Origin of the sequence: Janthinobacterium sp. EB271-G4-3-2 (genome assembly GCF_020858035.1) — a bacterium.
GTDB classification, from domain to species: Bacteria; Pseudomonadota; Gammaproteobacteria; order Burkholderiales; family Burkholderiaceae_D; genus Janthinobacterium; species Janthinobacterium aestuarii.
Map to the genome: position 1 here is coordinate 102,273 of NZ_JACYMG010000001.1, position 115,343 is coordinate 217,615.

Below are 115,343 nucleotides of genomic sequence, written 5' to 3' on the forward strand. Positions count from 1 at the left end.
GACGCTGTCGATGGCGGTAGCCAGCAGGCCGATGGTGGCGTTGGCGGTAGCGGTCAGTTCCGTTGCGCCGGTCGATGCGCCGCTCGAGAAGTTCGCGCTCAGGCCGCTCAGGGCGGTGTTCAAGGTCGACAGGTTGCCCGATACGTCGAAAGTCATTTTTTCGGTCGAGCTTGCACCGATCTGGAACGTCATCGACGTCGACAGCGTACCGTCGGCAGCGGCGCTACCTTTGCCCAGCAGCTTGGTGCCGCCGAACGTGGTGTTGGTCATGACGTTGTACAGCTCTTGGCCCAGTGCGTTGTACTCGGCTTGCATGGCGATCTTGTCGTTGCTGGTCGACGAAGCGTCGGCTGCCTGGGTTGCCAGATCCTTCATGCGCACCAGCATGTTGGTGACTTCGGCGAACGCGCCTTCAGCCGTTTGCAGCAGCGAGGTGCTGTTTTGCGTGTTGTTCATCGCAACGGTCATGCCGCTGGTTTGTGCTTTCAGGCGGGTTGCGATTTGCAGGCCGGCAGCGTCGTCCATGGCCGAGTTGATGCGGAAGCCGGTGCTCAGGCGCGTCATCGAAGTCGACAGTTTGGATTGGGTATTCGAGATCGAATTTTGTGCCGACAGGGAGGCAGCGTTGGTGTGAAGGCTCAGCATGGTGTCATTCCTAATTGGGTGGTTACGGTGAGGAGCGACGGTTTATCTGCTCCTACCAGTACAAGACGACCATCGCTCCCACTTTATTAAATGCCGTATGGAAATATATTTTTCATTGCCTGAATGGCAAGGCTTCGGAGTGCTCAGTCCGTCACGCCGCCGTGTTCCGCTTCCCATTGCCGGCGGCTGCTTTTCAGGATGTCGATGACGAGCAATGCCTTCGCTTCGTCGGCGCACAGGTCTTCCATGAACATGGCGTTATTGTTGCGTACCCATTCCAGCGGCATTTCCCACCAGGCCAGTTCCAGCAGGGCGGCACGGACTTTTTCCGTGAAGCGGTGGCGGATCAGGCGCGCCGGCGAGCCCGCATAAATGCCATAGGGTTCCGAGCGGAAATTCGGTGGCAGCAGCGAGCGGGCGCCGATGACGCAGCCGTTTTCGATCACGCTGCCGCCCAGCACCATCACTTCGTCGCCGATCCAGACATCGTTCTTGATCACCGTGTCGGCATACTGTGGCGGTGGCGCATTTTTCAATCCGCCGCCGAGGATCGACAGCATGTACGTCGAGACCGTGCGCATTTCATGCTGGCCATTGAGGATGAAACTCAGGCGCGAGCCGCCGGCCACATAGCGTCCGACGCACAGGCTTTGCTGTCCGCTGTCATATTTCACCAGCGAACCGACGCCGAAACAGGAGCCGCGCCCGATGTAGAAGTGGCCGCCCTCCGGTTCCTGGTCCAGCCAGTTGCGGAAAAATTGATGGGGCAGGGTGCTGATGGCGCCATCCGCGTAGCCCAGTACCGTGAATTGGGCTGACCAGGGATGGTTTTCGGCCACGCCGGAAAAATTGGTTTCGGTGGAAATTTGCATCAGGCGATGTTCCGTATTACTTCTTGTTGCTCAAGATCGTTTCCAGATACGGCAGGCAATCCCCCAGCGGCGGCGGCAGGGGCTGGGTGACATGCACGGGTTTGTTTTTTTTGCGCGCTCATCATCATAATCCGATCGGCGGGTTGGGTACGGCCACGGGTGCTTCGAACGAGACAGGCGGCAAGCCTTCGCACCAGCGTTGCCAGATGATGCGCAAGCCATTTTCCAGCCCTTCCGTGATCAGCTTGGGTTTGCCCAGGACGGAACGTTCCAGGCGGTGCCGCATGCTGAAGCGGTAGGCGCCCAGCAACATCGGATTGGCAGCCATGGCCACGCTCTTGCGGACCAGATCCTCTTCGTCGGTGGCGATAAAGTCATCGAGTTCGACCTGGCGCAAGATCATGTTGCCGGCGCGGCTAGGCATGGTGGGGCCTGCCGTCGTCAGCGTGGGCACGCCCATCCACAGCGCATGCAGGGTCGTCGTGCTGCCGCAATACGGGAAGGCATCGAGGCACACGTCGATGCGGTGATGGATGGCCATGAATTGCGCCATGCCCGTGCGTCCTTCGAAGGTCAGGCGCTCCGGCGCAATGCCTTCTTCCGCGAACCAGGCCGCCAGCTGCGGCGGCGCTTCCGATTTCGGCATGGCCGCCACGATCATTTTGGAGTCGGGGACGGCGCGCAGCACCCTGGCCCAGCGCGCGATGACCTGGCGATTGATTTTATTGGTGCGGTTGAAGCTGCCAAACGTGATGTAGCCATTTGTCAATACAGGCGCGGGCTGGACGCCGGGCGCCAGCTTGGACGGCAGGAAGGGCACGCAGGCGGGCAGCAGCAGCAGTTTCTCGGAGAATTGGTCGCCCAATTCGTCCGGTGGCGTGAAGTGCTGATCGCCCAGATAGTAATCGATCGATTGCAGTCCCGTCGTGAGCGGATAGCCGATCCAGCTGGCCTGGACAGGGGCGGGCTTGGCGGCAAACATGAGCAGCCGGTTCTTGCCCGTGTGGCCGGACAAATCGATCAGGATGTCGATGCCATCGTCGCGGATCAGCTGGCCCAGGTCAGGATCGGACAGGTGTTCCACCTGGCGCCAGTGGGGAATGACCTCCCGCAGGCGCTCCGTGATATCGTCGTTTTGCGGATTGTTGTGGTAGGCATACAGCGACAACTGGGCGTCATCGGCGATATTTTCCAGTATCGGAATGAGGAAGTGCGGCACCGGATGGTTGTGCAGGTCGCCCGACACGAAGCCGACTTTCAAGGTGCGCAGCGGGTCGCGGCTGTTGCTGTGCTCTCCGCGTCCTTTGGCGATATGCGTTTCAAAGGTGTCGCTGAAGCGCTGATGTTCGGCAAAGAGCGCCTGGGGATCGATCTCCGTGCTATGCGACAACAGGAACAGGTAGTTGCTGAACAGGGTTTCCCACAGCGGGCAGACGGCCAGGCCCTTGCGGCAGGTTTCAATCGCTTCTTCTATCCTGCCGATATTGCTGAAAGTGGCGCTGATATTGACGTAGGCGTCACGATAGTCGGGATTGATTTCCAGTGTCTTGTGGTAGCAATCGAGCGCCAGCAGCGGCTCATTCATGAGCACGTAGCAATTGCCGAGCGCAAAGTGAGCGCGCTCGAATGCGGGGTCGATAGCGAGCGCGGCCAGATACGTCTGCTTTGCGTGTTCCAATTGTTTCTGCGCCTGGCGCGTCGAGCCCAGGTTGCACAGCGCCGAGATGTTTTTCGGTTCCAGTTCCAGTGCGCGCTCATAGGCGGCGGTGGCTGCGTCGTATTGCTCCAGTTCTTGCAGGGCGACGCCCAGGTGGTTATGCGTTTCGCTATCGTCGGAATCAAGTTCCAGGGTACGGCGGTATGCCTCCACCGCGAGCGGATAGCGCTTGATGGTGCTGTAGTAATCGGCCAGTTGCCTGTGGTTCGCGGCGTTGCCGGGAGCCAGGTCGATGGCTTGCTGGAAATATTTCAGGGCATTGTCGCGGTCTTCGGCGGCGCCGTAGGCGATGGCGAGCTGGCCGCAGGCTTGCGCGTCGTCCGGCCGCAGGCGCAGCACTGTTGCGCAGTGCTCGATGGCCGCCGTGTAATTCTTTTGTTTGCATTGAAGCAATCCCAGATTGCTCAGCGCCTGGGTGAAGTCGCCATCGAGCGCGATCGCCTGTTCATACGCGGCGATGGCTTCGTCTGGCCGCTCCAGCGACTGGAGGGCGCGTCCCAGGTTGTTGTGCAGCTTGGCGTCGTCGGGATGCAATTCGATGGCGCGGCGGTAGCTGGCCACGGCACCCGCGTAGTCTTCGGCCTCATGCAGTGCCGCGGCCAGATTGGCGTGCGCCGCCGTGGTGTGGGGCGCCAGTTGCAGCACGGCCCGGTAGCTGACGATGGCCGCTTGCCATTGCTGCAAGTCCTGCTGGGCGTTGCCCAGATTCAGATAGATGTCAGCATCGCCCGGCAGCAGGGCCAGTGCGCGTTGATAGCACGCGACGGCTTCGGCGCTGCGCCGCATCGCTTGCAGTGTATTGCCGAGATTGAAATGGCCCTTGGCGTAATCGGGACGCAGCGCGAGCGCTTGCCGGTATGCCTGTTCGGCCTGCTCCAGCTTGCCTTGCGCCTGCAGGGCCGCCGCCAGGTTGCCATGCGCCTCGACAAAGTCCGGATTCAGCTCCAGCGCCCGGGTATAGCTGTCGATCGCCTGGTCGTACATGCCCCGTTCCTGCCATGCGGTGCCCAGGTTGCCATGCGCTTCGGCATCCGTGGGCGCCAATTGCGCGGTTTTTTGCAGAGCCTCGAACGCATCCTTGCCCTGCAATTGCAGGGCGGTGCCCAGCACGCTCCAGGCAAAATCGGAATCGGGATAGCGCTGCGTCAGGGCGTGGCTGGCCGCTTCCAGTTCGGCATGGTGGCCGGCTTGATACAGCGCAATGACGTGCTGCGTTTCCTGCGCTGTCGGCGTGCTGGCGATCGCCGTTTCGATGCGGCTGCGCAAGCCTTGCGACTGTTCGTTGTCGAGACCGCGCACGATGGCCGCCGTGACGATCTCCAGCGCCTGTTCGCGTTCGCCCGCCTTGAGCAAGCCATCCGCATACGACAGCCAGAACTGGCCTTCGTCGGGGTTCACCGACAGCGCCTTGTGCAGATACGGCAAGCCTGCCTGGTATTGCCCGACCTGTCCCGCCAGCAAGCCCATATTGTGGTTGGCGATGGCGTGATACGGCTGCGCCTGCAAAATCGCCAGGTAAAGTTCTTCCGCCTCGGCATAACGGCCAGCCTGGTGTTCGGTGATTGCCTGCTGCAATTCGGCGTCGAGGGGCACTGCGGGGAGGGCGTTTGCGTTCATGGCGGGCGGAAGGGGAAATAGTTAGCAGAGGGAATTGTAACTGTTGGAAGTGCTTCTGAGAAACTTTCCATGTGGAATTTATCCAGGAATGCTGTCGCAATGCAAACTTGGTGTTGCTGGCTTGTCAAAGCGTGGGGAAAAGTGGCTGTTTTAAAAACCTTGCCGCCGGCTGGGCGGGATATCTAGCACCGGGCTGCTGGTATGATGGCTGGGATTGGCGCCGTCCTTGCGGGATGGCCGCTGCCCGGTATCGTTCACTTTTCAGCTCAGATATGCAAAACATTTTAATCATTGGCTCATCCGGCCACGCGAAGGTCGTCATCGACGTCGTCGAACGGCAGGGGCGCTTTCGTATCGCCGGCTTGATCGATGCGTTCCGGACGGTCGGCGAGGAAACCTCGGGCTATCGCGTCCTGGGCGCCGAGTCCGATCTGCCGGTCCTGGTGGAGCAGTTGGCCGTGGCAGGAGTGCTGGTGGCCATCGGCGACAACTTCGTGCGGTCGAGCGTGACCGCCCGCGTGGCGGCATTGTGCCCGCAATTGCCCTTCGTCAGCGCCGTGCATCCGCAGGCAAGCGTCGCCAGGGCCGTGCGTATCGGCGCGGGCAGCGTGGTGATGGCGGGGGCGGTGATCAATCCCGGTTGCGAGGTCGGGCACGGTTGTATCGTCAACACGCGCGCCTCGCTCGATCACGATTCCGTGATGGAAGCATTTTCCAGCCTGGCGCCTGCCGCTGCGACGGGCGGCGGCTGCTTCATCGGCACGTGCAGCGCCCTGGGCATGGGCGCCTTGCTGCTGCAGCGCATGCGCATAGGCAGTCACTGCGTGATTGGCGCCGGTGCCGTGGTGACGCGGCCCGTGGCCGATCTGTGCGTCAGTTATGGCACGCCGGCAAAAACGATACGCGGCCGCCTGGCCGGCGACAAGTATCTGTAAGCCCACGGCAGCCGCAGCGGGGCAGCGCTACCGGCTGCGGTAGCGCTGTTGCGGCGGCATGCCGGGCGACGTGCTTACATGTTCGGATAGTTCGGCCCGCCGCCGCCTTCCGGTGTCACCCACACGATGTTCTGCGTCGGATCCTTGATGTCGCAGGTCTTGCAGTGCACGCAGTTTTGCGCATTGATCTGCAGGCGTTCGGCGCCATCGTCGTTCCTCACGAACTCGTACACGCCGGCGGGACAGTAACGGGCTTCCGGACCCGCATACGTGGCCAGGTTGACGTCGACGGGCACGCTGGCGTTCTTCAACGTCAGGTGGATAGGCTGGTCTTCCGCGTGGTTCGTGTTCGAGATGAACACGGACGACATCTTGTCGAAGGTCAGCTTGCCATCGGGTTTCGGATACACGATCTTTTTCGACTGGGCCGCCGGTTTCAGACATTCATGGTCGCCATGCGAGTGGTGCAGGGTCCATGGCGCCTTGCCGCGGAAGATCAGCTGGTCGATGCCCGTCATCAGGCTGCCCAGGTACAAACCTTTTGACAGCCATGGCTTGACGTTGCGCGCCACGTGCAGTTCTTCATGCAGCCAGGATTTTTCAAAGGCGACAGGGTAGCTCGTCAGTTCATCGTGCTGGCGCTGTTCGCCCAGCGCGCCGAAGGCCGCGTCCGCCGCCAGCATGCCGCTCTTGATGGCCGCGTGGCTGCCCTTGATGCGGCTCATGTTCAAAAAGCCCGCATCGCAGCCGATCAGCGCGCCGCCGGCAAACACCAGTTTCGGCAACGATTGCAGGCCGCCGGCCGCGATCGCGCGCGCGCCGTAGGAAATGCGCTTGCCGCCTTCGAAGAACTTGCGGATTTCCGGATGCGTCTTGTAGCGCTGGAATTCCTCGTACGGCGACAAATACGGGTTTTCGTAGTTCAAGCCCACCACGTAGCCGACCATCACCTGGTTGTTTTCCAGGTGGTACAGGAAGGAGCCGCCGTAGGTTTTCGTGTCCAGCGGCCAGCCGCTCGAGTGGATCACCAGGCCCGGCTTGTGCTGGGCCGGGTCGATTTCCCACAATTCCTTGATGCCGATGCCGTACGATTGCGGGTCCTTGCCGGCGTTCAAGTCATACTTGGCCATCAATTGCTTGCCCAGGTGGCCGCGCGCGCCTTCGGCGAACAGCGTGTACTTGGCGTGCAATTCCATGCCCAGCTGGAAGTCGGGACCCGGTTCGCCGTCGCGCTTGACGCCCATGTTGCCGGTCGCTACGCCTTTGACGGAGCCGTCGTCGTTGTAGAGGATTTCCGCGGCAGGGAAGCCCGGGAAGATTTCCACGCCCAGGTTTTCCGCCTGCTGGCCCATCCAGCGCACCACATTGCCCAGCGAGACGATGTAGTTGCCGTGGTTTTCAAAGCAGGCCGGCACGGCGAAGCCTGGCGTTTTATACGCTTTCGTTTCGGTCAGGAACAGGATGCGGTCTTCCGTCACTTCCGTGTTCAGGGGCGCGCCCAGTTCTTTCCAGTTCGGAATCAGTTCGGTCAGCGCTTTCGGGTCCATGATGGCGCCCGACAGGATATGCGCGCCCAGTTCGCCGCCTTTTTCCAGCACGCAGACGGACACTTCCTGGCTCTTATCGAAGGCCAGCTGCTTCAGGCGGATCGCCGCGGCCAAGCCTGCGGGGCCACCGCCGACGATCACCACGTCATATTCCATGGTTTCGCGCGGTCCGTACTGTTCAACTAAGTTATTAGGCTGTGTCATGGTCTCGATTTATAGTCACTCAATTAGGTAGCAAGGATAGGGAATAAAGCATCATCGGGGAAATTTAAGCACGAGTGTGCTTGTTTTTGACGAGGATTGCAACTTTGGCGCCATTTTGCGTGACATTGCCCCTCGCCGCAATCTAAATCCGGCCATTTTGTGTAATGATGGCGTTTACTTTTGCTCGAGTGCGCTGCGGGGGAATTTGCCCGATTGCCATAGGCACGGCGCAAAGTGTTGTCTAAAATAAAACAGGAGTAGCTCGTGGGCATAGAAGTCAATTTCGAGGGCAAGATTGCCCTGATTACCGGCGCATCGAGCGGCCTCGGCGCGCGCTTTGCAAAAGTGCTGGCCCAGGCCGGCGCACAGGTCGTGCTGGCGTCGCGCCGCACCGAACGCCTGAAGGAATTGCGCGCCGAAATCGAAGCGGACGGCGGCGCCGCGCACGTGGTGTCGCTCGACGTGACCGACTTCGCCAGCATCAAGTCGGCCATCGCGCATGCGGAAACGGAAGCGGGTCCCATCGATATCCTCGTCAACAATTCAGGTGTCTCCACCACGCAACGCCTGGTCGACGTCACGCCCGAAGATTACTCGTTCGTGATGGACACCAATCTGCGCGGTTCGTTCTTCGTGGCCCAGCAAACGGCCAAGCGCATGATCGCGCGCGCCAAGGGCGACCCGAAGAAACAGCACCGCATCATCAATATCGCCTCGATGGCGGGCTTGCAGGTGCTGCCGCAGATCGGCGTGTATTGCATGAGCAAGGCGGGCATGGTGCACATGACGCGCGCCATGGCCGTGGAGTGGGGCAAATACGGCATCAACACGAACGCCATCTGCCCCGGCTACATTTCCACGGAAATCAATGAAGATTACTTTGCCACCGAGCAGGGCAAGAAGCTGATCGAAATGCTGCCGAACAAGCGTCCGGGCAAGCCGGAAGACCTTGACGGCCTGCTGCTGCTGCTGGCGGGCGAGGATTCGCACTTCATCAACGGCGCGATCATTTCCGCAGACGGTGGCATGAGTACCTTCTAGCGCTGCAGCTGCAGTCCCACCAGCTTGTGCACGAGCTCGGACGACGTCGATGCGGCGAACTTGCGCATCAGCTTGGCGCGGTGCATTTCCACCGTGCGGGGGCTGAGGTCGATCTGGCGGGCGATGACCTTGCTGGTCTTGCCTTCCACCAGCAGGGCGGCGATTTCGCGCTCGCGCGGGGTCAGTTCCGCCGTCACGGGACGTTTCTCGCTGACATCCTCGAACGTCCAGATGCCCGGCCCCAGTGGTTCCTTCGGCAACATGGCATGGCCCGTGACGTGGCACCAGAACAATTCTCCATTACTGCGGCGCATGATGCGCTCGTCCGAATAGCGTCCCTTGGCGTTCATGATGGGAATGATGCGGTCACCGGTGCGCAGGAATTCGTCGTGCGTGGGGTAGAGTACTTCGAATGACTGGTCGTCCAGCTGGGCGCGCGCATAGCCGAACATGGCCGCCAGCGCTTCGTTGCAGCTGCGCATGATGCGGTTTTCCGACATGCACATGCCCACGGGCGCGTGCAGGAAGATGCTTTCATAATCGATGGCTGACGCGGCGTTCATCTGATACGTATCACTCTCACAGGGGGATTGCCGGCACGGCGCCGGTAGTTCTACGGTATTGTACTTTCCACTCGCGTATTTTATGCTGAGTCGCTGCCTGAGTCATGGACTCAAGACCAAAGTTTAACAAAAGATAGAGGGACACCCATGAATAAAGTTTATCCTGACGCCGCCTCGGCGCTGGCCGGTATCGTCCAAGATGGCCAGACCATCGCCGTCGGCGGCTTCGGCCTGTGCGGCATTCCCGAAGCCCTGATCGGCGCCTTGCGCGATTCGGGCGTGACGGGCCTGACGGCCATTTCCAACAACGCGGGCGTGGACGGCTTCGGCCTGGGCCAGCTCTTGACCACGCGCCAGATCAAGAAAATGATCGCCTCCTACGTGGGTGAAAACAAGGAATTCGCGCGCCAGTACCTGGCAGGCGAACTGGAACTGGAATTCACGCCGCAAGGCACCCTGGCCGAAAAACTGCGCGCCGGCGGCGCCGGCATTCCTGCCTTCTTCACCAAGACGGGCGTGGGCACCATCGTTGCCGACGGCAAGGAAATCCGCGAATTCGACGGCGAACAATACGTGATGGAACGCAGCCTCGTGGCCGACGTGGCGCTGGTCAAAGCTTACATGGCCGACCGCGCCGGCAATTTGGTCTACCGCAAAACGGCGCGCAATTTCAACCCGAACGTGGCCATGGCCGGCAAAATCACCATCGTCGAAGTGGAAAAACTGGTCGAAGTGGGCGAGATCGACCCGGACCAGGTCCACACGCCGAGCATCTTCGTGCACCGCATCGTGGTCAACGCGAACCCGGAAAAACGCATCGAGCAGCGCACTGTGCGCAGCGAAGCATAAAACAGAATACGGAGATTATTATGGCTTGGACGAGAGATGAGATGGCCGCGCGCGCGGCAAAGGAATTGCAGGATGGCTTTTATGTGAACCTCGGCATCGGTTTGCCGACCCTGGTGGCCAACTATGTGCCGGACAATATCGAAGTATTCCTGCAGTCGGAAAACGGTTTGCTGGGCATCGGCCCGTTCCCGACCGACGCGGAAGTCGATGCCGACCTGATCAACGCGGGCAAGCAGACGGTGACGGCCTTGCCCGGCGCCGCCTACTTCAGCTCGGCCGATTCGTTTGGCATGATTCGTGGTGGCAAGATCAACCTGGCCATCCTGGGCGCCATGCAAGTGTCGGAAAAGGGCGACCTGGCGAACTGGATGATTCCAGGCAAGATGGTCAAGGGCATGGGCGGCGCGATGGACCTCGTCGCCGGCGTCAAGCGTGTCGTCGTGCTGATGGAACACGTGGCCACGGCCAAGGATGGCACGACGTCGCACAAGCTGCTGAAACAATGCGACTTGCCGCTGACGGGCGTGGGCGTGGTCGACGTCATCATCAGCGACCTGGGCGTGATCGACGTGACGGAAAACGGCTTGAAGCTGGTGGAACTGGCGCCGGGCGTGACCAAGGAGCAGGTGCAGGCGGCCACGGGCGCGGAACTGGACGTTTCCGCCGTATAAACGGATCGTTGCATGCATAAAAAAAGCGGACAGCGATGTCCGCTTTTTTTTCGCCGGGCACGCACTACGTCTGCGCCATGTCTAATGCTGTCCCTGGAGTGTGCCTATGCTGGAACGGTGCAGGGCAGACGAAGTCACGACACGGAGCAGTCATGAAGGCAAACTGGTACGCATCGCCGCTACTGAGGCGCATGGCAGGGCGTGTGTTGGCGGCGGGCTTGGCGGCGTTGCTGGCGGCCTGTGCCGCCGCCGGCGGCGAGCACGTCAACCCGGTGGTGACGGAGAAAGTGTTTACGGGCGATCCCGCTCTGGCAAAAAACATCTTTGTCTTTCTGGATGGGACGCGCAATGACAGCGCCTCCGGGACCAATGTGCGCCGGGTCTTTGATGCGGTGCTCCATGCCGACGAGGCGCAGACCAGCGCCATCTATATCGAAGGCGTGGGCAGCGTCGAAAGTCCCGTGCTGGGCGCCAGCCTCGGCCTAGGCATGGAGCCGCGTATCCTGCGCGGCTATGACTTCATCGCGCAGGCGTTTCGCCCCGGTGACAAGCTCTACATTTTGGGCTTCAGCCGTGGCGCCCACCAGGCCCGCGCACTGGCTGGCCTGATCGCCTATGCGGGCGTGCCGGCCAGGTCGGAAGACGATATCGAACAACGGCTTCGGCGCGATAACGCCATCCTCGAAGTGGTCAAGCGCAAGAACGATGAAGCCTATGTGGATGCGTGGAAGGCGTGGCGGCCGGGACAGGAGCCGATCGCCGGTAAAGAACTGCGCGAACGTTTCAAGGTAGCCGTGGTGCCGGTGGAGATCCAATTTCTCGGCCTGTGGGATACCGTGCCCGGTTCGCTGTTCAAGGACTTCGGTGTGTGCAAGGAAATGAGCGACGGCAGGGGCGGCGACCGCTACAAGTCCGATTCCTATCCGCCTATCCGCCGCATCCTGCACGCCGTGTCGCGCGATGAAAAGCGCAGCCGCTTCCATCCCATCTTGCTGTGTCCGCCCATTAATGCGGACTACACGAGTGTCAGCGAACTCTGGTTTCCCGGATCGCATGCCGATATCGGTGGTGGTTACGCCGATTCACGGTCGTTGTCCGACCTGTCGCTGGCGTGGATGATGACGGGCCTGGCGCAAGATTATGCGCTCCCGCCGTTGCAGCTGGCTGGCGATCCGCTAGGCCTGGCGCATTGGTCGATCGGCGACCGGCCGGCCAATTTGTTCAGCCATTGCGAGGACAGGGTATTGCCCGACGGCGCCATGCAGGCCCCGGCCCTGCAAGTGAGGACCGTTGCTGGCAGCGCGCCGTTGCGCATGCAGGGTGTGATCGAGCAACGGCCCTATCCTTTGACGTGCTCGCGCTAGCCCGGTCGTTTATGCGGCGCCAGCCTTGCCGCGCAAGCCGTCCAAGCTGTAGGCGCCAGCGCCTGCAACTGCGAAGTACAGGAAGGTGAAGCAGTACATCACGGCCATTTCGCCGCCGTTCAGGATCGGTAAAAAGCCGGCAGGCGCATGCGCGATGAAATAGGCGGCTGCCATCTGGCCCGACAGGATGAAGGCGACGGGGCGCGTGAACAGGCCCACCAGCAGCAAGCTGCCGCCCACCAGCTCGATGACGCCGGCCGCGCCCATCAGGGAAAACAGTTGCAAGCCGTCGAACATGGCCACGTGCGGCGCGCCGAACAGCTTGGCCGTGCCATGCTGCAGGAAAAGGAAGCCGAGGATGATGCGCAGCAAGCCGAGCAGGCGTGGGGGCCAGGTGGTGTAGAAGGCGGGCGAGAGGGACATGGCGTACTCCATTCAAAGGTGGATGGTTCGGTGTCAGGCTTGCATTAACGCAATGTCATTATGCGGGAGCCTGGCGGCGAACAATAGACAGTACTGTAATGGTTTTTCATTCATTGATCATCGTGATAAATATTGATGCATGATTTACTGTTTGATGATGATTCGAGCAGCGCACGCACAATGAAAAAAGCCCCGCAGATCGCTCTGCGGGGCTTTGCAATGGAGGTACGGCTTACTTGACGATATTCACTGCTGGCGCGACATACGCGTCTTCGGTCGGGTGGGTGGGATGGGCCAGCTCGCTATGCAGCTTGTCCATGTCCAGTTCTTTTTCCCATTTCGACACGACGATGGTGGCCACGCCGTTGCCGACGAAATTCGTCAGCGCGCGGCATTCGCTCATGAAGCGGTCGATGCCCAGGATCAGCGCCATGCCGGCCACGGGGATCGTCGGCACCACGGCCAGGGTCGCGGCCAGGGTGATGAAACCGGCGCCCGTGATGCCGGACGCGCCTTTCGAGGTCAGCATCGCCACGCCCAGGATGGTGAGCTCTTGCCAGATGGTCAGTTCCGTGTTGGTGGCCTGTGCCACGAACAGGGCGGCCATGGTCATGTAGATGTTGGTGCCGTCCAGGTTGAACGAGTAGCCGGTAGGCACGACCAGGCCGACGACTGGCTTGGAGCAGCCCAGGCGCTCGAGTTTCTTCATCAGGGCCGGCAGGGCCGATTCCGACGAGCTGGTACCGAGCACGATCAGCAGTTCTTCCTTGATGTACAGCAAGAAGCGGCCGATCGAGAAGCCCGTGTACCTGGCGATCAGGCCCAGCACGATGAAGACGAACAGGAAGCAGGTCAGGTAGAACGAACCCATCAGCTTGGCCAGCGGAATCAGCGAAGCCAGGCCGTATTTGCCGATGGTAAAGGCCATCGCGCCGAACGCGCCGATCGGAGCGACTTTCATGATGATGTTGACCATGCCGAAGATGGCATGCGACAGCTCGTCGATGAGCTTGGTGACCGGACGGCCGCGCTCGCCCAGCAGGGACAGCGAAAAGCCGAACAGGATGGCGATCAGCAGCACTTGCAGGATGTCGCCCTTGGCGAAGGCGTCAACGAAAGTTTTCGGGATGATGTTCATCACGAAGTCGATGGTCGACATGCCTTCGGCATGCGTGTATTGCGCGATCGACTTGGCGTCCAGGTGGGCCGGATCGGCGTTGAAGCCGGCGCCCGGTTTGAGGATGTTAGCAACCAGCAAGCCGATGGCCAGCGCGAAGGTGGAGACCACTTCAAAGTACAGCAGCGCCTTGCCGCCCACGCGGCCGATTTTCTTGACGTCCTGCATGCCGGCGATGCCGGAGACCACGGTACAGAAGATCACCGGGGCGATGATCATCTTGATCAGTTTGATAAAGCCGTCGCCCAGCGGTTTCATGTCGACGGCGTTGGAAGGGTAGAACACCCCCAGCAGCACGCCGGCCACGATGGCGAACAGCACCTGTACATACAGGATTTTATAGAATGGTTTTTTCACGAGTGGTCTCCTCTTGCGGGTTGATGCTGCGATCATCCGCGCATTGCCAGGCCGGCTCAATTGTGGATAACCGCAGATATGCATTTTCGCTATATCGGGTATTGCGCCAGGGCGAATGTGCCAGTGCTATGCTGCGGCGCAGCATTTCAGCCGCGCGCTTGGAGCATTGCCCGCGCTGCGCTACACTGCCGTAGCGTCGCGCGCGAGGCAACCGGCAAATCGCCGGTTTCTTTGTTTTTTACTACCAAATAACGACGCCGGACAAAACCGTAGCTCCGGTGTTATAAGGAATCGCATGATCGAAGCGAGCATCAAGTCAGTGCAATGTATTTCCCCCGCAGGCTTGCATACCATGTCCTACAAGGAGTGGGGCGCTGCCGATAATCCGAACGTGCTCGTCTGCGCCCACGGCGTGACGCGCGTGGCGGACGACTTCGACAACCTGGCGCGCGCCATGGCCAGCGATTACCGCGTGATCTGCCCCGACGTGGTGGGGCGCGGGCGCTCGGGCTGGCTGGCCAATCCCCAGTTCTACCGCGTGCCGCAATATGTGAGCGACATGGTGACTCTGCTGGCGCGCGTGCTGGCCAATGGCGAACGCCAGACGGTGGACTGGTTCGGCACGTCGATGGGCGGCTTGATCGGCCTGGGCCTGGCATCGCTGCCGCACAGCCCGATCAGCAAACTGGTGCTGAACGATATCGGCCCGACCCTGGCGCCCGAAGCCTTGCAGCGTATCGGCGACTACATCGGCCAGGACTTGCGTTTCGAGACGTTCGAGCAGGGCGCCAAGTTCGTGCGCGACGTGTCCGCCAGCTTCGGCCCGCACACGGACGCGGAATGGCATAAACTGGCGGTGGATGTGTTGCGGCAAGATAAGGATGGCCACTGGCGCCGCCACTATGATATGGGACTGGCCATGCCGTTCCGCTCGGCCACGCCGGAATCGGCGGCCAGCGACGAAGCCATGCTGTGGGCCGCATATGACGCCGTGCGCTGCCCCACCTTGCTGGTGCGCGGCTCGGAATCCGATTTGCTGTCGCACGAAACGGCCACGCGCATGCTCGGTCGCGGTCCGAAGGCGGAGCTGGTGGAGATCGCCGGCGTGGGCCATGCGCCCACTTTCGTCCACGACGACCAGATCGCCATCGCCCGCAAGTTTTTGCTGGGCAAGTAACACAAGTAGTACGCTGTACAGATTTTGAAACAACCGAAAGAAGAAGCATGGAAATTACACGACTGCACGTAGGCAAACGCCTCTCCGAAGTGGCGATACACAACAACACCATCTACCTGGCGGGCCAGATCGCGGAAGACACCACGCAAGGCATCGTCGGCCAGACGCGCGAAGTGCTGGGCCACGTCGACCGTTTGCTGATGGAAGCGGGCAGCGACAAGACTTGCATCCTGTCGTGCCAGATCTACATCGCCGACATGAAGGATTTCCCCGGCATGAATGAAGTGTGGGATGACTGGGTCGCCTCCGGCCACACGCCGCCGCGCGCCACGGTGGAAGCGAAACTGGCCAATCCGGCATGCCTGGTTGAAATCGTCGTCATCGCTGCGGAACGTTAAGTTTTCAAGTTGTTCAGTCATCAAGTTTAAAGGTAATACATGGTTTCCATCTCGGCCCCGAATAGCGCCACATCGGAACAACTGGTAGAGGGCTTGAGTGCGCCGGACTGCGCGCGCGTGCTGGACGCGCTCGCGTATGCCACCGAAGCGTATGGCGACAAGCAGACCTTTGCCGGCCGCTCCGCGCTGGAGTTCGCCATTGGCGTGGCCACCACCCTGGCTTTCCTGCGCAGCGATGCGGAAACGCGCATCGCCGGCCTGATGTTCGAGCTGACTTTGCTGGAACCCGATACGGCGGCCGACATCGAACCGCGTTTCGGCAAGCAGGTGTGCGACCTGGCCACCGGCGTGCGCCAGCTGATCCGCTTGCGCGCGCTGACCCAGGCGCAGCACGGCAGCGCTGGCGGGCGCGGCAAGAATGCGGCGCAGCAAGCCGTGGCCCAGGTGGAAACCTTGCGCAAGATGTTGCTGGCGATGGCTTCCGACATGCGTGTCGTGCTGGTGCGCCTGGCCGCCTGCGTGACGACCTTGCGTTACTTTGCCGATTTAAAGCTGTTCAACGAAATGACGCGCGAATACGGCAAGGAAACCCTGGATCTGTACGCGCCGCTGGCCAACCGCCTCGGCATCTGGCAGCTGAAGTGGGAACTGGAAGACTTGTCGTTCCGCTTCATCGAACCGGAAGCGTATAAACGCATCGCCAAGATGCTGGAAGAAAAGCGCATGATGCGCGAGGGCTTCGTGTCCTCGGCGATTTTGCGCCTGCAGACGGAACTGGCTTCGGCCGGTATCCAGGCGGAAGTATTTGGCCGCCCGAAACACATTTACAGCATCTGGAACAAGATGCGCGGCAAGGAGCTCGATTTTACGGCCCTGTACGACGTGCGCGCCTTCCGCGTCATCGTTGCCGACGTGAAAACCTGCTACACGGTGCTGGGCGTGGTCCACAATATCTGGACCCCCATCCCGAAGGAATTCGACGATTACATTTCGCGCCCGAAACCGAATGGTTACCAGTCGCTGCACACGGTGGTGACGGCCGAGGATGGCCGCCCGCTGGAAGTGCAAATCCGCACGAATGAAATGCACAGCTTTGCCGAATACGGCGTGGCCGCGCACTGGCGCTACAAGGAAGAGGGCGGCTCGAATTTTGCCGGCCAGAAGTACGACGAAAAGATCGCCTGGCTGCGCCAGTTGCTGGCCTGGAAAACGGAGGTGGCAGACGCCGTCGTGGGCCAGGAAGAAATCCAGCGCGAATGGGTGGAAAAGCTCAAGTCCGCCACATTGGACGACCGCATCTTCGTCATGACGCCGCAGGCGCGCGTGCTGGAATTGCCCGTGGGCGCCACGCCCGTCGATTTTGCCTATCACCTGCACACGGACGTGGGCCACCGCTGCCGCGGCGCCAAGGTCGACGGCATCATGGTGCCCCTGAATACGCAGCTGAAGAACGGCCAGACCTGCGAAATCATCACGGCCAAGGGCGCGCCGGGCACGGCCGGGCCGTCGCGCGACTGGCTCAGCGCCGGCTACGCCGTCAGCACGCGCACGCGCTCGAAAATCCGCGCCTGGTTCCACGCGATCGATATGCAGGAAACCCTGGCCCATGGCCGCGCGCTGGTGGAAAAGTCGCTGCAGCGCGAGGGCAAGACGGCCGTCAATCTGGAAGCACTGGCGCAAAAGCTGGGCTTTGCCAAAGTCGACGAGCTGTTCCTGTCGGTGGGCAAGGATGAATTCAGCCTGCGCCACGTGGAGCAGGCGCTGCACGACAATGGCGAAGTGGTGGTGCCGGAAGACGCCGTGCTGGTCGGTAAAAGCCGCGCTTCCAGCGTGGAGCAGGGCGCCAAGTCCGGCGTGCTGGTGGTGGGCACGGAAGGCCTCATGACCGTGCTGGCCAAGTGCTGCAAGCCGGCGCCGCCGGACAGCATCGTCGGTTTCGTCACGCGCGGCAAGGGGGTCTCCATCCACCGCGCCACCTGCAAGAATTTCGAGGAAATGCGCGCCAAGTCGCCCGAGCGCGTGATCTTCACGGAATGGGGCAGCACGGGCGGGCACGACACCGTGTATCCGGTCGACATCTTTATTCTCGCCGGCGACCGCCAGGGCTTGCTGCGCGACATCTCCGAAATCTTCTCGCGCGAGAAAATCAACGTCATCGGCGTCAACACCCAAAGCGCCAAGGGCCAGGCCCGCATGACCTTTACGGCCGAGATCAGCTCGACGGCGCAGCTGTTGAAGGCGCTGAATGTGATCAAGGATGTCAGCGGGGTCCTGGAAGCGCGGCGCAGTTAGTTGGAGTTACCCCGAGAGCAGAGGCTGGGGTCAGACCCGGCGGGTCTGACCCCGGTCTTTGCCGTTGGGTTCAATTAATGCGTCTTGTCACCCTGATGTAACCCCGCCATCGCCGCCGTCTCCGGCTGCAGAGTGATGTGATCTATCCCATGCTTGGCCAGCAACATCTTCTTGATCGCCCGCAATACCTTCGGCCAATGGTCGAGGTGCTCGATTTCCACGTGGCCGATCAGGGCCGGCTGGCCCGGCGACATGTCCCACACATGCAGGTCGTGCACGGCAATCACGCCGTCCACTTGTTCCACGTCCGCCCCCACGGCGATGTAGTCGATGTGCACGGGCACGCCTTCCATCAGGAAGTGATAGGACTCTTTCAATACCCCGAACGTGGACTTCAGGATCAGCAGGGACACCAGCACGGACAGCAATGGGTCGATCTGCATCCAGCCCGTGAAGTAAATCACGGCGCCGGCGACGATGGCGGCGACCGAGCCGAGCAAGTCGCCCATCACGTGCACGAGGGCGGCGCGCGTGTTCACGCTTTGCTTGTCTTTCGACAAGACCCACGCCACCACCACGTTGATCGCCAGGCCGATGAAGGCGACGATGAAGACCATGCCGCCTTGCACGGTTTGCGGGGCGGAAAAGCGCAGCACGGCTTCGTAGCAGATCCAGCCCACGACGCACAGCATGGCCAGGCCGTTGACGAAGGCGGCCAGCGCTTCGGCGCGGCCAAAGCCGAACGAGTGGCGCGGCGAGGGAGGGCGTCGCGCGATGAGCTGCGCCAGCAGGGCCAGGCCCAGCGCGGCCGCGTCCGTGACCATGTGGCCCGCGTCGGAAATCAGGGCCAGCGAATTGGACAGGAAACCGGCCGCCACCTCGATGCCGGCGAACGACAGGGTCAGCCCCAGCGCCCACGCGAGGATGCTCTGGCTGCGCCCCTCGAACGAGTGGGTGTGCTTGGCGTCGCCTTTCAGGTGGGCGTGCAAATGGGTGGCGTCGTGTTCGGTGTGCGTCGGCTGCATGGAATGCTTTGTGAAATGAAGTTGCCGTCAGTGTAATTGAAAAGCAACAAAATAGTCGGCACGAAAAAACCCCGCAGGCCGCGAGGCACTGCAGGTTTTACCTGGAGCAAATAATTTTACTGCGCCGCCGTCTCGCCAAACTTGCCTTCACGGAAATCCTGCACGGCCTGGAACACTTCCGCCTGGGTATTCATGACGAACGGGCCGTATTGCGCGATCGGTTCGTTCAAGGGCTGGCCGGCGACGAGGATCACGCGGCCACCTTGCGGCGCCTCGATGCGCACGCCGTCGCTGCCCGGCGTGTTGGCGAAGATCGCCATGCGCAGGGCGGGCACGGCCTTGCCGTCGACCTGCACTTCGCCACGAAACGTGTAAATGAAAGCGTTATGCCCTGGCGGCAGCGGCTGCTCGAAGCTGGCGCCGGCCGGCAAGTCGATATCGAGGTACAGCGGCTGCGTCAGCTCGCGCTGCACGGCGCCCGTCACGCCATGGCTTACGCCCGCGATCACTTGCACGGCCACGCCAGCGTCCGTTGTGTAGCGGGGAATGTCGCTGCTCGTGAAATCGCGGTACCACGGCGTGCGCATCTTGTCGCGCGCTGGCAGGTTCAGCCACAGCTGAAAACCTTCCATCACGCCTTCTTCCTGCTCCGGCATTTCCGAGTGGATCACGCCGCTGCCGGCCGTCATCCATTGCACGCCGCCCGACGTCAGCAAGCCTTCGTGCCCCGCGCTGTCCTTGTGGCGCATGCGTCCCGTGATCATGTAGGACACGGTTTCGAAACCGCGGTGCGGATGCTCGGGGAAGCCGGCGATATAGTCGTTCGGCTTGTCGCTGGCGAAATTGTCGAGCATCAAAAACGGGTCGAGACGGCGCTGCAGCTGCTGCGTCAGCACGCGGTTGATCTTCACGCCGGCGCCATCCATGACGGCCTGGCCGGCGATCACGCGCTCGACGGCGCGCGGCTTGTTGACGGTGGTGATGTCGCTCATTGCTTTCTCCTCTAGGCCAGGACGGCGCCACTGCGCCGCCCCTTTCACTGCTGGAAATTACACCAGGATGGCGTTGATCTCGGCATCCGCCTGCGCCTGCGCCTTGGCCACGGCTTCCGGACCCATGCCCATGCCTTCCGAATACACGTATTGCACGTCGGTCATGCCCAGGAAACCGAACATGGTGTTCAGGTAAGGCACCTGGCTATCGTTGGCGCTGTCGCGGTGCAAGCCGCCGCGGGACAGGCCCACGTAGACTTTCTTGCCGCTCAGCAGGCCAACTGGGCCATTTTCCGTGTACTTGAAGGTGACGTTGGCGCGGGCAATCGCGTCGAACCAGCTTTTCAGTTGCACGGTGATGCCGAAGTTGTACATCGGCGCGCCGATGACGATGACGTCAGCTGCTTGCACTTGCGCAATCAGCGCGTCGTCGAGGGCGATGCGGGCCGCCTGTTCCGGCGTGCGTTTGTCGGCCGGCGTGAACAGCGCTTGCAGGGTCGGCTCGTCGAGCACGGGGTGCGGTGCGGCAGCGAGGTCGCGGCGGACGAGGGCGGCGCCGGGATTGGTCGCTTGTACGCGGGCGACGATGGCGTCAGCCAGGCGGGTCGAGGCGGAACCGGTGCTGCGGGCGCTGGAATTGATTTGCAGGATGTTCATCTTGTTTTCTCCGTTGTGAGGTGTCTTGCGATGGATGAACTATAGCAATTCCAAAATTGATGCGGAAGCCGTTAAAATGGATAACATTAATCCACCAATGGAACAATTGAGTGTAAAGGTCAACATATGGATATCGATCCCGGAGATTTGCTGCTGTTCGCCAGAGTCGTCGAGTGCGGCAGTTTCAGTCGCGCCGCCGTGCGCGTGGACTTGCCCAAGTCGACCCTGTCGCGGCGCATTTCGCAGCTGGAAGCGAAATTGGGTGAACGGCTGTTGCTGCGCACGACGCGCAAGCTGGCGCTGACGGAGTTTGGCGCCAGCCTGCTCGAGCATGCGCGCAAGGTAGTGGAAGAAACGGAGGCGGCCGGCGCCCTGGCGCAGCACCGCCAAGCCGGGCCCAGCGGCTTGCTGCGCATTTCCATGCCGGCCGATTTCGGCGACGCGCTGATGCGCCAGGTGCTGGCCGAGTTCGTGCGCCGCTATCCTGCCATTTCGCTGGAACTGGACTTGTCGGCGCGCCGGGTGGATTTGCTGGAAGAAAATTTCGACCTGGCCATCCGCATGGGCAACTTGCCCGACGACGCCAGCCTGTCCGCGCGCCGCGTGGCCTTCAGTACGCTGGCCCTGTATGCCTCGCCGCAATACACGAGCGTGCACGGCTTGCCCGAGCATCCCGACGATCTGTACGGTCACGATTTACTGAGCTTGCCGCGCGCCGTGCATGGCCTCGTGCATTGGACTTTGATCCGCGGCAAGACGACGTGGGAGCGCGATCTGCCCGTGCGCTTGCTGGCCAATTCGCCGGAACTGCTGGTGCGCATGGCGTGCACGGGCGTGGGCATCGCGGCCAGCACGGACCGCTTTGCCAAGGCCTATGTGGCGACGGGGGAATTGGTGCGCGTGCTGCCGGAGTGGAGTTTTCCGCTCGTCACGGGTTGGGCCGTGTTTCCCGGCCGGCGTTTGATGCCGGCCAAGACGCGCGCGTTTCTCGATCTGATGGAGGAGATGTACCAGACTGACGCGCCCGTATAGGCGCGCGTCCGGATGCCTTACTTGGGCAGGTTGCCCATGACTTCGCCCAGTTGCACGGGGCCGGCCGGTTGCCAGTTGGCGTTGAATTGCACGGTGTCTTTCGGGAACAGCATGACGACGGTGGAACCGAGCAGGAAGCGGCCCAGCTCTTCGCCCTGTTTCAGCACGACATTGTCGTTCGCATAGCTCCAGTCGCGCACCTGGCCCGTGCGGGGTGGGTTGACGACTCCGTGCCAGACGGTGGCCATGCTGCCGACGATGGTGGCGCCGACCAGGGTCATGACGAAGGGGCCGTTGGCCGTGTCGAACACGCAGACGACGCGCTCGTTGCGGGCGAACAGGCCGGGAATGCCGCGCGCCGTCGTCGGGTTGACGGAGAACAGTTCACCGGGCACATAGATCATGCGCGTCAAACGGCCGTCGCACGGCATGTGGATGCGGTGGTAGTCGCGCGGGCTCAGGTACAGATTGGCGAAGCTGCCGTGTTCGAACTGGGCCGCCAGGGCCGCATCGCCGCCGACCAGGGCCGTGGTGCTGAAGTTGTGGCCCTTGGCCTGGAAGATCTGGTCCTTGTCGATTATGCCGAACTGGCTGATGCGGCCATCGACGGGGCAGATGTAGTCGGCCTGGGCCAGCGGACGGGCACCGGGGCGCAGCGCGCGCGTGAAAAAGTCGTTGAAGCTCGTGTAGTGCGTGATGTCCGGGTCCAGCGCCTCATCCATGTTGACGTTGTAGCGGCCGACGAACCAGCGGATCAAACGCGTGGTCATGGCGCCGCCTTTGGCGCCGGCGATCCGGCCGGCAAAGTTGGTCAACGCTCCTTTTGGAAGCAGATATTGAGGCAGGACGGCAAGACGGTCAGACACGATGGGAAGCCTTTGACGGGGTGATGGGAACAATGGTGAAAACGCATTATAGCGGCGATGTGGCGCGCAATGATATGCGCCGTATGCAAGGGTGCGTATCGCAGCCCGCCGCCGAATTTAATTTGCTGTAAGAAATATTTTCAGGAAACTGCGCAGCTCGGAAAAAATTGCAGCACAATACGGCGGCCTGTTTTTTAGCTTTTAGCCATTTTTATTCAGCCAACTTTTTTCAGCCAGGTCATGATGCCACGCCGTTGCCTCCGCCTTACCGTTCTTTGTTCCGCCGTTTTACTTGCCTGGAATGCCCAGGCCCAGCAATCCGAAGCGCCAGCCGACGCTGCTGTCACCGCCGCACCGCTGAAGACTGAAAAGCCCATGCAAACCGTCGAAGTCAAGGGCAGCGGCTATGATCCGCGCCGCGACGATACGGCCAGCAAGATGGTCGTCGGCAGCGAGGAAATCCTCAAGTATGGCGACACGAATGTTACCGACGTGCTCAAGCGCTTGCCCGGCATTACCGTCTCCGGCGCGGCCGGGCGCTCGGGCGGCGAAATCCGCATGCGCGGGCTGGGCAGCGGCTACACGCAGATCCTGCTCAATGGCGAGCGGGCGCCGGCCGGGTTCTCGCTCGACACCCTGTCGCCGGATGTGATCGAACGCATCGAGATTCTGCATGCGGCCAGCGCCGAGTACAGCACGCAATCGATCGCCGGCACCATCAATGTGGTGCTCAAGAAAGCCGTGAAGACGGCTCAGCGCGAGCTCAAGCTGGGCGTGCAGGGCAGCGACGTGAGCTTCTCGCCCAGCGTCAACGTGCAGCTGTCCGACCGCGACGGCAATTTTTCGTACTCGCTGGCCGGCTCGCTGTTCCGCTACGACTACCATTACGACAATCCCGGACTGGAACTGGGCTACGCGCCCGACGGCCGGCAAAACCTGCTGCGCCGCACGAACGGCACGGGCGATGGCCGCCCGGAAGGCATCAATCTGGCGCCGCGCCTGAACTGGGTGCTGGCCAACGGCGACAATATGACGGCGCAATTCTTTTTCAATGGCGGGCGCTCGAATCATCGCAACTTCAGCCGCGCGGAAACGGAGCAGGGCGTGCGCCCCGACTACGATACCAACACGGGCAGCTCAAGCAACCACAATGCCTTTGGCCGCAGCGACTTGACGTGGATGCACAAGCTGGCCGGCGGCGCCAAACTGGAACTGAAAATCGGCGCCTCGGCCGCCCGCAATACGTCCGATAGCCTGCAGCAAGGCTTTATCGATGGCGGCGGCCTGGCGCTCGAACGCAAGGTGGGCGTGAAGGCGACGGAAAACGGCGTCAGTTCGACGGGCAAATATTCGTCGCCCTTGCTGCCCGGCCATGCCCTGTCGATGGGCTGGGATGGCGCCTACACGGAGCGCGACGAAACGCGCCGGCAGCGCGAAGCGGCGCTGGCTGCCTTGGGTGCGCGTCCCCCCGTCAACAGCGACGAAGGTTTCGATGCCACCATCAAGCGCCTGGCCCTGTTTGTGCAGGACGACTGGGAAATCACGCCGCGCTGGTCGATGTATGCGGGCGTACGCTGGGAAGGCATCGATACGCGCAGCGCGGGCGATACCTATGACGAAGTAAACCAGCGCACCAGTGTGTGGAGCCCGCTGTTGCAAACCCTGTGGAAGTTGCCCGATACCAAGGGCGACCAGCTACGTCTGGCCCTGACGCGCACCTATAAAGCGCAGCCCACGGCGAGCCTGATACCGCGCCGCAATACCTCGACCAACAATAGCCAGACGGACCCTGACCGCGAAGGCAATCCGTATCTGAAACCGGAGCTGGCGCTGGGCATCGACGCCTCGTACGAGCACTACTGGGCCGAAGGCGCCTTGCTCAGCGCGCGCGCCTCGGCCCGCCGTATCGATGGCTATACGCGCCAAGGCTTGCTGTTCATCAATGACCGCTGGGTATCGACGCCCGTCAACGATGGCCGCGCCAATACTCAGACATTGGAACTGGAAGCGAAGTTCCCGCTGCGCGCCGTGCTGGCCGCGCCCGTGCCGGCCATCGACTTGCGCGCCAGTATCAGCCGCAACTGGTCGCAGGTGGACCAGGTGCCGGGACCGCACAACCGGCTCGACCAGCAAACCCCCGTCAGCGGCAACTTCGGTCTCGACTACAAGACGCCGGACGGCGTGCTGACGACGGGCGGCAGCTTCAACTTCCGCAATGGCGGCCCCGTGCGCATCACCGAGCGCCAGAGCGCCTACACCTCGCCGCGGCGCGACGTCGACATATATGCGCTGTGGAAATTCGATGCGAAGAACCAGCTGCGTCTGGCCGTGTCGAACTTGCTGGCGCAAGACTTCGAAAGCACCACCACGTATGCGGACGCCAGCGGGACGATAGCCCGCAACAGCATTTCGCCGAGTTCGCCGCAGGCGCGCGCGACCCTGGAAATGAAGTTCTGAGCGCGCTGTTTCTATACTGAAAACCCCGGCCGGCATCCCCGCTGGCCTATAATCTCGGCAATTGCGCGCACGGCCAGTCCGTGCGCGCCACCTTTTACTTTGCCAAGATTGCTTTCCCCATGACGTTTTCCTCCCTCGGCCTGATCGATCCCCTGGTCCGCAAACTTGACGAGCTCGGCTATGCCAAGCCCACGCCCGTGCAGGCGCAAGCGATTCCTGCCGTGCTGGCCGGGCGCGACCTGATGGCCGCCGCCCAGACGGGCACGGGCAAGACGGCCGGTTTCGCCGTGCCGCTGCTGCAGCGCCTGACCCTGGAAGGCGTGGTGGCGCCGCAGTGCGTGCGCGTGCTCGTGCTCGTGCCCACGCGCGAACTGGCCGAGCAAGTCTTTGCCAGCTTCCGCAGCTATGGCGGTAACTTGCCGCTGCGCAGCTTTGTCGCGTATGGCGGCGTGCCCATCGAGCCGCAGATCAGCAAATTGCGCAAGGGCCTCGACGTACTGGTGGCCACGCCGGGCCGTTTGCTGGACTTGCAGACGCAGGGCGCCGTCAAGTTCGAGCAGGTGCAAACCCTGGTGCTGGACGAGGCCGACCGCATGCTGGACCTGGGCTTCGAGCGCGAGCTCGATATATTGCTGATGACCATGCCCAAGCAGCGCCAGACCCTGCTGTTCTCGGCCACCTTCTCGGACGCGATTCGCGTCATGGCGAAAACCATGCTGAAGGATCCCGTCTCGGTGGAAGTGAGCGCGCGCAACAGCACGGTCAAGGCCGTCAAGCAGTCGGTCATCGTATGCGACAAGAAACGCAAGCCGGAGCTGTTTTTGCACCTGCTGAAGAAAAAGCGCTGGGGCCAGGTATTAGTTTTCGTCAAGACGCGCAAGGGTGTCGAGCTGCTGGTGAACACCTTGCTGGAGCAGGGCGTGCGCGCCGATTCGATTCACGGCGACAAGACGCAGCCGAACCGCCTGCGCGCGCTGGCCCGATTCAAATCCGCCGAAGTGCAGGTGCTGGTGGCTACCGACGTGGCCGCTCGCGGCCTCGACATCGACCAATTGCCCGTCGTCGTCAATTTCGACTTGCCGACCGTGGCGGAAGACTATATCCACCGCATCGGCCGCACGGGCCGCGCGGGCGCTTCGGGCGAAGCCATTTCCCTCGTCTGCGCCGACGAGGTGGAGTTGCTGTCGGCCGTCGAAGCGCTGACGCGGCAAACCCTGAAACGCAATGAGGAGCCCGGTTTCGAGGCCGAGCACCGCGTGCCGGGCACGTCCGCCGGCGGCACGATCCAGAAAAAGGCCGTGAAAGTGCTGGCGCCCAAAGCCGCAGAGCGGGCCAAGAAGCGCCGCTTCTACAAATAATCGGGGCGCAAGGCGCGCAGCACGGATATCGCATTCGTGCCATCATGCGCCATGACCTCGATACCTTTGTTCCCGCTCAATACGGTGCTGTATCCCGATGGCTATCTGCCCCTGCAGATCTTCGAGGTACGCTATCTGGACATGATACGTCAGTGCATCATGGGCGAGCAGCCGTTCGGCGTGGTGCAACTGCTGGACGGCACGGAAGTGCGCAAGCCGGGCCAGCTGGAAACCCTGGCTCCCGTGGGCACGTTGGCGCGCGTCGTCGACTGGGCCGCGCCCCTGTCGGGTTTGCTGCAAATCAAATGCATGGGCATGCAACGCTTTCACATCGTTTCCAGTGAACAGCTGAAGCATGGCTTGTGGGTGGCGCAAGTCGACACCTTGCCGCCCGATAAAGCCATCCCCATCCCGCAAGAGCAGCAGAACGTGGCCGACGCGCTCGGCGCCCTGATCCGCACCTTGCAGGAGCAAAAGATCCCGCCCGAGCAAATGCCCCTGCAGCCGCCATACCGCCTCGACGAGTGCGGCTGGGTGGCGAACCGCTGGTGCGAGCTGCTGTCCCTGAGCGCCATGCAAAAACAACTATTGCTGAGTCAGGACAATCCCGTGTTGCGCCTGGAACTGGTGCAGGATATGCTCACGGAAAATGGTCTGCTCGAAGAGTAAAACATCCCAAGCCGCATGTTTGCACAACGTTCTGTTGTGCAATTGCAATCACTATTGAGAAATACTTTACGCTTTGCCGCCGCTGGCATAAGATAATGCCCCTGGGCAAGATTGCCCTGGGCAACATTCAAGAGCACACGACATGGCAAAAGTAAGCGCGGAACAGATCAATGCGGCAATGGAAGCGATGGCGGGCGAAGGCCAGTCCATCACGGTGCGCGCCTTGCGCGAACGGCTGGGCAACGGCGCCTGTTTGGGCACGATCAGCAAGCTATTGCAGCGCCGCAAGGCCGGTGCGCAGCGCCAGATCGCTGCCGCCGCCGAACTGTCGCCCGTGCTGCAGCAAGCCATCCTCGATTATGTAGGACAGGAATTAAGCGCCAGCCACAGCGCGCATGAAGCCGAGATGAACGACAATCAACAGGAATTGATGGACCTGGCCAGCGAGAACGAGCGCCAGCAAGAACTGCTCGACCTGCAGGCGGGCGAGCTGGAAACCTTGCGCGAGGAGCTTGAACGCGAGCGGCAAGTGGCGAACCAGGCCCGCACGGATCTGGCCAAGGCCCAGCTGCGCCTGGAAGGCTTGCCGCGCCTGGAAGAGGCGGCCGAGCAGGCGCGCATGGACCTGGCCAAGGCGCAGTTCAAGCTCGAAGGCATCCCCCGCCTGGAAGAGGCCGCCGAAGCGGCGCGCGCGGAACTGATCCAGGCCCAGCTGAAGCTGGAAAGCCTGACGCGCGTGGAAACGGAACTGGCGGCAGCGCGCCTGGAACTGGAGGCGGAACGCGAAGAGCTGGGCGAAACGCGCGCCGAGCTGGACGAGGAGCGCACCTTGCGCATCAAGGCGCAGCAGTTCATCGTCGATCCGATATTCAAAACGCCTGTCTGAGGACGCCTGACCAAACCTGCTGCGCGTCGGTATGGGCGGCTTGCGATGCTCACCGTACTAGAGTACGGTTGCGCTTCTCGGCCGCCGCTCCCTTCCGCTCGCTACGGTTTTGTCAGGCGTCGCTGCGTCTCTTTTCTGGCGCTGCGCACAGTGTTAGTCGGCGCACTGAATTGTGTCATTAAGCGCGCCAAAATAGTTCAGTGATCCGGGCGCGAAAGGGGCAGGCATGGAAACGCTGATCGTCATGGGGGCCTCGGTGGGCGGCGTGAGCGCGCTGTCCACCATCTTCGCCGCCTTGCCGGCGAATTTGCCCGCAGCGATACTGGCCGTCATGCACGTGGGGGCGCGCAACAGCGTGCTGCCCGAGATCCTCGGCAAAACCTCCGCCTTGCCCGTGCGCTTTGCCGAAGAGCGCGAACCCGTACGCGCGGGGCGCATCCTGCTGGCGCCGCCGGACCGGCACATGCTCGTTGCCAACCTGGCCGGCCAGGCGATGGTCGAGCTGACCCGGGGGCCGAAGGAAAACCATACGCGTCCCGCCATCGACCCCCTGTTTCGCACCGCGGCCGCCGCTTTTGGGCCGAAGGTGGTGGGCGTGATTCTCAGCGGCTACCTCGACGATGGCACGGCGGGCTTGCAGGCCATCAAAGCCTGCGGCGGCAAGGCGCTGGTGCAGGAGCCGCAGGACGCGGTGGCGCCGTCGATGCCGCAAAGCGCGATCGACCATGCCGGAGTGGACTGGCGCCTGCCGTGCGCCGAGATCGGGCCGGCCCTGCTGGCGCTGGCCAGCGCCGCGCCAGCGCCAGCAGGCGCCGCGCAGTCCTTGCCGCCCGTGCCCCAGTGGGTTGCCGTGGAAAACCGTTTTGCCCGGGGAGTGGGAAATATGGAGCAATTGGAAAAAATTGCCACGCCATCGACGTTCACTTGCCCCGAATGTCAGGGCACGCTGTGGGAGCTGCATGGCCGGAAGCCGCAGCGTTTTCGCTGCCATACTGGCCACAGTTTCACGGCGCAGACGCTTGGCGAGTTGCAGCATGAAAAGGCGGAAGACGCCATCTGGGCCGCCGTCAGGGCGCTGCAGGAAAAAGAAAAGCTGTACCTGAACCTGGCCGCCAAAGCCCAGGCCTGGTTGTATCCGGGTACGGCCAGCGAGTATGCGGCCAAGGCACGCCAGGCAGGCGAGCAGGCCGAGATGCTGAAACGGGCCTTGCTGGCTTAAAATAGCGCACTGTCGCGCCATGCCGCGCGGCGCCTGATCGCAAAGAAGGATTATGTCCGCAGAAAAAAAAGAGCCGCTCCCGCTTGCGGCAGCCCCCGTATTGCCGCGTGCACTGCCGCCCAGGCCGCCAGCTGAATTCAGTTCGCCTGAAGCGGCCCTGGCCCGCAAGCAGGCGCGCGAAGACAAGGATGCGCAGGTGCGCGGCGTTACCTCTATCGACGCCATGCGCGAGGCCATCAAGCTGGCGGCGCGCGACTTGCCTGCCATCACCGAGGTGCCGCGCCTGGTCATGCTGGACGCCGCCGCCTTCCGCGCGCGCGCCGCGCAGGGCTTGCCTTTCCTGATGCGCGGACTGGTGCGGCGCTGGCCCTTATCCACGCTGGAGCCTGACGTTTTGCGCGAGCAGTTCAGCCACGTGCCCGTGCGCGCACGGGTGGGCGACTACATCAACACGGCCTTTGCGGCCGACCGCGCCATGCAGGACATGTCGATGGGGCAATATCTGGATCTGGTGGCAGAGGGCAAGTACGTGCTGCCGCCGTATCTGGGCAACCTGGAATTGCGCGAGCTGAACCGTCTGTGCCACTGGCCCACGTATTTCGACAAGATGGGCCCGCCGCGCTTCTGGGTGGGGCCGGCCGGCACGGTGACGCCCTTGCACTGCGATTACGATGACAATATCTTCGCCCAGGTGTGGGGCCGCAAGCGCATCTTTTTATCGCCGCCGCACCACGATGCCTTCCTGTATCCGAGCGAAGCGAACGCCATCCTGTTCGGTTCGCCTTTCGACCCGGAAGCGCCCGATTTCCAGCGTTTTCCCCTGGCGCGTCAGGCGACGATGATCGAATGCATCGTCGAGCCGGGCGACATGCTGTACGTGCCCGCCGGCTGGTACCACCAGGTGCGGGCGCTGACGTTTTCGCTGTCCTCGAACCGCTGGGCCAGGGCCGTGCCGCTGGCCTTGCATGGGGATCTGGCGCTGCGGCGTACCGAATTAATCTGATGGCATGACGGCCTTGCCGTCGGCACGCAAGCGTCTGGGCCGCCACTCGCTGAGGATGCCCGCACAAATAATCAATAGCGCGCCGACGATGGCCAGGGCCGGCAGCCGTTCGCCGGCGATGCGCCCGATCACGCCCGCCCAGACAGGCTCGCCCGCATAGATCAGGGTCGCCTTCGTGGCGGAGATGCGCTTTTGCGCCCAGTTCATCACATACTGGATCAGCGCGCTGGCGCAGCCCAGGGCCAGCACGCTGAGGATGAAGGTCTTGCTGAGAACCGGTGGCGCTTCGCCCATGACGGGCATCAGCAGCAAGGCGATCAATGATGCCGTCGCCAGTTGCACGATGGTCACGCGCAGGATATTCATCTGCGGCGAGACGCGGCTGATGAGGATGATTTCCAGGGCGATGGCGATGGCGCCCACGGCCGTGATCAGCTCGCCCGTGCCGAAGGCCATGCTCAAGCCATCCGTGCCGGTAAGCAGCAGCAAGCCGACGAACGCCAGCACCACGGCCGCCCACACGGCAGGGTGGGGCCGCTGCTTGAAGACCAGCCACTGCACCAGCGGCACGATGGGCACATAAAAGGCCGTGATGAAGGCCGATTTGCTGCTCGTGATATGCATCAAGCCATAGGTCTGCAGCGCGTAGCCGCCAAAGATGCTGACGCCGATGGTCATGCCCGTCAACAACTCTGCCTTCGTCAAGTGCCGCAACTGGCCCCGGCAAATCAGGGCGCCGATGCTGGCGGCCACGGCAAAGCGGGCGGCCACGAAGGCCAGCGGGCCGCTGACCGTCACGGCATGCTGCACGACGAGAAACGTCCCGCCCCAGATGAAGGTGATGGCGATCAGGGCCAGTTCGGGCAGGCCGAGGGCGGGCGGGGGACTTGCGTGTGTTTTCATGGGGCGCTATGCTATGAGCAAAATATTTCCCATCATAATAGGAGCAATATATTGCGCAGTCAAGCCGAGGCCGGTGGCGTGCTGGCACACCTGGCCACCAATCTGCGGCGCTTGCGCCTTGCCGCCGGCCTCAGCCAGGAGGAGCTGGCGCGCCAGTCTGGCCTGAGCCGGCGCATGGTCAACGGCGTCGAGGCGGGCAGCACCAATATCAGCCTGGCGAACCTCGACCACGTGGCCGCCGCCTTGAATGTGGCCTTTGTCGACCTCGTCCAGCCGCCGCAGCAACCGCACGACAGCCTGCGGGTGCTGATGTGGCAAAGCGAATCGCAGGCCAGCCAGGCAGTACTGCTGGGCGCGGCGCCCGCCAGCCGCCAGGTGGAACTGTGGTCGTGGGCTCTGGCGCCAGGCGAGCGCTACGATGCGCAAGCCGATCCGGCCGGCTTCAGCGAAATGCTCTACGTGCTCGAAGGGACGCTGCAGCTCGTGCTGGCGGCGGAAACCAGGCAGTTGGCCACGGGCGAATTTTTTGTGTTCAGCAGCGCGCAAGCGTATGCCTACGTGAATGCGGGCGAGTCCACATTGCGCTTTACGCGCAATGTGGTCAGCTGACAGCGTGGTTACTTGAGGCCACACCCCACCAGCAACAGCATCGGCCGCTCGCGCTCTTCTGCCAGGGCCGGCTGTTGCGCCACCTGTTCGTCAGTGGGCCCCCATTCTGCCACGTGTTCCAGCTGGAAGCCGGCGCGTAGCAAAGCATTCAAGGTCGTGCCGAGGGTGCGGTGCTGCTTGATCACGCCGGGCGCCAGCCAGTCCGACATGCGCGGGCCTTGTAGTTGGTAGCTGTCGACGGGCCAGGTCTTGCGGCCCTGCGCATCCGTCAGCCAGCCGGGCTGGCGCGGTGCCATGAAGATCGGGTGCTCGATGGAAAATACCAGCTTGCCGCCAGGCGTCAAGCCGTGGCGGATGGCGGCCAGCAAGGTGTCGAAACCTTCGATGTAGTGGAACGCCAGCGAACTGTAGACGAGGTCGTAGCTGGCTGGCGGCAAGGCCAGTTGTTCCAAGTCAAGCCGCGCATAGCGGACCGCCGCGTGCTCCCCCATGCTGCGTGCCTGCGCCAGCATTTTTTCCGACACGTCCACACCCAGCACTGATGCCGCGCCCGCCTCGGCAGCCCAGCGGCAGAACCAGCCATAGCCGCAGCCCAGGTCCAGCACGCTTTTTCCTTGCAACTCGGGCAGCAGGGCGCGCAGGGCAGGCCATTCCGGGGCGCTGTCGAGACCGCCGATGGAGCGCGGCAGCTGGCTATAGGCCGTGAAGAAGCTGTCGTTGTCGTAGATATTCTGTGTCATGCGTCGATGTCCTTGCGGGGCATGCGCTTGGCATGCCCGCCCCGTTGCGCCCGGTAGATGCCCGCGTGGCCGGAAAACAGGTAGGCGACGACACAGGCGATGGCCGCGTACACGCCGATTTCGGCGCCGAACAGTTCCATGGCCATCAGGGTCGAGGCGATCGGCGTGTTGGCCGCGCCCGCAAAGACGGCAACGAAGCCGATGGCGGCCAGCAGGGTGGCGGGCTGGTGCAGCAGCGGGCCCAGCGCATTGCCCAGGGTCGCGCCGATGAAGAACAAGGGCGTCACTTCGCCGCCCTTGAAACCTGTGCCCAATGAAACAATGGTAAATGCCATCTTGCCGAGGAAGTCGTATGCGGGCAGCGGTTCCTTGAGCGCGTCGACGATGGTGGGAATGCCCAGGCCGATATACTTGTCCGTGCCGATCAGCCACACGGCGATGGCGACGACGAGGCCGCCGGCCAGCGGACGCAGCGGGGCGTAGGCGATCCAGCGCTTCATCAGGCCGCTCAAACCGTGCGTGGCTTGCGCAAACAGTTTACCGGTCACGCCGAACAGCACGCCCGCGGACACCATGGCGCACAAGGTCCAGGCGGAGAGGGCGGGGATCAACGGCACGGCGTAATGCGTATGGTGGACTCCCCACAGCAAGCCCACCTGGTCGGCGATGATGGCGGCTAGCAGGCAGGGCAGCATGGCTTCGTAACGCAGGCGGCCGATGGCCAGTACCTCCAGGCCGAAGATGGCGCCCGCCAGCGGCGTGCCGAAGACGGAGGCAAAGCCGGCGCTGATGCCGGCCATCAGGATGATGCGGCGGTCTTCGTTGTTCAGGCGGAACAGGCGCGTGAGCTGGTCGGCCAGCGCGCCGCCCATCTGCACGGCCGTGCCCTCGCGTCCGACGGAGGCGCCGAACAGGTGCGAGATGACGGTGGCGCCCAGCACCAGCGGCGCCATGCGCAGCGGAATGATTTTTTTCGGGTCGTGGATTTCATCGATCAGGAGATTCGCGCCGCCTTCGACGCTGCTGCCGTAGCGCAAATACAGCCAGCCGACGGCAAAGCCGGCCACGGGCAGCAGCCAGATCAGCCAGGCGTGCGCCAGGCGCGTGCGCGTGGCCCAGTCGAGGGCGAACAGGAAACCGGCCGAAGCCGTGCCCGCCAGCACGGCCACGACCAAGGCCAGCAGCAGCCATTTCAACAGATGCTGCAACAGATCGGTGAGGGCGCCAAGGCGGTGCATAGTGCATCCATTCAAAACTGATGGGTTGGTGCTTCCTTACAGGCCCAGTTCCGCCACCAGCGCCTGGCCGATGGCGCGCTGCTCGGCCAAGATGGCGCGCAAGTGGTGGGGGCGTGTCTTGACGTTGGTCATGACCACGCGCAGCACGTTGGTCGGGCCAGGGTAGCGCGTCGATTCGAGCACCGTGCGCGAGACAAAGCTGTGGCCCTGCGCTTTTTGCCGGTTTTGGAGCTTGGCGTTCAAGGTGTTCAGTTGCTTGTTCAGTTCGGTGGCAGCGTCCACCTGGCCGCCGGCCAGCAAGGCCACCATGCGCTGGCGCAAGTGCGCGGGCACGTAGCGGTAGGTGAGAATGAACGTGTCCGAGCGCGTGACCAGTTCGAAATCCTGCTGGTCGGCCAATAAATCCTGCAACTGGCCGGACAGAGTGGCCGCCTGCTGCAGCAAGGTCGTGTAGCCGGACACGCCCAGCACCTTGAACGAGGTCCACAGTTTCAAGGCATCGAAGCGGCGCGAGCCTTCCAGCGAAGTCTGGCCCAGGTCGCCCGAGTTGTCGCGCAGGATGTAGTTGGCGTTGTGCTTCAACAGGTTCAGGCTGGCGCCATCCTTGAACAGCACCATGCTTTGCGCCATCGGCACCCACAGCAATTTATGCCCGTCGATGACGACGGAGTCGGCCAGGGCAATCCCGTCGTACAGCGCGCGGTACTGTTCCGCGATCAAGAGCGCGCCGCCCCAGGCCGCATCCACGTGGAACCAGATGTTTTCCCGTGCCGCAATCGCCGCCATGGCGGCCAGCGGGTCGATGGCGCCCGTTTCCGTCGTGCCGGCGATGCCGATCATGGCGACGACCTTGATCTTGCGCAATTTCAAATCGGCAATTGTGTCTTCCAGCGCGGCGACGTCGATGCGGTTGTCGCGGTCGACGGCCACCAGCTGCAAGGCGTTTTCGCCGAGGCCCAGGGTTGCCAAGGCCTTTTTCACGGAGTAATGGCTGCGGGCCGAGCCGATCACGGCCAGCCCCGCGTAGCCTGATTCCTGCATGGCGGCAAACAGGCCCCGCTTGCGCGTGCCCGGCAATTGTTTTTCCAGCGCCACGGCCAGCGCCGTCAAGTTGCCCATGGTGCCGCCATTGACGACATTGCCCAGCGCGCCGCTGGTGGCGGCCATGGCCTGCGTGTAGACGGTGTCCGGCTGCTGGTAGACCTGGCGGTGCAGCCAGCCGAGGATCTGCTTTTCGATCAGGGTCGACACATATGCCGTCTCGATCTTGACCTGGTTCTGGTTCAGGGTGGCCGTAAACGTTTCGGCCAGCACGCTGATCCAGGGCAGGGCCTGCGTCATGTGGCCGATGTATTGCGGGTGGTTCAGCTGGGCCGTATTGGCCAGCACGGTGGTGTCGAGTTCTTGCAGGAAATCCGCCACGGGCATGCCGTGCGCGGGCAGGCAGGTGTCGGACAATTGCGTCAGCAGTTCCGCATACGGCGTGTGCGGATAGGGCGTGTCGCGTTCGGCGGCCAGCCAGCCGCCCAGCATGCCCAGCGCCTGCCGCAGGGGCGCGGGTGCCTGCTGCAGCGCATCGATGGAAAAATGCTGCTGCAGCAGCTGTTCGATAGGGGTATCGGTCATGGCGCGTTGTCTTCTCTACGGATTGCTGGTGCCACGGTGACACAAATGCATCGCGCCCAGGCGGAAGCGGGATTTTACCCGACTCCGCCTGAGCGCATCAGTTTGCTATTACTGTCTGTGATCAGAAGTAGTTGAGGCCCAGCGCCGACTTGACTTCATCGGCCGTGCGGGCCGCCACTTCGCGCGCCTTGAAGGTGCCTTCTTTCAGCATCTGGATGACTTGCCCTTTGTCCTTGGCGAACTCTTCGCGGCGGGCGCGGATCGGCGCCAGCATTTCCTGCAAGACCACGTCCAGGCGTTTCTTGACGATGCTGTCGCCCAGGCCGCCGCGCACGTAATGGGCTTTCATTTCGGCCAGCGCCGCTTTTTCCGGATCGAAGGCGTCCAGATACGTAAAGGCGATATTGCCTTCCAGGTGGCCCGGGTCTTCCACGCGCAAGTGCAGCGGGTCGGTATAGACTTTTTTCACGGCGGCCGTGATTTCGGCCGAGGTCGCGCCCAGGTTGATGGTATTGCCCAGCGACTTGCTCATCTTCGCCTTGCCGTCGATGCCGGGCAGGCGGCCGATGTCCGGTACCAGCGCCTTGCATTCCATCAGCACTTCGCGGTTGTACATGCGGTTGAAGCGGCGCACGATTTCATTCGTTTGCTCGATCATCGGGATCTGGTCTTCGCCCACGGGCACCACGCCCGCCTTGAAGGCCGTGATGTCGGCCGCCTGGCTGGCAGGGTAGGTCAAAAAGCCGGCTGGAATGTCGCGCTCGAAGCCGCGCAGGCGGATTTCTTCCTTGACGGTGGGGTTGCGCTCGAGGCGCGCCACGGTGACGATATTCAGATAGTAAAAGGTGAGCTCGGCCAGTTCCGGGATCTGCGACTGGATGAACACCGTGGTTTTCGTCGGGTCGATGCCGACGGCCAGGTAGTCGAGCGCCACTTCGACGACATTGCGGTGCACCTTGTCGATGTCTTCCATATTGTCCGTCAGCGCCTGCGCATCGGCCAGCATGATGAATTGCTTGTAGCTGTTCTGGTAGCGGACCCTGTCGCGCAGGCTGCCCACGTAGTGGCCCAGGTGCAAGGGACCGGTCGGGCGGTCGCCTGTCAGGATCACGGATTGCGAAGCGATGGCGGCAGCGGACAGCGGCGCGGCCGGTGCGTCGTTCTGGTCTTGGGTATCTGGGGTGTTAGGCAAGCTCATCAAGTTTCCTTTTGAGCCGCCTGCATCGGGGATGATCCAGGCTGAGCCTGTTACGCCACCGATCGAGGCGGCGTGGATCTAATTCACATCACTATACAGTGGCCGCGCGAAAGTGAGCGGGACCACCAATTCAAGCAGGCGTGTTGTGACGGGATAAATTTCATGGCGTTATGGTTGCAGTTCGGGCGCGTTCTGTCAAGTTTGCGGCCCGATTTATCTGCTGCGCCGCGTCAGAGGTCAGCCTACTGCGGAACTTGCTTTCCGGGTACTATTGCTATTCGGCCACTTTTGCGTGGCATGAATCATTGGAGAACAGTATGCGCGTGTCGTCCCCCGTCCGGCTCACCGGCCTGGCCTTTGTTATCAGTTCCCTGTTTGCTGCGCCCGTGCTGGCGCAAACGCCGAAAACGCCGCCCATGACACCCGATATCGGCGCCAAGCTGGTGATGCCCGACGTTAATGATTACGTCAAGCGCGTGGTGATGATCCCCATGCGCGACGGCGTCAAGCTGTACACGGTGATCGTCGTGCCGAAAGACGCCAAGAGAGCGCCGATCATGCTCACGCGCACGCCCTATAACGCTGCCCGCCGCGCCCAGCGCGCCACCAGCGCCAGCATGCTGGCCACCTTGCCGCAAGGCGACGATACCCTGGTGGAAAACGGCTACATCCGCGTATTCCAGGACGTGCGCGGCAAGCATGGCTCCGAAGGCGATTACGTGATGACGCGCCCCGTGCGCGGCCCGCTGAACAATACCAGGGTGGACAACGTCACCGATGCGTGGGACACCATCGATTGGTTGTCGAAGAATATTCCGGAAAGCAATGGCAAGGTGGGCATGCTCGGTTCCTCGTATGAAGGGCATACGGTGCTGATGGCGCTGGTCGACCCGCATCCGGCGTTGAAGGTGGCCATTCCCATGAGCGCCATGGTCGATGGCTGGCGCGGCGACGACTGGTTCCATAACGGCGCCTTCCGCATGCCCAGCTTGTCCTACCTGGCGTGGCAAACGAGCGTGCGCGGCAGCGGCGAGGCGCCCGTACTGGGCGCCTACGACGATTACGATGCGTATCTGCGCATCGGCTCGGCTGGCGACTTTGCAAAGAAATTCGGCATCGACAAGCTGACCTACACGAAAAAGCTGTTCGAGCACCCGGCCTACGACAGCTACTGGCAGGAACAGGCGCTCGACAAGATCCTCGCGAAGCGTCCGTTGATCGTGCCCACCATGCACGTGGTAGGACAGTGGGACCAGGAAGACATCTATGGCCCTTACGCCACCTATACGGCGATGGAAGGGCGCGACACGCGCAACAACCTCAATTACCTGGCCATCGGCCCGTGGCGCCACAGCGGCGTCAACTATGAAGGTTCCAGCCTGGGCGCACTGAAGTTTGACGGCGACACGGCGCGCCAGTTCCGTGAAAAAGTCATGCAGCCATTCCTCAATCAATACCTGAAGGATGGCGCGCCGGAAGCGAACACGGCACCCGTCGTGTCGTACCAGAGCGGCACGAACCAGTGGCAGCGCTTGCGGCAGTGGCCGCTGGCCTGCGAGACGTGCGACACGAAGCTGACGCCGATCTATCTGCAGGATGGCTACAAGCTGGGCTTTGCCGCATCACCGGCCGCAGCCGATGCAGCCAGCGGCGCGTTCGATGAATACGTGGCCGATCCGGCGAAACCCGTGCCGTTCGTGGCGCGTCCCGTGCGCCTCGCCGATGCCGACGTGTGGAAGCCATGGCTGGTCAGCGACCAGCGCGGCTATGCGGACCGCACGGACGTGCTCAGCTATGTCTCCGAACCGTTGAAGACAGCCGTGCGCATCGCCGGCGCACCGATGGTCAACCTGTTCGCCGCCACCAGCGGCACGGATGCCGACTGGGTGGTGAAGCTGCTCGACGTGTATCCGGACGAAGTGCCGTCGCAGCCGGCCATGGGCGGGTATCAATTGGGCGTGGCGATGGACATCTTCCGCGGGCGCTACCGCGACAGCCTCGAACACCCGACGGCCATTCCTGCGGGTAAGGTTGAGCGCTACCGTTTCGCCTTGCCGAACGCGAATCACGTCTTCCTGCCCGGCCACCGCATTGCCGTGCAAGTGCAGTCGAGCTGGTTCCCCCTGTACGACCGCAATCCGCAAACCTTCGTGCCGAACATCTTCCTGGCCCGGCCAGGCGATTATAAAAAAGCGACGCAGCGCGTGTACCATGCGGCAGGGGCTGCCAGCGCCATCGAGTTGCCGATCGCGCCGCTCGACGCCCGCTAGCCCATGCGCATGAGGATGGCGCCCGCCGCGATCAGGCCGATGGCCAGGTAGCGGCGGGGGTTGATTTTTTCGCGCAGGAACAGCGCAGCGATGGCGATGGCGAACAGGATCGACGTTTCGCGCAGGGCCGCGATGGCGGCCACGGGCGCCTGCGTCATGGCCCACAGGGCCAGGCCGTACGAAGCGAGCGTGCCGAAACCGCCGAAGGCGGCCAGGCGCCATTGCGTTTGCGCATAGGCGAGCAAGTCGGCAGGGCGGCGCAACGCCGTCCACAGCAGCAGTCCCGTTCCGTTCAAGACAAAAATCCACATCGTGTAGGAGGCCGGCGCGCCGGACAGGCGCACGCCGATGCCGTCGATCAGGGTATAGCTGGCGATGACGCAGGCGTTGCCCAGCGCAAAGGCCGTGGCGCGCCCCGTGTGTTTCGCGGTCCCAGGCGTGGCGGGTAATCGCGCGGCAACATACAGACCGAGAATGCCCGCGCAGATGCAGGCGACGGCGCTTATTTGCATGGGAGAAAGCCGCTCGCCGATCAGCGGCCAGCTGGCCAGCGCCACGATGAGCGGCGCGCTGCCGCGCATCAAGGGATAGGCATGGCTCATGTCGCCCGCCTTGTAGGCGGCCGCCAGCAGAGAATAGTAGGCTAGCTGTGCCACGGCCGAGGCGGCCAGCCAGGGCCAGCTGGCGGGCGCGGGACTATTGACGAAGGGCAGCACGGCCAGCGAAATCAGGGCCGCGCCCACGGAGACGAGCACGGTGCTGAGAAAGGTATCCTTGCCCGACTTGACGATGGCGTTCCAGCTGGCATGCAGCAAGGCGGCAAACAGGACGACGGCGACGACCAGACCGGACATGTGGCTTTAGCGGGGACGTATGCTCAGCGACAGCAATTCCTGGCGGTGGTGGCGCTGGAAGCCTTCCATCAGGGTGCCCGAGCGGCCCGCCTTGTCCAGCAATTCGCGCAAGGCGGCCTGGTCTTCCGCCGTCAGCGACTTGCGCGACAGGTAGACGCCGCTCATGCCCCACGGCAATTCCGGCAGCGCTTCCAGGCGCAGGCGGTCGGCCAGGCCATACACGCGCGCATCGTTTTGCGCCACGCCGGCGAGGATGGTGGGGGCCATGATAGTGGCATCGATGAAGCCGCTTTGCATCAGGCGCGCGACGGAGAGCGCGTCGACTTCGTAGAACAGCCGTCCTTGGCTGCTCAGTTCCTTCGCCAGCGCCTGGTACGGTGCGCCATAGTCATAGCCGCGCACGAGCGCCACGCGCAATTCGCGCCGCTCAATCAGTTCCTGCATGGTGTTGATGGGCGCGCGCGCGCCTTGCAGCGAGATCAGCAGGGGACGGCTGCCCAGCATGGGGATGAACAGGCCATGCTGGTCGCGCCGCGGCGTGCTGCTGGCCGGAATCAGCAAGTCGGCCTTGCCCGCCTCGAACATCGCTTCCAGGCGCGCGCGGGGCACGGCCGTGAAGATGAAATTGCAGCCGAGCTTGGCGCCCATGCCGCGCAGCAAGTCGGGATAGATGCCGCTGATCGTGGCGCCATTGACCACCACGCTAGCGCCGACCGCCGAGACGGGCACCTGGATGTCGCGCGAGCATTGCGCGCCCGCCAGCGTCGGCAACGCCAGCGCCAGTATGGCAATGCTTCGGCGCCAGGCGCTGGAATAAAAGTCAGTCATACCCATCCTTGCTTGCCAACGAATGCCGGACGTCGGTAACGCCCCGCTGAGTATCCCATTCTCGCCTATTTATTTCTCAAATGCAATATTACGCCGTCGACTACTTTGTGGTGGAAACCGCAAGTCTGGCCAGGCGCTGCGCCTGGAAGTAACGCCAAGCCACCACGATGCCCAGGGTTTGCATGATGGCGCACAGGTAGAAAGTGCTGCCGATGCGCCAGTCCTGCGGCGGCAAATGGCTCACTTCGCCGAGGATCATGCTGCCGAGCAAAGGCATGAGGATGATGCCCAGGCTGCTGATCGATTGCAGGGAGCCCATCAATTCTCCCTGTTCGCCGGCATTCGATGACTTCGAGATGATGCCTTGCAGGGCCGGGCCGGCGGCAAAGGCCAGCAGGTTGCACAGGATCAGCGCATACATCATCCAGCCCTGCGTCGCCAGCCCGTACAGCAAATAGGTGAGGGCGCCCGAGGCCATGCCCAGCAGGGATAAACGCACTTCGCCAAAGCGCTTGATCAGTATGCCCAGCAAGCCCGCCTGCACGACGGCCGCGCACAGGCCCACGCAGAACAGGGCGATGCCGTTCTGGCGCGGCGTCCAGTCGAAGCGGAAGTGCGTGTACAGCACCCACGTGGTGTTGAGCATCATTTGCGCAAACGTCATCAGGCCGAAGGCCAGCACCAGGCCGCGAATTTCCACGCGGCGCACCAGTTTCAGCAGGGCGGCAAACGGATTGATGCGCGCCAGGGTAAACGGTGCGCGCGGACCCGGCCGCAGCGATTCGGGCACGCAGAAATAGCCGTAGATGAAATTGGCCGCCGACAGGCCCGCCGCCACGTAAAACGGCAGGCGCAGATCGATTTCGCCCAGCAGGCCGCCCAGCATGGGGCCGCAAATGAAGCCCAGGCCGAAGGCGGCGCCAATCTTGCCGAAGCTCTTGGCCCGGTTGTCGGGCGTGGAAACGTCGGAGGCGTAGGCGGACGCGACCGACATGCTGGCTGACGAGACGCCGCCGATGACCCTGCCGATGAACAGGCAGGCCAGGTTCGGCGCCCAGCCTATGGCGAGAAAATTGATGCCCATGCCGGCCATCGAATACAGCAGCACGGGACGGCGTCCCACGCGGTCGCTGATGGCGCCCAGCATGGGCATGAAAATGAATTGCAGCAAGCCGAAGAGGGCCGCCATGATGCCGTACCAGAATGCCTGGGCATCCTTGCCGTCGACAAAGTTGCCGATCAGGATGGGCAGGACGGGCACCACCAGGCCGATGCCCAGCATATCGATGAAGACGCAGACGAGGATGAAATTGAGATTGCCGGCGCGCGCGGGCGCGGCGGGCGAGGACGGGGAATGACTGTCGGGGCTGGTTTTATCTGACATGCATGCTTTCGGCGCGCACCCCGCGCCGCCGTGCGGCTAGCGGGGTTCAATTGTTGGCGTTGCGCCGGCGCATTGCAGGTTTCTGCTGGCGCGCGGCGCGATAGCTGAGGCTTGCATTATAGATAGCATGCGCGCTGCTGGCTATCGCCACCAGGCTTATGCGCTCATTCCCCACTCGTCCGCAAAGGCGGCGCGGAAATCCGTCAGCACGGCCAGCCGCTGTTCGGCCAGCGCGCGGCCCGCCGCCGTCTGCATCTTGCCGGGCAGCTTGTCGAGCTTGGTGACGATATGGTCGAGCGCGTAGGCCTTGTCGTCGAGCGGGCGATGCGCGGCCAGCGGATCCGTGCCATGCGCGAGCGCGCTATCCATGCGCGCGGCCGTATAGAACAGGCGCGCCAGTCCCACGGCGCCCAGCGCGTCGATGCGGTCGGCATCCTGCACGATCTGCGCTTCGATCGTGTGCGGCGGCAGGTTGGCGGAAAAACTGTGCGTCTCGATGGCGTGGGCCACGCCGGCCAATTTTTCTGCCGGGAAATCCAGTTTCGCCAGCTGGCGGCAAGCCAGCGCGGCCGCCTGGCGCGAGGCCAGATGGCGCTCGGGATGGTTTTTCGGCAAGTTGACCAGGTCGTGCAGGTAGCACGCTGCCATCACGGTGAGGGCGTCGGCCTGCGCATATTCTTCCAGCAGGACGCTGGCATTGCGCCAGACGCGGTGCAGATGGTTGATGTCGTGAGCGCTGTCATCGCCCAGACCGGTCGTGGCCAGCGCCAGCAGGCGTGGCTGCCATTGAGAAAGCAAGGAATGCATGGTTCAAAGTCGTAAAAAGCAGGGGCCGCCAGTGTGGCATAAAACGCGTCTACGCAGGCATTCATTGCTTTAAAGTACTTGCTTTTTTGTTTACTCCTGAGCAGAATGCGCGCCTTGCTGTTTTATTGCCTATCAGATATTTTCAAAAATAATTAGTCCACCTTGCAAAGGATACCCATGCGCCGCCATTGGCTGATATTCGGTTTGTTAGTTGCCTGCGGTCACACAGCCGCCCGGGCCCAGGAAGCTCCCCGCTATACCTTGACGGAGGATATGGCGCAAACGGGCACTGTCATTAAACACAAGGGTGTGAAAGCCGCTATTCCCTTGAATTACAGCTATGCGCAACTGAGTGATGAGCAGAAGCTTGCCGTACGGGACCAGTACGAGGGCATGCCCGCGACGGACGAGCCTCCCTATCCGCTCAAGGGGCTGGCACCGTTCTTGCGCGAGGTATATGCGGCGCAGCGCATCTTGCAAGTGCGGGGCAAGCTGGTGCTGGCGGTGCAGGTGAACAGCAAGGGGGAAGGCAAGGAAGTGTCCATCTTCGAGTCGCCGGACGACAAGATGGCGAACTTTGCCGCCGCTGCCGCCATCAAGCAGCGCTACAAGCCGGGTGTGTGCGGAGGCGTGCCATGCACCATGGATTTTGTGTACACGGTGACGTTCAACCTGCCGTCGAACGAGGCAGGCGGGGAGAACGCGGCACAATAAGGGCTGGCGTGCGGGCGTGATGCTTTTGCGACAAAGTCAGGTAATCGCTATCCAGCGGAAAGAACGATGCTCTTTTTTAGTGCACCGAAAATTTACATGCGGTAACATTGCTGTATTGCAATTTCAGTGCATTATTTAATAAATTCCATATGGGCGTCCAAGGCCGGTGACAGGCGCGCCCTGCGACATTTCTAAAGGATCATCATGAACACCAATTCCAGCGATACTGGCGCAACCGTTGCCAAGGCTGCCGAATACCTGGCCTTTACCCTGGGCCAGGAAGAATATGGCATCGACATCCAGAAAGTCAGCGAAATCCGCAGCTATGAAACGCCGACCCGTATCGCCAACGCCCCCGAGTTCGTCAAGGGCGTGGTCAATCTGCGCGGCATCATCGTGCCGATCGTCGACATGCGCATCAAGTTCAACCTGGGCACGCCCAGTTATGATCAGTTCACCGTCGTCATCATCCTCAACATCGGCAACCGCGTCGTCGGCATGGTCGTCGACCGCGTCTCCGATGTCACCACCCTGATGCCGGAACAGATCAAGCCGGCGCCGGACATGGGCCGTTCGATCAACACGGAATACGTGATCGGCCTTGGGACCATTGACGAGCGCATGCTGATACTGGTTGATATCGACCAGCTGATGTCCAGCGCCGACATGGGCCTCATCGAAAAATTGGCAGCCTAGGCCGCCAGGAAAAGTCCAGGACGGCGTTGCATTGCCTCGCCGTACATTCGTACTGTCTTCGGCAACGCGCCTTGCCCTGAACATTTCCTGACACCCTAGTGTTGAGAGGGTTTTTTAGAAACAATTGACCCCAAGCATTGTTTGCTTTTTCTGCAGGGCGCACCCTAGCGCCTTTCCTGGCGCACGGTTCAATCGAACCGTGCGCCAGTTTCACTTTGGTTTCACTTTTCATGCCCGCTTTGATACCGCAGCCACTCAGCGCTCCAAACGGATGCCGCCAGCCATTCGGCGCGTTGGCATCAGGGCTTTTTAGGATAGTCACATGAATGTATTACGCAACGTCAGCATCGGTGTCCGCCTCGGACTCGGTTTTGCCGGGATTTTGCTGTTTTCCATGCTCATTACGGGCATCAGCGTCTGGCGCCTGCACGACGTGGCCAGCGCCACGCGCGTCATGATGGAGCAGCCGCTGGCCAAGGAGCGCTATATTTCCGACTGGTATGGCCGCATCGACAGCGCCGTGCGCCGCACCATCGCCATTGCCCGCAGCAGCGATACTTCGCTCAGCGGCTATTTCGCCGAAGAATCGAAAGTCTCGTCGTCCAGCTCGGCCGAACTGCAAAAGAAGATCGAGGCACTGATCGATTTGCCCGCCGAAAAAGCCATGTTCGCGGGCTTGCTGGAACAGCGCAAGGTGTACATCAGTTCGCGCGACCAGGTCTACAAGCTGAAGGGCGAAGCGCAGGTCGACGCCGCCAATGAAGTGTTTGAAAAGACCTTCGTGCCGGCCGCCGCCAAGTACCAGAAGATGGTGCTGGACTTGCTGGAACACCAGCGCGCCAGCATCGACAAGACGGCGCGCGAGATCGACGCCGTCGCCACTACCAGCCGCAACTTGCTGCTGACCCTGGCCGTGCTGGCGCTGGGCTTTGGCGTCGTGTGCGCCTGGTTGTTGACGATGGGCATCGTGCGCCCCCTGCGCACGGCCGTGGAGATTGCCCGCAAGGTGGCCGATGGCGACTTGACGGCGCAAATCGACGCCAGCGCCAAGGATGAAACTGGGCAATTGCTGCAAGCGTTGAAGGACATGAACACGAGCCTGCTCAACATCGTCAGCGAAGTGCGTACGGGCACGGACAGCATCGCGACCTCGTCGACGCAAATCGCCGCCGGCAACCAGGACCTGTCTTCCCGCACGGAAGAGCAGGCAGGTTCCCTGGAAGAAACGGCGTCGTCGATGGAAGAGCTGACCAGCACCGTGAAACAGAATGCGGACAATGCGCGCCAGGCGAACCAGTTGGCGGCTTCGGCGGCGCAAGTGGCCGTCAAGGGCGGCGAAGTCGTGGCGCAGGTGGTGGGGACGATGGAATCGATCAATGCCTCGTCGAACAAGATCGTCGACATTATCAGTGTCATCGATGGCATCGCTTTCCAGACGAATATTCTGGCCTTGAACGCGGCCGTGGAAGCGGCACGCGCGGGCGAGCAGGGCCGCGGCTTTGCCGTCGTCGCGTCGGAAGTGCGCAACCTGGCGCAGCGCTCGGCGTCGGCGGCGAAAGAGATCAAGACCCTGATCGGCGCCTCCGTGGAGCAAGTCAATGCGGGCAGCATGCTGGTGGCGCAAGCCGGTTCGACCATGAACGACATCGTCGACAGCGTGCAGCGCGTGAGCGACATCATCACGGAAATCACGGCCGCCAGCAGCGAGCAAAGCGTGGGCATCGACGAGATCAACCGGGCCATCGGCCAGATGGATGCCGTCACGCAGCAAAATGCGGCGCTGGTGGAAGAGTCGGCCGCCGCCGCCGAATCGATGCAGCACCAGGCGCACAACCTGGCGCACGTGGTGAGCGTCTTTAAACTCAATGGCCAGCAGGCGCTGAAACGCCCGGCAGCGCCGCAAACCGCCTTGCGCATCGGCACACGCTGATGTGGCCGCGGCTGTCCCGTGCAGCCGCTTTCTGCTGTTCCCCTTTTATATAGTCTGGTTCCGCTTTTTTAGGATATTCACATGAATTTGTTAAGAAACGTCAGTATTGGTGTGCGCCTCGGCCTGGGTTTTGCCGTGATCTTGCTGTTTTCCATGCTCATCACGGGCATCAGCGTGTGGCGCTTGCATGATGTGGCCACGGCCACGCGTTCCATGATGGAATTGCCGCTGACGAAGGAACGCTATATTTCCGACTGGTACGCGAAAATCGACAGCGGCGTGCGCCGCACCACGGCCATCGCGCGCAGCAGCGACACGAGCTTGGGCGCGTATTTTGCGGAAGAGGCCAAGCAATCGTCGGTAGTCTCGGGCGAATTGCAAAAGAAGATCGAAGCCTTGATTTCCAGCCCGGAAGAAAAGGAACTGTTCCGCCTGGTGAGCGAACAGCGCAAGGTCTACCTCGATTCGCGCGCGCAAGTGTCGAAGCTGAAGGCGGATGGGCAGGAAGCGGAAGCGGAGCAAGCTTTCAGTGGGATCTTCGTGCCCGGTTCGACGAAATACCTGAAAGTGGTCAACGACATGCTGCAGCACCAGCGCGCCAGCATCGACAAGACGGCGCGCGAGATCGACGAGGTCGCCAAGACGAGCCGCAACTTGCTGCTGACCCTGGCCGTGCTGGCGCTGGGCTTTGGCGTCGTGTGCGCCTGGTTGTTGACGATGGGCATCGTGCGCCCCCTGCGCACGGCCGTGGAGATTGCCCGCAAGGTGGCCGCTGGCGACTTGACGGCGCAGATCGACGCCAGCGCCAAGGATGAAACCGGGCAATTGCTGCAAGCGTTGAAGGACATGAACACGAGCCTGCTCAACATCGTCAGCGAAGTGCGTACGGGCACGGACAGCATCGCGACGTCGTCGACGCAAATCGCCGCCGGCAACCAGGACCTGTCTTCCCGCACGGAAGAGCAGGCAGGTTCCTTGGAAGAAACGGCGTCGTCGATGGAAGAGCTGACCAGCACCGTGAAACAGAATGCGGACAATGCGCGCCAGGCGAACCAGTTGGCGGCGTCGGCGGCGCAAGTGGCCGTCAAGGGCGGCGAAGTCGTGGCGCAGGTGGTGGGCACGATGGAATCGATCAATGCCTCGTCGAACAAGATCGTCGACATCATTTCCGTCATCGACGGCATCGCTTTCCAGACGAATATTCTGGCCTTGAACGCGGCCGTGGAAGCGGCGCGCGCCGGCGAGCAGGGCCGCGGCTTTGCCGTCGTGGCGTCGGAAGTGCGCAACCTGGCGCAGCGCTCGGCGTCGGCGGCGAAAGAGATCAAGACCCTGATCGGCGCCTCCGTGGAGCAAGTCAATGCGGGCAGCATGCTGGTGGCGCAAGCCGGTTCGACCATGAACGACATCGTCGACAGCGTGCAGCGCGTGAGCGACATCATCACGGAAATCACGGCCGCCAGCAGCGAGCAAAGCGTGGGCATCGACGAGATCAACCGGGCCATCGGCCAGATGGATGCCGTCACGCAGCAAAATGCGGCGCTGGTGGAAGAGTCGGCGGCCGCCGCCGAATCGATGCAGCACCAGGCGCACAACCTGGCGCAAGTCGTCAGCGTCTTTAAACTCAATGGCCAGCAGGCCAGTGTCAGCGGCTTGAAGGGTGCCAAGCGCCCGGCAGCCAAGGCGCCGCAAGAAGCATTGCGGATCGGCCGCGCCGCTTAAGTTGCTTACCCAGTAACGGCTGGGGTCGTACCCTGAGGATACGACCCCGGTATTTAAGCCTCTGGGGTGAAGCTTGCGATCGCCAGCTGCGACAGCCGGTCCGCCTCGCCATTCCTGTGGCGCGGCAGCCAGCGCAAGCTGACCTCATTGAATTGTTCCAGCAAGGCCACCACGGTGGCCCTCTGCGTTTCCAGTCCCTTGGCGCCGGCCGGCGTCGTTCCCAGCACGTCATTGATCACCACCTGGCTGTCGCCGAACAGCAGCAGTTGCACGGGCGGCGGGCGCACCTTGAGTGCCGCTTGCAGCACGGCCGTCAGGGCCGCATATTCCGCGTCGCTGCTGCTGCCATGGCCGGCCGACTCGCTCACTTCGATGCGCTCGCCATTCGGCCCCAGCAGCAGTGCGCCTATGCCCAGTTTGCCCGGATTCGGGTGGGCGGAACCGTCGAACCAGCCGCGCCAGGCCAGCGGGCCGCCGTGGTCCTGGCGGCTGAGCGCCAGCTGGGCGCGGCGCGCCTGCATCCTGGCTTCCTTGCGTGCTTTGCGCGCCTGCGCCTCCACCGTCATGGCTTGATCAGGAAGGTGTCGATGAGACTGCCTACCCAGCACGCCACCAGCACACCAACGGCCACCGTCATGGCGGGCCCGTCATTAGCGGACAGCGCATCGACTTTTTCCACGATCAGCTGCACGTCGAGGGGCAAGGCGCCGCTGTCGATCTGTGCCATTACCTGGTCCAAACGTGCCATGATCTGGCGCACTACGAGCACGAGCGCGACCAGGGCCGGCACGAGGAAGAGACAGCCGCGCGCCTTGCGTTGCAAGACAAAATGCCCGCTGCCGGGGAAGACGAGGGCCGACAGCAGCAGGGCGAGATGACGTTTGGAAAGGGAGGAGCCGCTCATGCGTGCCTTTTGTAGGAGAAAGAGCGGCCCATCATACTATTGCCAGCCGAATTTGCGCAGATACACGCGCTTCATGAACGTTGTCAGCACCGTGTAGCAGACGAGGATGCCCAGTAGCCATGGGAAATATTCCAATGGCAAGGCTTGCAGCTTGAAGTAGCTCGCCAGCGGTCCCATCGGCAGGAACACGCCCACGGCCATGATGGCGGTGGTGGCAACCAGCAGGGGGACGGAAGCGATGCTGTCGATGAACGGCAGCTTGGGCGTGCGGATCAGGTGCACGATCAGGGTTTGCGTCAAGAGGCCCACGACGAACCAGCCGGACTGGAACAGCGTTTGCTGCTCGGGCGTATTCGCGCCAAACACATGCCACATCAGGATAAACGTGCTGATGTCGAAGATTGAGCTGATGGGCCCGAAGAAGACCATGAAGCGGCCGATATCGCGCGGGTTCCAAGTCAAAGGCTGCTGGATCAGTTCGGCATCGACATTGTCGAAGGGGATGGCGATCTGCGACACGTCATACAGCAAGTTTTGCACCAGCAAGTGCAGCGGCAGCATGGGCAAAAACGGTAAAAAGGCGCTGGCCACCAGCACGGAAAACACATTGCCGAAGTTCGAGCTGGCCGTCATGCGGATGTACTTGAGCATGTTGCTGAAGGTGCGCCGGCCTTCCAGCACGCCTTCTTCCAGCACCATCAGGCTTTTTTCCAGCAGGATGATGTCGGCCGCTTCCTTGGCGATATCGACGGCCGAATCGACGGAAATGCCGATGTCGGCCGCGCGCAGGGCGGGCGCGTCGTTGATGCCGTCGCCCATGAAGCCGACGATATGGCCATTGCCGCGCAGGGCGCGCACGAGGCGCTCCTTGTGCAGGGGGCTGAGCTTGGCAAACACGGTATTGTCTTCGGCCGCGCGGGCCAAAGTGGCGTCGTCCATGTCGTCGAGCTGCGGGCCTTGCAGCACGCCATGCACGGCCAGGCCCACTTCGCGGCAAATCTTCGCCGTCACGAGGTGGTTGTCGCCCGTCAAGACTTTCACGGTCACGCCGTGTTCCGCCAGCGCGCGCAGGGCGGGCGCCGTCGATTCCTTTGGCGGGTCCAGAAATGCCACATAGCCGATCAGGGTCAGCGCCGTTTCATCGGCCACGCCATACACGGTTTTGTGCGGCGGCACTTCCTTGACGGCCACTGCCACGACGCGCAAGCCTTCCGCATTGAGGCCATGCGTGGTTTCCAGCACCTTGTCCAGCAGGGCAGGATCGAGCGGAATGCTCACGCCACCGAGGCGCAGATGGCTGCAGGCGGCAAGGATTTCCTCGACGGCGCCCTTGCAGATCAGTTCATGGTGGTCGTCGCGTTCGGAGACGACGACGGACATGCGGCGGCGCACGAAATCGAACGGGATTTCATCGACCTTGACGTAATCGCGCGCCAGCTGCATTTCCGTCTGCAATTCCACATGGTCGAGCACGGCGCGGTCGAGCAGGTTTTTCAGGCCCGTCTGGTAGTGGCTGTTCAGGTAGGCGAATTGCAGCACCTCATCGGAAGGCTGGCCGAACACGTCCGTGTGGCGCTCGAGCACGATCTTGTCTTGCGTCAAGGTGCCCGTCTTGTCCGTGCACAGCACGTCCATGGCGCCGAAGTTCTGGATCGCATCGAGGCGCTTCACGACGACTTTCTTTTTCGACAGTTTCACGGCGCCCTTGGCCAGGGTGCTGGTGACGATCATGGGCAGCATTTCCGGCGTCAGGCCCACGGCCACGGACAGGGCGAACAAAAACGCTTCCATCCAGTCGCCCTTGGTCCAGCCATTGATGAGGAACACGAGCGGCGCCATCACGAGCGCGAAGCGGATCAAGAGCCAGCTGACGCTGTTGACGCCCGCTTCAAACGCCGTCGGCGTGCGCTCGGTGGCCGTCACTCTCGTGGCGATGGTGCCGAAATAGGTGCGGTTGCCGGTCGCCAAGACCAGCGCCGTGGCCGCGCCCGAGATCACGTTCGTGCCCATGAACAGCAAGTTGGCCAGGTCCATCGGGTCGCGGCCCGCGCTGTCGGCCAGATCGGCCATCTTTTCCACGGGCAAGGATTCGCCCGTCATGGCGGCCTGGCTGACGAACAGGTCTTTGGCGGACAGCAAACGGCAATCCGCGGGGATCATGTCGCCGGCCGACAGCACGATGATGTCGCCCTGCACCAGCTGGCGGATCGGCAGCTCGCTTTGCTGACCATTGCGCAGCACGGTGGCCGTATTGCTGACCATGGCTTTCAGGCGCTCGGCGGCGCGGTTCGAGCGGCCTTCCTGCACGAAGCGCAGCAGGGTCGATAAAATCACCATGGTGCCGATGACGATGGTCGCCTTCGGGTCTTCCGTCAGGTAGGACACGACGGCCAGCACGGTGAGCAGCAGGTTGAACGGATTCTTGTAGCACAGCCACAAGTGCTGGTACCAGGCCAGCGGTTTTTCATGTTCGACCTCGTTCGGTCCCGTTTGTGCGCCGATGACTTGCGCCTCGGCATCGCGCAAGCCTTCCAGGCGCGTGTGCAGGCGGTTCAGGGCGCTGTCCAGGTCTTCATGGGCGGCGGCCAGCAGCTGGCGCGCCAGGTGGTCGGGCACGGGGCGGGCCGTGCTGTTTTCCAGCGGCATGGCGCGGCGGCGGAAATGGCCGGCCGTATGGCGCTTGCGCAGGAACGATTCGAATAAGCGGGTGAAGAGATTCATGGCTCTTCCTTTCACGGCGAGGTGTTGACGGGCGGCGCAGCCGCAGGCAAGACTTGCGTGCCGCCAACGCGCATGACAAAGCATGACGCTGGCGGGCAATCCGGGTCAGTAGCCGGTCTCGATCGGAAAGAGGGGGGAGAGGCGCGCAGCCGGACTGGCCGCGCGAGACACCGCACCTTGCTCAGCAAGGCACGGAGGAAAGGGAATTCCGCGTTGCTTGCTGTTTAGCTGCCGAGGCAATCGCCGATACAAGATCGGCTACTGTCACTAGAACAAGTACCCACGTGGGACTCCGTAAATGAATAATGAGGGCATCTTATGGATGGGCTGCCAGGGTGTCAACTGAAGAAATCTTAGGTTTCCAAAGTGTAATGTTGACGTCAAGGTGCCTGCAATTGCGCGAGCGCCCGCGTGACACCGAGCGATGGACTCGACAGTACCGGCACGCCCAGTTCCTGCAGTGCCGGTGCCGCCGGCGCCATCGACGCCTGTGCCAGCACGATCACATCGGTTGCCGGTGCGGTTGCCAGTGTGGCTGTTATGCAGCCGGCGACGGCGCCGATGTATGCTGCGTGATGACCCGCCTGGAAGTGCGTCCACGCGCCTTCGGCCAGCAGCGACTGCAGTTGGATAGGCCTGTCCAGCGCGGCAGCCGATTCCTGCAACAGGCGCGTGGTGGGCGCCAGCGTGCTGGCCAGGGCCGCCACGACCAGGATGCGCGGGCCTGCCAGCACGGCGGCATCGGCCATGGCGCGGTCGATGCGCATGGCGGTGTAGCGTCCGCCGGTCGGCGTGCGTTCGGCGGCGGCTCCGATGGTGGAGCACGTGCAGACCACGACTGCCGCCCCGTTGGCAGCTGCAGCCGCCATGGCGGCTTGGATGCGCCGTTCCAGCGCGGCCTCGTCGGCGCCGGCTTGCTGCGCCGCCGCCAGCAACGCTTCATCTACATGGTGTTCGGCGACCATGCCTGGCGCCTGCGTGTCGAGAAGGCGTGCGAAGCTGGCCACATGCACGGGAGACGTGTGCAGGAAGGAAATGAAGGATGTCATGAGGAAGGCGTAGCCGTTTGCGCCATTGCCAGCGAATCGGACAGGATGTGCCACAGCGCTGCATGGCGCTGCTGCAGCGCGGCGCCGCCTGCATAGATCAGTTCCACGTGCAGGCTGTCGACGATGCCCAGGTAGGCTTGCGCATACAGCTCGATGCGCTGCGGCGCCAGGGCGGGCGCCATGCGGCCCAGGCTGGTCACGTAATGCTGCTGCAATTGCGCCAGCAAGGCTTCGTAGCCCGTGCCGACTTCGATGCGCAAGGGCGCGGGTGGCAAATACGCCGTGCGCAGCAAAAAGCGCAGGTGGGCGGAATCGGCGTAGCGCTGCGCCATGCGGTCGCAGTACAGGGCGCCGGCCAGCTGGCCGCCGGGCGCCGTCAGCGCCGCCTCGTCGGCGAAGCAGGCGTCCATGAACGCTTGCTCTTCGGCCAGGGCGTCGGCAAAGACGTCGAGAAACAGGGCATCCTTGCCAGCGAAGTGCGAATACAGCGAAGCCTTGCGCATGCCCGCCTGCCCGGCGATGTCGCTCAGCGACGAGGCGTCGTAGCCGTGTTCGGAAAAATGGACGACGGCGACGGCGCAGATGTTATCGGCCGAGGCCGAGCGTTTCTTCATATGAGGGTAGTGGTTGAGTGAAGCGTCAGTGCGCTCCCAGACCGGTGGCGTGTGCCGGATGGACGCGCGCAGTGGCCAGGGTCAGCCATGATACCAGCAGGCCAGCCGCGGTCAAGAACAGCAGCCAGGGCAATGGCCCCCATTCGGACAGGCTGGCCGCCAGCGGCGTGGCCAGCGACGACAAGGTCATCTGGATGGCGCCCAGCAGGGCGGCCGTGGAGCCGAGCGCACGCTGTTGCGAACCCATGGCCATGGCCATCAGGGCCGCTTCCGCGATGCCCAGGCCAAACAGGGCCATGAACATGCCCGGCACGACGGCGGCGATGCCTGCTCCCGCCCAGGCGCCGAGCAGGGCCAGTGCCGCGCCGCCCAGCATGGCGCAAGCACCCGCCACGCTCAGGCGCGCCACGCCGTGCTTTTCCACCATCCGGCCGCTGGCCATGGCCCCCAGCAGCACGGCCACGCCCGTCGCGCCGAACACGAGGCCGAAACTGCTGGCGGACAGGCCGAAATCGCGCTGGTACACGAGCGACGCGCCGCCGATATACGCGAACAGGAAAAAGAAAGTGGCGGACAGGGCCAGCGCGGGCAGCAGGAAGGCGCGGTCCAGCGCGATGCGCGCATACGTGCGGTGCAGGCCGCGTGGCGAAACGCGGCGCGCAGGCGGCAAGGTTTCCGGCAGGAACAGCGCGCTGTTGAGCAGGGTCAAGGCGCCCAGCGCGGCCAGCGCCAGCATCACGGCGCGCCAGCCGTGGTGCGCGTCGAGCAAACCACCGACGGCGGGCGCCAGCACGGGCGCCAGGCCCACGATGGTCATCAACAGGGCAAACAGCTGCGCCGCCTTGACCCCATCGGCCACGTCGCGCACCATGCTCATCACCACGACCAGGGTCAGCGCCGCGCCCAGGCCCTGCAAGGTGCGCGCCAGCAGCAGGGTGCTCAATTGATCCGCCTGCGACGCCCACACGGCCGCCACGATGTAGACGGCGATACCGGCCAAGAGCGGACGGCGCCGGCCCAGCATGTCGGTGAGCGGCCCGCACAGCAGTTGCCCGCCGCCCAGGGCCAGCAGGAAGACCGTCAGGCTCAGCTGCACGTTCGCATACGAGGTGTGCAGCTCGCGCGCCATGGCCGGCATCGAGGCCAGGTACATGTCGATGCCTGCCGGACCAAGCACGGCCACGAGAGCCAGGGAAGCCGCCAGCCCGAGACCGGCGGCGGGAACAGTGGTTTGCTGCTGCATTGCGATTCCTTTTATCGTCAAAAAAAACGGGGCGTGGACGCCGCCGTGTTTTTTATTGTACACTTACTGCCTACCGGTAGGTAGCTTGTTCAATCAATGAAAAGGGTGAGAGCGATGAAAGAAGCGGCAATGGCGGGAGAACTGGCATGACGGAAGTGGGAATCTCGCTCAGCGGCGTGGCCGTGGCGCTGCTGTTTGCCGCCTGGAGTTCGCACCGCGCCCGCTGCGAGCGGCGCGATGTCGTGTGTTTGGCGGTACTGGGTGCGGTGCTGGGGCTGCCGGGCGCGGCCTTGCTGGCGTTGCCGATCGCATAAGTCGGATTAGCGGAGCGTAATCCGACGTCACCATATACGCCAACCATGTTGTCGGATTACGGCCCTTCGGGCCCCGGCGGCCCCACCTAATCCGACCTACGATAAAAAAAGGCTCTGTCATCGGCAAATAGGGGAAATGCCGGAATCTTCCCTTGGCCGTGCTGTCTGACTCTGCATACTTACCTACAGGAGCAAATCATGCGGCGAGCCGAATGGATCACCTTGATTGCGCAGTTTGCGCAGTTGAACCGACGCCAGCGGCAGGCAGGCATTGCCCTGCTGCGTGGCAACGCGCCACACGACGCGACCGTCGCGCTGCTGGAAAGTGTGGCGCAGCCGCGATTGGTCTGTCCCGCCTGCCACTCGCCTCACCTGCACCGGCATGGCCATGCGCACGGCTTACAGCGCTACCGCTGCGTGCCCTGCGGGCGCACCTTCAATGCGCTCACCGGCACGCCGCTGGCGCGCTTGCGCCATAAATCGCTGTGGCTCGATTACGCCGATTGTCTGCTGGCATCGGATTCCGTGCGCAAGGCGGCGTTACAGCTGGGCGTACACCGCAACACCACGTTTCGCTGGCGCCACCGGTTTTTATCGCTGGCCAAGACGGACCGGCCGCATGGCCTGCATGGCATTGCCGAAGCGGACGAACTGTATGTACTGGAATCGGAAAAGGGAGCGCGGCAGATGACGCGTCCGCCCCGCCGCCGGGGCGGCCATGCCCATAAACGCGGCATATCGAACGAACAGGTCTGCATCCTGGTGGCGCGCGATCGCACGGGACAGACCCTCGATTTCGTCACAGGAAAAGGAGCGCTGACCAAGGCGCAGCTGCACCATTGTTTGTTGCCCTTCATCGACAAGGATGTCTTGCTGGTCACCGATGGTCATGCCGCCTACCGCGCCTTCGCCAGTGAAGCGGGGATCAGCCACCAAGCCGTCAACTTGCGTGCCGGCATCCGCGTGCGGGGCGCCGCCCACGTGCAGAACGTCAACGCCTATCACAGCCGCTTGCGGGATTGGCTACGGCCGTTTCATGGCGTGGCTACGCGCTACCTGCCGAACTACCTGGGATGGCGCTGGATACTCGACGCCAGGCGCATCCGCTCACCGGAAACATTATTGAAAGCAACTTTAGGCGCATTCCCACACCTGACGGTGACATAGCTTAAAAAAAAGCAGGCCGCGCGGCCTGCCTTTCTATCGCTGGCACGCCCGCCTAAGCGGGCGCGTGGCGCTTACTCTTCTTCGTACGAACTGATCGGTGCGCAGCCGCAGAACAGGTTGCGGTCGCCGTACACGTTGTCGGCGCGGCCGACCGGTGGCCAGTATTTGCGCTGGCGCAGGGAAGCGACAGGATAGGCCGCGATTTCACGGCTGTACTTGCGCTCCCAGCTGTCCGACATCAAGACTTGCGCCGTGTGCGGCGCGTTTTTCAAGGGGTTGTCGTCGTGGTCGAATTCACCGCTGGCGACCTTGGCGATTTCCGCGCGGATGGCGATCATGGCGTCGATGAAGCGGTCGATCTCCACTTTCGATTCGCTTTCCGTCGGCTCGATCATCAGGGTGCCCGGCACGGGGAAGCTCATGGTCGGCGCATGGAAACCGAAGTCCATCAGGCGCTTGGCCACGTCTTCGTTGCTGATGCCGGTGGCGTCCGTGATCGGGCGCAGGTCCAGGATGCACTCGTGCGCGACCAGGCCGTCGTGGCCCGAGTACAGCACGGGGTAGTGCGGCGCCAGGCGGCGCGCGATGTAGTTCGCCGCCAGGATCGCCGTCTCGGTCGCCGCCGTCAAGCCTTCCGCGCCCATCATGGCGATGTACATCCACGAAATCGGCAGGATGCTGGCCGAGCCGAATGGCGCGGCGCTGACGGCGCCGATGCCGGCGGCATCGCGCTGGTAGCCCGACGAACGCTGGTTCGGCAGGAACTTCGCCAGGTGGGCGCCGACACCGATCGGGCCGACGCCTGGTCCGCCACCGCCGTGCGGGATGCAGAAGGTCTTGTGCAGGTTCAGGTGCGACACGTCGCCGCCGAACGAGCCGGGAGCGGCCACGCCGACCAGCGCGTTCATGTTGGCGCCGTCGATGTAGACCTGGCCGCCGTGCGAGTGGATGATCTCGCACAGTTCCTGGATGCCTTCTTCAAACACGCCGTGGGTCGATGGGTAGGTGACCATCACGCAAGCCAGGTTGGCGCTGTGCTTTTCCGCTTTCGCTTTCAGGTCGGCCAGGTCCACGTTGCCGTTGGCGTCGCAGCTGGTGACGACGACCTGCATGCCGACCATGTTGGCCGATGCGGGGTTGGTGCCGTGCGCCGACGATGGAATCAGACAGATGTTGCGGTGGCCTTCGCCGCGCGATTCGTGGTAGGCCTTGATCACCAGCAGGCCCGCGTATTCGCCCTGCGAGCCGGCGTTCGGCTGCAGCGAGACTGCCGCGTAGCCCGTCAGCGCGCACAGCATTTCTTCCAGCTGCGCGATCATTTCGCGGTAGCCCACCGTTTGCGCGTCCGGCGCGAACGGGTGGATGTTCGAGAACTCTGGCCAGGTGACGGGAATCATTTCGCTCGTCGCGTTCAGCTTCATGGTGCACGAACCGAGCGGGATCATGGTGCGGTCCAGCGCCAGGTCCTTGTCGGCCAGGCTGCGCAGGTAGCGCAGCATTTCGTGTTCCGAATGGTAGCTGTTGAAGACCGGGTGGGTCAGGTAGGCGCTTTCGCGCGCCAAGTTGGCCGGCAGCGCGCTGGTCACAGTTGCTTCAACGGCGTCCAGGTCCGGGGCGGCAGGCGCGTTGGCCAGGCCGTGCGCGAACACCTTCCACAGCAGCGCGATATCGTCGCGCGTGGTGGTTTCGTCGAGCGACACGCCGACATGGGTGTTGTCGATCTTGCGCAGGTTGACGCCGTGGTGCATGGCCGTCGCGTGCAGCTGCGCCGCATCGGCGACGTTGATGGTCAGGGTGTCGAAGTAGCTCGCGTTGACGACGCCATAGCCGAGGGTCTTCAGGTTGGCGGCCAGCACGCCCGTGTAACGGTGCACGCGCTGGGCGATCTGCAGCAGGCCCGCAGGGCCATGGTAGACCGCGTACATCGAGGCCATCACGGCCAGCAGCACTTGCGCCGTGCAGATGTTGGACGTCGCTTTTTCGCGGCGGATATGCTGTTCGCGCGTTTGCAGGGCCAGACGATAGGCCTTGTTGCCTTGCGCATCGACGGTCACGCCCACCAGGCGGCCCGACATATTGCGCTTGAATTCATCGCGCGTGGACAGATAGCCCGCGTGCGGGCCGCCGAAACCGAGCGGCACGCCGAAGCGCTGGCTGTTGCCGACGACGACGTCGGCGCCCCATTCGCCCGGTGGCGTGAGCATGGTCAGGGCCAGCAGGTCGGCCGCGACGATGACCATGGCGCCATTCGCGTGCAGTTTTTCCACGCCGGCGCGGTAGTCGCGCACGACACCGTTCACGCCAGGGTATTGCAGCAGCACGCCGAAGCAGGCGTCCAGCGACTCGATTTCAGCCGGGTCGAACGTACGTACTTCGATGCCGATCGGCTGGGCGCGCGTTTGCACCACTTCCAGGGTTTGCGGCAGCACGTCGTTGGCGACGTACAGCACGTTCGACTTCGACTTGCCCACGCGCTGGATCAGGGTCATCGCTTCGGCGGCGGCCGTGCCTTCGTCCAGCATCGAGGCGTTCGAGATGCCCATGCCGGTCAGGTCCGTGATCACTTGCTGGAAGTTCAAAATCGCTTCCAGGCGGCCTTGCGAAATCTCTGGCTGGTAAGGCGTGTACGCCGTGTACCAGGCCGGGTTTTCAAAGATGTTGCGCAACACGACGCCAGGCGTAAACGTGTTGTAGTAGCCCTGGCCGATCAGGGATTTCAGTACCTGGTTCTTGCCGGCGATGGCTTTCAGGCGCGACAGGGCTTCCTGTTCCGGCATCGGCTGCGAGTACGCACCCAGGGGCAGGGCGCCCTTGTTGCGGATGTTGGCTGGTACCAGCGCATCGATCAGCGCGGCGCGCGATGGATAGCCGAGGGTCGCCAGCATGGCTTGCTGTTCGGTGGCGGAAGGGCCGATGTGGCGGGCGATGAAGGCATCGCGTGCTTCGAGTTGGGTCAGGCTGGTGCGGGTCATGATATAGAGGCCAAAAAAGACTGAAAAACCGGGATGCGGCGCGCGGGCGCGGCGCCGGGGCATAGCTACAAAATCAAATGCAAACGGGCCGCAAACGCGGCCCGTGAGTCAAACGCGATTACGCGCTGGTGGTGGCGCCATAGGCGGCAGCATCGAGCAAGCCGTCCAGGGCCGACACGTCGGCTGGCTTGATCTTGAACAGCCAGTTGGCGTAGGCGTCGGCGTTGATCGATTCAGGCGCGTTGACCACGTCGTCGTTGACTGCCACAACTTCGCCCGACAGCGGCGCATAGATGTCGCTCGCTGCCTTGACCGATTCCACCACGGCGGCGTCGTCGCCGGCGGTGAAGGTGGCGCCGACGTCAGGCAATTCGACGAAGACGATGTCGCCCAGCGCGTCCTGCGCGTACTCGGTGATGCCGACGGTGATCGTGCCGTCGGCTTCCAGGCGTACCCATTCGTGGGAAGCGGTGTACTTCAGGTCTGCAGGAATGTTCATGTGTGGCTCCAGATGGTAAATGTTCGTTATTGATTATGGTTGTTCGGTCTTGCGGGCGGCTCTCATCGCTTACGCAGCCAGGATTTTACCGTTACGCACGAAAGGCAGCTTGACTACCGAGGCGGCCAGCTGCTTGCCGCGGATTTCCACGTGCACGGTGTCGCCTACAGCTACGCCGTTGGGCACGCGCGCGAGGGCGATTGCTTCCTGCATCGTCGGGCTGAAGGTGCCGCTGGTGATTTCGCCTGTTTGCTCGTTACCGGCGATGATGACTTTTTGATGGGCGCGCAGCACGCCGCCTTTTTCGCGCAGGATCAGACCGACGAATTGCGCGTTCTGGCCTTTGGCCAGCAGGGCGGCCTTGCCGACGAAGTCACGCTCGCTGACCAGATCGATCGTCCACGCCAGGCCCGCGTCGAGCGGGTTGACGGTTTCGTCCATGTCCTGGCCGTACAGATTCATGCCCGCTTCCAGGCGCAAGGTGTCGCGCGCACCGAGGCCGGCCGGCTTGACGCCCGCCGCTGCCAAGGCGTTCCACAGCGCTTCCACCTGGGTGGCGGCCACGCCGATTTCAAAACCGTCTTCGCCCGTGTAGCCGGTGCGCGCCAGCATGACTTCGCCAAATGGCGTGTCCTTGACGATGACGACGTTGAAGGGCTTGATGGCTTCGGACGCGGCTTGCGTTTGCGGCAGCACTTGCCACACCTTGGCGCGCGCGTTCGGGCCTTGCACGGCCACCAGGGCCATGGCGTCATTGCCGTCGCGGCGCTGCGTGATCGTCAGGCCGCTGTTGGTGCTGGTATTTTGCTGCTGCATCCAGGCCACGTCTTTTTCAGCCGTGCCCGCGTTGACGACGAGGCGGAACCAGTTTTCGTTGAAGAAGTAGACGATCAGGTCATCGATGACGGTACCTTCGGCATTCAGCATGCACGAGTACAGGGCCTTGCCCGACACTTGCAGCTTGTCGACGTTATTGGCCAGCAAGCCGCGCAGGAAGGCACGCACGTTCGGGCCCTCGATATCGACCACGCACATATGGGACACGTCGAACATGCCGGCATCGCCGCGCACGGCGTTGTGTTCTTCGATTTGCGAGCCGTAGTTGACAGGCATGTCCCAGCCGCCGAAATCGACCATGCGGGCGCCGAGGGCACGGTGGGCGTTGTTGAGTGGGGTCGCTTTGAGCGTCATGGATTCCTCGGGACGAAGGTAATAGGGGAGTTAACAAAACATAGAATAGCCAAACACGGCTTTCCAGCGTGATCACTGACCCCCCTGTCCTTTGTACCTGAGAGATTACGGGGGATTGCCCCGTGCGCCCCTTCGGTGGGCCGCCGGCAATAGCCGCGGCCGCTCTCCAGAGTTGAGCTAAAGATGTCGCCAAAGCAACAACTTCAGTCCGCCTGATCGGTCCTTTTGCCTGAGAGTTTTTGGGTAGTGCCCCTTCGGCGGCAACGCTGGGTTGCCCTCTCCCGATCAAGTGGGAGGAATATATGCCAGCGGGGTGTTTCTGTCAATCTGTAAAGACGTTGCCAAATTGCAGCAAAAGCCGCAGTTTGCGGGGCTGGGAGCGGTGCTGGCCCGTTGCAAAAGGGCGCCCGGCCGCGCGGGAATGCGCTATGATGAAATCCTGGCTTTCTTGCGGGTGCCTGCCATGAACACGACACAAAGCGAGACACAAAACAACACCGAGCAGCACGGTTACTTTACCCTCTCGGGCGATGTCAACAGTGACATGGTGCGGCGCGTCTTCAACGCCGTGGCAGACATCACGGAAGACAAGCTCACCACTGCGCACATTTTGATCCAGTCCAACGGCGGCTATGTCAGCGACGGCATCTGCCTGTACAACTTTCTCAGCAAGTTGCCGCTCGACATCATTACCTATAACGCGGGCGCCGTGGCATCCATCGCCGTCACCCTGTTCCTGGCGGGGCGGCAGCGCCACGCCAGCGACACGGCCCGCTTCATGGTGCACAAATCGCATGCGACGGCCTCGCCCGGTTCGCGTCCCGATGCGCTCAGCATCATCGTCGAGGGCTTGCGCGCCGACGACATGCGTACCGAGCGTATCCTGCGCGGCCACGTCAACCTGACGGAAGAGCAGTGGCAGGTGCATGCGTATTCCGACCTGCACCTGACGGCCGACCAGGCACTGGAAGTGGGCCTGATCGAATCGATACGCGACTTTGCGCCGCCCAAGGGCAAGCGCCTGACGAATATCTGACGCCCTGGGAGCTGGCCAGCCCGATGGTTTTGCGCGGAAATTTGTAATGGAATGTAATTCTTCGCTGCAGCACAGCAAAAGCCGCGCGGAACAGGGCAGAGTCGTGGCATAGTGCAAGCTGATCATGAAATAAGCGCATGCACGATGACTTGGTGGAACGGGATTTCTTTTGCGGCCGACATGTCCGTGATGGGGCCGGCTGGCGTGGCGATTGCCTTGTGGCTGCTGGTGTCACGCCAGTGGCGTTTGGTGCTCAGCTGGAGCTTGTGGTACGGCGGCGGCCTGGCCCTCGTGGTGTTGTCGAAGCTGGCGTTCATGAGTTGGGGCGTGGGCAGCAGCGCGCTCGATTTTACGGGTTTCAGCGGCCACGCCATGCGCGCCGGCGCCGTGTTTCCCGTGCTGATGTATGTGCTGTTGCAGCGGGCCGCGCCGCGCTGGCGCCATGCCGGCGTGCTCGTCGGCGTGGCCTTTGCCGTGCTGGTGGCCATTTCCCGCGTGGTCGTGCATGCGCACAGCGTGTCGGAAGCCGTCAGCGGTTGCGTGCTGGGCCTGGCGGTGGCGCTGGGCTTCCTGTGGAATGCCCGCAGCGCCGTCAATTTCGCCGTCAGCCATGCGCTGGCACTGGTTAGCCTGGCGCTGATGGTGGTGCTGAGCTTCAAGGCCGAACCCATGCCGACCGAGCAATGGCTGCAAAAACTGGCCATAGTGCTGTCCGGCCATGAGCGCGTTTTTTCCCGCGCGGACTGGAAACTGGCGCAGGATGGCCGTCCGGCCCGTTAAGATGGCGTCCGCTGGTGCTTGACGCTGCTGTTTTTTGGCCAGAAAAGCATCAGGAAATGGTATGATGAACCACTTTTTTTGCGGTGCATGGCCAGACAGCCGTCGCGATGCTGCATCCGAACTGAATATGAACCGGGTTCACCCATAATATAACCGCCAGCATAGGGCAGGAACTCTAAAACACGTGCGTCTCTCTTCCATCAAGTTGTCGGGATTTAAGTCTTTCGTCGATCCCACCAATTTCCAGGTGCCAGGCCAGCTCGTGGGCGTGGTCGGGCCGAACGGCTGCGGCAAGTCGAACATCATCGACGCCGTGCGCTGGGTACTGGGCGAATCGAAAGCGTCGGAATTGCGCGGCGAATCGATGCAGGACGTCATTTTCAATGGCTCCACCCACCGTAAACCAGCCGGGCGCGCTTCCGTGGAACTGGTGTTCGACAATAACGATGGCAAGGCGTCCGGCCAGTGGGGCCAGTACGCCGAGATCGCCGTCAAGCGCACCCTGACGCGCGACGGCACCTCCACCTATTACATCAATGGCCAGCCCGTGCGCCGGCGCGACATCCAGGATATCTTCCTCGGCACGGGCCTCGGTCCGCGCGCCTACGCCATCATCGGCCAGGGCATGATTTCGCGCATCATCGAATCGCGCCCCGAAGAATTGCGCGTTTTCCTCGAAGAAGCGGCCGGTGTGTCGAAATACAAGGAACGCCGCCGCGAGACGGAAAACCGTCTGCAGGACACGCGCGAGAATTTGCTGCGCGTGGAAGACATCTTGCGCGAACTCAACGCCAACCTGGAAAAGCTGGAAGCGCAGGCGGCCGTGGCCACGCGTTTCCACGCCTTGCAGGCGGACCAGGAAGAAAAGCAGAAACTGTTGTGGCTGCTGCGCAAGAACGAGGCGCAAAACGAGCAGACGCGCTATTTCCGCGAAGTGGAACAGGCGCAGACGGACCTGGAAGAGCAGACGGCCAAGCTGCGCAACGTGGAGCTGACCCTCGAGCAGATGCGCCAGGCGCACTTTGCCGTGGGCGACCGCCTGCATACGGCGCAAGGCCATCTGTACCAGACGAATGCGGAAATCGGCAGCCTGGAAGCGCAGATCAAGTTCGTCATCGAATCGCGCGCGCGCCTGCAGGCGCAGCTGGCGACCCTGACGGCCCAGCGCGACCAGTGGAACAGCCAAGGCGGCGAATACCAGGAACAGATCGAAGAGGCGGAATTCCACCTCGAAGAGCTGGCCGCGAAGGTCGAGCAATCGCAAATGATGGCAGAGCAGAAGGGCGAGCAATTGCCCGAACTGGACGCCGCCTGGCGCGCCGCGCAAAACAAGAGCACGGAATCGCGCGCGCGGATCATGCAGGCCCAGCAGCAGCTGGAACTGGAATCGGCGCATCAGCGCAACGCCTCGAACATCCTGGCCAGCCTGTTGACGCGCCGCGAGCGCCTGCAGCAGGAAAAGAACAGCCTGAGTTTGCCCGACAGCAGCCATCTGGAAAACCTGAAACTGCAGCTGGAAGAAAAGCAGCAAACCCTGGAAGAGCAGGGTTTCTACCTGGAAGAAGCGCTGGAGCAGCAGCCGAAGCTGGAGCAGGAACGGGCCGAAGCCCAGGCGCAGGTGAATGCCGAAACGGCTGCCAACGCCCAGCTGGAAGCGCGTCTTTCCGCCTTGAAACAATTGCAGGAACGGGTGCAAACCCAGGGCAAGGTCCAGCCATGGCTGAAAAAGCACGAGCTCGACACCTTGCCGCGCCTGTGGCAAAAGCTGCAGATCGAAGCGGGCTGGGAAGCGGCCATGGAATCGATCTTGCGCGAGCGCACGTCGGCTCTGCAACTGTCGAACATCGACTGGGCCAAGGCTTTCTTTGCCGATGCGCCACCGGCCAAGCTGGCCCTGTACGCGCCATCGACCGTGGCGCCGCTGCCCTTGCCGGAAGTGCCGGGCCTGAAGCCTTTCCTGAACTTGCTCAAACTGAACGATCCGGGCTTGCGCGGCTTGCTGCAGGATTGGCTGTACAACGCCTACGCCGTGGAAGACGCGGCTGAAGCGCTGGCCGAACGGAGCAAGTTGCCGCCGGGCGGCTATTTCGTCACGCGCGCCGGTCACGTCGTCACGGCCACCAGCGTACGCTTCTATGCGGCCGATTCGGAGCAGGAAGGCATGCTGGGCCGCCAGCAGGAAATCGAGAATATCGGCAAACAGTTGCGCGCGCAGCAATTGCTGGCCGAAGAGGCGCGCGCCCGTTCCGTGCGGGCCGACGCGGCCGTCGCCACCTTGACGCGCAACCTGTCCGACTTGCGCCTGCGCATACAGCAGCTCACTTCCTCCGTGCACACTTTGCAGCTCGACGTGGTCAAATTGTCGGAAGTGGAAGCGCGCTTCAATCAGCGCAGCACGCAGATCGGCGCGGATCTGGCCGAAATCGCCGCACAGGAAGCGGAGCAGCAGCAGATCAAGGCCGAGTCGGAAGAGAAATTCGAACAGCTGGACATGGAACTGGGCAACTTGCAGGAAGCGCACGAAGACGGCCACACGGACTTCCTGCAAAAGGAACAGCGCCTGGCCGAGGCGCGCGAAGCCTTGCGCGACCTGGAGCGGGCCGCCAAGGATACGGAATACGCGGAAAAAGCCCACCGCGCGAAGATCGAGGAGTTGCGCCGCAATATCGCCACGGCCAGTACGCAGGCCCAGCAAGTGACGGCCAGCCTGCAGGCGGGCGAACTGGAGCTGGCCAACCTGGAAAGCGGCGCGGCCGCCGACGGCTTGCAGGATCTGCTCGAGCGCCGCACCACGCAGGAGCGGGCGCTGGCCGATGCGCGCCACGAACTCGATCAGATTACGCAGCAGCTGCGCCTGTCCGAAGATGCGCGCACGCAATCGGAACGCAGCTTGCAGCCGCAGCGCGACAAGATCATGGAAATGCAGCTCAAGGAACAGGCCGCGCGCCTGAACCAGGAACAATTCGCCCAGCAACTGCTGGAATCGGGCGCCGATGAAGCGGCCCTGACGGAAAAGCTGCATCCGGACATGCGCCCGTCGTATCTGCAGGGCGAAGTCACGCGCTTGACCAACGCCATCACGGCCCTGGGCGCCGTCAACCTGGCCGCGCTGGACGAACTGGCGCAGGCATCCGAGCGCAAGAATTTCCTCGACGCCCAGAATGCCGACCTGACGGAAGCGATCAACACCCTGGAAGACGCGATCCACAAGATCGACAAGGAAACGCGCGACTTGCTGCAAGACACGTTCGACAAGGTCAACCATCACTTTTCAGAGCTGTTCCCGATTCTGTTCGGTGGCGGCCAGGCCAGGCTGACCATGACGGGCGACGAGATTCTCGATTCCGGTGTACAAGTCATGGCGCAGCCTCCCGGCAAGAAAAATGCCACCATCCACCTGTTGTCAGGTGGAGAGAAGGCGCTGACCGCGACCGCATTGGTGTTCTCCATGTTCCGCCTGAATCCGGCGCCGTTCTGCCTGCTCGACGAAGTCGATGCACCGCTGGACGATTCGAACACGGAACGCTTCTGCCGCATGGTCAAGCGCATGTCCGACCAGACCCAATTCCTTTTCATTTCGCATAACAAGATTGCGATGGAAATGGCCCATCAATTGATCGGTGTGACGATGCAGGAGCAGGGCGTATCGCGCATCGTGGCGGTGGACATGGAGTCCGCCGCAAATTTTGCAACCGAGGCACAAGCAGCATGACAGACCTTCAAATTACCTTGTTCGGCGCCGGCGGCGTCTTTATCGTCGGCGTTTTCTCGTACAACAAATGGCAGGAATACAAGGCCAAGAAAAGCGTGGAACGGGCCTTTTCCACCGATCACGACGACGTGCTGATGCGCGAAGGCGATGCGCCCGCAGTGGAAGCCCAGGAGCCCGTGCTGCGCCAGGAACCGCGCTTTGACGCCGCGCCCGTCGCCAAGGCCGAACCGTCGTTCGGCGCGCCGCCGGCTAGCGCCGTGCCCGACGCCCCCGTGCATGCGGAACCGTCATTGGGTGGTGCCGGCATGGAAGCGCCTCCCGCCGCCCCTGCCGCGCCGGCGCGGCAGGAAGTCAGCGCCGCCAGCGAACAGGCGACCAGCCTGGTCGATCCGCTCATCGATTGCCTGCTGCCTTTGTCTTTGGAAGCGCCCGTGCGCGGCGACAAGATCCTGCCCGTGCTGCAAACCCTGCGCCTGGTGGGCAACAAGCCCGTGCACTTCATTGGTTTGCACGTGAATGGCGACTGGGAACCGATCACGCATGGCGGTGTCTATACCAAGATGCAGGGCGGCGTGCAGCTGGCCAGCCGCAGCACGGCCTTGAATGAACTCGAATACTCGGAACTGGTCACGCGCCTGCGCGGTGTGGCGGACGAAATCGGCGCCGAGCCGGAAGTGCCCGACATGATGGAAGTGATGGCCGAAGCGCGCAATCTGCACCGTTTCGTTGCCGGCCACGACGCCCAGCTGGGCGTGAACCTGCACACGAATGGCGCGCCATGGGCCATTTCCACCTTGCTGTTCGCGCTGGAAAAACAGGGCTTTGACGTGCGTCCGGACGGCCGCTTCGTCATGCCGGACGGCGAAGGCGGTTATCTGTTCTCGCTGTCGACGAATGTCACCCTGGCCGAGGAAACGACGCCGCGCCTGACCCTGCTGCTGGACGTGCCCTGCGTGGCGCCCGCGCGCGACGGCTTCGGCGCCATGGTCGCTTGCGCCAAGGCATTGGTGGGCCGCCTGGACGCCACCATCGTCGACGATTACAACCAGGCCCTGTCCGATGCGGCGCTGGCCGAGATCGCCGGCCAGGTGCAAGAGTTTTACCAGGAAATGGACGCGGCCGACATTCCGGCCGGTTCCACCCGCGCCCTGCGTTTATTTAGCTGAAGAATCCCGCAACAATGACTGATCCGATCAACCAGGACGCCGCCGCACGGAGTGCCGCCCAACGCGTCCTGGCACTCACGGCCGAACTCAATCGGCATCTGCACGCCTACCACGTGCTCGACAATCCCACCATCCCCGACGCCGAGTATGACAAGCTGTTTGTCGAACTGCAGGTGCTGGAAGCGACCCATCCCGACTTGCGCACGCCCGACTCGCCTACCTTGCGCGTGGGCGCGGCACCGTTGCCGCAATTCGAGCAAGTCACGCACACGGTGCCGATGTTGTCGTTGAATAATGGTTTCTCCGATGACGATATCGTCAATTTCGACCGCCGCGTGCGCGAAGGCCTGGGCCTCGATGGACAGGACGTCGCGTATGCGGCCGAAGTGAAATTCGATGGCCTGGCCATTAACTTGCGCTATGAACATGGCCTGTTCGTGCAGGCGGCCACGCGCGGCGACGGCGCCACGGGCGAAGACGTGACGGCGAATATCCGCACCATTTCCGGCATCCCTTTGCGCCTGCACGGAGACAAGATTCCGGCCGTGCTCGACGTGCGCGGCGAAGTGATGATGTTCAAGGGCGATTTTGCCCGCCTGAATGAACGCCAGCGCGAAGCGGGGCAGAAGGAATTCGCCAACCCGCGCAATGCGGCGGCCGGCAGCCTGCGCCAGCTCGATTCGCGCATCACGGCGCAGCGCAAGCTGCGTTTCTATGCGTATGGCATCGGCGCCCTCGATGGCGCCCCCATGCCGGCCTCGCATTCGGCCTTGCTGGACTGGTACGAGACCCTGGGCGTCCCCGTGTCAAAAGAGCGCAAGGTGGTGCAGGGCGCGCAGGGCTTGCTTGCCTACTACGCCGATATCGGCGCGCGCCGTCCCGCCTTGCCCTACGAAATCGACGGCGTCGTCTACAAGGTGAATGCGACGGAAGACCAGCTGGAGCTGGGCTTTGTCTCGCGTGCGCCCCGTTTTGCGCTGGCGCACAAGTTTCCCGCCGAAGAGGCGCTGACGCAAGTGCTGGGCATCGATATCCAGGTGGGCCGCACGGGCGCCATGACGCCCGTGGCGCGCCTGGCGCCCGTCTCCGTGGGCGGCGTGACGGTGACCAACGCCACCTTGCACAATGAAGACGAAGTGCTGCGCAAGGATGTGCGCGTGGGCGATACCGTCGTCGTGCGCCGCGCCGGCGACGTGATTCCCGAAGTGCTGAGCGTGGTGCTGGAAAAACGCCCGGAACCTGCGCCGCTGCCGTTCAAGATGCTCGAAGCGTGCCCCGTCTGCGGCTCGCACGTGGTGCGCGAAGAGGGCGAGGCGATCGCCCGCTGCTCGGGCGGCCTGTTCTGCTCGGCGCAGCGCAAGGAAGCGTTCCGTCATTTCGCGGGCCGCCGCATGATGGATATCGAAGGCCTGGGGGAACGTTATATCGATACCCTGGTCGAACTCGAATACGTGCATGGCTTGGCTGACCTGTACAGCCTGACGCTCGACAAATTGCTGGAAATGAAGCTGCGTGCGGACGAGCGCGACGGTTCGACGCCAGAGACTGTGCAACAAGGCAAGATTCCCACGAAATGGGCGGAAAACCTGCTGGCCGGCATCGAGGCGAGCAAGCGCCCGCCGCTCGAACGTTTCCTGTTCGCGCTGGGCATCCGTCACGTGGGCGAATCGACGGCGAAGACCCTGGCCGAGTGGTTGGGCAGCCTGGCCTATGTGCGGAAGGCGCCGGCGGCCTTGCTGCGCGTGCTGCCCGATATCGGCGGCACGGTGGCGGAATCGATTGCCGATTTCTTTGCCGAAGAAAAAAACCAGCAGGCGTTGCAGGCATTGCTGGACGCTGGCGTCACGCCGCAGGGCGAACACGCGCCCAGCGCCAAGCTGCGCACGCAGCTTGAGGAAACCAAATTGCTGGCGGCCATCGGCATCCCGAAACTGACTGAGCCGCGCAGCAAGCAATTGGTGGAGCGGGGCGTGACCCTGGCCAGCCTGGCCGCGCAGGGCGCCAGCTTCCACGCGGGCTTGCCCGCCGCCGTGGCCGAAGCGCTGGCGCAATGGCTGGCCGATGAGAGCAATGTCAAGCTGCTTGGTCAACTGGACGCGCTACGAAATGAATTACTGTCACAATTGCCTGAAATGCCAGCCGCTGGCGGCAAACTGGACGGCAAGACCTTTGTTTTGACGGGCACTTTGCCCAACATGAGCCGCGACGAGGCTGCGGAGTTGATCGAGGCGGCCGGTGGCAAGGTCAGCGGTTCCGTGTCGAAGAAAACCGCTTGCGTCGTGGCTGGTTCGGACGCTGGCAGCAAGCTGGTCAAGGCCCAGGAACTGGGCGTGGCCATACTCGACGAAGCGGGTTTGCTGGCCCTGCTGGCGCAAGACTAATCATTCAAAATATTGCAGAGGCCCATGAAAAAAATCAGAAAAGCAGTCTTTCCCGTCGCCGGCCTGGGCAGCCGTTTCTTGCCCGCGACCAAGGCGCAACCGAAGGAAATGTTACCCATCGTTGACAAGCCGTTGATCCAGTACGCGGTGGAAGAAGCCGTGGCGGCGGGCGTCACGGAAATGATCTTTATCACGGGCCGCAACAAGCGCGCCATCGAAGACCATTTCGATACGGCCTATGAGCTCGAGTCGGAACTCGAAGCGGCCGGCAAGCGCCAGTTGCTCGAGATGGTGCAAAACGTCATTCCCAAGCACATCAATTGCATTTACATTCGCCAGTCGGCACCGCTGGGCCTGGGGCATGCCGTGCTGTGCGCCCGTCCCGTGATTGGCGACGAGCCGTTTGCCGTCTTGCTGGCCGACGATTTCATGGATGTGGAAGAGGGTGTGCGCCCCGTGCTGGCGCAGATGGCCGATGTCTTCCAGTACGAAAATTGCTCGCTGCTGGCGGTGCAGGATGTGCCGCGCGCGGAAACCAGGCAATACGGTATTGTCAGCGCGCAACATTATCAGCCGGACCTGGAGCTGGTTTCGGGTATCGTGGAAAAGCCCGTGCCGGAAGAGGCGCCGTCGACCTTGGCCGTGGTGGGCCGCTATGTGCTGACCAGCCGCATTTTCGAGCACCTGGAAAACATCGGTACGGGCGCCGGCGGCGAAATCCAGCTGACGGACGGTATCGCCGCCCTGATGCGCGAAGAGCGCGTGCTGGCTTACCGTTACAAGGGGCAGCGTTATGATTGCGGCTCCAAGCTTGGCTATCTGAAGGCAACGACGGCGATGGGCATGAAACATCCGGAAACGGGCGCGGCCTTCCGCGCTTACCTGCAAGAACTGCAATCGGCACTGGAAGCAAAATGACCGTACGTGAAATCCTCAAGATGGGCGATCCGCGTTTGTTGCGGATGGCCGAACCCGTGCGCGAATTCGATACGCCCGAATTGCATGCCCTGATCGCCGACATGTTCGACACCATGCATGCGGCCAATGGCGCGGGTCTGGCGGCGCCGCAGATCGGCGTCAACCTGCAGCTGGTGATCTACGGCTTCAAGCAGAATCTGCGCTATCCGGACGCGCCGCAAGTGCCGGAAACCGTGCTGATCAACCCGGTGCTGACGCCTTTGTCGGAACGCAAGGAAGAGGGGGTTGAAGGCTGCCTGTCGGTGCCGGGCCTGCGCGGCAGCGTGCCGCGCTGGAGCGAGCTGCACTATGAAGGCGTCGACCAGTTCGGCCAGCCCATCAGCCGCGACTGCGACGGTTTCCATGCGCGCGTGGTGCAGCATGAAGTGGACCACCTGCACGGCATTCTGTATCCGATGCGCATCGTCGACTTCACGCAGTTCGGCTATACCGAGGTCATGTTCCCCGACCTGGATCCGAACGACGACGATTAATTGCCGCTTAACCTGGACGTCCGGGGTCAGACCCCCGGATGCGTTAGCGCAAAGCTATGTGTTGGCGGTGTTGAGGGTCTGACCCCAGTACTAAACTAGCGCACCTTGCGGTTGCTGCCCAGGTTATCGAGCAAGTTCTTCAACTCATCCTGCATGGCATCCGTCAGGTTCAGGAAGCGGCAGCCGATCTGCACCTGCTCGCCCAGCAGGAAGGAGCGGAAGGTGCGCGACAGGCGGATTTCCAGGTCGGCGATCATGACCTTGTTTGGCCCCAGTTCCAGGCGCACGCGCGACAGCTTGCGGCCCACGTATAGCCCGACCGTGTCGCGCGGGTGGGCGCGCATGCCGATGCCGCCGGCCGAGAAATCATACAGCTGCAATTCATATGGCCGCCCCTCAAGCACGAAGGCGGCCAGATAGTACACGCCCAGCGGTGTTTCCAGGCGTGTCGATTCACGCCGTTCCAGTACCAGGCAATGGCTGGGGAAGTTCGTCAGGTAGATGTTGGGGCGGTCGGGATACGCTTGCCATTCGCCATTGATGGTAAATTGCAGCTTGGCGCTTTGCACCCACGACACGAACGTGGCGCCACCAGGCGGCAGGGTCGCGCCTTCATTGAGTTCCAGCACGAACTGCGGCAGGTCATCGTCGACGGACAGGATGCGCCCCAGGATGACGTCTTCGCCGCCCGTCGGGTAGATGGAAATGGCGTCGCCGTTGTCAGCCAGGCTGCACAGGGTTTCGCCGATATCCCACGGATCGCTCATATGGTGCGGCTTGGTGCCGGGGGCCATCGGTTCGGCCACGTCAGCCAGACTGGGCGCGCCCTTGCGCAGGGGATTGGGGATGGGATCGTTCACGACAGCGTATCTCTTTTGTTCTGATGGGGAATAGTGTATAGGTTTAAGGCAATATTTACTAAGTAAATCACAATAATTGATTTTATATCACTATATTCCTGTTGCTTATGTGTCCTGGCGTGGCATGCCACCTGGACGCCGCCGCTTAAAATTGTTCGTCCGCACTCAAGTAACGCCATTGGCCCGTCGGCAAGTCACCGAGTTTGACCTTGCCTATGCGTACGCGTTTCAATCCCAGCACTTTCAGCCCCACGGCTTCGCACATGCGGCGGATCTGGCGTTTCTTGCCTTCACGCAGGGTAAAGCTCAGCTGGTCCTCGTTTTGCCAGCGCACTTTGGCCGGCAGCAGCGGTTTGCCATCGAGCCACAGGCCGTGGTTGAGCTTTTTCAGCTCGCTGTCGGGCAGGGTGCCGCCCTTGGTGTAGCTCACGCGCACCAGGTATTCCTTGTCGATATCGGTATCGTGGCCGATCAACTGCTTGGCCACGCGGCCATCCTGCGTCAAGACCAGCAAGCCGACGGAATCGATGTCCAGGCGGCCGGCGGCCACCAGGCTGCGCAGCTGGGTCGGATGGAACTGTTCCGGACTGCGGTCTTCGGCCCAGCGGTTTTCCGCCTTGATCAGGGCCACGGCGGGCGTGTAGCCGTCTTCGGCCTGGCCGCTGACGTAGCCGACCGGTTTGTTGATCAGCACGGTGACCCGCTTCGATTGCTCGGCCGCCGCCTGGCGTTCCACGGTGACTCTCTGGCTTGGGTAGACCTTGCTGCCCAGCTCGGACACCACCTTGCCATCCACGCGGACCCAGCCGCGGGCGATCCATTCATCGGCTTCGCGGCGCGAGCACAGGCCCAGTTCCGACATGCGTTTGGACAAGCGTAATAATTCTTCGGTCATGTTGTTTCAGTTTCAGTAAGGGTAGGCGCTGCGCGGAAGGCATTACACCTTCAGCGCATCGAGTAAGTCGGTTTCCAGCAATATCTGGTTGCGGGCATTGTTGAGCGCGGGGCCGTCGACGAGGAAGACGTCTTCGACCCGCTCGCCCAGGGTCATGATTTTGGCCGTGTGCAGGTTGATGCGGTACTTGGTCAGCACGTTGGCGATCGCATACAGCAGGCCCGTGCGGTCGTTGGCCGCCACCGACAGCAAATAGTATTGGCCCTTTTCATCGGGACGCAAATCCACGGTCGGCTGGAAGGGGAAGGTGCGCGACAGGCGCGACAGCCGTCCCTTGCCTGGCGGTGGCAGCGGCGTTTGCGACTGCAGCAGCTCGCCCAGCTCATGCTCGATCAGGCTGATGATGTCGCGGTAGCTCTTGGCAAAATTCTGCTCGGTGACAAGGAAGGTGTCGAGCGCATAGCCGTTTTTCGTCGTGTGGATTTTCGCGTCGAGGATGCTGAAATTCTTGCGGTCGAAATAGCTGCAGATGCGCGCGAACAGGTCGGGCTGGTCGGGAATGTACACGGCCACCTGCAAGCCTTCGCCGATGGGCGCCAGCCGGCATTTTACCACCGGCAACTTGCTGTCGAGCTTGTCATACAGCGAGCGCGTCTGCCAGGCGATGTCGGACGCGTCGTGGCGCAGGAAATATGCCACGTCCAGCTGCTGCCACAGTTTCAGGTGGGCATCCGGCGGCAAGCCGTACAGGCGCAGGGTGGCCAGCGCTTCCTGCTGGCGATTTTTCAGCTCGCGGTCGGCCGTGTGCGGCTCGCCACCGAGCACGCGCAGGGTGATCTTGTACAGGTCTTCCAGCAACTTGCCCTTCCAGGCATTCCACACTTTCGGGCTGGTGCCGCGGATGTCGGCCACCGTCAGCAGATACAAACCCGTCAGGTGGCGCTCGTCCTTGACCACTTTCGCAAAGGCGGCAATGACGTCGGGATCGGACAAGTCCTGCTTTTGCGCCACTTGCGACATGGTCAGGTGATTTTCCACAAGGAATGCCACGAGTTCCGTGTCTTCTTGCGACAGGCCATGGTCCTGGCAGAACTGGGTGGCGTCGGCCACGCCCAGCTTCGAGTGGTCGCCGCCGCGGCCCTTGGCGATGTCGTGGAACAGGGCCGCCACGTACAGCAGCCACGACTGCGAGAAGTCGGCCATCAGCTGGCTGCAGAACGGATATTCGTGTGCGTGTTCGCTCATGGTGAAGCGGCGCATATTGCGCACCACCATCAGAATGTGCTGGTCGACCGTGTACACGTGGAACAGGTCGTGCTGCATCTGGCCCACGATGCGGCGGAAATTCGGCAGGTAGCGCCCCAGGATGCTCATCTCGTTCATGCGCCGCAGCGCGTGGATGATGCCGACAGGCGCCTGCATGATGCGCAGGAAGAGGGCGCGGTTGACGGGGTCCTGGCGGAAGGCGGCATCGATCTTGAAGCGCGCATGCCACAGGGCCCGCGTGGCGCGCGACGTCATGCCCTTCAGGGCCGGGCGCTCCGTCATCAGGACAAAAATTTCCAGCATGGCCGACGGATATTGTTCGAACGTGTCGTCGGCGCTGATGTCGATCAGGCTGTTGACTTCATTGAAGCGCTCGTTGATGGGCACGGCCACGTCGTCTTGCGGAAACAGCCGTGCCTCGATGTTTTGCAGCAAAATCGTGTTGAGCTGGGTCACCGTCTTGGCGGCCCAGTAGTAGCGCTGCATGAGGAATTCGCTGGCGCGGCGCATGTGCGGCCCGCTGCCCGTCGCTTGCAGGCCCAGCGATTCGGCGATCGCCGTCTGCACGTCGAACACGAGGCGGTCTTCGCGCCGTCCCGCGTGCAGGTGCAGGCGCACGCGGATATCCTTGAAGGCGCGCTCCTTTTCCATCAGCTGGCGCGCTTCCGTCAGGGTGATCAGGCCGCTCGTGGCCAGGGTGCGCCACGAGTTCGCCAGGCCGGCCGCCTTGGCCACCCACAGGATGACCTGCAAGTCGCGCAAGCCGCCCGGGCTTTCCTTGCAATTCGGTTCCAGGCTGAAGGCCGTGTCTTCGTACTTGGCATGGCGCTGGCGCATCTCCGCCGTTTTTGCCTGGAAGAAGGCTTGCGGGTCCATGGCCGCGTCATAGCGTTGCTGCAATTGCGCGAACAGGTCCGCGTTGCCGCACACGAGGCGCGCTTCGAGCAAGCTCGTTTGCACGGTGATGTCGGCCTTCGATTCGACCAGGCATTCATCGACCGTTCGGATGCTGTGGCCGATTTCCAGGCCCAGGTCCCACAGCAGTTGCACCAGTTCCTCGAGCTTTTCCTGCGTGGCCGCATCGGGCGTCTGTTGCAGCAGGATCAGCAGGTCGACGTCGGAATACGGAAACAGTTCGCCCCGGCCATAGCCGCCCACGCCCACCAGGGCCGTGCCGGGCGGCAAACCCGCTTCCTGCCAGGCACGCGCCAGCACGCCATCGACGCTGTGGCGCAGGCTGCGCAGCAGTTTTTCAGGCTTGCCGTCGGCCTGGAAGGCCGCAATGACGACCTGGCGGTCGGCTTTCAGTTGCTGTTTCAGCTGTTCCCGAACTTGCTTTTTCATCTGGGCCCTGGGGTGGCGGTGCGTGGGATGGAAGGATCAAGCTTTGTTCAGGATAAAGGCGGGCGGTGGCGGCATGCCGGGCGAAATGGTCAGCACTTCATAGCCCGTTTCCGTTACCAGCACCGTGTGTTCCCATTGCGCCGACAGGCTGCGGTCCTTGGTTTTGATGGTCCAGCCATCGTTCATTTCGCGGATTTCGCGGCGGCCCGAGTTGATCATCGGTTCGACGGTGAAAATCATGCCCGCTTCCAGACGCTCCAGGGTGCCTGGTTTGCCGTAGTGCAAGACCTGCGGTTCTTCATGGAAGACCTTGCCGATGCCGTGGCCGCAGAATTCGCGCACCACGCTGTAGCCGGCTTTCTCGGCGTGCTGCTGGATGGCGTGGCCGATATCGCCGAGGTGGGCGCCCGGCTTGATCTGGTCGATCCCCAGCCACATGCACTCATAGGTGATTTCCGACAGGCGCTTGGCCAGGATGGTCGGCGTGCCGACGAGGAACATGCGGCTGTTGTCGCCATGGTAGCCATCCTTGATGACGGTGATGTCGAGGTTGACGGAGTCGCCGCTTTTCAGGACCTTGTCGCCGGGAATGCCATGGCAGATGACGTCGTTGACGGAGGTGCAGATGGCTTTCGGATAGGGCGTATAGCCGGGGGGGCAATAGTTCAGCGGGGCAGGGATGGTGCCTTGCACGTTGACCATGTATTCATGGCACAGGCGGTCCAATTCGCCCGTCGTGACGCCGACCTTGACGAAGGGGGTGATGTAGTCGAGTACTTCGGCGCCGAGCTTGCCGGCAACGCGCATGCCTTCGATGTCGGCGGCGGTATTGATACGGATGGTGGACATGGTGTAATTCGCAATCTGCAAGAATTCAGGTGAAAAGCACAGACGATTCCTGCTGTATGGGAAAAGTCTGCAAATATGTCGAAATTATAAACGAGGCGCCCTCAATCCGCCGCCTCCTTCCTATGGCCGGAAGGGGATTTGTGGGGAGAAAGCGGATGAAAAGGCGGTGCGGCCACGCCTTGCACCATTGTGGTGCGGCGGGTGTTTCCGCAGGGCGCGCGATTTGCGGCGCGGACTTGATGCGGCAGGCATTTCAGTGTAGAATCCCGGGTTGCTTGAATTCTCTTTTAAGCAATGCAGTAAAACAGTGTCTTTAATTTATATAAACACGCGAATCCGGTCGACAAGGGTGCCTGTATGGTGACTGATCGGATTCCAGACCCAACCCTGGAGTTAATAATGTCCGTAACAATGCGCGAAATGCTGGAAGCCGGTGTCCACTTTGGTCACCAAACCCGTTTTTGGAATCCAAAAATGGCACCGTTCATCTTCGGCCATCGCAACAAGATCCACATCATCAACTTGGAAAAAACCATGGCGATGTACCAGGACGCAATGAAGCACGTGCGTCAACTGGCTGCAAACCGTGGCACCATCCTGATGGTTGGCACCAAGCGTCAAGCGCGCGAAATCATCGCTGCTGAAGCACAACGCGCTGGCGTGCCTTTCGTTGATCAACGTTGGTTGGGCGGCATGCTGACCAACTTCAAAACGATCAAAACCTCGATCAAGCGTCTGAAAGACATGGAAGTGATGATCGAAGACGGTTCGATCGAGAAGCTGTCGAAAAAAGAAGCGCTGATGTTCTCCCGCGAAATGATCAAGCTGCAAAAATCGATCGGCGGCATCAAGGACATGGGCGGCGTTCCTGACGCAATCTTCGTCGTCGACGTCGGCTACCACAAAGGTGCGATCACCGAAGCGGCTAAACTGGGTATCCCGGTCATCGGCGTTGTCGATACCAACCACTCCCCGGAAGGCGTGAACTTCGTGATCCCAGGTAACGATGACTCCTCGAAAGCCATCATGTTGTACGCTCGCGGTGTTGCCGATGCAATCATCGAAGGCCGTGCAGCTGCCGGTAACGAAGTTGTTGAAATGGTTAAAGCAGCCGCTGGCGACGAATTCGTCGAAGTTAACGAACAGGCTTAATGGCCAGGCTATCGCAGGATAGCCGTTTGTAAGCACAGCAGTAAGGGAAAAGGGGTGGCAGCAGCTCCCCCTTTTTTTTAACAAAAAAACGATAGTGACCGCTGGCGAGGCATGCATGCCCGGCCGCGACTATCGACTCACCGAATCAGGAGAAACACATGGCAGCGATTACAGCAGCGATGGTAGGCGAATTGCGCGGCAAAACCGACGCACCAATGATGGAATGCAAAAAAGCACTGACCGAAGCCGAAGGCGACATGGCGCGTGCGGAAGAGATCCTGCGCGTCAAACTGGGCGGCAAGGCATCGAAAGCATCGGCACGCATCACCGCTGAAGGCGTCGTGGCAACCTACATCGCCAATGGCGTAGGCGCCCTGGTCGAAGTGAACTCGGAAACCGACTTCGTTGCGAAAAACGACGATTTCCTGGCACTGGCCAACAACGCTGCCCGTCTGGTAGCGGAACACAACCCGGCTGACGTAGCTGCCCTGCTGGCCCTGCCACTCGACGGCAAGACCCTGGAAGACGTGCGCGCTGCCCTGATCGGCAAAATCGGCGAAAACATGACCATCCGCCGCTTCCAGCGTTTCGAAACCAGCGCCAAGCTGGCTTCGTACCTGCACGGTTCGCGCATTGGCGTGATCGTCGAATTCGACGGCGCCGATGAGCAAGTGGGCAAAGACGTGGCCATGCACATCGCTGCCATGAAGCCAGTGTCGCTGTCGTCGAACGAAGTGCCAGCGGAACTGATCGAAAAAGAGCGTTCGGTTGCACAACTGAAAGCCGAAGAAGACGCAGCCAAAGCGGCCGCCGAAGGCAAGCCAGCGCAATCGCCGGAAATCCTGGCCAAGCGCCTGGAAGGTTCCGTACAGAAGTTCCTGAAAGAAGTTTCCCTGCTGAACCAAGCTTTCGTGAAAAACGACAAGCTGTCGGTTGAGCAAATGCTGAAGGCGGCTAACACCAGCGTCAAAGGTTTCGCCATGTACGTAGTGGGCGAGGGCATCGAGAAGAAGCAAGACGACTTCGCAGCAGAAGTCGCAGCACAGATGGCTGCCTCCCAGGGAGCGTAAGTAAAGCGGGCCGAGAGGCCCGTTTTTTTGGCCCGCCCGCACCTGTCGTGCCGGGCGGCGGCATGGGCAGCTTCCTCCCGCCTATCCGGCGCTGCAAGGCGCTGCGCCATGTCATACTCGAATAACCTCATTTATGGAGCCCCAGCTCATGTCAAAACCAGCCTACAAGCGCGTCCTCCTCAAGTTGTCCGGCGAAGCCCTGATGGGCGATGATCCCTACGGCATCAACCGCGCCACGATCGAGCGCATGGTGGCCGATGTGGCCGAGGTGGCGAAGTTGGGCGTGGAACTGGCAATCGTGATTGGCGGCGGCAATATCTTCCGCGGCGTCGCGCCTGGCGCGCAAGGCATGGACCGTGCCACCGCCGACTACATGGGCATGCTCGCCACCGTGATGAACGCACTGGCCCTGGCCGATGCCATGCGCCACGTCGGCATTACCGCGCGCGTCATGTCGGCCATCGGCATCGAACAAGTGGTCGAGCCGTATGTCCGCCCGAAAGCCCTGCAATACCTGGAAGAAGGTAAAGTGGTCGTCTTCGCCGCCGGTACCGGCAATCCGTTCTTCACCACCGACACGGCAGCGGCCCTGCGCGGTTCCGAGATCAGCGCCGAGATCGTCCTGAAGGCCACCAAGGTCGACGGCGTCTACACGGCCGATCCGAAGAAGGATCCGAACGCCACCCTGTTCCACACGATTACGTTCGACGACGCCATCGCCAAGCACCTGCAAGTGATGGACGCCACCGCATTCGCCCTGTGCCGCGACCAGAAACTGCCAATCAAGGTGTTTTCGATCACCAAGCCAGGCGCGCTGATGCGCGTCATTCTCGGTGAAGACGAAGGTACCTTGGTTCACGTGTAACAGACGCAATTTTAATAGTAGTTATCATTAATAACGCCTGACAAAACCGTCGCGAGCGGAAGGGAGTTGTGGCTGAGAAGCGCAACCGTACGAAGGTACGGTGAGCATCGCAGGCCGCAAATACCGACGCGCAGCAGGTTTTGACAGGCGTCACTACAGGAGTACAGTAATGTCCTTAGCTGACGTTAAAAAGAACGCCCAGGAACGTATGACGAAATCGCTGGAAACACTGCGTGCCGACCTGGCCAAAGTGCGTACCGGCCGCGCCCATACGGGCATCCTGGACCACGTGATGGTCGATTACTACGGTTCGCCGACGGCGCTGACCCAGGTCGCCAACGTGACCTTGATCGACGCGCGCACCATCGGTGTGCAGCCGTATGAAAAGAAAATGGCCTCGACCATCGAGAAAGCCATCCGCGACGCCGACCTGGGCTTGAACCCGTCGGCACAGGGCGACCTGATCCGCGTTCCGACACCGCCGCTGACGGAAGAGCGCCGCAAGGAAATGGTCAAGCTGGTCAAGAGCGAAGCGGAAGACGCGAAGATTGCCGTGCGTAACATTCGCCGCGATGCGAACGAGTCGCTGAAGAAGCTGGTCAAGGAAAAAGCCTGCTCCGAGGACGATGAGCGCCGCTCGTCGGAAGAAGTGCAGAAGCTGACGGACAAGTTTATTGCCGATATCGACAAGATGGTTGTCGATAAAGAAAAAGAAGTGCTGACCGTCTAGTTTTCAGTCCTTTTGACGCTGCCCGGGAAAGCATGGCTTTTCCGGGCAGTGCTATTTGGAGCATAATAGTTATCTTTTATTTTTGGTATTCGTGTTTTCATGATCTATTCGAGTTCGACAACGGCAGTGCCTGAAGTGGGTACGGTGCCGCGCCATGTGGCAATCATTATGGATGGCAATGGTCGCTGGGCAACCAAGCGCTTCCTGCCGCGCGTGGCTGGCCACGTCAAGGGCGCGGACGCCGTACGCGGCATCGTCGAGACTTGCCTCGAGCGCGGCGTCGAATACCTGACCCTGTTTGCCTTCAGCTCGGAAAACTGGCGCCGCCCGGAAGAAGAGGTGTCGATGCTGATGCGCCTGTTCGTCACGATGCTGGAACGCGAAGTGGTGAAGATGCATGCGAACGATATCCGCCTGAAAGTGGTGGGCGACTTGTCGCGCTTTAATGAACAACTGCAAACGCTGATTGCCGATGCCGAACGCAAGACGGCGCGCAACACGCGCCTGACGGTGTCCATCTGCGCCAATTACGGCGGCCGTTGGGACATCATGCAGGCAGTCAATAAAATGACGGCCGAGGCCGCAGTCAATGGCCAGTCTGCCGGGCACGCTTACACGGAAGAGCAACTGGCGCCGCACCTGGCCATGGCGTACGCGCCCGAGCCCGACCTGTTCATCCGCACGGGCGGCGAGCAGCGCATTTCCAATTTCCTCCTGTGGCAACTGGCGTACACTGAGTTGTTTTTCACCGAGACTTTCTGGCCCGACTTCAATGACGAGTGCCTCGACGCGGCAATCGCGTCTTACCAGCAGCGCGAACGGCGCTTTGGCCGTACCAGCGCGCAATTAACTGAAAAGACAAACTGATGCTGAAAACACGGATAATCACCGCCCTGGTCCTCCTGGCGGTCTTGCTGCCCGTTCTGTATCTGAATTATTTCCCCGCCTTAGCCGTGATCGCCACGGCGTTCTTCGGCGCCGCCGTCTGGGAAAGCTTCCGCATCTTTAAAAATCGCCATGCGCTCGTGATTGCCGCCGTCTGGACTGCCGCCTTCGCGTATACGTTTTTTGTCGGTAACGGCATGGCGCAGCTCAATTTCTGGTTCGCCCTGTGCGTGGCCATCTGGCTGATCCGCTTCGTGCCTTCGCTGGCGACGGGCTTGCCGCCGACCGAAGGCCTGGGCAATACCTTGCTCAGCCTCGTGTACCCGGTGACCATCGTCGGCTGCTTCGTTGCCATCATCGCCTTGTTCCTGCATAGCCCTTTGTATCTGCTGTCCGTCATGGCCCTCGTGTGGATCGCCGATATCGGCGCCTATTTCTCGGGCAAGGCGTTCGGCAAGCGCAAGCTGGCGCCAAGTATTTCCCCAGGTAAGTCCTGGGAAGGCGCCATCGGCGGCGGCATCGCCGTGCTGCTCATCGCCGCCATCACGATTATCGCCGCGCCATCGCTGCCGGTCCTGCAAGACACCTTCGCCGTGCAGCTGCAATTGCGCCGCGGCTGGCTCGTGGCCTTGCTGGTGCTGCTGCTGGTCGTTGCCGCCAGCATCGTCGGCGACCTGTTCGAATCCCAATTGAAGCGCCGCGCCGGCATCAAGGACAGCAGCAATCTGCTGCCTGGCCATGGCGGCGTACTTGACCGTATCGACGCGTTGATCCCGGTCCTGCCATTTGCCGCCCTCGTGGCCAGCTGGCTTTAAGGAAACACATGCAATACATCACTATCCTTGGCGCGACCGGCTCGATCGGCGTGTCCACCCTGGACGTGCTCGCGCGTCATCCCGAACAATACAGCGTGTATGCGCTGAGCGCGCACAGCCGCGTGGCCGAACTGGCCGCCCAGTGTTTGCAATTTCGTCCCCAGCGCGCCGTCGTCGGCACGGCGGACGCGGCCCTTGAATTGACGCGCTTGCTGCGCGGGCAGGGCGTGTCTACCGAGGTCGAGTATGGCGTGGAAGCCCTGTGCGCTATCGCCAGCGCGCCGCAAGTGACGGGCGTGATGGCGGCCATCGTCGGCGCGGCCGGCCTGGCGCCGACCTTGGCGGCGGCGCGTGCTGGCAAGAAAGTATTGCTGGCCAATAAAGAGGCGCTGGTCATGTCCGGCCAGCTGTTCATCGATGCCGTGCATGACAACGGCGCCGTGCTGCTGCCGATCGACAGCGAACACAACGCCATCTTCCAATGCATGCCGCACGCCCATGGCCGCGCGCCAGGCGCCGCGGGCGTGGCGAAAATCGTGCTGACGGCGTCCGGCGGCCCTTTCCTCACGCGCGACGTCGAGACGCTCGACACGGTCACGCCGGACCAGGCGTGCAAGCATCCGACCTGGGCCATGGGGCGCAAGATTTCCGTCGATTCGGCCACCATGATGAACAAGGGCCTGGAAGTGATCGAGGCGCACTGGCTGTTCGGCGCGCCAGCGGAGCAGATCGAAGTGCTGATCCACCCGCAAAGCGTGATCCATTCGATGGTCTCCTACATCGACGGTTCCGTGTTGGCCCAGCTGGGCAATCCGGACATGCGCACGCCGATCGCCCATGCGCTGGCGTATCCGCAGCGCATCGCTTCGGGCGTGGCGCAGCTGGACCTGGCCCAAGTGGCCACCCTGCAGTTCGAACGTCCCGATTTCCGCCGTTTCCCTTGCCTGGCGCTCGCCTTCGACGCCTTGCGCGCGGGCGGCACGGCGCCGGCTTTGCTGAATGCAGCCAATGAAGTGGCCGTGCAAGCGTTTCTTGACGAGCAGATCGGCTTCCGCCAGATCGACCGGGTCATCGCGCACGTGATCGAGACGGTGCCGCACGGCGCCGCTTCCAGCATCGAAGCCGTGATGGAGCAGGACCGCCTGGCCAGAGCGGCCGCGCAAGCGTACATCGCGCAAAGGCTGGCCGCATGACCTTGATTACGACATTGCTGGCGTTCATTGTTGCGCTGGGCTCGCTGATTACCTTGCACGAGCTGGGCCACTACCTGGTGGCGCGCTGGTGCGGCGTGAAGGTGCTGCGTTTCTCGATCGGCATGGGAAAAGTGGTGTATTCGCGCAAGTTTGGCAAAGACCAGACGGAATGGGCGATTTCCGCGCTGCCGCTGGGCGGTTATGTCAGCATGCTCGACAGCCGCGCGCAAGACCTCAGCGACTTGCCGGAAAGCGAATTGCGCCGCGAATTCACGCGCCAGAGCGTGTGGCGCCGCATCGCCATCGTGGCCGCCGGCCCGCTGGCCAATTTCCTCGTCGCCATCGTGCTGTACGCGGGCCTGTTCATGTATGGCATCGAAGAGCCGTCGAGCAAGCTCGGCCCCGTGGCCGAACAGACTGCCGCCTATGCGGCCGGCCTGCGCAGCGGCGATACCGTTGAAACGGTCAACGGCAAGGCCGTGGCCAGCTGGTCCGAGCTGCGCTGGGAACTGATTCAGGCCACTCTCGACAAACAGCCGGCGCGCATCGAAGTGCGCCGTCCAGACCGTGGCCAGCAGGAAGCGACGTTGCCGACGGCCAGCCTGACGGAGGCGGACCTGGAAGGCGACGTGCTGGGCAAACTGGGCCTGACCCTGGCCCGTTCCGCGCCCACGCTGATGGAAATCATGCCCGATGGCGCCGCCGCGCGCGCCGGCCTGCGGAAAAACGACCAGATTATCGCCATCGACGACCAGCCCGTGCACGACGTGGCTGCCGTCATCGCCACCCTGAGCCAGGCGCCGGGCCGGACCTTGCAATTGCAACTCTTGCGCCAGGGCCAGGACCTGACCCTGTCCATTACGCCGGACGCCGTGCCGGGCGCCGGGGCGGAGGGAGCTGTAACAGTTGGTAAGATACAGGCAAAGCTGGGACAGGTGCCGGATATGATCACCGTGGCATCGGGACCGTTCTCTGCCGTGGGCAAGGCGTCCGCCAAGGTCTGGGATACCAGTGTCATGAGCCTGAAAATGCTGGGCAAAATGGTCACCGGCCAGGTGTCGCTGAAGAATGTGACGGGGCCCATTACCATCGCCGATTACGCGGGCCAGACGGCGCGCATCGGCCTGGTAAGCTACCTGAGCTTCATCGCCTTCATCAGTATCAGTCTGGGCGTGATGAATTTGCTACCCATTCCTGTTCTGGATGGCGGGCATTTGCTGTATTATTCGCTGGAAGTTTTGACCGGACGCCCCTTGCCGGAGCGCGTAGGCGAGATTGCCCAGCGCCTGGGGATCGGTTTGTTGCTGACCTTGATGGTGCTTGCCGTCTTTAATGACGTGTTGCGATTGCTGAATTAGGGCGGTGGTTGATGCCATTGCGTGAGTCGCACAAGCAATCTTTTGTGTATGTTGTCCATTGATTTACCCATTGAATAACCCCAATGAAATTACATTCTGCTCGTTTTGCCTTGCCTTCCTTTCGCCGCAGCCTGATCGGCGCCGCCGTCATGGCCTTCTGTTCCGGCCACGCGCTGGCCGTCCAGCCATTTACTGTCAAGGACATCCGGGTCGAAGGGATCCAGCGTACTGAAGCGGGCACCGTGTTTGCCTACCTGCCGGTGCGGGTCGGCGAAACGTTCTCCGACGAGAAGAGCGTTGCCGCCATCAAGGCCCTGTATGCGACGGGCATGTTCAAGGACGTGCGCCTGGAAGCCGATGGCGACGTGCTGGTGGTGCTGGTCGAGGAACGCCCGGCCATCGCGTCCGTGGCATTTACCGGGACCAAGGAATTTGAAAAGGACGTGCTGGTCAAGGCGCTGAAGGAAATCGGCGTCGGTGAAGCCAAGATTTTCGACAAGGCGTCCGTCGACCGCGCGGAACAGGAACTCAAGCGCCAGTACCTGTCGCATGGCCTGTACGGCGTGAAGATCACCACCACCGTCACGCCGATTGAGCGTAACCGCGTCAACGTGGTGTTCGCCGTCGACGAGGGCGACGTGGCCCGCATCAAGCAGATCAACATCGTCGGCAACAAGGCCTTCACGGACAAGGAACTGCGCGAGCAGCTGGCCCTGAACACGGGCGGCTGGTTCAGCTGGTACACCAAGGCCGATCAATATTCGAAGACCAAGCTGACGGGCGACATCGAGTCGCTCAAGTCCTACTACTTGGACCGCGGCTATATCGAGATGCAGGTCGACTCGACGCAAGTGTCGATCACGCCCGATAAAAAAGATATCTACCTGACGATCAACATCACCGAAGGTGAAAAGTACAAGATCGCCGGCACCAAGTTCGAAGGCGAGATGTTCGGCCGCGAAGAGGAGCTCAAAGCGCTGAACCTGATGCGCGAAGGCGAAATTTACTCGGGCGCCCGCCTGACTGCCACGAACAAGCGTATCCAGGACCGCCTGGCCACGTTCGGCTACGCGTTTGCCAACGTCAACGCCAATCCCGAAATCAACCGCGAAAAACACGAAGTCGGCTTCACCTTCTTCATCGATCCGGGCAAGCGCGTGTACGTGCGCCACATGAATATCGCCGGCAACACCACCACGCGCGATGAAGTCATCCGCCGCGAATTCCGCCAGTTCGAATCGTCCTGGTACGACAGCAACAAGATCAAGCTGTCGCGCGACCGTGTCGACCGCCTCGGCTACTTCAAGGACGTGACCATCGACACGCCGGAAGCGCAGGGCACGACCGACCAGGTCGACGTCAACGTGACGGTGGTGGAAAAGCCAACCGGTAACTTCCTGATCGGCGGCGCCTTCTCGCAATCGGAGAAGTTCACCCTGTCGGCATCGATTTCGCAGGCCAACTTCGCCGGTAGCGGCAACACGGTCGGCATCGAACTCAATACCAGCCATTACAGCCGCACGATCGCGTTTTCGCAGACCAATCCGTACTACACGGACGATGGCATTTCGCGCAGCTTTGAAGTCTACCTGCGTACGACGGAACCGCCGGCGCTGAACATCGGCAGCTACAAGATCAAGCAGACCGGTGGCCGCGTCAGTTTCGGCGTGCCGTTCTCGGAAGTCGACACCGTCTTCTTCGGCATCGGCGCCGAGCGTTCGCGCATCGAAACCGACGTCACCAGCCCGATCCGCTTCAAGCAGTATGTGGTCGACAATGGCGGCCCGTCCGACGGTATCGGTTCGGCCACGACGAATTCCATTCCGCTGACGGCGGCATGGCAGCGCGACAGCCGCGACAGCGCCCTGACGCCATCGATCGGCCGCTACCAGCGCGTCAACCTCGAGGCTGACCTGATCGGCGACCAGAAATACTTCCGTGCCATTTATGAACACCAGTATTTCCGTCCGCTGTTCAGCAAGGTCACCCTGGCGCTGAAGGGCGAGCTCGATTACGGCCACGGCATCGGCAAGCACGTATATCCGGTCTTCAAGAACTTCTACGGCGGCGGCATCGGTTCGGTGCGCGGCTACCTGAGTTCTTCGCTGGGCGCGGTCGAACCGAGCACCAACGATGCCTTGGGCGGCGCTTCGCGCCTGATCGCTAACGCGGAACTGCAGATGCCATTCCCCGGTTCGGGCAATGACCGCAGCTTGCGCTGGTTCGGTTTCCTTGACGGCGGCCAGGTCTACCAGGAAGGCGAAAAAATGCGCCTGTCGCAATTGCGCTATTCTGCTGGCCTGGGCATCAGCTGGATTTCACCGGTGGGCCCGCTCAAGCTGAGCTACGCCAAGCCTTTGAACGCCAAGCCGACGGACCGCCTGGAGCGCTTCCAGTTCCAGATGGGCACCGGTTTCTGACCGGGTCATCTGAACCGGGGCGACAGCTTTTACTTTTTGACCATGGAGTATCATGAACACCGCATCCGCTACCCTGCCCAAGACCCTTGCCGTGATCGCATTGTGCTGGAGTTCGCTGTTGCCGGTGCAGGCGCAGGCTCAGGAGTCGAAGATCGCCTGGATCAGCAGCGAACGTATTTATAACGAATCGAGGCTGGCCAAGCTGGCCAGCGCCAAGCTGGCCGAAGAGTTCCGCTCGCGCGAAAAAGCCGTGCAGGAACTGGCGGCCCGTTTCAAGGTGGCCAATGAAGCCCTGGAAAAGGACATGCCGACCCTGAGCGAGGCGGAGCGCGCCAAGCGCCAGCGCGAGTTTTTCGAGCTGGACAAGGAATTGCAGCGCCGCCAGCGCGAGTTCCGCGAAGACCTGAGCCAGCGCACGAACGAAGAACGCAGCGCCATCGCGGAAAAAGCCAACACCATCATCCAGCAGATGGCGCATATCGAAGGATATGACATCGTGCTGCAGGAAGCCCTGTGGGCCAGCCCGCGCATCGACATCACCGACAAGGTTTTGAAGGCGCTGGACAAATAAATAGCAATAAAGAAAAGGTATATCGATGGGCACTCGACTAGGTGAATTGGTCGAACGCTTCGGCGGGCAATTGGCGGGCGATCCGAACCTGGAAGTTTCAGGGATCGCGCCGCTGGCCGACGCCGGCGCTTCGCACATCAGCTTTCTCAGCAATAGCAAATTCCGCGCACAGGCGGCCCAGAGCGGCGCTTGCGCGCTGATACTCACGCCGGCCGACGACGCGCTGATCGGCGACGACTACGCCGGCGCGCGCATCGTCACACCGAACCCCTATGTGTATTTCGCGCGCGCGGCGCAGTACTTCGCCGCCCTGGCAGAGATCAAGGCGCCCGTGGGTATCCACGCCAGCGCCATCGTCGATGCCAGCGCGCAGGTCGACGCCACTGCCTCGGTCGGGCCGCGCGCCGTGATCGAAGCGGGCGCCGTGATCGGCGCCGGCTGCGTGATCGGCGCTGGCTGCGTGGTGGGGCGCGACGCCGTCATCGGCGCCGGTACCCAGCTGTTCGCCAACGTGACTTTCCACGCGCGCTGCGTGATCGGCCAGCGCGGCATCATCCATTCGGGCGCCGTGATCGGCACCGACGGATTCGGCTTCGCCAACGAAGGCGGCGTGTATATCAAGATTCCGCAGACGGGCAGGGTGGTGATCGGTGACGATGTCGATATCGGCGCCAACACCACCATCGACCGCGGCGCACTGGCCGACACCATCATCGAAGATGGCGTCAAGCTCGATAACCAGATCCAGATCGGCCACAACTGCCATATCGGCGCGCATACGGCCATGGCCGGCTGCGTCGGCGTGGCCGGCAGCGCCATCATCGGCAAGTACTGCACCTTTGGCGGCGCCGCCATGGTGCTGGGCCACCTGACCATTGCCGACCGCGTCCACGTGGGCTCGGGCAGCATGGTCTCGCGTTCGATCGCGGAGCCGGGCCAGTACACGGGCTTCTATCCGCTGGCCAAGAACGCCGACTGGGAAAAGAGCGCCGCCATCGTGCGCAACCTGTCAAGCATGCGCGAGAAAATCCGCGCGCTTGAAAAAACAATTAAAACACTGACCACGCAAGACGAAAAATGACTACTGAAAAAAAGACCCTCGACATCCTCGCCATCAAATCGCTGCTGCCGCACCGCTACCCGCTGCTGCTGGTCGACCGCGTGCTGGACTGGGAAGCGGATAAAACCATCACCGCCATCAAGAACGTGACGGTCAACGAAGAGTTCTTCCAGGGCCATTTCCCGCACAAGCCGGTCATGCCTGGCGTGCTGATGATCGAAGCGCTGGCGCAGACGGCGGCCCTGCTGTCGTTTCTGTCGATGGGCGTGAAACCGGATGAAAATTCGGTCGTGTACTTCGTCGGCATCGACAATGCGCGCTTCAAGCGTCCTGTCGAACCGGGCGACCAGCTGAAGATGGATGTGGAAATCCTGCGCGTCTCGCGCGGCATCTGGAAATACAAGGCCGTCGGTACGGTCGACGGCAAGCTGGCGGTGGAAGCGGAACTGATGTGCACCATCCGCAGCGCGCAAGATGCCAGCCAGTCTGCGAGCCAGCCAGCGGGGCAGTAACATGGCGGCCATCCACTCCACGGCAGTCATCGATCCGAAGGCCGAGCTCGACAGCTCGGTCGAGGTGGGTCCGTACACCATCATCGGTCCGCACGTGCGCATCGGCGCTGGCACCAAGGTTGGCCCGCACGTGGTCATCGATGGCCACACGACGATCGGCAGCGACAACCACCTGTTCCAGTTTTCCTCCATCGGCGCGCAGCCGCAGGATAAAAAATGGGCGGGCGAGGCGACGCGCCTGGAAATCGGCGACCGCAACACCATCCGCGAATTCTGCACCTTCAACACGGGCACCGTGCAAGGCGGCGGCGTCACGCGCCTGGGCAACGACAACTGGATCTCGGCGTATGTGCACCTGGCGCACGACTGTCTGGTGGGCAACAACACGATTTTTTCGAACAACGCGCAGCTGGCGGGCCACGTGGAAATCGGCGACTGGGTCATCATGAGCGGCTTCGCCAATGTGCACCAGTTTTGCAAGATCGGCGCGCACGCCTTTGTCGGCATGAGCACCAGCCTGACGCAGGACGTGCCACCGTTCGTCCTGTTGAACGGCAACCCGGCGCAGGCCCATGGCGTCAATATCGAAGGCTTGAAACGCCGCGGCTTTACGCGCGAGCAGATCAACGGCATCCGCACCGCGTATAAACTCATCTACCGCTCGGGACTGACCCTGGAAGAATCCAAGGCAGCCCTGTTCGAAGAAGAGGCGGCAGCGGCGCCCGAGGTGGCGGAACACATTCGCGCCATGCGCGAATTCCTTGGCGTGGCGTCGCGTGGCATCGTCCGCTGACCATTCCAGCGGCCTGTCGGTCGCCATCGTCGCCGGCGAGGTGTCGGGCGACCTGCTGGCCAGCCGGCTGCTGTCAGGCCTTGTGCCGCAGCTGCCCGGCGCGCGCTTCCACGGCATCGGCGGCGAGCACATGGCCAGGCAGGGTTTTGTTTCCGACTGGCCGCTCGACAAGCTGACCGTGCGCGGCCTGTTCGAGATCATTCCCCGCTACCGCGAGATCAAGGGCATCCAGAACGCGCTGCGCGACCAGCTGCTGGCCGAGCGTCCCGCCGTCTTCATCGGCGCCGACTATCCGGGTTTTAACCTGGGACTGGAACAGCAGCTCAAGGAAGGCGGCATTCCCACCGTGCACTACATCGGGCCGCAGATCTGGGCCTGGCGCGGTGGACGCATCAAGAAAATCATCAAGGCCGTCTCGCACATGCTGGTGATCTTCCCGTTCGAGGAAGAGATCTACCGCAAGGCGGGCGTGCCCGTCACCTATGTCGGCCATCCGCTGGCCGAGATGATTCCCTTGCAGCCTGACGAAGCGGCCGCGCGGCGTGTCCTGGGTTTGCCGGAAGACGCGAATGTCGTGACCCTGATGCCGGGCAGCCGCATGGGCGAACTCAAATACAATACGGTGGCTTTCGTGACCGCGTGCAAATTGCTGCTGGCGCGCGACCGCTCCTTGCGTTTCGTCGCGCCCATGGCCGGCGAAAAGCAGCGCCAGTATTTCCTGCAATTGATAGCGGAAGCGGGCTTGCAGGACGTCGAGATATTGCTCACGGACGGCGGCTCGCACACGGCCATCTGCGCCGCCGATGCGGTGCTGGTGGCATCCGGCACGGCGTCGCTGGAAGTGGCGCTGTACAAGAAGCCCATGGTCATCGCCTACAAGATGATGCGCGCCTCGTGGGAAATCATGCGCCACATGGGCTACCAGCCGTGGATCGGTTTGCCCAACATCCTGGCGCGCGACTATCTGGTGCCCGAGCTGCTGCAAAACGCGGCCAGCCCGCAAGCGCTGGCCGAGGCCATGTGGCGGCAGCTGAGCGACGTACCGGGCCGTTTGCGCCTGGTGCAGCGCTTCACGGACATGCACCACAGCCTGCTGCGCGACAGCGCGCAGGAAAGCGCCAACGCGGTCATGCAAGTCATCGCCGCCAAGCGCAAGTAAGCACCGTTTCAATCGCAGTTCCTACCAAAGATTCAACGTGAAAAATATCTATCCCGGCCTGTTTGACGACTTGCCATTCTCGCTCGATGAAATCATCTGCGGCGTCGACGAGGCAGGCCGCGGTCCGCTGGCCGGCCCCGTGTTCGCCGCCGCCGTGATCCTCGATCCGCACCAGCCCATCGACGGCTTGCGCGATTCGAAAAAACTCAGCGAAGCAAAACGCGACCTGCTGGCGCCGCAGATCAAGGCCAAGGCCCTGGCCTGGGCCATCGCCGAAGCGTCGGAAGAAGAGATCGACAACCTGAACATCCTGCAGGCGTCGATGCTGGCCATGCGCCGCGCCGTCGAGGCCCTGGCGACCGTGCCGACCCTGGCCCTGATCGACGGCAACCGCTGTCCCGTGATGCCGATACGCGGCATGGCCATCATCGGTGGCGACGACAAGGTCGATTCCATTTCCGCCGCCTCCATCCTGGCCAAGACGGCGCGCGACGCGGCCCTCGTGCACCTGCATGCGGCCTATCCCGAATACTGCTTCGACCAGCACAAGGGTTATGGCACCAAATTGCACCTGGAGCGCCTGCACCTGCACGGCGCTTCGCCCGTGCACCGCCGCTCGTTCGCGCCCGTGCGCAACGTGATCGCCCTGTTCGGCGGACAGGAGGTGGCGGCATGAAGACGGTCACTTCGCGCGACAATGCGCAATACAAGGATTTGCTGAAACTGGCGGGCAGTTCGCAGGCACGCCGCAAGTCGGGCCGCACCCTGCTCGACGGCGTGCACCTGTGCCAGTCGTATCTGCAGCTGCGCGGCATGCCGGAGCAGTGCATCGTCAGCGAAAGCGCCTTGCAGAATCCGGAAGTGGCGGACATCGTGGGCCAGCTGGAAAGCCAGCGCGCACATGTACTGGGTTTGCCCGACGCGCTGTACAACGCAGTGAGCCAGGTCGAACATGGCGTGGGCGTGATGTTCCTCATCGAGACGCCGGAACGGGCCGTTACGCAACCGCTGAGCGTGTCGGCCGTGCTGCTCGATAATCTGCAGGACCCGGGTAACGTGGGGTCGATTTTGCGCAGCGCCGCCGCCGCCGGCATCACACAGGTGTACTGCAGCGCCGGCACGGCCTTCTGCTGGTCGCCGAAGGTGCTGCGCGCGGCGATGGGCGCGCACTTTGTGCTCGACATCTTTGAAAGCGTCGATCTGGCCGCGCTGGTTGCGGGCGCCAAGGTGGCGACCCTGGCCACCAGCGGCTACGCCACGAAGCAGCTGTACGACGTCGACCTGCGCCAGCCCGTCGCCTGGCTGTTCGGCCATGAAGGGCAGGGCGTGGCCGACGACCTGCTGTCGATGGCGACGCACCAGGTGGTCATTCCCCACCTGGGCCAGATCGAATCGCTGAACGTGGCCGCCTGCGCCGCCGTCTGCTTCTTCGAGCAGCTGCGCCAGGGCCGGACCTGAACAGGGTAGCCATGTCCTTTCCTCTGCTTGCCGATGATGCCGCACGTGACGAGGCCTGGTGGCGCCAGGTGGCCGCGTTTTATCCCGCGCCGCCGGACGCCATCGTCAATCTCGAACATGGCTATTTCGGCGCCATGGCCGCGCCCGTGCAAGCGGCGTTCGAACAGGCCGTGCGCTACACCAACGAGCAACTGAGTCCCTTCGTGCGCGGCGAGTTCACGCGCACGCATGTGGATATTCTGCGCCAGCGCGTCGCCGCGCTGATTGGCGCGCAGCCGCACGAGATCCTGCTGACCCGCAGCGGCACCGAGTCCATGCAGGTGCTGATCACGCAATACCACGGCCTGGCGCCCGGCGATACGGTTCTATGGAGTAATCTCGATTATCCGGCGATGCGCACGGCCATGCGCTGGCTGGCGCAGCGCCGTGGCGTCACCAGCACGCAAGTCACACTGAGTTTGCCCGTCAGCGATGACGAGATCATCGCCCGTTACGCGCAAGCCATGCGCCAGGCCGTCAAGCCCAGGTTGCTGCTGCTGTCGCAGGTGGCGCCAGCCAATGGCCAGCAACTGCCGCTGAAGGACATCATGGCGCTGGCGCGCGAACACGGCATCGACGTGCTGCTCGACAGCGCCCACGCGCTGGGGCAGGTCGACGTGGACGTGCAGGCCATGGGCGTTGATTTCGCCGGTTTCAATCTGCACAAATGGCTGGGGGCGCCGGGGGGACTCGGTGTCGTGTATATCCGCGCATCGCAGCTGCACAAGATCGAGCCGCATTGTGGCGACGATGATTATCCGCTGGACGATATCCGCAGCCGCCTGCACATGGGCATGCCCCCGATCGGCGCCATCCTGGCCGCGCCCGCCGCGTTGGATTTTCATGCGCGCCTGGGCGGCACGCCGGCCAAGAACGAACGCCTGGCCTGGCTGCGCAATTACTGGGTCAGCCGCGCCGCGCAACTGCCCGGCGTGCGCATGTTGTCTCCGCTCGATGCCAGGCGCGGCACGGCGCTGGTCGCCTTTGCCGTCGACGGCATGAGCGCGCGCGATCTGCAGCAAGCCTTGCTGCAGCGCTTCGGCGTCTTTACAGTCCAGCGCAATATCGGCGATACCGATGTGGTGCGCGCCACGGTCGCCATCACGACCACCACCAGTGAACTCGATCAGCTGGTGGCCGCGCTGACGGTGCTGTCTACAGAAACGACCACCTGACAAAACCGGCGCGCAGCAGGTTTGGCCAGGTGTACTAGTACTCGCGGCGGTTCGGCTTAATCTCTTGCAAGATGGTCGTGGAGATTTCCTCGATCGACTTGGTGGTCGACGACAGCCAGCGGATACCTTCGCGTTTCATCATTTTTTCCGCCTCGTTGACCTCGTAACGGCAATTTTCGATGGCCGCATACTTGCTGCCAGCGCGTCTTTCGTTGCGTATTTCCGACAAACGTTCGGGCGTAATGCTCAATCCGAAAATTTTATTCTTAAATTCCAGCAAGGCGGAAGGCAGCTTGTCGCGCTCGAAATCGTCGGGAATCAGCGGATAATTGGCCGCCTTGATCCCGTATTGCATGGCCAGATACAGGCTGGTCGGGGTCTTGCCAGAGCGTGAAACACCCACCAGAATGACATCGGCCGAAGACAGGTTCTTGTGCGACTGGCCATCATCGTGCGCCAGCGAATAGTTGATCGCCTCGATGCGGTTCTTGTACTCCTCGCTGTCGACGATGTTGTGCGAGCGGCCGATGGTATGGGTCGACATCACGCCCAGTTCCTGCTCCAGCGGGGCGACAAAGGTCTGAATCAGGTCCATGTGCATGCCGCTGGACTTGCGGATCACGGCCGACAGGTCGTTCTTCACCAGGGTGGAGAAAATGATCGGGCGCTGGCCGTCGCTGGCGAAGGCTTCGTTGATCTTGCGCGCCGCCTCGTAGGCCTTGTCCATGGTATCGATGAAGGGCAGGCGGATCTGGCGGAAGCGCAGATCGAACTGCGTGAGCACCGAGTGGCCGAACGTCTCGGCGGTGATGCCGGTGCCGTCGGAAACGAAGAAAACGGTGCGGGCCGCGGAGGGCAGAGGAGGGCGTGGATCTTGTGTCATGGGTTTTCGGATCAAGATTGTGCGTCGTCAATTTGCGCCGCACAAGGTAAAATGGCTGCAACGGTATGATTGTGCTGCACGACGCCAAGAATAACAAGAAGACTGTCTGTGCGCCGCGCGTAAAGATTTCTATCATCAGTAAGGGTGTCATTATGACCAACGCAGTATCGCAACAGCAGGAAGACAAGGACGCGGTGTATGTTGCCTCGTTCGAGCATTTGCGCATGACGGATGTCGAATCCGTCGGCGGCAAGAACGCCTCCCTGGGCGAAATGATCAGCCAGCTGGCGGAAGCCGGCGTGCGCGTGCCCGGTGGCTTTGCCACCACGGCGCAGGCATTCCGTGATTTCCTGTCGTATAGCGCCAATGGCGGCTTGCCGCTGGCCGAACGCATCGCCCAGCGCCTCGAAGGGCTGAACATCGATGACGTGCGCTCGCTGGCGCAAGCCGGTGCCGAGATCCGTCAATGGATCGTGGAAACGCCATTCCAGCCACGCCTGGCCGCCGAAATCGACCAGTTCTACGCCAAGCTGGTGGCCGATTCCGACACGGAAATGTCGTTTGCCGTGCGTTCCTCCGCCACGGCGGAAGACTTGCCCGACGCGTCTTTTGCTGGTCAGCAAGAAACCTTCCTGAACGTGGTCGGCATCGACAACGTGCTCGAGGCCATGAAACAGGTGTTCGCCTCGCTGTACAACGACCGCGCCATCTCGTACCGCGTACATAAAGGCTTTACGCACGCGGAAGTGGCCTTGTCGGCCGGCGTGCAGCGCATGGTGCGTTCCGACCTGGGCGCGGCTGGCGTGATGTTCACCATCGATACGGAATCGGGCTTCAAGGACGTGGTCTTCGTCACCTCCAGCTATGGCCTCGGTGAAACCGTGGTGCAGGGCGCCGTCAACCCCGACGAGTTCTATGTGCACAAGCCGATGCTGGAAAAAGGCAAGTCGCCTGTGATCCGCCGCAATATCGGCTCGAAGCTGCTGAAGATGGAATTTACGAACGAAGCGAAAGCTGGCCGTTCCGTGAAAACCGTCGACGTGCCCGTCGAAATGCGCAACCGCTACTCGCTGAACGACAGCGAAGTGGTGGAGCTGGCGAAGTACGCCGTCATCATCGAGAACCACTATGGCCGTCCGATGGACATCGAGTGGGGCAAGGATGGCCGCGACGGCAAGCTGTACATCCTGCAAGCGCGTCCCGAGACCGTCAAGTCGCAGCAAAAGGCGACCGACGTGCAAGAGCGCTTCAAGCTGAAAAGCACGGGTACCGTGCTGACGTCCGGCCGCGCCATCGGCCAGAAGATCGGCGCCGGCCCCGTGCGCGTGATTCACGACCCGGCCGACATGGAGCGCGTGCAGCCAGGCGACGTGCTCGTTGCCGACATGACGGACCCGAACTGGGAGCCGGTCATGAAGCGCGCATCGGCCATCGTCACCAACCGCGGCGGTCGTACTTGCCACGCTGCAATTATCGCCCGCGAACTCGGCGTGCCGGCCGTCGTCGGCTGCGGCGACGCGACCGACGTGCTGAAAGACGGCACGTTCGTCACCGTCGTGTGCTCCGAAGGCGACGAAGGCAAGATCTACGATGGCTTGCTGGAAACGGAAGTGTCGGAAGTGTCGCGCGGCGAATTGCCGAAGCTCGACACCAAGATCATGCTCAACGTGGGCAATCCGCAACTGGCGTTCGACTTCCAGTCCGTGCCGAATGCCGGCGTGGGCCTGGCGCGCCTGGAATTCATCATCAATAACAATATTGGTGTGCATCCGCGCGCGATCCTCGAGTACCCGAACATCGATGCCGACCTGAAAAAGGCCGTGGAATCGGTGGCGCGCGGCCACGCTTCGCCGAAAGCGTTCTACATCGACAAGCTGGCCGAAGGCATCGCCACGATCGCCGCCGCATTCTGGCCGAAAAAAGTCATCGTGCGCCTGTCCGACTTCAAGTCGAACGAGTACAAGAAGCTGATCGGCGGTTCGCGCTACGAGCCGGACGAGGAAAACCCGATGCTGGGCTTCCGCGGCGCGGCGCGCTACCTGTCGGCCGACTTCTCCGAAGCGTTCAACATGGAATGCGAAGCGATGAAGCGCGTGCGTAACGACATGGGCCTGACGAACGTGGAAATCATGGTGCCATTCGTGCGTACGCTGGGCCAGGCCGAGAAAGTCATCGACCTGCTGGCAAAGAATGGCCTGAAGCGCGGCGAGAACGACCTGCGCGTCATCATGATGTGCGAAGTGCCGTCGAACGCCATCCTGGCCGACCAGTTCCTCGACCATTTCGACGGCTTCTCGATCGGTTCGAACGACCTGACCCAGCTGACCCTGGGCCTGGACCGCGATTCCGGCATGGAATTGCTGGCCGCCGATTTCGACGAGCGCGATCCTGCCGTGAAAGCCCTGCTGGCCCTGGCCATCAAGGCTTGCCTGGCACGCGGCAAGTACATCGGTATTTGCGGCCAGGGTCCTTCGGACCACCCGGACTTCGCCGTCTGGCTGATGGAGCAGGGCATCGAATCGATGTCCCTGAATCCCGACTCGGTGATCGACACCTGGCAAAAGCTCGCTGCGCTGAAAGCGTAAGCATCTTTATCGCCGTCTGAAAACCCGCTGCCGCTCACCCGGCAGCGGGTTTTTTTATGCTTGGCATGCGGCGCACGGCAGTATCCGATGGGCTTGCTCCAGATCAGCTAAAATGATTCCACCAATACATTGAAACGGGAGTTCACATGGCAAGCAAGAAACCGAGCAAAGTTGCAAAGATCGACATCGGCATTTCCGAGGCGGACCGCGCGAAGATTGCGGAAGGCCTGTCCGGCCTGCTGGCCGACAGCTACACCTTGTACCTGATGACCCATAATTTTCACTGGAACGTCAAGGGACCGATGTTCAACACCCTGCACCTGATGTTCATGACGCAATACACGGAACAGTGGGCCGCGCTGGACCTGATCGCCGAGCGCATCCGCGCCCTCGGCTACCCGGCGCCGGGCACCTACAAGGAATTCGTCAAGCTGGCCTCGATCAAGGAAATCGACGGCGTGCCGCCGGCGCTGGACATGGTCAGCCACCTGGTGGCGGCACAGGAAGCGACCGCACGCACGGCGCGCCGCCTGTTCCCGCTGCTGGAAAAAGCCAATGACCAGCCGACGGCCGACCTGATTACGCAGCGCCTCGATTTGCATGAGAAGACGGCGTGGATGCTGCGCAGCCTGCTCGAGGAATAAATCCCCTATGGCGGCGCTAATTCGCCCCTGGCTATTGACGCCATCCGGAATTGCGTTAGACTGCTTGTATATAGGTGTTAGGCAAGAATAATATCAGGCAGTACAGCGCATTAAACCCCGTCGCTTATATAGGCTGCGGGGTTTTTTATTTTTGGATTCACAAGGATGGAGGCATCATGGCTGAATGGGTAGGCTGGTTTGTAGCGGCTGGCGCGGTATTGATTCTGGAGCTGTTTACAGGCACGTTTTATCTGCTGATGATCGCCATCGGCGTCAGTGCCGGAGGATTGGTGGCGCTGGCGGGCGGAAATGGCGGCTGGCAGGCCCTGACGGCCGCCATTGTCGGCGTGGCGGCCACCCTGTTATTGCGGCGCAGCCGTTTTGGCAAGGCGGCGCGGCGCGATGCGGCGCAGGATCCGAATGTGAATCTCGATATCGGCCAAAGCGTGGCGGTCGCGCATTGGGTCGATGGCGCGGCGCGCGTCATGTATCGCGGCGCCTTGTGGGATGTGGAACTGATTCCCGGCAGCGATACGCAGGCCGGTCATTACACCATACGTGCCGTGCGTGGCAGCCGTTTGATAGTTGGATAACCTGGAGAATAGATTATGGAAGTAAGCATCGGAAGCGTGTCGCTGATCTTGTTATTGCTGGCGTTGGTATTTGTCTTCAAGACGGTCAATGTCGTGCCGCAGCAGCATGCCTGGGTGGTGGAACGCCTGGGCAAGTTCCATGCGGTATTGGGTCCTGGCCTGAATATTGTCGTGCCTTTTGTTGACCGTATCGCTTACAAGCATGTGCTCAAGGAAATTCCGCTCGACGTGCCGCCGCAGGTATGCATCACGCGCGACAATACGCAATTGCAGGTCGATGGCATTCTGTATTTCCAGATAACCGATGCCATGCGTGCTTCGTATGGTTCGTCGAATTATATTGCGGCCATTACGCAATTGGCGCAAACGACCTTGCGCTCGGTGATCGGTAAAATGGAGCTCGACAAGACATTTGAAGAACGCGACCATATCAATACGGCCATCGTGAATGCCATCGATGAATCGGCGGCGAATTGGGGCGTCAAGGTATTACGCTATGAAATCAAGGATTTGACGCCGCCCAAGGAAATCTTGCATGCGATGCAGGCGCAGATTACGGCCGAGCGCGAAAAGCGCGCGCTGATTGCCGCCTCGGAAGGGCGCAAGCAGGAGCAGATCAATATCGCCAGCGGCGAGCGCGAAGCGGCCATCGCCCGCTCCGAAGGCGAAAAGCAGGCATCGATCAACCGCGCCGAGGGCCAGGCCACGGCCATCGTCGCGCTGGCGCAGGCCAGCGCCGAGGCGCTGCGCCAGGTGGGGGCCGCCATCCGCGAGCCGGGCGGCGAAGATGCCGTCAATCTGAAAGTAGCCGAGCAGTATGTGGGCGCCTTCGCGCAATTGGCGAAAACGAATAACTCGATTATCGTGCCGGCCAATCTCGGTGATATGAGCGGTTTGATCGCCACGGCGATGCAGGTGGTGAAAACCCAGAAGCCGAAAGGCGGCGTGGCTATTCCCTGATTGTCTGCTGACCGGGTCAATAGCAAGTTGGTTGTCAATACTGCCCGCTGTATAGCGGGCAGTTTGCATTTGCGTCGCCCTGATTATCTGGCAGCAGCGGAGTGGGGAGTATCTGTGGTTGAGTGTGTAACGCTGAAAATATTTTCTTCATGCTATGCTATGCGCACTTTCGCGATTATGTGCTGTCGCGCGGCGCTTGGAGGTGATGCGTGATAGGCGATAGTATTGGCCCCGTGTATATTTTGAATTGCTATTTTTAATTACTATAAATTGCAATGAAACAAAAAATATTGCAAAATAAATGCGGCCGATGACGTTGTATTGAATCGGTGCCGCACAAAGCAGGGCTACTTGCGCGGACGGCCCATGTGCGATGTCCGCCCCCTTGATTGAAGACTCGCATCGCTTGAAAGCCGGGGAAGTGGGGCTTTGAGTAAAAGAATTGTAAAAAACAATCAAATCTTCAGAAAAATCACCTCAGTCGCGTTACAATTGGATAGAATTTAACTGTTCAGTTATATTTTTCAACTCACACAAGGAAATATCATGGATCTGTCCAGCTTATCCCTGTCCGAACTGCGCACCTTGCAGGACGACATCAAGAAGCAAATGAAAAAACGCGAACAGGACGATCTGTCCAAAGCGCGCGAACAAATCCTGGCGATCGCCCAGAGCGTCGGCGTTTCCGTAAAAGATCTGGTGGGCACGGGTATCCGCGCTAAAACCGGCACGGTTGCGGTACGCTATCGCAATCCGGATGATGCGACGCAACAATGGACTGGCCGTGGCCGTCAACCGAAATGGGTCAAAGAGTGGACCGATTCGGGCAAGTCGCGTGATCTGCTGAAGGTGTAATGTAATACGCCATTCATTCGGATGCTTGTCCTGTGCGGTAGGGCAGGTGTGATACAAGGCGGTATGCAAGCATCCGGAACTTTCCTCGTTTATTGTCGTTGGCCAGACAGGTCAAGCTGACGTACATTGCTTATCTCCATGGTATTTTCTCCAATACCAGTCTATTCCCGCCTTATCTCTTTTCTTCTTTGTTTTATTCCATCGCGCCGAGTTTTTTTCCGCTTGCCGCAGGCAATCGGCAAAATAAAACCCGGCATATAGCCGGGCTTGTTGGTATTGGCGCAGTACGCTGCGCGCAGTGCCGGATCAGCGGCGGTGCGACTTCATTGCCGCCTGCACTTCGCGCGCGCCATCGCGGTCGCGTTCCGCCGCCCGTTTGTCGTGCTGCTTCTTGCCTTTGGCCAAGCCGATTTCGCATTTCACGCGGCCGCCCTTGTAGTGCAGGTTGAGCGGCACGAGGGTGTAGCCGGAGCGTTCCACCTTGCCGATCAGTTTATCCATTTCCGTGCGGTGCAGCAGCAGCTTGCGCGTGCGTACGGCTTCCGGATGGATATGGGTAGAGGCGGTCGGCAGGGCGCTGATATGCGCGCCGAACAGGAAGAGTTCATCGCCGCGGACGACGACGTAGGCTTCCTTGATTTGTACGCGGGCGTCGCGGATGGCTTTGACTTCCCAGCCTTCCAGCACGATGCCCGCTTCGTAGCGATCCTCGATAAAGTAGTCGTGGAAGGCTTTTCTGTTGTCTGCTATGGTCATGAGATGGTAAATGTGCGCGGGTCGGTTAAACTACTGTCTCGCGCAAGCGCGATAAAATCAAATGTATCCAACATCATAGCAAATGGTTCTTCAATGGCAGTAGTACATAAATCAGTTTTTCTCGGCTATAGCGCCGAACAAATGTTCGCGCTGGTGGCGGCGGTGGAGGATTATCCCAAATTCCTGCCCTGGTGCGGTGCGGTCGAGATTCGCGAGCGGGGCGAGAACACGGTGGTCGCCAGCGTGGGCATACATTACCACGGCGTGCGCCAAAGCTTCACCACGTCCAACGAGAACGTGCCGCCGTCATCCATCAAGATGAAGCTGGTGGACGGTCCTTTCAAGACCCTCGATGGCGTGTGGACCTTCAAGGCCCTGCGCGAAGACGCCTGCAAGATCGAACTGGACCTGCACTACGAGTTTTCCAGCCGTGTACTGGAACAGATCATCGGCCCCGTCTTCGGCATGATCGCCAACAGCATGGTCGATTCCTTCTGCAAGCGCGCGGAGACCGTGTATGGCTGACGCCAGCATCCACGTGCAAGTCTGCCATGCCTTGCCGGATAGCAGCTTCCTGCGCGCCTTGACGGTGCCTGCAGGCACCACCATCGAGCAGGCGGTGGCGCAGAGCGGCTTGCTGCAGGCCATCCCCGGCATCGACCTGGCCGTGAACATGGTCGGTATCTATGGCAAGAAGAAGCCGCTCGATACCGTCTTGCGCGAACATGACCGCGTGGAAGTGTACCGTCCCTTGCAGGCGGACCCGAAAGAAGCGCGCCGGCGCAGGGCCGGCAACAAGCCTGCCAAGGGCTGAGCGGGCAGGGCGAGGACCGCGCGACCGCTGCCTGGCGCGCGCCATTTTTGGCTATTTTCAAATATCTTTTCTATGCTGCAAGGACGGAGGGCGCTTTTTTCTGTATAATCTGCTTTTGCGCCAATAGGAAATGCTATGCGTCTACTTCAAAAAGCACTCACATTCGATGACGTGCTGCTCGTCCCAGCCTACTCCAACGTTCTGCCCGCCGATACGTCCCTCAAAACTCGCCTGACCCGCAATATCACCTTGAATATTCCCTTGCTGTCCGCAGCCATGGATACGGTGACGGAAGCCCGTCTGGCGATCGCGATGGCCCAGGAAGGCGGCATCGGCATCATCCACAAGAATTTGAATCCGAAGGACCAGGCACGTGAAGTGGCCCGCGTAAAGCGTTTCGAAGCAGGTGTGCTGCGTGATCCGATCACGATTCCGCCGGAAATGAAAATCCGCGATGTGATCGCGTTGACGGAACAATACGGCATCAGCGGTTTCCCTGTCGTCAAGGGCAAGGAAGTCGTCGGCATCATCACCAACCGCGATTTGCGTTTTGAGCAGGAACTCGACGCGGAAGCTTCCGCCAAGATGACCCCGCGCGAAAAGCTGGTGGTCGTCAAGGAAGACGCCGATACGGCCGAAGCCAAGCGCCTGATGAACAAGCACCGTCTTGAACGCGTGCTGGTCGTCAACGACGCATTCGAACTGCGCGGCCTGATCACTGTCAAGGATATCCAGAAATCGACTTCGCACCCGTTCGCATCGAAAGACAGCCAGGGCAAACTGCTGGTCGGCGCTGCCGTCGGCGTGGGCGCCAAGGATGAAGAGCGCATCGACCTGCTGGTCGCCGCCGGCGTCGACGTGCTGGTGGTCGATACGGCCCACGGCCACTCGCAAGGCATCCTCGACCGCGTACGCTGGATCAAGACCAAGTATCCGCAAGTCGAAGTGATTGGCGGCAACATCGCTACCGCCGCCGCCGCCAAGGCGCTGGTGGAATACGGCGCCGATGCGGTCAAGGTCGGCATCGGTCCTGGCTCGATCTGCACCACGCGTATCGTCGCCGGTGTGGGCGTGCCGCAAATCACGGCCATCTCGAATGTGGCCGAAGCACTGGAAGGCACGGGCGTGCCATGTATCGCCGACGGCGGTATCCGCTTCTCGGGCGACATTTCCAAAGCGCTGGCCGCTGGCGCTTCGACCGTCATGATGGGTTCCATGTTTGCCGGTACGGAAGAAGCGCCAGGCGAAGTGATCCTGTACCAGGGCCGCAGCTACAAGTCGTACCGCGGCATGGGTTCGCTGGGCGCGATGTCCGATGGTTCGGCTGACCGTTATTTCCAGGACGCCACCATGAAGGCCGACAAGTTCGTGCCTGAAGGTATCGAAGGCCGCGTCGCCTACAAGGGCAGCGTGCTGGCGATCATCTTCCAGCTGGTGGGCGGCGTGCGTCAATCGATGGGTTACTGCGGTTGCGCCACCATCGACGAACTGCGCGAAAAAGCGGAATTCGTGGAAATCACTTCGGCCGGCATGCGCGAGTCGCATGTCCATGATGTGCAGATTACCAAGGAAGCGCCGAATTACCGTTCCGAGTAAATAGCGACACACCAGACCGGCGCCTAGTGCGCCGGTTTTGTAATGACCTCAGATAAAGTCCCCATCATGCATTCTAAAATCCTCATTCTCGATTTCGGTTCCCAAGTCACCCAGTTGATCGCCCGCCGCGTGCGCGATTCCGGCGTGTTTTCCGAAGTCTTCCCGTATGACGTCAGCGACGAGTTCGTGCGCAACTATGGCGCCGCCGGCGTGATCCTGTCGGGCAGCCACAATTCCACCCTGGACGGCGACTCGCCGCGCGCGCCGCAAGCCGTGTTCGAGCTGGGCGTGCCCGTGCTGGGCATCTGCTACGGCATGCAAACCATGGCGGCCCAGCTGGGTGGCAAGGTGGAAAACGGCCTGGTACGCGAATTCGGCTACGCCGAAGTGCGCGCCCGCAGCCACACCAAGTTGCTCAACGGTATCGCCGACTTCGTTACCGACGAAGGCCACGGCATGCTGAAAGTGTGGATGAGCCATGGCGACAAGGTGCTGGAAATGCCGCCAGGCTTCAAGCTGATGGGCAACACCCCGAGCTGCCCGATCGCCGCCATGGCCGATGAAGAGCGCCAGTTCTACGGCGTGCAATTCCACCCGGAAGTGACGCACACGGTGCAGGGCAAGGCCATGCTCGGCCGTTTCGTGCATGAAATCTGCGGCTGCAAATCGGACTGGAACATGCCCGACTACATCAGCGAAGCGGTGGAAAAAATCCGCGCGCAAGTGGGCACCGACGACGTCATCCTGGGCCTGTCCGGCGGCGTCGACTCCTCCGTCGCGGCAGCCCTGATCCACCGCGCCATCGGCGACCAGCTGACCTGCGTCTTCGTCGACCACGGTCTGCTGCGCCTGGACGAAGGCAAGATGGTGATGGACATGTTCGCCAAGAACCTGGGCGTGAAAGTCATCCGCGTCGATGCGGAAGACCAGTTCATGGGCCACCTGGCCGGCGTCACCGATCCTGAGCAGAAGCGCAAGATCATCGGCCGCGAATTCGTCGAAGTGTTCCAGGTGGAATCTGGCAAGCTGGTCAACGCCAAATGGCTGGCGCAAGGAACGATTTACCCGGACGTGATCGAATCGGCCGGCAAAGGTAAAAAAGGCCAGACCATCAAGAGCCACCACAACGTGGGCGGCTTGCCGGACACCATGAAGCTGAAATTGCTCGAACCTTTGCGCGAACTGTTCAAGGACGAAGTGCGTAAACTCGGCGTGGCCTTGGGCTTGCCGCATGACATGGTCTACCGTCACCCATTCCCGGGCCCTGGCCTGGGTGTGCGCATCCTTGGCGAAGTCAAGAAAGACTACGCCGACCTGCTGCGCCGCGCCGATGCCATCTTCATCGAAGAACTGCGCAACACGCCGTATGAGCCGGTCGTGGTTCCTGGCTTCGACCAGGATAGCGTTCCGACCAACTGGTACGAAGCGACGAGCCAGGCGTTTGCCGTCTTCCTGCCAGTCAAATCGGTGGGCGTGATGGGCGATGGTCGCACCTACGAATACGTGGTGGCCCTGCGCGCCGTGCAAACGCAGGACTTCATGACGGCCCACTGGGCGCACCTGCCGCACAGCCTGCTGGGCAAGGTCTCGAACCGCATTATCAATGAAGTGCGCGGCATCAACCGCGTCGTCTACGATATTTCGGGCAAGCCGCCGGCGACCATTGAGTGGGAATGATGAGTTCGCTTTAACTGATTGATTTTAAAGTAAAAATATATGGCCATTGATCATTTCAAAAGAATGATCAATGGCCATTTTTTGATGTGCGTTCGGTTGATCGTTCGCGCCAAGTAAATACTTGCATTGACGTCCACACCGTGATTCCAGGTCAACGACTTCATCTAGCCGTCAAGTGGCTTTCTGATTTCACCGGTCAGCGCATGGATCACGCTCCGTGTATTGTCCCTCGTGCGCTGCACCACCCACCAAGCGCGAAGGTCGGTGAGCAGGGTAGTGATCCGGCTATTTCTCGCTCTTGCTTGCGGACTCGGCGCAAGCCAAGGTTTTTTTGTGCAGGGCCTCGAGGCCTCGATGCGCGAGGTTCAGCAACTCTATTTCTACGGTGCTGCCATTTTGCACGGACAGGCGCTTCACGGCAGAGGCAAGAACAGGGGGAAGTTTCAGAAAATTCAGGATTAGCGTCCCTCCGGCTCCTCCGGCTGGCACTGGTGGGTCGATTTGCGTCCCTCTGGCGATGGGCAACGTCCCATGCACCAGCCAGGCGGTGCTGACGCCAAGGGCAGCGGCAATTTTCTCCGCCGCTTCCATAGGCAGTTTGGCTTTGCCTGATTCATAGCGATACAGTTGCGTGGGATTGATGCCCGCCAGTTCGGCAAGTAGCACTTGTGACATGCGAAGATTCTCGCGGCAGCTTTTGAGGCGCTCAGAAACATGGGTGTTGCCAGACATACATATTGCCTTTCAAAATACATCGTTCGTGAATGACCGGCTGTGACGGGGCTGTCTCCACAATGACGGAAGGAACGAGAGCATCTTGCCAGCCACAGCCTGGTCAACAGAAATGATTTTACCGCCCGGGAGCGGCAAGGCGGCATCCCTTGTTTCATATTCCTTCCGGTCGGCCTGGCCAATGTCGAGATCGTGTACGAGTGCCGGAGCTGACCCTGCCCGCGCAGGGGAGGGCGTTGGGCGCAGTTGAGCTTGCCAATAGGTGGCCTGCGTTGCATGAGCTTCCTTGTTTAACCTCGCTCTCAGGACCTGGATGTCAGCGCTCAGGATGGATGAAATACTGACGAATACGGCTTTTCTTGCGGGAGCATGGGCTTTGCTTCTTCAAATTTCTCTTGGGTGAGCAACGCATGGATTGCATGGGCCAGCGGCGTCACATCCACCACCCTGGTTATCCATTGATTTACGTAAAGTTCTACCGCCTTTTTGCTGAGGCCGATCTGAATGGCTCTGTGAGCTTGCGGCCGCAACAGCAGATCCCGCTCTGGGTCCCATTGGATGCGCACAGGCGATGCCGCTTTCTTCGCCAACCATTCGTCCTTGCTCATGGATGCATCCGCGTGGCTCAGGCAACCGTGCTCCAGTGCCCATTCAAATCCCGCTCTGCTGATATCGATCGCCAGTATGCGTTGCTGACCAGCGTCTTTGAATCCCCAGCCCGCGCGATACATCATCCATAAGAAAGACGGTTTAATCCAGGTCATGCGTTCCATTTTGAATGGGGGCGAAGTAAATGTGCCATTCGTTAATGCTCCATCCGCGATCGCATCCGGATAGGCTTGATAGACACGGATGGTCGATTCATCGTAGGTGGCCCTGATCTGACGTTCAGGGAAGGCTGATGTTGGGTGCTGATCATCTTGCATTGTTACCTTGATTGAAGCCTGAGAGAATCCCTGCGAGTTTGAACATGATGCTGACCGTGCCACCCGACTCCTGTGCGTGGCCTAAGCAATCCTTCTGCCAGCCATCCGTCGCCGGTTGATAGGCCATGCCGGTGGACCCACCAGGAGGGCGGTAAGGTGGATGGCCTGACTGGCGAAAGTGGGGCGTGGTCAGCTTCGTAAATCTTACACGACCTTGGCCTTGTCCCGCTGCATGCGCAGGGTGCGTAGCTTGCCGATCAAGACGGTGGGAAGGCTGGGGCATTCTGACGCGATCTTAGTGAATACGGTACGCATCACCATCGCCTGTCCACCTGTTTTACTAGTGGTAATTGGATAGTTGAAAGGCAGTTACCAAAGAAGTAAAGTTCTCAAGAAATAAATAAAGTTGCCCGATAGAAATAATTAATTTATAATTTCCTTATGTAAATAATTATTTAAGGCAACATATGCACCTGCGCTTGACGCCATGGTGCGGTGTATTTTTGTTCAGCGGCACCTTGTGTGCCGCCGTGTCCGCGCAGACCCGTCCCGAAATCGCGCCGCCCCTTTCCAATCCGCCTGGCACGAGCCAGCGCGACGATGCCAGCCAAGAATTAATCCGCCAGCAAGAACGTGAGCGCCTCCTGCGCCAGCAGCAGGAGCGCGCTCCCGACGTGCGCCTGCTCGAGACGCCGGCGGCCGTGTCCGCCAACCGCTTGCCGGCAGGCGAGTCGCCGTGTTTTACGATCAACCACCTGGAATTGCGGGGTGAGGATGCCGCCCGGTTCCAGTGGGCATTGGATGCCGCCAGCCGTGACGACCTGGGCGCGCCGGATTCTGCGCTGGGGCGCTGCCTGGGCACGCAGGCCATCAACGTGCTGATGGGCCGCATGCAGAACGCCGTGATCGCGCGCGGCTACGTCACCACGCGCGTGCTGGCCGAGCCGCAGGATTTGAGCAAGGGGACGCTGGCCTTGAGCGTGATACCGGGGCGTATCCGCCAGATCGGTTTCGCGCCCGGCACCAATCCCCGCGGTACCTGGTGGAATGCCGTGCCGGCGCGGCCGGGCGACTTGCTCAATGTGCGCGATACGGAGCAGGCGCTGGAGAATTTCAAGCGCGTGCCGACGGCCGAGGCCGATATCCAGATCATGCCGGCCGAAGGCGGCAACGCCAAGCCGGGCGAGAGCGACCTGCAGATCCAGTGGAAGCAGGGCCTGCCGTTTCGGCTGGCGCTGGGCCTCGACGATGGCGGCTCGCGTTCGACAGGCAAGCTGCAGGGCAGCGTGACCTTGTCGTACGACCACTGGCTGACCCTGAATGACCTGTTTTACCTGAGCCTGAACCAGAACGTCGACGGCGACCGCAACGGCCCGCGCGGCACGGGCGGCATGGTGGCCCACTATTCGATTCCCTACGCCTACTGGCTGCTGGCCTTCACGGTGAGCGACAGCCATTACCACCAGTCCGTGGCCGGCATCAGCCAGGACTACAACTATAGCGGCGCCAGCCAAAACAAGGAAGTGAAACTGTCGCGCCTGGTGTACCGCGACGCGTCGCGCAAGACGACGCTGTCCCTGCGCGGCTGGCAGCGCGCCGCGCAAAATTTCATCGACGACACGGAAGTGGAAGTGCAGCGCCGCCGCATGGCGGGCTGGGAGCTGGGTCTCGGCCACCGCGAATTCCTGGGCCAGGCGACGCTGGACCTGAACCTGCAATACCGGCGCGGCACGGGCGCGATGCATGCGATGGCGGCGCCCGAGGAAGCGTTTGGCGAGGGTACGTCGCGTTTCAAACTGATCCTGGCCGACGCGGCCCTGTCGGCGCCGTTCAAGCTGGCCGGCCAGCCGCTGCGCTACGCGGGCAGCTGGCGCATGCAGCACAACCGCACGCCGCTGGTGCCGCAGGACCGCCTCGCCATCGGCGGGCGCTACACGGTGCGCGGCTACGACGGCGAAAGCAGCCTGTCGGCCGAACGCGGCTGGCTGCTGCGCAACGAAGTCGGCGTGCCGCTCGGCGGCAGCGGCCAGGAAGCGTATGCGGGCCTCGACCACGGCGAAGTGGCCGGACCGTCCGCCGCCTGGCTGATCGCGCGCAACCTGACGGGCGCCTTCGTCGGCTTGCGCGGGCAGTGGCTGGGCGTGCAGTACGACGCCTTTGTCGGCTGGCCCGTGCGCAAACCCGAGCTGTTCCGTACGGCCAGCCATACGGCCGGCTTCAGCCTGAACGCCAGCTATTAAAAATTAACGATGTGAGACGCCGCCATCCGCCAGCCGTTCTCTTCTCCCTCTATTGCATTAATTGATTGTCATTAGGACATGTCATGAACAAGAACCTGTACCGCATCATCTTCAATAAACGCCGTGGCCAACTGATGGTCGTCGCTGAAAACGCTTCCTCGCAAGGCAAGGCAGCCAAAGGGGAAGGCGGCCTGGACAGCGGCGTATTTGAGGGTGATGGCGGTGGCGGGATCAATGGCAAGTTGCGGCCGCTGGCCTTGGCCATATTCGGCGCGCTGGGCATGGTGGCTTTTGTGTCCGGTCCGGCCATGGGGCAGATCGTGGCCGATCCGAACGCGCCGGGCAGGCAGCGTCCGACCGTGGTGCAAAGCGCCAATGGCGTGACGCAAGTCAATATCCAGACGCCGAGCGCGGCGGGCGTATCGCGCAATACCTACAGCCAGTTCGACGTGACGGCCAATGGCGCCATCCTCAACAACAGCCGCGGCAACGTGCAGACGCAGACGGGCGGCTGGGTACAAGGCAATCCGTGGCTGGCGGGCGGCAGCGCGCGCGTGATCCTCAACGAAGTCAATTCTGCCAACCCGAGCCAGCTGCGCGGCTATGTCGAGGTGGCGGGCCAACGGGCCGAGGTCGTCATCGCCAACCCGGCCGGCGTGGCCGTCGACGGCGGCGGTTTTATTAACGCCAGCCGGGTGGTGTTGACGACGGGCACGCCTATCCTCAACGGCGGCAACCTGGACGGCTATATGGTGCAGCGCGGCATGGTCAGCATCAATGGAAGGGGACTGGATACCTCGCTGAGCGACTACACGGCCATCCTGGCGCGCGCCGCGCAGATCAACGGCGGCATCTGGGCGCAGGAATTGAAAGTGGTGACGGGAACTAACCAGATCGATGCGGCGCATGGCGTGGCGGGCGGCATTGCTGGCGCGGGCCCGGCCCCGGCGTATGCGCTGGACGTGGCGCAGCTGGGCGGCATGTACGCGGGCAAGATTACCCTGATCGGCACGGAAGCGGGCCTGGGCGTGCGCAACGCGGGCGTGTTGGCGGCCACGGCCGGCAACCTGGTGCTGCAATCGAACGGCTGGCTGAGCAACAGCGGCAATATCCAGTCCGCCGGCGCGGGCAGCCAGACGAGTATTGCCGTCGCGGGCGACGTGGCCAACAGCGGCACCGTGTATGCGGGCGGCGACAGCCAGATGCAGGCGCAGGGCAATATCGCCAACAGCGGCGTGATCGGCGCGCAGAATAATGTCAGTGTGCACGCCACGGGCGCCACTGCGCGTGTCGATGCCACGGCTGGCTCGGTGCTGGCGGCCGGCCTGAATCTGGACAATACCTTGGCCGCCAGCGGCAAGCTGAACGTTTCTGCCGGCGATACCGTTGCCGTGCATGGCACGGCCGTGGCGGGCGGCGACAGCAGCCTGGCGGCACGCCAGCTGGATATTGCTGGGGCGCAAGTGTCGGGCGGAAACGTCAGCCTGGGTGCCAGTGCCGGCGATCTCGACGCCAGCCGGGCACAGGTCAGTGCGCGCGAACGCCTGCAGCTGGACGCGGCGCGGACCGTGCGCAGCGATGCGGCGCAACTGACGGGACAGCAACTGGGCGTGCAGGCGCATGACCTGTCGAACGTGGGCGGCCAGATCATGCAACTGGGCGCCGGCGACCTGGCGATTCAATTGCCGGGTAGCCTGGACAATACGCGCGGCGTCATCGCCACGAACAGCCAGGCCTTGCGCCTGCAAGCCGCCAGCCTGAGCAACCAGGACGGAACCATCCAGCATGCGGGCACGGGCGCGCTGCAGATCGGCGCGGCGCACATCAACTTGCAGCGCGGCAGCATCGTCAGCAACGGCGCCATGGCGCTAAGCGGCGAACAGATCGACCACCGCGATGCCCGCATGGTGGCAGGGCAGCTCAGCATCGACGCCGGCAGCCTGGATAACCGGGGCGGCAGTCTGGCGCAGAGCGGCCAGGGCGCGACCGGCGTGCAGGTGCGCGGTGCGCTGGACAATCGCGGCGGTGCACTGGAAAGCAATGGCGCGTTGACTGTACAGGCAAGCAATGTGCAAAACCAGAAGGGCCGCATTGTCTCAAGCACGGATCTGGCGCTGTCGACAGGCGCGCTGGACAACACGGAGGCGACCCTGGCAGCCGGCGGCAAGCTGCGCCTGGATAGTGGCGACATCGACAATACGCGCGGCCAGATCCAGGCGCTGGCGGGCGATGCAGCATTGACGGTCGCAAAACTGAACAATACGGCCGGCAGCGTGTTTGCCGGCGGCAACCTGGCCACGCAGGCCAGCGAGGTGATCAACAGCGGCAATGTGTACGCGGCCGGCAGCCAGGCGCTGCAGGTGAGCGGCGCTGTCAGCAACAGCGGCGTGATCGCCGCCCAGGGCGACAACCGCATCGATGCCAGCCGTATCGACAGCACGGCCGGCAGCCTGCTGGGTGCCGGCATCCGCGCCGATGGCAGCCTGGCCGGCAGCGGCCAGTTGCAGCTGACGGCTGCGCAAGCAATCAGTGCGCATGGCCAGAACCTGGCCGCCGGCAAGACCAGCCTGCACGCTGCCGGCATCGACCTGAGCGGCAGCCAGACGGGCGGCGCGGCGATTACCCTGAACGCCAGCACCGGCCATGTCGTTACCGACGGCGCACTGGTGACGACCACGGGTTTGCTGTCCGTGGCGGCGGCCGGCAGCAGCCAGATCCTGTCGAACGTGCGCGGTACCCTGAGCGCGGGGCAATTGGATTTGAAAACGGGAGCGCTCGACAACCGCAGCGGCACCATCATCCAGACGGGCAATGGCGACACGGCATTGCAAGGCAGCACCCTGGACAACACGGGCGGGCGCATCGCCGTCAACAGCGCCAACTTGACAGTGCTTGCGGATAAGGTGACTAACCGCGACGGCAGCATCGAGCACGCGGGCACCGGCAGCTTGCACATTGAGGCGGCCCGTTTCGACGACGAACGGGGCAAGGTGACGGGCAATGGGCTAGTCGATATCCAGGCGGAAACGGTCGATCACCGGCAGGCAGCCACCTCCGGACAGCAGCTACAAGTGCGGGCCAGCCAGCTCGATAACAGCGACGGCACCCTGCAGCAGACGGGGCCAGGGCAGATGCGCGTGGATGTGGCGCAGACCCTGGACAATACGCGCGGCAGCATCGCCGGCAATGGCGGCGTGCAGGTGCAGGCTGGCGTGCTGGACAACAGCAAGGGCCGCATCACGTCCGCTGCCTCGGCGGATATCGCCAGCAAGGGCGCGCTGACCAACACGGACGGCGTGATCGCGGCCACGCAGGCGCTGCAATTGACGGGTATCGGGTTTGATAACACGCGCGGCGTATTGCAGGCGGACAATTTACGTCTGGATGCGGCGACCTTGCTGAACCAGCAGGGGACGGTAAGCGCTGGCATGGACCTGACTGCGCGCGTCAGCGGCGACCTGGGCAATACCGGCCTGCTGTATGCGGGCCGCAACCAGCAACTGACGGTGGGCGACGTGTTGAACAACAGAGGTTCCATCGCCTCTGTTGGTAATACCAATATATCTGCTGGCAAGGTGACCAGCAGCGGTTTGCTGGGCGCCGGCGTCAAGGCGGACGGCAGCCTGGGCATGGCGGGCGACTTGACCATCAACGCTGATGGCGTGTTGCAGGCGAGCGGGCAGAACCTGGCGGCGGGCAGCGCCGTGCTGTCGGGCGAGGTTATTGATCTGTCGGGCAGCCAGACGGGGGCAAGCAACCTTGCCATCACCGCGCGCAGCGGCGACGTACTGACGAATAAAGCCGTCATCTCGGCCAGCAATCTGCTGGCGATTACCGCCAATGCGAACAACGCCCAGTCGCTGGTGAACAGCCAGGGGCAACTGGTGGGCGGTCAGTTGCAGCTGAACGTGGCGAACCTGAACAACACCAGCGGCGACATCGTGCAGACGGGCACAGGCGATACCATCATTACCACGGGCAAACTCGACAACACGGCCGGCCGCATCGCCGTCAACAGCAATAATCTTGCCCTGAACGCCACGGTGCTAACGAACATCAATGGCAAGCTGGAGCACGCGGGCAGCGGCCTGCTGGCCATCAACGCGGGCCAGTTCAACAACCAGTACGGCAAGATCACGGGTAATGGCAAACTCGACATCACCGCTGCGACGCTGGATCACCGCAATGCGATGACCGTGGCGAACCAGCTGACGGTGAAAGTTGACAGCCTGGACAATCGCGGCGGCAGTCTGGCCCAGACGGGGAGCGGACTGATGACGGTCGCGACCACGGGTCAGCTGGACAACACGGGCGGCAAGATCGAGGGCAATGGCGATGCGCTGGTAAAAGCCGCAACCTTGCTGAACAGCACGGGCCGCATCGTGGCGGCGCAGGATGCGGTATTGAACGTGGGCAGCCTGGACAATACGGAAGGGACGGTGGCGGCAGGGCGCAACTTGGCATTGACCGGCGGCGACATCGACAATACCAAGGGCCAGTTGCAGGCCGTGGCCGGCAACGCCACCCTGAACGTGGCGAACGTGAACAATGCGGCCGGCAGCGTATTTGCCGGTGTCAACCTGAGCACTACGCTCGATACCTTGAACAACACGGGTAGCCTGTATGCGACCGGCAACCAGACCCTGAACGCCAGCGCTACCATCACGAATACAGGCGTGATCGCGGCACAGGGTAATAACAACCTTACGGCAAAGTCTATCGACAGCAGCGCGAGCAGCTTGATCGGCGCCGGTATCCAGGCCGATGGCAAGCTGGGCACGTCGGGTGACTTGACGATCAGCACTGCGCAGAATCTCGCCGCGCATGGCCAGATTCTGGCGGCAGGCAATGCCAATCTGAGTGGCGCCACGCTCGATATCAGCGGCAGCCAGACTGGCGCCGCCAACATCGGGCTGACGGCGACACAGGGCGATGTCAACACCAGCAAGGCTGTGGTCACGACGCCAGGTACGTTGAGTGTTACGACCAATGCCACCTTGCACAACACGGAAGGCACTTTGCAGGCAGGCCAGCTCGACCTGCACGTGGCAAACCTGGACAACGCCAAGGGAACGGTGCTGCAGACGGGCACGGGCGGCACCATCATCGAGGCCGACAATCTGGATAACACGGCAGGGCGCATCGCCGTTAACAGTGGCAATCTGACTCTCGATGCCATCACGCTGAACAACCGCGATGGCAAGATCGAACATGCGGGCATGGGCATCTTGTCGGTCCAGGCCGGCTTGCTGGACAACAGCAAGGGCCGTATCACCTCGGCGGCAGCTGCTTCTGTCGTCAGCAAAGATGCGCTGAATAATACCGATGGCGTGATGGCTGCGGCAAGCGACTTGCACGTCGGCGGCATCACTATCGACAACACGCGCGGCGTCTTGCAGGCGGATAATTTGCGTCTCGATGCGGCATCCTTGCTGAACCAGCAAGGGACTGTGAGCGCCGGCACGGACCTGACGGCGAAAGTGAGCGGTGACCTGAACAACGCCGGTCTGCTGTACGCAGGCCGCAACCAGCAGCTGACGGTCGGCGGATTGCTGAACAACACGGGGTCGATTGCCTCCGTCAACAACACCCATATTACCGCTGGAAAAGTGACCAGCAGCGGCTTGCTGGGCGCCGGCCTGAAAGCCGATGGTAGCCTGGGTACGGCGGGCGATCTGACGATTAATGCCGATGGCGTGTTGCAAGCGAGCGGACAGAACCTGGCGGCGGGCAGTGCGACGCTGACGGGTTCCAGCGTGGATATGTCGAACAGCCAGACGGGTGCGGCAAACATCGCCATCACGGCAACTACTGGTGATGTGCAAACGAACAAGGCGGTGATTTCCGCCAGCAATCTGCTGTCTATTACCGCCAATGCTGCCAATGGCCAAGCTCTGGTGAACAGCCAGGGGCAACTGGTAGGCGGTCAGTTGCAACTGAACGTGGCGAACCTGAACAACACCAGCGGCGACATCGTGCAGACGGGCACAGGCGATACCATCATTACCACGGGCAAACTCGACAACACGGCCGGTCGTATCGCAGTCAACAGCGCCAACCTGGCCTTGAACGCGACGGTGCTGAAGAACGTCAATGGCAAGCTGGAGCACGCAGGTGCCGGCGTGCTGGCCATCCACGCGGGGCAATTCAACAACCAGTTCGGCAAGATCACGGGAAATGGCAAGCTGGACATCACGGCGACCACCCTGGATCATCGCAGTGCGACGACGGTGGCGAATCAACTGACCATCAACGCCGGCAGCCTGGACAACCGCGCCGGCAGCCTGGCGCAGACCGGCACCGGACTGATGACGGTGAACGCCACCGGCCAGCTGGATAACACGAGTGGCAAGATTGAGGGCAATGGCGACACGCTGGTGAAAGCGGGCACGTTGCTGAACAAAACCGGCCGCATCGTGGCGGCGCAGGATGCCGAGTTGAACGTCGGCAGCCTGGACAATACCGAGGGCATGATCGCGGCAGGCCGCAACCTGGCATTGAACGGTGGCGACATCGACAATACCAAGGGGCAATTGCAAGCTGTGTCCGGCAACGCCACCTTGAACGTGGCTGACCTGAACAACACCGCAGGCAGCGTGTTTGCCGGCGGCAACCTGCATGCGACGCTGGCTAGCCTGAACAATACGGGCAGCCTGTATGCGGCCGGGAATCAATCCGTGACGGCAAAAGGCGCCATTACCAACACGGGCGTCATCGCGGCGCAAGGCAACAACAACATCACGGCGAAGACCCTCGACAGCAGCGCAAGCAGCCTGATTGCTGCGGGCATGCAGGCCGATGGCAAGCTGGGCACGGCTGGCAACTTGACGGTCAATACTGCGCAAACGCTGGCCGCGCACGGCCAGGTTCTGGCGGCTGGCAAT

General features: G+C 62.0%; 95 protein-coding genes, 1 pseudogene and 2 riboswitches (1 of these 98 only partly in view). Of the genes and pseudogenes, 59 read left to right on the forward strand and 37 right to left on the reverse strand.

Features of this window, described 5'->3' with window-relative positions; translation table 11 throughout:
- The 3 genes from IGS55_RS00480 to IGS55_RS00490 form a co-directional block, all read right to left on the reverse strand.
- The coding region (locus tag IGS55_RS00480) for a flagellin N-terminal helical domain-containing protein (RefSeq protein WP_230537121.1) at positions 1-645 on the reverse strand (645 nt) is incomplete at its 3' end.
- Between the two features lie 143 nt (positions 646-788).
- Positions 789-1,517: an acetyltransferase gene (locus tag IGS55_RS00485; RefSeq protein WP_230518667.1), complete on the reverse strand. Its 729-nt coding sequence runs from the start codon at positions 1,515-1,517 to the stop codon at positions 789-791.
- Positions 1,518-1,641: 124 nt separating this feature from the next.
- Positions 1,642-4,851, reverse strand: coding sequence for a tetratricopeptide repeat protein (locus IGS55_RS00490; RefSeq protein ID WP_230518666.1), 3,210 nt, complete (start codon positions 4,849-4,851; stop codon positions 1,642-1,644).
- Positions 4,852-5,123: 272 nt separating this feature from the next.
- Between IGS55_RS00490 and IGS55_RS00495 the strand changes: the two genes are divergently transcribed.
- Positions 5,124-5,786 (forward strand): acetyltransferase, encoded by a 663-nt coding sequence (locus IGS55_RS00495; RefSeq protein ID WP_230518665.1) that lies wholly within the window; start codon positions 5,124-5,126, stop codon positions 5,784-5,786.
- Positions 5,787-5,860: 74 nt separating this feature from the next.
- On the opposite strand, the gene IGS55_RS00500 is transcribed toward IGS55_RS00495, so the two are convergent.
- Positions 5,861-7,537: an electron transfer flavoprotein-ubiquinone oxidoreductase gene (locus tag IGS55_RS00500; RefSeq protein WP_230518664.1), complete on the reverse strand. Its 1,677-nt coding sequence runs from the start codon at positions 7,535-7,537 to the stop codon at positions 5,861-5,863.
- 264 nt (positions 7,538-7,801) lie between these two features.
- Between IGS55_RS00500 and IGS55_RS00505 the strand changes: the two genes are divergently transcribed.
- Complete coding sequence (locus IGS55_RS00505; protein WP_034752351.1) at positions 7,802-8,578, forward strand: SDR family oxidoreductase; 777 nt, start codon at positions 7,802-7,804, stop codon at positions 8,576-8,578.
- Here the strand turns inward: IGS55_RS00505 and IGS55_RS00510 are convergent.
- Positions 8,575-9,141 (reverse strand): LuxR C-terminal-related transcriptional regulator, encoded by a 567-nt coding sequence (locus IGS55_RS00510; RefSeq protein ID WP_046684925.1) that lies wholly within the window; start codon positions 9,139-9,141, stop codon positions 8,575-8,577. The genes IGS55_RS00505 and IGS55_RS00510 overlap by 4 nt on opposite strands.
- Before the next feature lie 147 nt (positions 9,142-9,288).
- Between IGS55_RS00510 and IGS55_RS00515 the strand changes: the two genes are divergently transcribed.
- The 3 genes from IGS55_RS00515 (at position 9,289) to IGS55_RS00525 (ending at position 12,025) form a co-directional block, all read left to right on the forward strand.
- Positions 9,289-9,990: a CoA transferase subunit A gene (locus tag IGS55_RS00515; protein ID WP_058048076.1), complete on the forward strand. Its 702-nt coding sequence runs from the start codon at positions 9,289-9,291 to the stop codon at positions 9,988-9,990.
- Positions 9,991-10,010: 20 nt separating this feature from the next.
- Positions 10,011-10,661, forward strand: a complete 651-nt coding sequence (locus IGS55_RS00520) for a CoA transferase subunit B (RefSeq protein WP_072454554.1) — start codon at positions 10,011-10,013, stop codon at positions 10,659-10,661.
- Between the two features lie 191 nt (positions 10,662-10,852).
- Entirely contained in the window at positions 10,853-12,025 is a 1,173-nt protein-coding gene (locus tag IGS55_RS00525; RefSeq protein ID WP_230518663.1) for a phospholipase effector Tle1 domain-containing protein, read from the forward strand.
- 9 nt (positions 12,026-12,034) lie between these two features.
- On the opposite strand, the gene IGS55_RS00530 is transcribed toward IGS55_RS00525, so the two are convergent.
- Both IGS55_RS00530 and IGS55_RS00535 read right to left on the reverse strand, forming a co-directional pair.
- Positions 12,035-12,448 (reverse strand): DoxX family protein, encoded by a 414-nt coding sequence (locus IGS55_RS00530; protein WP_230518662.1) that lies wholly within the window; start codon positions 12,446-12,448, stop codon positions 12,035-12,037.
- Positions 12,449-12,680: 232 nt separating this feature from the next.
- Positions 12,681-14,018 (reverse strand): dicarboxylate/amino acid:cation symporter, encoded by a 1,338-nt coding sequence (locus IGS55_RS00535; RefSeq protein WP_230518661.1) that lies wholly within the window; start codon positions 14,016-14,018, stop codon positions 12,681-12,683.
- Between the two features lie 259 nt (positions 14,019-14,277).
- On the opposite strand from IGS55_RS00535, the gene IGS55_RS00540 reads away from it, so the two are divergent.
- From IGS55_RS00540 to IGS55_RS00550, 3 genes are read left to right on the forward strand one after another with little or no spacing between them, the layout of a single operon-like run.
- Entirely contained in the window at positions 14,278-15,159 is an 882-nt protein-coding gene (locus IGS55_RS00540; RefSeq protein WP_219328396.1) for an alpha/beta fold hydrolase, read from the forward strand.
- A gap of 47 nt (positions 15,160-15,206) precedes the next feature.
- Positions 15,207-15,557, forward strand: coding sequence for a RidA family protein (locus IGS55_RS00545; RefSeq protein WP_034752339.1), 351 nt, complete (start codon positions 15,207-15,209; stop codon positions 15,555-15,557).
- A gap of 39 nt (positions 15,558-15,596) precedes the next feature.
- A complete protein-coding gene (locus tag IGS55_RS00550; protein ID WP_230518660.1) occupies positions 15,597-17,849 on the forward strand; it encodes a RelA/SpoT family protein in 2,253 nt (750 codons plus the stop codon).
- Positions 17,850-17,923: 74 nt separating this feature from the next.
- Here IGS55_RS00550 and IGS55_RS00555 read toward each other — a convergent pair whose 3' ends face one another.
- From IGS55_RS00555 to IGS55_RS00565, 3 genes are all read right to left on the reverse strand, one after another.
- Complete coding sequence (locus IGS55_RS00555; protein ID WP_230518659.1) at positions 17,924-18,874, reverse strand: cation diffusion facilitator family transporter; 951 nt, start codon at positions 18,872-18,874, stop codon at positions 17,924-17,926.
- A gap of 116 nt (positions 18,875-18,990) precedes the next feature.
- Positions 18,991-19,866: a pirin family protein gene (locus IGS55_RS00560; RefSeq protein WP_230518658.1), complete on the reverse strand. Its 876-nt coding sequence runs from the start codon at positions 19,864-19,866 to the stop codon at positions 18,991-18,993.
- 57 nt (positions 19,867-19,923) lie between these two features.
- Positions 19,924-20,523 (reverse strand): FMN-dependent NADH-azoreductase, encoded by a 600-nt coding sequence (locus IGS55_RS00565; RefSeq protein ID WP_230518657.1) that lies wholly within the window; start codon positions 20,521-20,523, stop codon positions 19,924-19,926.
- Between the two features lie 126 nt (positions 20,524-20,649).
- On the opposite strand from IGS55_RS00565, the gene IGS55_RS00570 reads away from it, so the two are divergent.
- The gene (locus tag IGS55_RS00570; protein WP_070311834.1) at positions 20,650-21,555 is read left to right on the forward strand and encodes a LysR family transcriptional regulator; all 906 of its coding nucleotides are present in this window, start codon (positions 20,650-20,652) and stop codon (positions 21,553-21,555) included.
- 17 nt (positions 21,556-21,572) lie between these two features.
- On the opposite strand, the gene asd is transcribed toward IGS55_RS00570, so the two are convergent.
- On the reverse strand, positions 21,573-22,421 hold the full coding sequence (gene asd, locus IGS55_RS00575) for an archaetidylserine decarboxylase (RefSeq protein WP_139092784.1): 849 nt from the start codon (positions 22,419-22,421) through the stop codon (positions 21,573-21,575).
- Positions 22,422-22,796: 375 nt separating this feature from the next.
- Here asd and IGS55_RS00580 point away from each other — a divergent pair, with 375 nt between their 5' ends.
- From IGS55_RS00580 to IGS55_RS00605, 6 genes are all read left to right on the forward strand, one after another.
- The gene (locus IGS55_RS00580) at positions 22,797-24,878 is read left to right on the forward strand and encodes a TonB-dependent receptor plug domain-containing protein (protein ID WP_230518656.1); all 2,082 of its coding nucleotides are present in this window, start codon (positions 22,797-22,799) and stop codon (positions 24,876-24,878) included.
- A 119-nt stretch (positions 24,879-24,997) separates the two neighbouring features.
- A complete protein-coding gene (locus IGS55_RS00585; protein ID WP_230518655.1) occupies positions 24,998-26,236 on the forward strand; it encodes a DEAD/DEAH box helicase in 1,239 nt (412 codons plus the stop codon).
- A gap of 51 nt (positions 26,237-26,287) precedes the next feature.
- Complete coding sequence (locus IGS55_RS00590; protein WP_230518654.1) at positions 26,288-26,905, forward strand: LON peptidase substrate-binding domain-containing protein; 618 nt, start codon at positions 26,288-26,290, stop codon at positions 26,903-26,905.
- A 142-nt stretch (positions 26,906-27,047) separates the two neighbouring features.
- Positions 27,048-27,791: a DNA-binding protein gene (locus IGS55_RS00595; RefSeq protein WP_034752328.1), complete on the forward strand. Its 744-nt coding sequence runs from the start codon at positions 27,048-27,050 to the stop codon at positions 27,789-27,791.
- A gap of 226 nt (positions 27,792-28,017) precedes the next feature.
- A complete protein-coding gene (locus IGS55_RS00600; protein ID WP_230518653.1) occupies positions 28,018-29,010 on the forward strand; it encodes a chemotaxis protein CheB in 993 nt (330 codons plus the stop codon).
- 52 nt (positions 29,011-29,062) lie between these two features.
- Complete coding sequence (locus tag IGS55_RS00605; RefSeq protein WP_230518652.1) at positions 29,063-30,013, forward strand: cupin-like domain-containing protein; 951 nt, start codon at positions 29,063-29,065, stop codon at positions 30,011-30,013.
- Here IGS55_RS00605 and IGS55_RS00610 read toward each other — a convergent pair.
- On the reverse strand, positions 30,005-30,916 hold the full coding sequence (locus IGS55_RS00610; RefSeq protein WP_230518651.1) for a DMT family transporter: 912 nt from the start codon (positions 30,914-30,916) through the stop codon (positions 30,005-30,007). The two genes, IGS55_RS00605 and IGS55_RS00610, sit on opposite strands and share 9 nt — an antisense overlap.
- 51 nt (positions 30,917-30,967) lie before the next feature.
- Here IGS55_RS00610 and IGS55_RS00615 point away from each other — a divergent pair, with 51 nt between their 5' ends.
- Positions 30,968-31,525, forward strand: coding sequence for a helix-turn-helix domain-containing protein (locus IGS55_RS00615; protein WP_230518650.1), 558 nt, complete (start codon positions 30,968-30,970; stop codon positions 31,523-31,525).
- A gap of 8 nt (positions 31,526-31,533) precedes the next feature.
- Here IGS55_RS00615 and IGS55_RS00620 read toward each other — a convergent pair whose 3' ends face one another.
- The 4 genes from IGS55_RS00620 to trpS all read right to left on the reverse strand — a co-directional run bounded on the left by IGS55_RS00620 (position 31,534) and on the right by trpS (position 36,327).
- A complete protein-coding gene (locus tag IGS55_RS00620; protein ID WP_230518649.1) occupies positions 31,534-32,265 on the reverse strand; it encodes a class I SAM-dependent methyltransferase in 732 nt (243 codons plus the stop codon).
- On the reverse strand, positions 32,262-33,503 hold the full coding sequence (locus IGS55_RS00625) for a voltage-gated chloride channel family protein (RefSeq protein ID WP_230518648.1): 1,242 nt from the start codon (positions 33,501-33,503) through the stop codon (positions 32,262-32,264). Before IGS55_RS00625 ends, IGS55_RS00620 begins: the two co-directional genes overlap by 4 nt.
- 36 nt (positions 33,504-33,539) lie before the next feature.
- Positions 33,540-35,129, reverse strand: a complete 1,590-nt coding sequence (locus tag IGS55_RS00630; RefSeq protein WP_230518647.1) for a pyridoxal-dependent decarboxylase — start codon at positions 35,127-35,129, stop codon at positions 33,540-33,542.
- Positions 35,130-35,250: 121 nt separating this feature from the next.
- Positions 35,251-36,327 (reverse strand): tryptophan--tRNA ligase, encoded by a 1,077-nt coding sequence (gene trpS / locus IGS55_RS00635; protein ID WP_230518646.1) that lies wholly within the window; start codon positions 36,325-36,327, stop codon positions 35,251-35,253.
- A gap of 317 nt (positions 36,328-36,644) precedes the next feature.
- On the opposite strand from trpS, the gene IGS55_RS00640 reads away from it, so the two are divergent.
- Positions 36,645-38,597, forward strand: coding sequence for a CocE/NonD family hydrolase (locus tag IGS55_RS00640; RefSeq protein WP_230518645.1), 1,953 nt, complete (start codon positions 36,645-36,647; stop codon positions 38,595-38,597).
- Here IGS55_RS00640 and IGS55_RS00645 read toward each other — a convergent pair.
- The 4 genes from IGS55_RS00645 to IGS55_RS00660 form a co-directional block, all read right to left on the reverse strand.
- A complete protein-coding gene (locus IGS55_RS00645) occupies positions 38,594-39,451 on the reverse strand; it encodes a DMT family transporter (RefSeq protein ID WP_230518644.1) in 858 nt (285 codons plus the stop codon). The genes IGS55_RS00640 and IGS55_RS00645 overlap by 4 nt on opposite strands.
- A 6-nt stretch (positions 39,452-39,457) precedes the next feature.
- Entirely contained in the window at positions 39,458-40,279 is an 822-nt protein-coding gene (locus tag IGS55_RS00650; protein ID WP_230518643.1) for a substrate-binding periplasmic protein, read from the reverse strand.
- Between the two features lie 100 nt (positions 40,280-40,379).
- Positions 40,380-41,663, reverse strand: coding sequence for a TCR/Tet family MFS transporter (locus tag IGS55_RS00655; RefSeq protein WP_230518642.1), 1,284 nt, complete (start codon positions 41,661-41,663; stop codon positions 40,380-40,382).
- A 156-nt stretch (positions 41,664-41,819) separates the two neighbouring features.
- Entirely contained in the window at positions 41,820-42,470 is a 651-nt protein-coding gene (locus IGS55_RS00660) for an HD domain-containing protein (RefSeq protein WP_230518641.1), read from the reverse strand.
- Positions 42,471-42,779: 309 nt separating this feature from the next.
- Between IGS55_RS00660 and IGS55_RS00665 the strand changes: the two genes are divergently transcribed.
- From IGS55_RS00665 to IGS55_RS00680, 4 genes are all read left to right on the forward strand, one after another.
- Complete coding sequence (locus tag IGS55_RS00665) at positions 42,780-43,184, forward strand: energy transducer TonB (RefSeq protein ID WP_230518640.1); 405 nt, start codon at positions 42,780-42,782, stop codon at positions 43,182-43,184.
- A gap of 204 nt (positions 43,185-43,388) precedes the next feature.
- On the forward strand, positions 43,389-43,880 hold the full coding sequence (locus tag IGS55_RS00670; RefSeq protein ID WP_034752308.1) for a chemotaxis protein CheW: 492 nt from the start codon (positions 43,389-43,391) through the stop codon (positions 43,878-43,880).
- Positions 43,881-44,202: 322 nt separating this feature from the next.
- Entirely contained in the window at positions 44,203-45,810 is a 1,608-nt protein-coding gene (locus IGS55_RS00675; RefSeq protein ID WP_230537123.1) for a methyl-accepting chemotaxis protein, read from the forward strand.
- 81 nt (positions 45,811-45,891) lie between these two features.
- Complete coding sequence (locus IGS55_RS00680) at positions 45,892-47,529, forward strand: methyl-accepting chemotaxis protein (protein WP_230537125.1); 1,638 nt, start codon at positions 45,892-45,894, stop codon at positions 47,527-47,529.
- A 53-nt stretch (positions 47,530-47,582) separates the two neighbouring features.
- Here IGS55_RS00680 and IGS55_RS00685 read toward each other — a convergent pair whose 3' ends face one another.
- The 6 genes from IGS55_RS00685 to IGS55_RS00710 form a co-directional block, all read right to left on the reverse strand.
- Entirely contained in the window at positions 47,583-48,095 is a 513-nt protein-coding gene (locus IGS55_RS00685) for a ribonuclease HI family protein (protein ID WP_230518638.1), read from the reverse strand.
- Positions 48,092-48,433: a hypothetical protein gene (locus IGS55_RS00690; RefSeq protein WP_230518637.1), complete on the reverse strand. Its 342-nt coding sequence runs from the start codon at positions 48,431-48,433 to the stop codon at positions 48,092-48,094. The genes IGS55_RS00685 and IGS55_RS00690 overlap by 4 nt, the downstream gene beginning before the upstream one ends.
- Before the next feature lie 36 nt (positions 48,434-48,469).
- On the reverse strand, positions 48,470-51,154 hold the full coding sequence (gene mgtA, locus IGS55_RS00695) for a magnesium-translocating P-type ATPase (protein WP_230518636.1): 2,685 nt from the start codon (positions 51,152-51,154) through the stop codon (positions 48,470-48,472).
- A gap of 380 nt (positions 51,155-51,534) precedes the next feature.
- Positions 51,535-52,203: an Asp/Glu/hydantoin racemase gene (locus IGS55_RS00700; RefSeq protein WP_230518635.1), complete on the reverse strand. Its 669-nt coding sequence runs from the start codon at positions 52,201-52,203 to the stop codon at positions 51,535-51,537.
- Entirely contained in the window at positions 52,200-52,817 is a 618-nt protein-coding gene (locus tag IGS55_RS00705; protein WP_230518634.1) for a TetR/AcrR family transcriptional regulator, read from the reverse strand. The genes IGS55_RS00700 and IGS55_RS00705 overlap by 4 nt, the downstream gene beginning before the upstream one ends.
- A gap of 25 nt (positions 52,818-52,842) precedes the next feature.
- Positions 52,843-54,060 (reverse strand): Bcr/CflA family efflux MFS transporter, encoded by a 1,218-nt coding sequence (locus IGS55_RS00710; protein WP_230518633.1) that lies wholly within the window; start codon positions 54,058-54,060, stop codon positions 52,843-52,845.
- A 146-nt stretch (positions 54,061-54,206) separates the two neighbouring features.
- Between IGS55_RS00710 and IGS55_RS00715 the strand changes: the two genes are divergently transcribed.
- Together IGS55_RS00715 and IGS55_RS00720 are read left to right on the forward strand one after the other, a co-directional pair.
- Positions 54,207-54,374: a hypothetical protein gene (locus IGS55_RS00715; protein ID WP_230518632.1), complete on the forward strand. Its 168-nt coding sequence runs from the start codon at positions 54,207-54,209 to the stop codon at positions 54,372-54,374.
- A gap of 198 nt (positions 54,375-54,572) precedes the next feature.
- On the forward strand, positions 54,573-55,541 hold the full coding sequence (locus IGS55_RS00720; RefSeq protein ID WP_230537127.1) for an IS1595 family transposase: 969 nt from the start codon (positions 54,573-54,575) through the stop codon (positions 55,539-55,541).
- A gap of 71 nt (positions 55,542-55,612) precedes the next feature.
- On the opposite strand, the gene gcvP is transcribed toward IGS55_RS00720, so the two are convergent.
- From gcvP to gcvT, 3 genes are all read right to left on the reverse strand, one after another.
- Positions 55,613-58,513, reverse strand: a complete 2,901-nt coding sequence (gene gcvP, locus IGS55_RS00725) for an aminomethyl-transferring glycine dehydrogenase (protein WP_230516608.1) — start codon at positions 58,511-58,513, stop codon at positions 55,613-55,615.
- Positions 58,514-58,631: 118 nt separating this feature from the next.
- Positions 58,632-59,012, reverse strand: coding sequence for a glycine cleavage system protein GcvH (gcvH, locus tag IGS55_RS00730; RefSeq protein WP_034752282.1), 381 nt, complete (start codon positions 59,010-59,012; stop codon positions 58,632-58,634).
- A gap of 69 nt (positions 59,013-59,081) precedes the next feature.
- Entirely contained in the window at positions 59,082-60,203 is a 1,122-nt protein-coding gene (gene gcvT / locus IGS55_RS00735) for a glycine cleavage system aminomethyltransferase GcvT (protein WP_230516607.1), read from the reverse strand.
- Between the two features lie 74 nt (positions 60,204-60,277).
- Positions 60,278-60,383, reverse strand: a riboswitch (glycine riboswitch).
- A 27-nt stretch (positions 60,384-60,410) separates the two neighbouring features.
- Positions 60,411-60,497, reverse strand: a riboswitch (glycine riboswitch).
- A 169-nt stretch (positions 60,498-60,666) separates the two neighbouring features.
- Between gcvT and IGS55_RS00740 the strand changes: the two genes are divergently transcribed.
- The 7 genes from IGS55_RS00740 (at position 60,667) to def (ending at position 70,729) form a co-directional block, all read left to right on the forward strand.
- Positions 60,667-61,239 (forward strand): ATP-dependent Clp protease proteolytic subunit, encoded by a 573-nt coding sequence (locus tag IGS55_RS00740; RefSeq protein WP_230516606.1) that lies wholly within the window; start codon positions 60,667-60,669, stop codon positions 61,237-61,239.
- A gap of 144 nt (positions 61,240-61,383) precedes the next feature.
- Positions 61,384-62,019: a phosphatase PAP2 family protein gene (locus tag IGS55_RS00745; protein WP_230516605.1), complete on the forward strand. Its 636-nt coding sequence runs from the start codon at positions 61,384-61,386 to the stop codon at positions 62,017-62,019.
- Between the two features lie 184 nt (positions 62,020-62,203).
- The gene (gene smc / locus IGS55_RS00750; protein ID WP_230516604.1) at positions 62,204-65,731 is read left to right on the forward strand and encodes a chromosome segregation protein SMC; all 3,528 of its coding nucleotides are present in this window, start codon (positions 62,204-62,206) and stop codon (positions 65,729-65,731) included.
- On the forward strand, positions 65,728-66,897 hold the full coding sequence (locus IGS55_RS00755) for a cell division protein ZipA C-terminal FtsZ-binding domain-containing protein (protein ID WP_230516603.1): 1,170 nt from the start codon (positions 65,728-65,730) through the stop codon (positions 66,895-66,897). The genes smc and IGS55_RS00755 overlap by 4 nt, the downstream gene beginning before the upstream one ends.
- A gap of 14 nt (positions 66,898-66,911) precedes the next feature.
- Entirely contained in the window at positions 66,912-69,278 is a 2,367-nt protein-coding gene (ligA, locus tag IGS55_RS00760) for an NAD-dependent DNA ligase LigA (protein ID WP_230516602.1), read from the forward strand.
- A gap of 24 nt (positions 69,279-69,302) precedes the next feature.
- Entirely contained in the window at positions 69,303-70,196 is an 894-nt protein-coding gene (gene galU / locus IGS55_RS00765) for a UTP--glucose-1-phosphate uridylyltransferase GalU (protein ID WP_139092743.1), read from the forward strand.
- Positions 70,193-70,729, forward strand: coding sequence for a peptide deformylase (def, locus tag IGS55_RS00770; protein WP_230516601.1), 537 nt, complete (start codon positions 70,193-70,195; stop codon positions 70,727-70,729). Before galU ends, def begins: the two co-directional genes overlap by 4 nt.
- Positions 70,730-70,824: 95 nt before the next feature.
- Here the strand turns inward: def and IGS55_RS00775 are convergent, their stop codons facing one another.
- From IGS55_RS00775 to map, 4 genes are all read right to left on the reverse strand, one after another.
- Positions 70,825-71,589, reverse strand: a complete 765-nt coding sequence (locus tag IGS55_RS00775; RefSeq protein ID WP_230516600.1) for a flagellar brake protein — start codon at positions 71,587-71,589, stop codon at positions 70,825-70,827.
- 145 nt (positions 71,590-71,734) lie between these two features.
- Entirely contained in the window at positions 71,735-72,484 is a 750-nt protein-coding gene (locus IGS55_RS00780) for a pseudouridine synthase (protein WP_034752263.1), read from the reverse strand.
- Between the two features lie 42 nt (positions 72,485-72,526).
- On the reverse strand, positions 72,527-75,094 hold the full coding sequence (locus tag IGS55_RS00785; protein ID WP_230516599.1) for a [protein-PII] uridylyltransferase: 2,568 nt from the start codon (positions 75,092-75,094) through the stop codon (positions 72,527-72,529).
- A gap of 36 nt (positions 75,095-75,130) precedes the next feature.
- Positions 75,131-75,943 carry a type I methionyl aminopeptidase gene (gene map / locus IGS55_RS00790; RefSeq protein ID WP_230516598.1) on the reverse strand — a complete coding sequence of 271 codons (813 nt, stop codon included), beginning with the start codon at positions 75,941-75,943 and terminating at the stop codon, positions 75,131-75,133.
- A gap of 399 nt (positions 75,944-76,342) precedes the next feature.
- Between map and rpsB the strand changes: the two genes are divergently transcribed.
- From rpsB to IGS55_RS00875, 17 genes are all read left to right on the forward strand, one after another.
- Entirely contained in the window at positions 76,343-77,095 is a 753-nt protein-coding gene (gene rpsB / locus IGS55_RS00795; protein WP_086137733.1) for a 30S ribosomal protein S2, read from the forward strand.
- A 158-nt stretch (positions 77,096-77,253) separates the two neighbouring features.
- Entirely contained in the window at positions 77,254-78,165 is a 912-nt protein-coding gene (gene tsf, locus IGS55_RS00800) for a translation elongation factor Ts (protein WP_034752260.1), read from the forward strand.
- A 148-nt stretch (positions 78,166-78,313) separates the two neighbouring features.
- Positions 78,314-79,030 (forward strand): UMP kinase, encoded by a 717-nt coding sequence (gene pyrH / locus IGS55_RS00805; RefSeq protein WP_076569768.1) that lies wholly within the window; start codon positions 78,314-78,316, stop codon positions 79,028-79,030.
- Between the two features lie 169 nt (positions 79,031-79,199).
- Positions 79,200-79,760 (forward strand): ribosome recycling factor, encoded by a 561-nt coding sequence (frr, locus tag IGS55_RS00810; protein WP_034752256.1) that lies wholly within the window; start codon positions 79,200-79,202, stop codon positions 79,758-79,760.
- Between the two features lie 99 nt (positions 79,761-79,859).
- Positions 79,860-80,627, forward strand: a complete 768-nt coding sequence (uppS, locus tag IGS55_RS00815; RefSeq protein WP_230516597.1) for a polyprenyl diphosphate synthase — start codon at positions 79,860-79,862, stop codon at positions 80,625-80,627.
- A complete protein-coding gene (locus tag IGS55_RS00820; protein WP_230516596.1) occupies positions 80,627-81,460 on the forward strand; it encodes a phosphatidate cytidylyltransferase in 834 nt (277 codons plus the stop codon). The genes uppS and IGS55_RS00820 overlap by 1 nt, the downstream gene beginning before the upstream one ends.
- Positions 81,461-81,468: 8 nt before the next feature.
- Positions 81,469-82,653 (forward strand): 1-deoxy-D-xylulose-5-phosphate reductoisomerase, encoded by a 1,185-nt coding sequence (ispC, locus tag IGS55_RS00825; RefSeq protein WP_230516595.1) that lies wholly within the window; start codon positions 81,469-81,471, stop codon positions 82,651-82,653.
- Positions 82,650-84,011 (forward strand): RIP metalloprotease RseP, encoded by a 1,362-nt coding sequence (gene rseP / locus IGS55_RS00830; protein ID WP_230516594.1) that lies wholly within the window; start codon positions 82,650-82,652, stop codon positions 84,009-84,011. Before ispC ends, rseP begins: the two co-directional genes overlap by 4 nt.
- An 83-nt stretch (positions 84,012-84,094) precedes the next feature.
- Positions 84,095-86,431, forward strand: coding sequence for an outer membrane protein assembly factor BamA (gene bamA, locus IGS55_RS00835; protein ID WP_230516593.1), 2,337 nt, complete (start codon positions 84,095-84,097; stop codon positions 86,429-86,431).
- A 52-nt stretch (positions 86,432-86,483) separates the two neighbouring features.
- Positions 86,484-87,002 (forward strand): OmpH family outer membrane protein, encoded by a 519-nt coding sequence (locus IGS55_RS00840; RefSeq protein WP_046684967.1) that lies wholly within the window; start codon positions 86,484-86,486, stop codon positions 87,000-87,002.
- Positions 87,003-87,027: 25 nt separating this feature from the next.
- The gene (gene lpxD, locus IGS55_RS00845; RefSeq protein ID WP_230516592.1) at positions 87,028-88,083 is read left to right on the forward strand and encodes a UDP-3-O-(3-hydroxymyristoyl)glucosamine N-acyltransferase; all 1,056 of its coding nucleotides are present in this window, start codon (positions 87,028-87,030) and stop codon (positions 88,081-88,083) included.
- On the forward strand, positions 88,080-88,574 hold the full coding sequence (fabZ, locus tag IGS55_RS00850; protein WP_034752234.1) for a 3-hydroxyacyl-ACP dehydratase FabZ: 495 nt from the start codon (positions 88,080-88,082) through the stop codon (positions 88,572-88,574). The genes lpxD and fabZ overlap by 4 nt, the downstream gene beginning before the upstream one ends.
- Before the next feature lies 1 nt (position 88,575).
- Positions 88,576-89,367: an acyl-ACP--UDP-N-acetylglucosamine O-acyltransferase gene (gene lpxA, locus IGS55_RS00855; protein ID WP_230516591.1), complete on the forward strand. Its 792-nt coding sequence runs from the start codon at positions 88,576-88,578 to the stop codon at positions 89,365-89,367.
- Positions 89,351-90,526, forward strand: a complete 1,176-nt coding sequence (lpxB, locus tag IGS55_RS00860; protein ID WP_230516590.1) for a lipid-A-disaccharide synthase — start codon at positions 89,351-89,353, stop codon at positions 90,524-90,526. Before lpxA ends, lpxB begins: the two co-directional genes overlap by 17 nt.
- A gap of 37 nt (positions 90,527-90,563) precedes the next feature.
- Positions 90,564-91,202, forward strand: a complete 639-nt coding sequence (rnhB, locus tag IGS55_RS00865; protein WP_230516589.1) for a ribonuclease HII — start codon at positions 90,564-90,566, stop codon at positions 91,200-91,202.
- Complete coding sequence (locus IGS55_RS00870; protein WP_230516588.1) at positions 91,199-91,984, forward strand: TrmH family RNA methyltransferase; 786 nt, start codon at positions 91,199-91,201, stop codon at positions 91,982-91,984. The genes rnhB and IGS55_RS00870 overlap by 4 nt, the downstream gene beginning before the upstream one ends.
- An 11-nt stretch (positions 91,985-91,995) precedes the next feature.
- Entirely contained in the window at positions 91,996-93,198 is a 1,203-nt protein-coding gene (locus IGS55_RS00875) for an aminotransferase class V-fold PLP-dependent enzyme (RefSeq protein WP_230516587.1), read from the forward strand.
- Positions 93,199-93,232: 34 nt separating this feature from the next.
- On the opposite strand, the gene ppsR is transcribed toward IGS55_RS00875, so the two are convergent.
- Positions 93,233-94,081 carry a posphoenolpyruvate synthetase regulatory kinase/phosphorylase PpsR gene (ppsR, locus tag IGS55_RS00880; protein ID WP_072453992.1) on the reverse strand — a complete coding sequence of 283 codons (849 nt, stop codon included), beginning with the start codon at positions 94,079-94,081 and terminating at the stop codon, positions 93,233-93,235.
- A gap of 152 nt (positions 94,082-94,233) precedes the next feature.
- On the opposite strand from ppsR, the gene ppsA reads away from it, so the two are divergent.
- The 5 genes from ppsA (at position 94,234) to IGS55_RS00905 (ending at position 99,718) form a co-directional block, all read left to right on the forward strand.
- Positions 94,234-96,666: a phosphoenolpyruvate synthase gene (ppsA, locus tag IGS55_RS00885; protein ID WP_034752367.1), complete on the forward strand. Its 2,433-nt coding sequence runs from the start codon at positions 94,234-94,236 to the stop codon at positions 96,664-96,666.
- A gap of 146 nt (positions 96,667-96,812) precedes the next feature.
- Positions 96,813-97,310: a Dps family protein gene (locus IGS55_RS00890; RefSeq protein ID WP_070304020.1), complete on the forward strand. Its 498-nt coding sequence runs from the start codon at positions 96,813-96,815 to the stop codon at positions 97,308-97,310.
- Positions 97,311-97,486: 176 nt separating this feature from the next.
- Positions 97,487-97,903 carry an NfeD family protein gene (locus IGS55_RS00895; RefSeq protein WP_046684975.1) on the forward strand — a complete coding sequence of 139 codons (417 nt, stop codon included), beginning with the start codon at positions 97,487-97,489 and terminating at the stop codon, positions 97,901-97,903.
- A 15-nt stretch (positions 97,904-97,918) separates the two neighbouring features.
- A complete protein-coding gene (locus IGS55_RS00900; RefSeq protein ID WP_034752220.1) occupies positions 97,919-98,863 on the forward strand; it encodes an SPFH domain-containing protein in 945 nt (314 codons plus the stop codon).
- A 546-nt stretch (positions 98,864-99,409) separates the two neighbouring features.
- Complete coding sequence (locus IGS55_RS00905) at positions 99,410-99,718, forward strand: H-NS histone family protein (RefSeq protein ID WP_010397665.1); 309 nt, start codon at positions 99,410-99,412, stop codon at positions 99,716-99,718.
- Positions 99,719-100,024: 306 nt separating this feature from the next.
- Here the strand turns inward: IGS55_RS00905 and smpB are convergent, their stop codons facing one another.
- Positions 100,025-100,474, reverse strand: coding sequence for an SsrA-binding protein SmpB (gene smpB / locus IGS55_RS00910; RefSeq protein WP_034752217.1), 450 nt, complete (start codon positions 100,472-100,474; stop codon positions 100,025-100,027).
- Positions 100,475-100,567: 93 nt separating this feature from the next.
- Here smpB and IGS55_RS00915 point away from each other — a divergent pair, with 93 nt between their 5' ends.
- From IGS55_RS00915 to guaA, 4 genes are all read left to right on the forward strand, one after another.
- On the forward strand, positions 100,568-100,999 hold the full coding sequence (locus tag IGS55_RS00915; RefSeq protein WP_034752216.1) for a type II toxin-antitoxin system RatA family toxin: 432 nt from the start codon (positions 100,568-100,570) through the stop codon (positions 100,997-100,999).
- Positions 100,992-101,288, forward strand: coding sequence for an RnfH family protein (locus tag IGS55_RS00920; protein WP_230516586.1), 297 nt, complete (start codon positions 100,992-100,994; stop codon positions 101,286-101,288). The genes IGS55_RS00915 and IGS55_RS00920 overlap by 8 nt, the downstream gene beginning before the upstream one ends.
- A gap of 135 nt (positions 101,289-101,423) precedes the next feature.
- Complete coding sequence (gene guaB, locus IGS55_RS00925; protein WP_034752206.1) at positions 101,424-102,884, forward strand: IMP dehydrogenase; 1,461 nt, start codon at positions 101,424-101,426, stop codon at positions 102,882-102,884.
- Between the two features lie 66 nt (positions 102,885-102,950).
- On the forward strand, positions 102,951-104,561 hold the full coding sequence (guaA, locus tag IGS55_RS00930; RefSeq protein WP_034752205.1) for a glutamine-hydrolyzing GMP synthase: 1,611 nt from the start codon (positions 102,951-102,953) through the stop codon (positions 104,559-104,561).
- Between the two features lie 285 nt (positions 104,562-104,846).
- Here guaA and IGS55_RS00935 read toward each other — a convergent pair whose 3' ends face one another.
- On the reverse strand, positions 104,847-105,293 hold the full coding sequence (locus IGS55_RS00935; RefSeq protein WP_230516585.1) for a helix-turn-helix domain-containing protein: 447 nt from the start codon (positions 105,291-105,293) through the stop codon (positions 104,847-104,849).
- A gap of 323 nt (positions 105,294-105,616) precedes the next feature.
- Complete coding sequence (locus tag IGS55_RS00940; protein WP_230516584.1) at positions 105,617-106,219, reverse strand: DUF4291 domain-containing protein; 603 nt, start codon at positions 106,217-106,219, stop codon at positions 105,617-105,619.
- A 467-nt stretch (positions 106,220-106,686) separates the two neighbouring features.
- On the opposite strand from IGS55_RS00940, the gene IGS55_RS00945 reads away from it, so the two are divergent.
- The 3 genes and pseudogenes from IGS55_RS00945 to IGS55_RS00955 form a co-directional block, all read left to right on the forward strand.
- A complete protein-coding gene (locus IGS55_RS00945) occupies positions 106,687-108,459 on the forward strand; it encodes a ShlB/FhaC/HecB family hemolysin secretion/activation protein (protein WP_230516583.1) in 1,773 nt (590 codons plus the stop codon).
- An 83-nt stretch (positions 108,460-108,542) separates the two neighbouring features.
- Positions 108,543-110,180: pseudogene (locus tag IGS55_RS28000) on the forward strand (two-partner secretion domain-containing protein); the annotation flags it as partial.
- A gap of 108 nt (positions 110,181-110,288) precedes the next feature.
- Positions 110,289-115,343 carry the 5' portion of a hemagglutinin repeat-containing protein gene (locus IGS55_RS00955; RefSeq protein ID WP_230516581.1) on the forward strand. Its footprint extends 12,834 nt past the window's final position, so the window shows 5,055 of its 17,889 coding nt (coding positions 1-5,055); it begins with the start codon at positions 110,289-110,291; the stop codon falls past the right edge of the window.

Excerpts from the sequence above, each read along its gene's own strand:
- IGS55_RS00540 (WP_219328396.1), top strand. The coding sequence starts at position 14,278 with ATGATCGAAGCGAGCATCAAGTCAGTGCAATGTATTTCCCCCGCAGGC.
- IGS55_RS00675 (WP_230537123.1), top strand. The coding sequence starts at position 44,203 with ATGAATGTATTACGCAACGTCAGCATCGGTGTCCGCCTCGGACTCGGT.
- IGS55_RS00660 (WP_230518641.1), bottom strand. The coding sequence starts at position 42,470 with ATGCATTCCTTGCTTTCTCAATGGCAGCCACGCCTGCTGGCGCTGGCC.
- IGS55_RS00545 (WP_034752339.1), top strand. The coding sequence starts at position 15,207 with ATGGAAATTACACGACTGCACGTAGGCAAACGCCTCTCCGAAGTGGCG.
- IGS55_RS00940 (WP_230516584.1), bottom strand. The coding sequence starts at position 106,219 with ATGCAAGATGATCAGCACCCAACATCAGCCTTCCCTGAACGTCAGATC.
- guaA (WP_034752205.1), top strand. The coding sequence starts at position 102,951 with ATGCATTCTAAAATCCTCATTCTCGATTTCGGTTCCCAAGTCACCCAG.
- uppS (WP_230516597.1), top strand. The coding sequence starts at position 79,860 with ATGATCTATTCGAGTTCGACAACGGCAGTGCCTGAAGTGGGTACGGTG.
- ligA (WP_230516602.1), top strand. The coding sequence starts at position 66,912 with ATGACTGATCCGATCAACCAGGACGCCGCCGCACGGAGTGCCGCCCAA.
- tsf (WP_034752260.1), top strand. The coding sequence starts at position 77,254 with ATGGCAGCGATTACAGCAGCGATGGTAGGCGAATTGCGCGGCAAAACC.
- IGS55_RS00685 (WP_230518638.1), bottom strand. The coding sequence starts at position 48,095 with ATGACGGTGGAGGCGCAGGCGCGCAAAGCACGCAAGGAAGCCAGGATG.
- IGS55_RS00690 (WP_230518637.1), bottom strand. The coding sequence starts at position 48,433 with ATGAGCGGCTCCTCCCTTTCCAAACGTCATCTCGCCCTGCTGCTGTCG.
- IGS55_RS00820 (WP_230516596.1), top strand. The coding sequence starts at position 80,627 with ATGCTGAAAACACGGATAATCACCGCCCTGGTCCTCCTGGCGGTCTTG.
- IGS55_RS00715 (WP_230518632.1), top strand. The coding sequence starts at position 54,207 with ATGACGGAAGTGGGAATCTCGCTCAGCGGCGTGGCCGTGGCGCTGCTG.
- IGS55_RS00745 (WP_230516605.1), top strand. The coding sequence starts at position 61,384 with ATGACTTGGTGGAACGGGATTTCTTTTGCGGCCGACATGTCCGTGATG.
- IGS55_RS00550 (WP_230518660.1), top strand. The coding sequence starts at position 15,597 with ATGGTTTCCATCTCGGCCCCGAATAGCGCCACATCGGAACAACTGGTA.
- IGS55_RS00515 (WP_058048076.1), top strand. The coding sequence starts at position 9,289 with ATGAATAAAGTTTATCCTGACGCCGCCTCGGCGCTGGCCGGTATCGTC.
- pyrH (WP_076569768.1), top strand. The coding sequence starts at position 78,314 with ATGTCAAAACCAGCCTACAAGCGCGTCCTCCTCAAGTTGTCCGGCGAA.
- IGS55_RS00530 (WP_230518662.1), bottom strand. The coding sequence starts at position 12,448 with ATGTCCCTCTCGCCCGCCTTCTACACCACCTGGCCCCCACGCCTGCTC.
- IGS55_RS00565 (WP_230518657.1), bottom strand. The coding sequence starts at position 20,523 with ATGAACATCCTGCAAATCAATTCCAGCGCCCGCAGCACCGGTTCCGCC.
- fabZ (WP_034752234.1), top strand. The coding sequence starts at position 88,080 with ATGACTACTGAAAAAAAGACCCTCGACATCCTCGCCATCAAATCGCTG.
- IGS55_RS00935 (WP_230516585.1), bottom strand. The coding sequence starts at position 105,293 with ATGTCTGGCAACACCCATGTTTCTGAGCGCCTCAAAAGCTGCCGCGAG.
- IGS55_RS00700 (WP_230518635.1), bottom strand. The coding sequence starts at position 52,203 with ATGACATCCTTCATTTCCTTCCTGCACACGTCTCCCGTGCATGTGGCC.
- IGS55_RS00920 (WP_230516586.1), top strand. The coding sequence starts at position 100,992 with ATGGCTGACGCCAGCATCCACGTGCAAGTCTGCCATGCCTTGCCGGAT.
- IGS55_RS00630 (WP_230518647.1), bottom strand. The coding sequence starts at position 35,129 with ATGACCGATACCCCTATCGAACAGCTGCTGCAGCAGCATTTTTCCATC.
- IGS55_RS00520 (WP_072454554.1), top strand. The coding sequence starts at position 10,011 with ATGGCTTGGACGAGAGATGAGATGGCCGCGCGCGCGGCAAAGGAATTG.
- IGS55_RS00740 (WP_230516606.1), top strand. The coding sequence starts at position 60,667 with ATGAACACGACACAAAGCGAGACACAAAACAACACCGAGCAGCACGGT.
- IGS55_RS00585 (WP_230518655.1), top strand. The coding sequence starts at position 24,998 with ATGACGTTTTCCTCCCTCGGCCTGATCGATCCCCTGGTCCGCAAACTT.
- IGS55_RS00870 (WP_230516588.1), top strand. The coding sequence starts at position 91,199 with ATGAAGACGGTCACTTCGCGCGACAATGCGCAATACAAGGATTTGCTG.
- lpxD (WP_230516592.1), top strand. The coding sequence starts at position 87,028 with ATGGGCACTCGACTAGGTGAATTGGTCGAACGCTTCGGCGGGCAATTG.
- IGS55_RS00780 (WP_034752263.1), bottom strand. The coding sequence starts at position 72,484 with ATGACCGAAGAATTATTACGCTTGTCCAAACGCATGTCGGAACTGGGC.
- IGS55_RS00895 (WP_046684975.1), top strand. The coding sequence starts at position 97,487 with ATGGCTGAATGGGTAGGCTGGTTTGTAGCGGCTGGCGCGGTATTGATT.
- map (WP_230516598.1), bottom strand. The coding sequence starts at position 75,943 with ATGTCCACCATCCGTATCAATACCGCCGCCGACATCGAAGGCATGCGC.
- ppsR (WP_072453992.1), bottom strand. The coding sequence starts at position 94,081 with ATGACACAAGATCCACGCCCTCCTCTGCCCTCCGCGGCCCGCACCGTT.
- mgtA (WP_230518636.1), bottom strand. The coding sequence starts at position 51,154 with ATGAATCTCTTCACCCGCTTATTCGAATCGTTCCTGCGCAAGCGCCAT.
- IGS55_RS00655 (WP_230518642.1), bottom strand. The coding sequence starts at position 41,663 with ATGTCAGATAAAACCAGCCCCGACAGTCATTCCCCGTCCTCGCCCGCC.
- IGS55_RS00590 (WP_230518654.1), top strand. The coding sequence starts at position 26,288 with ATGACCTCGATACCTTTGTTCCCGCTCAATACGGTGCTGTATCCCGAT.
- IGS55_RS00495 (WP_230518665.1), top strand. The coding sequence starts at position 5,124 with ATGCAAAACATTTTAATCATTGGCTCATCCGGCCACGCGAAGGTCGTC.
- IGS55_RS00645 (WP_230518644.1), bottom strand. The coding sequence starts at position 39,451 with ATGTCCGGTCTGGTCGTCGCCGTCGTCCTGTTTGCCGCCTTGCTGCAT.
- rpsB (WP_086137733.1), top strand. The coding sequence starts at position 76,343 with ATGTCCGTAACAATGCGCGAAATGCTGGAAGCCGGTGTCCACTTTGGT.
- IGS55_RS00605 (WP_230518652.1), top strand. The coding sequence starts at position 29,063 with ATGTCCGCAGAAAAAAAAGAGCCGCTCCCGCTTGCGGCAGCCCCCGTA.
- smpB (WP_034752217.1), bottom strand. The coding sequence starts at position 100,474 with ATGACCATAGCAGACAACAGAAAAGCCTTCCACGACTACTTTATCGAG.
- IGS55_RS00640 (WP_230518645.1), top strand. The coding sequence starts at position 36,645 with ATGCGCGTGTCGTCCCCCGTCCGGCTCACCGGCCTGGCCTTTGTTATC.
- IGS55_RS00610 (WP_230518651.1), bottom strand. The coding sequence starts at position 30,916 with ATGAAAACACACGCAAGTCCCCCGCCCGCCCTCGGCCTGCCCGAACTG.
- IGS55_RS00560 (WP_230518658.1), bottom strand. The coding sequence starts at position 19,866 with ATGAGCGACATCACCACCGTCAACAAGCCGCGCGCCGTCGAGCGCGTG.
- IGS55_RS00875 (WP_230516587.1), top strand. The coding sequence starts at position 91,996 with ATGTCCTTTCCTCTGCTTGCCGATGATGCCGCACGTGACGAGGCCTGG.
- IGS55_RS00525 (WP_230518663.1), top strand. The coding sequence starts at position 10,853 with ATGGCAGGGCGTGTGTTGGCGGCGGGCTTGGCGGCGTTGCTGGCGGCC.
- IGS55_RS00620 (WP_230518649.1), bottom strand. The coding sequence starts at position 32,265 with ATGACACAGAATATCTACGACAACGACAGCTTCTTCACGGCCTATAGC.
- IGS55_RS00510 (WP_046684925.1), bottom strand. The coding sequence starts at position 9,141 with ATGAACGCCGCGTCAGCCATCGATTATGAAAGCATCTTCCTGCACGCG.
- IGS55_RS00905 (WP_010397665.1), top strand. The coding sequence starts at position 99,410 with ATGGATCTGTCCAGCTTATCCCTGTCCGAACTGCGCACCTTGCAGGAC.
- IGS55_RS00680 (WP_230537125.1), top strand. The coding sequence starts at position 45,892 with ATGAATTTGTTAAGAAACGTCAGTATTGGTGTGCGCCTCGGCCTGGGT.
- bamA (WP_230516593.1), top strand. The coding sequence starts at position 84,095 with ATGAAATTACATTCTGCTCGTTTTGCCTTGCCTTCCTTTCGCCGCAGC.
- IGS55_RS00490 (WP_230518666.1), bottom strand. The coding sequence starts at position 4,851 with ATGAACGCAAACGCCCTCCCCGCAGTGCCCCTCGACGCCGAATTGCAG.
- ispC (WP_230516595.1), top strand. The coding sequence starts at position 81,469 with ATGCAATACATCACTATCCTTGGCGCGACCGGCTCGATCGGCGTGTCC.
- gcvP (WP_230516608.1), bottom strand. The coding sequence starts at position 58,513 with ATGACCCGCACCAGCCTGACCCAACTCGAAGCACGCGATGCCTTCATC.
- IGS55_RS00500 (WP_230518664.1), bottom strand. The coding sequence starts at position 7,537 with ATGACACAGCCTAATAACTTAGTTGAACAGTACGGACCGCGCGAAACC.
- IGS55_RS00555 (WP_230518659.1), bottom strand. The coding sequence starts at position 18,874 with ATGCAGCCGACGCACACCGAACACGACGCCACCCATTTGCACGCCCAC.
- IGS55_RS00900 (WP_034752220.1), top strand. The coding sequence starts at position 97,919 with ATGGAAGTAAGCATCGGAAGCGTGTCGCTGATCTTGTTATTGCTGGCG.
- trpS (WP_230518646.1), bottom strand. The coding sequence starts at position 36,327 with ATGAGCTTGCCTAACACCCCAGATACCCAAGACCAGAACGACGCACCG.
- IGS55_RS00600 (WP_230518653.1), top strand. The coding sequence starts at position 28,018 with ATGGAAACGCTGATCGTCATGGGGGCCTCGGTGGGCGGCGTGAGCGCG.
- IGS55_RS00535 (WP_230518661.1), bottom strand. The coding sequence starts at position 14,018 with ATGATCGCAGCATCAACCCGCAAGAGGAGACCACTCGTGAAAAAACCA.
- IGS55_RS00595 (WP_034752328.1), top strand. The coding sequence starts at position 27,048 with ATGGCAAAAGTAAGCGCGGAACAGATCAATGCGGCAATGGAAGCGATG.
- def (WP_230516601.1), top strand. The coding sequence starts at position 70,193 with ATGACCGTACGTGAAATCCTCAAGATGGGCGATCCGCGTTTGTTGCGG.
- lpxA (WP_230516591.1), top strand. The coding sequence starts at position 88,576 with ATGGCGGCCATCCACTCCACGGCAGTCATCGATCCGAAGGCCGAGCTC.
- IGS55_RS00670 (WP_034752308.1), top strand. The coding sequence starts at position 43,389 with ATGAACACCAATTCCAGCGATACTGGCGCAACCGTTGCCAAGGCTGCC.
- IGS55_RS00840 (WP_046684967.1), top strand. The coding sequence starts at position 86,484 with ATGAACACCGCATCCGCTACCCTGCCCAAGACCCTTGCCGTGATCGCA.
- frr (WP_034752256.1), top strand. The coding sequence starts at position 79,200 with ATGTCCTTAGCTGACGTTAAAAAGAACGCCCAGGAACGTATGACGAAA.
- IGS55_RS00945 (WP_230516583.1), top strand. The coding sequence starts at position 106,687 with ATGCACCTGCGCTTGACGCCATGGTGCGGTGTATTTTTGTTCAGCGGC.
- IGS55_RS00485 (WP_230518667.1), bottom strand. The coding sequence starts at position 1,517 with ATGCAAATTTCCACCGAAACCAATTTTTCCGGCGTGGCCGAAAACCAT.
- IGS55_RS00625 (WP_230518648.1), bottom strand. The coding sequence starts at position 33,503 with ATGCACCGCCTTGGCGCCCTCACCGATCTGTTGCAGCATCTGTTGAAA.
- IGS55_RS00785 (WP_230516599.1), bottom strand. The coding sequence starts at position 75,094 with ATGAAAAAGCAAGTTCGGGAACAGCTGAAACAGCAACTGAAAGCCGAC.
- IGS55_RS00915 (WP_034752216.1), top strand. The coding sequence starts at position 100,568 with ATGGCAGTAGTACATAAATCAGTTTTTCTCGGCTATAGCGCCGAACAA.
- IGS55_RS00755 (WP_230516603.1), top strand. The coding sequence starts at position 65,728 with ATGACAGACCTTCAAATTACCTTGTTCGGCGCCGGCGGCGTCTTTATC.
- IGS55_RS00570 (WP_070311834.1), top strand. The coding sequence starts at position 20,650 with ATGGATATCGATCCCGGAGATTTGCTGCTGTTCGCCAGAGTCGTCGAG.
- IGS55_RS00705 (WP_230518634.1), bottom strand. The coding sequence starts at position 52,817 with ATGAAGAAACGCTCGGCCTCGGCCGATAACATCTGCGCCGTCGCCGTC.
- gcvH (WP_034752282.1), bottom strand. The coding sequence starts at position 59,012 with ATGAACATTCCTGCAGACCTGAAGTACACCGCTTCCCACGAATGGGTA.
- IGS55_RS00890 (WP_070304020.1), top strand. The coding sequence starts at position 96,813 with ATGGCAAGCAAGAAACCGAGCAAAGTTGCAAAGATCGACATCGGCATT.
- ppsA (WP_034752367.1), top strand. The coding sequence starts at position 94,234 with ATGACCAACGCAGTATCGCAACAGCAGGAAGACAAGGACGCGGTGTAT.
- IGS55_RS00650 (WP_230518643.1), bottom strand. The coding sequence starts at position 40,279 with ATGACTGACTTTTATTCCAGCGCCTGGCGCCGAAGCATTGCCATACTG.
- gcvT (WP_230516607.1), bottom strand. The coding sequence starts at position 60,203 with ATGACGCTCAAAGCGACCCCACTCAACAACGCCCACCGTGCCCTCGGC.
- IGS55_RS00720 (WP_230537127.1), top strand. The coding sequence starts at position 54,573 with ATGCGGCGAGCCGAATGGATCACCTTGATTGCGCAGTTTGCGCAGTTG.
- guaB (WP_034752206.1), top strand. The coding sequence starts at position 101,424 with ATGCGTCTACTTCAAAAAGCACTCACATTCGATGACGTGCTGCTCGTC.
- IGS55_RS00580 (WP_230518656.1), top strand. The coding sequence starts at position 22,797 with ATGCAAACCGTCGAAGTCAAGGGCAGCGGCTATGATCCGCGCCGCGAC.
- rseP (WP_230516594.1), top strand. The coding sequence starts at position 82,650 with ATGACCTTGATTACGACATTGCTGGCGTTCATTGTTGCGCTGGGCTCG.
- IGS55_RS00710 (WP_230518633.1), bottom strand. The coding sequence starts at position 54,060 with ATGCAGCAGCAAACCACTGTTCCCGCCGCCGGTCTCGGGCTGGCGGCT.
- galU (WP_139092743.1), top strand. The coding sequence starts at position 69,303 with ATGAAAAAAATCAGAAAAGCAGTCTTTCCCGTCGCCGGCCTGGGCAGC.